Source organism: Mesorhizobium sp. L103C119B0 (assembly GCF_000502235.1).
Lineage (GTDB): Bacteria > Pseudomonadota > Alphaproteobacteria > Rhizobiales > Rhizobiaceae > Mesorhizobium.
This window is the reverse complement of record NZ_AYXE01000016.1, coordinates 1-113227: the sequence shown is the minus strand read 5'-3', so window position 1 is coordinate 113227 and position 113227 is coordinate 1. Positions and strand designations below refer to the sequence as shown.

General features: G+C 63.9%; 108 protein-coding genes, 1 tRNA gene and 2 pseudogenes (1 of these 111 cut by a window edge). 37 read left to right on the top strand and 74 right to left on the bottom strand.

Annotated features, from left to right (window positions below; all coding sequences use genetic code 11):
- The 3 genes from gyrB to X728_RS142925 form a co-directional block, all read right to left on the bottom strand.
- Window positions 1-2198 carry the 5' portion of a DNA topoisomerase (ATP-hydrolyzing) subunit B gene (gene gyrB / locus X728_RS142915; protein WP_023671333.1) on the bottom strand. It extends 274 nt beyond the left edge of the window, so only the first 2198 of its 2472 coding nucleotides appear in the window; its start codon is at window positions 2196-2198; its stop codon lies beyond the left edge, outside the window.
- A gap of 145 nt (window positions 2199-2343) precedes the next feature.
- Window positions 2344-4974: a caspase family protein gene (locus X728_RS142920; RefSeq protein ID WP_023683525.1), complete on the bottom strand. Its 2631-nt coding sequence runs from the start codon at window positions 4972-4974 to the stop codon at window positions 2344-2346.
- 76 nt (window positions 4975-5050) lie between these two features.
- Complete coding sequence (locus tag X728_RS142925) at window positions 5051-5620, bottom strand: NADPH-dependent FMN reductase (protein WP_023683526.1); 570 nt, start codon at window positions 5618-5620, stop codon at window positions 5051-5053.
- A gap of 217 nt (window positions 5621-5837) precedes the next feature.
- On the opposite strand from X728_RS142925, the gene X728_RS142930 reads away from it, so the two are divergent.
- Window positions 5838-7208: a cytochrome P450 gene (locus X728_RS142930; protein ID WP_023832575.1), complete on the top strand. Its 1371-nt coding sequence runs from the start codon at window positions 5838-5840 to the stop codon at window positions 7206-7208.
- Between the two features lie 15 nt (window positions 7209-7223).
- Here the strand turns inward: X728_RS142930 and X728_RS142935 are convergent, their stop codons facing one another.
- The 8 genes from X728_RS142935 to X728_RS142970 form a co-directional block, all read right to left on the bottom strand.
- Window positions 7224-8204, bottom strand: a complete 981-nt coding sequence (locus X728_RS142935) for a complex I NDUFA9 subunit family protein (protein WP_023695927.1) — start codon at window positions 8202-8204, stop codon at window positions 7224-7226.
- 104 nt (window positions 8205-8308) lie between these two features.
- On the bottom strand, window positions 8309-8761 hold the full coding sequence (locus tag X728_RS142940; RefSeq protein ID WP_023671328.1) for a DoxX family protein: 453 nt from the start codon (window positions 8759-8761) through the stop codon (window positions 8309-8311).
- A gap of 197 nt (window positions 8762-8958) precedes the next feature.
- Window positions 8959-9240 (bottom strand): hypothetical protein, encoded by a 282-nt coding sequence (locus tag X728_RS142945; protein ID WP_023671327.1) that lies wholly within the window; start codon window positions 9238-9240, stop codon window positions 8959-8961.
- Between the two features lie 237 nt (window positions 9241-9477).
- Window positions 9478-10479, bottom strand: a complete 1002-nt coding sequence (locus X728_RS142950; protein WP_023695926.1) for an Ldh family oxidoreductase — start codon at window positions 10477-10479, stop codon at window positions 9478-9480.
- Window positions 10480-10593: 114 nt separating this feature from the next.
- Window positions 10594-11403 carry an ABC transporter permease gene (locus X728_RS142955; RefSeq protein ID WP_023689221.1) on the bottom strand — a complete coding sequence of 270 codons (810 nt, stop codon included), beginning with the start codon at window positions 11401-11403 and terminating at the stop codon, window positions 10594-10596.
- Entirely contained in the window at window positions 11403-12116 is a 714-nt protein-coding gene (locus tag X728_RS142960; protein WP_196813869.1) for an ABC transporter permease, read from the bottom strand. The genes X728_RS142955 and X728_RS142960 overlap by 1 nt, the downstream gene beginning before the upstream one ends.
- A gap of 161 nt (window positions 12117-12277) precedes the next feature.
- Window positions 12278-13078, bottom strand: a complete 801-nt coding sequence (locus X728_RS142965; protein ID WP_023671323.1) for a transporter substrate-binding domain-containing protein — start codon at window positions 13076-13078, stop codon at window positions 12278-12280.
- 54 nt (window positions 13079-13132) lie between these two features.
- Window positions 13133-13948, bottom strand: coding sequence for an ABC transporter ATP-binding protein (locus X728_RS142970; RefSeq protein ID WP_023671322.1), 816 nt, complete (start codon window positions 13946-13948; stop codon window positions 13133-13135).
- Window positions 13949-14174: 226 nt separating this feature from the next.
- Here X728_RS142970 and X728_RS142975 point away from each other — a divergent pair, with 226 nt between their 5' ends.
- The 4 genes and pseudogenes from X728_RS142975 to X728_RS142985 all read left to right on the top strand — a co-directional run bounded on the left by X728_RS142975 (window position 14175) and on the right by X728_RS142985 (window position 18292).
- A complete protein-coding gene (locus tag X728_RS142975) occupies window positions 14175-15047 on the top strand; it encodes a dimethylarginine dimethylaminohydrolase family protein (RefSeq protein WP_023671321.1) in 873 nt (290 codons plus the stop codon).
- Window positions 15017-15688, top strand: a complete 672-nt coding sequence (locus X728_RS142980) for a TetR family transcriptional regulator C-terminal domain-containing protein (protein ID WP_023671320.1) — start codon at window positions 15017-15019, stop codon at window positions 15686-15688. Before X728_RS142975 ends, X728_RS142980 begins: the two co-directional genes overlap by 31 nt.
- A gap of 96 nt (window positions 15689-15784) precedes the next feature.
- Window positions 15785-17397 (top strand): annotated as a pseudogene (locus tag X728_RS01000000167130) (5-guanidino-2-oxopentanoate decarboxylase).
- A 187-nt stretch (window positions 17398-17584) separates the two neighbouring features.
- Entirely contained in the window at window positions 17585-18292 is a 708-nt protein-coding gene (locus tag X728_RS142985; protein ID WP_023832574.1) for an SDR family NAD(P)-dependent oxidoreductase, read from the top strand.
- A 137-nt stretch (window positions 18293-18429) separates the two neighbouring features.
- Here X728_RS142985 and X728_RS142990 read toward each other — a convergent pair whose 3' ends face one another.
- From X728_RS142990 to aroA, 5 genes are all read right to left on the bottom strand, one after another.
- Entirely contained in the window at window positions 18430-19251 is an 822-nt protein-coding gene (locus X728_RS142990; protein WP_023695921.1) for an MOSC domain-containing protein, read from the bottom strand.
- A 245-nt stretch (window positions 19252-19496) separates the two neighbouring features.
- Window positions 19497-21194, bottom strand: coding sequence for a 30S ribosomal protein S1 (gene rpsA, locus X728_RS142995; protein ID WP_023832573.1), 1698 nt, complete (start codon window positions 21192-21194; stop codon window positions 19497-19499).
- A 204-nt stretch (window positions 21195-21398) separates the two neighbouring features.
- On the bottom strand, window positions 21399-22043 hold the full coding sequence (gene cmk, locus X728_RS143000) for a (d)CMP kinase (RefSeq protein WP_031195781.1): 645 nt from the start codon (window positions 22041-22043) through the stop codon (window positions 21399-21401).
- Between the two features lie 26 nt (window positions 22044-22069).
- On the bottom strand, window positions 22070-22573 hold the full coding sequence (locus X728_RS143005; protein WP_023832572.1) for a hypothetical protein: 504 nt from the start codon (window positions 22571-22573) through the stop codon (window positions 22070-22072).
- Window positions 22574-22632: 59 nt separating this feature from the next.
- Complete coding sequence (gene aroA / locus X728_RS143010) at window positions 22633-23991, bottom strand: 3-phosphoshikimate 1-carboxyvinyltransferase (protein ID WP_023832571.1); 1359 nt, start codon at window positions 23989-23991, stop codon at window positions 22633-22635.
- Window positions 23992-24197: 206 nt separating this feature from the next.
- On the opposite strand from aroA, the gene X728_RS143015 reads away from it, so the two are divergent.
- From X728_RS143015 to X728_RS0135955, 3 genes are all read left to right on the top strand, one after another.
- On the top strand, window positions 24198-24590 hold the full coding sequence (locus X728_RS143015; RefSeq protein WP_023683538.1) for a TIGR02300 family protein: 393 nt from the start codon (window positions 24198-24200) through the stop codon (window positions 24588-24590).
- 173 nt (window positions 24591-24763) lie between these two features.
- Window positions 24764-24839, top strand: a tRNA-Ala gene (locus tag X728_RS143020).
- Between the two features lie 102 nt (window positions 24840-24941).
- Window positions 24942-25331, top strand: coding sequence for a hypothetical protein (locus X728_RS0135955; RefSeq protein WP_023683541.1), 390 nt, complete (start codon window positions 24942-24944; stop codon window positions 25329-25331).
- Window positions 25332-25380: 49 nt separating this feature from the next.
- Here the strand turns inward: X728_RS0135955 and X728_RS143025 are convergent, their stop codons facing one another.
- The 5 genes from X728_RS143025 to msuE are packed head-to-tail and all read right to left on the bottom strand — an operon-like array spanning window position 25381 to window position 30073.
- Window positions 25381-26145, bottom strand: coding sequence for an ABC transporter ATP-binding protein (locus X728_RS143025; RefSeq protein ID WP_023671311.1), 765 nt, complete (start codon window positions 26143-26145; stop codon window positions 25381-25383).
- Window positions 26146-26169: 24 nt separating this feature from the next.
- Window positions 26170-27168 (bottom strand): ABC transporter substrate-binding protein, encoded by a 999-nt coding sequence (locus tag X728_RS143030; protein WP_023695917.1) that lies wholly within the window; start codon window positions 27166-27168, stop codon window positions 26170-26172.
- A 42-nt stretch (window positions 27169-27210) separates the two neighbouring features.
- Window positions 27211-28059, bottom strand: coding sequence for an ABC transporter permease (locus tag X728_RS143035; protein WP_023711343.1), 849 nt, complete (start codon window positions 28057-28059; stop codon window positions 27211-27213).
- Window positions 28060-28083: 24 nt separating this feature from the next.
- Window positions 28084-29460 (bottom strand): LLM class flavin-dependent oxidoreductase, encoded by a 1377-nt coding sequence (locus tag X728_RS143040; protein WP_023683544.1) that lies wholly within the window; start codon window positions 29458-29460, stop codon window positions 28084-28086.
- A gap of 55 nt (window positions 29461-29515) precedes the next feature.
- A complete protein-coding gene (gene msuE, locus X728_RS143045; protein ID WP_023832570.1) occupies window positions 29516-30073 on the bottom strand; it encodes an FMN reductase in 558 nt (185 codons plus the stop codon).
- Window positions 30074-30413: 340 nt separating this feature from the next.
- Here msuE and X728_RS143050 point away from each other — a divergent pair, with 340 nt between their 5' ends.
- Window positions 30414-31433 carry an LLM class flavin-dependent oxidoreductase gene (locus X728_RS143050; protein WP_023832568.1) on the top strand — a complete coding sequence of 340 codons (1020 nt, stop codon included), beginning with the start codon at window positions 30414-30416 and terminating at the stop codon, window positions 31431-31433.
- 80 nt (window positions 31434-31513) lie between these two features.
- Here the strand turns inward: X728_RS143050 and X728_RS143055 are convergent, their stop codons facing one another.
- The 5 genes from X728_RS143055 to X728_RS143075 all read right to left on the bottom strand — a co-directional run bounded on the left by X728_RS143055 (window position 31514) and on the right by X728_RS143075 (window position 38212).
- Window positions 31514-32359, bottom strand: coding sequence for a fumarylacetoacetate hydrolase family protein (locus X728_RS143055; RefSeq protein WP_023832567.1), 846 nt, complete (start codon window positions 32357-32359; stop codon window positions 31514-31516).
- A 145-nt stretch (window positions 32360-32504) separates the two neighbouring features.
- Entirely contained in the window at window positions 32505-33236 is a 732-nt protein-coding gene (locus tag X728_RS143060; protein WP_023832566.1) for an SDR family oxidoreductase, read from the bottom strand.
- Between the two features lie 293 nt (window positions 33237-33529).
- Entirely contained in the window at window positions 33530-35902 is a 2373-nt protein-coding gene (locus tag X728_RS143065) for an aldehyde dehydrogenase family protein (protein ID WP_023832565.1), read from the bottom strand.
- A gap of 225 nt (window positions 35903-36127) precedes the next feature.
- A complete protein-coding gene (deoC, locus tag X728_RS143070) occupies window positions 36128-37177 on the bottom strand; it encodes a deoxyribose-phosphate aldolase (RefSeq protein ID WP_023683550.1) in 1050 nt (349 codons plus the stop codon).
- Between the two features lie 207 nt (window positions 37178-37384).
- The gene (locus X728_RS143075) at window positions 37385-38212 is read right to left on the bottom strand and encodes a ferredoxin--NADP reductase (RefSeq protein ID WP_023683551.1); all 828 of its coding nucleotides are present in this window, start codon (window positions 38210-38212) and stop codon (window positions 37385-37387) included.
- 220 nt (window positions 38213-38432) lie between these two features.
- On the opposite strand from X728_RS143075, the gene X728_RS143080 reads away from it, so the two are divergent.
- Together X728_RS143080 and X728_RS143085 are read left to right on the top strand one after the other, a co-directional pair.
- A complete protein-coding gene (locus X728_RS143080) occupies window positions 38433-40517 on the top strand; it encodes a hydantoinase/oxoprolinase family protein (RefSeq protein ID WP_023832564.1) in 2085 nt (694 codons plus the stop codon).
- Window position 40518: 1 nt separating this feature from the next.
- Window positions 40519-42201: a hydantoinase B/oxoprolinase family protein gene (locus tag X728_RS143085; protein ID WP_023832563.1), complete on the top strand. Its 1683-nt coding sequence runs from the start codon at window positions 40519-40521 to the stop codon at window positions 42199-42201.
- Between the two features lie 22 nt (window positions 42202-42223).
- On the opposite strand, the gene X728_RS143090 is transcribed toward X728_RS143085, so the two are convergent.
- Window positions 42224-43114, bottom strand: coding sequence for an SGNH/GDSL hydrolase family protein (locus X728_RS143090; RefSeq protein ID WP_023671297.1), 891 nt, complete (start codon window positions 43112-43114; stop codon window positions 42224-42226).
- Window positions 43115-43368: 254 nt separating this feature from the next.
- Between X728_RS143090 and X728_RS143095 the strand changes: the two genes are divergently transcribed.
- Together X728_RS143095 and X728_RS143100 are read left to right on the top strand one after the other, a co-directional pair.
- On the top strand, window positions 43369-44139 hold the full coding sequence (locus X728_RS143095) for an ABC transporter substrate-binding protein (RefSeq protein ID WP_023755444.1): 771 nt from the start codon (window positions 43369-43371) through the stop codon (window positions 44137-44139).
- A 70-nt stretch (window positions 44140-44209) separates the two neighbouring features.
- Window positions 44210-45325: an aminomethyltransferase family protein gene (locus X728_RS143100; protein WP_023832562.1), complete on the top strand. Its 1116-nt coding sequence runs from the start codon at window positions 44210-44212 to the stop codon at window positions 45323-45325.
- Between the two features lies 1 nt (window position 45326).
- Here X728_RS143100 and X728_RS143105 read toward each other — a convergent pair whose 3' ends face one another.
- Genes X728_RS143105 through X728_RS143130 form a run of 6 tightly spaced genes read right to left on the bottom strand, consistent with a single transcriptional unit; the run spans window position 45327 to window position 52622 of the window.
- The gene (locus X728_RS143105; protein ID WP_023711349.1) at window positions 45327-45788 is read right to left on the bottom strand and encodes a MarR family transcriptional regulator; all 462 of its coding nucleotides are present in this window, start codon (window positions 45786-45788) and stop codon (window positions 45327-45329) included.
- Entirely contained in the window at window positions 45785-46369 is a 585-nt protein-coding gene (locus X728_RS143110; RefSeq protein WP_023832561.1) for an amino acid synthesis family protein, read from the bottom strand. Before X728_RS143110 ends, X728_RS143105 begins: the two co-directional genes overlap by 4 nt.
- A complete protein-coding gene (locus tag X728_RS143115; protein WP_023832560.1) occupies window positions 46362-47246 on the bottom strand; it encodes a thiamine biosynthesis protein ApbE in 885 nt (294 codons plus the stop codon). Before X728_RS143115 ends, X728_RS143110 begins: the two co-directional genes overlap by 8 nt.
- Window positions 47246-48787, bottom strand: coding sequence for a hypothetical protein (locus tag X728_RS143120; RefSeq protein ID WP_023832559.1), 1542 nt, complete (start codon window positions 48785-48787; stop codon window positions 47246-47248). Before X728_RS143120 ends, X728_RS143115 begins: the two co-directional genes overlap by 1 nt.
- Window positions 48784-51747 carry a molybdopterin-dependent oxidoreductase gene (locus tag X728_RS143125; protein WP_031195779.1) on the bottom strand — a complete coding sequence of 988 codons (2964 nt, stop codon included), beginning with the start codon at window positions 51745-51747 and terminating at the stop codon, window positions 48784-48786. The genes X728_RS143120 and X728_RS143125 overlap by 4 nt, the downstream gene beginning before the upstream one ends.
- Before the next feature lie 11 nt (window positions 51748-51758).
- Window positions 51759-52622, bottom strand: a complete 864-nt coding sequence (locus tag X728_RS143130; RefSeq protein WP_023832557.1) for a xanthine dehydrogenase family protein subunit M — start codon at window positions 52620-52622, stop codon at window positions 51759-51761.
- Between the two features lie 385 nt (window positions 52623-53007).
- On the opposite strand from X728_RS143130, the gene pncA reads away from it, so the two are divergent.
- Window positions 53008-53622, top strand: coding sequence for a bifunctional nicotinamidase/pyrazinamidase (gene pncA / locus X728_RS143135; RefSeq protein WP_023832556.1), 615 nt, complete (start codon window positions 53008-53010; stop codon window positions 53620-53622).
- Window positions 53623-53707: 85 nt separating this feature from the next.
- Window positions 53708-55075, top strand: coding sequence for a sodium:proton antiporter (locus X728_RS143140; RefSeq protein ID WP_050589958.1), 1368 nt, complete (start codon window positions 53708-53710; stop codon window positions 55073-55075).
- On the opposite strand, the gene X728_RS143145 is transcribed toward X728_RS143140, so the two are convergent.
- The 8 genes from X728_RS143145 to gcvA all read right to left on the bottom strand — a co-directional run bounded on the left by X728_RS143145 (window position 55076) and on the right by gcvA (window position 64079).
- The gene (locus X728_RS143145; protein WP_023729757.1) at window positions 55076-55828 is read right to left on the bottom strand and encodes an ABC transporter ATP-binding protein; all 753 of its coding nucleotides are present in this window, start codon (window positions 55826-55828) and stop codon (window positions 55076-55078) included. It lies immediately after the preceding gene.
- The gene (locus X728_RS143150; protein WP_023671286.1) at window positions 55825-56550 is read right to left on the bottom strand and encodes an ABC transporter ATP-binding protein; all 726 of its coding nucleotides are present in this window, start codon (window positions 56548-56550) and stop codon (window positions 55825-55827) included. Before X728_RS143150 ends, X728_RS143145 begins: the two co-directional genes overlap by 4 nt.
- A complete protein-coding gene (locus X728_RS143155) occupies window positions 56547-57509 on the bottom strand; it encodes a branched-chain amino acid ABC transporter permease (protein ID WP_023826638.1) in 963 nt (320 codons plus the stop codon). Before X728_RS143155 ends, X728_RS143150 begins: the two co-directional genes overlap by 4 nt.
- A complete protein-coding gene (locus X728_RS143160; protein WP_023671284.1) occupies window positions 57506-58387 on the bottom strand; it encodes a branched-chain amino acid ABC transporter permease in 882 nt (293 codons plus the stop codon). Before X728_RS143160 ends, X728_RS143155 begins: the two co-directional genes overlap by 4 nt.
- Window positions 58388-58545: 158 nt before the next feature.
- Window positions 58546-59850, bottom strand: coding sequence for an ABC transporter substrate-binding protein (locus X728_RS143165; RefSeq protein ID WP_023832554.1), 1305 nt, complete (start codon window positions 59848-59850; stop codon window positions 58546-58548).
- 152 nt (window positions 59851-60002) lie between these two features.
- The gene (locus X728_RS143170) at window positions 60003-61445 is read right to left on the bottom strand and encodes a hypothetical protein (protein ID WP_023832553.1); all 1443 of its coding nucleotides are present in this window, start codon (window positions 61443-61445) and stop codon (window positions 60003-60005) included.
- Window positions 61446-61636: 191 nt separating this feature from the next.
- Complete coding sequence (gene pncB, locus X728_RS143175) at window positions 61637-62941, bottom strand: nicotinate phosphoribosyltransferase (RefSeq protein ID WP_023683568.1); 1305 nt, start codon at window positions 62939-62941, stop codon at window positions 61637-61639.
- A 169-nt stretch (window positions 62942-63110) separates the two neighbouring features.
- Window positions 63111-64079: a transcriptional regulator GcvA gene (gene gcvA / locus X728_RS143180; RefSeq protein WP_023742283.1), complete on the bottom strand. Its 969-nt coding sequence runs from the start codon at window positions 64077-64079 to the stop codon at window positions 63111-63113.
- A gap of 207 nt (window positions 64080-64286) precedes the next feature.
- Here gcvA and speB point away from each other — a divergent pair, with 207 nt between their 5' ends.
- From speB to X728_RS143220, 8 genes are all read left to right on the top strand, one after another.
- Window positions 64287-65348 carry an agmatinase gene (gene speB, locus X728_RS143185; RefSeq protein WP_023736903.1) on the top strand — a complete coding sequence of 354 codons (1062 nt, stop codon included), beginning with the start codon at window positions 64287-64289 and terminating at the stop codon, window positions 65346-65348.
- A gap of 83 nt (window positions 65349-65431) precedes the next feature.
- Window positions 65432-66226: a transporter substrate-binding domain-containing protein gene (locus tag X728_RS143190; RefSeq protein ID WP_023703697.1), complete on the top strand. Its 795-nt coding sequence runs from the start codon at window positions 65432-65434 to the stop codon at window positions 66224-66226.
- A 6-nt stretch (window positions 66227-66232) separates the two neighbouring features.
- On the top strand, window positions 66233-66889 hold the full coding sequence (locus X728_RS143195) for an amino acid ABC transporter permease (protein WP_023832552.1): 657 nt from the start codon (window positions 66233-66235) through the stop codon (window positions 66887-66889).
- Entirely contained in the window at window positions 66886-67533 is a 648-nt protein-coding gene (locus X728_RS143200; RefSeq protein WP_023711356.1) for an amino acid ABC transporter permease, read from the top strand. The genes X728_RS143195 and X728_RS143200 overlap by 4 nt, the downstream gene beginning before the upstream one ends.
- Window positions 67534-67606: 73 nt before the next feature.
- Entirely contained in the window at window positions 67607-68686 is a 1080-nt protein-coding gene (locus tag X728_RS143205; RefSeq protein WP_031193903.1) for an extracellular solute-binding protein, read from the top strand.
- A 77-nt stretch (window positions 68687-68763) separates the two neighbouring features.
- Window positions 68764-69801, top strand: coding sequence for an ABC transporter ATP-binding protein (locus tag X728_RS143210; RefSeq protein WP_023671274.1), 1038 nt, complete (start codon window positions 68764-68766; stop codon window positions 69799-69801).
- Window positions 69798-70652, top strand: coding sequence for an ABC transporter permease (locus tag X728_RS143215; protein ID WP_023703699.1), 855 nt, complete (start codon window positions 69798-69800; stop codon window positions 70650-70652). The genes X728_RS143210 and X728_RS143215 overlap by 4 nt, the downstream gene beginning before the upstream one ends.
- Window positions 70649-71452 (top strand): ABC transporter permease, encoded by an 804-nt coding sequence (locus X728_RS143220; protein WP_023671272.1) that lies wholly within the window; start codon window positions 70649-70651, stop codon window positions 71450-71452. Before X728_RS143215 ends, X728_RS143220 begins: the two co-directional genes overlap by 4 nt.
- A 51-nt stretch (window positions 71453-71503) precedes the next feature.
- On the opposite strand, the gene X728_RS143225 is transcribed toward X728_RS143220, so the two are convergent.
- The 6 genes from X728_RS143225 to X728_RS143250 all read right to left on the bottom strand — a co-directional run bounded on the left by X728_RS143225 (window position 71504) and on the right by X728_RS143250 (window position 77903).
- Window positions 71504-72907, bottom strand: coding sequence for an MATE family efflux transporter (locus X728_RS143225; RefSeq protein ID WP_023832551.1), 1404 nt, complete (start codon window positions 72905-72907; stop codon window positions 71504-71506).
- A 187-nt stretch (window positions 72908-73094) separates the two neighbouring features.
- Window positions 73095-73856, bottom strand: coding sequence for a glucose 1-dehydrogenase (locus tag X728_RS143230; RefSeq protein WP_023832550.1), 762 nt, complete (start codon window positions 73854-73856; stop codon window positions 73095-73097).
- Window positions 73857-73884: 28 nt separating this feature from the next.
- Entirely contained in the window at window positions 73885-74697 is an 813-nt protein-coding gene (locus tag X728_RS143235) for an ABC transporter permease (RefSeq protein ID WP_023683576.1), read from the bottom strand.
- Window positions 74697-75560, bottom strand: a complete 864-nt coding sequence (locus tag X728_RS143240) for an ABC transporter permease (RefSeq protein ID WP_023832549.1) — start codon at window positions 75558-75560, stop codon at window positions 74697-74699. The genes X728_RS143235 and X728_RS143240 overlap by 1 nt, the downstream gene beginning before the upstream one ends.
- A gap of 62 nt (window positions 75561-75622) precedes the next feature.
- Window positions 75623-76786, bottom strand: coding sequence for a spermidine/putrescine ABC transporter substrate-binding protein (locus tag X728_RS143245; RefSeq protein ID WP_023832548.1), 1164 nt, complete (start codon window positions 76784-76786; stop codon window positions 75623-75625).
- Window positions 76767-77903, bottom strand: a complete 1137-nt coding sequence (locus X728_RS143250; protein WP_023832547.1) for an ABC transporter ATP-binding protein — start codon at window positions 77901-77903, stop codon at window positions 76767-76769. The genes X728_RS143245 and X728_RS143250 overlap by 20 nt, the downstream gene beginning before the upstream one ends.
- A gap of 113 nt (window positions 77904-78016) precedes the next feature.
- Here X728_RS143250 and X728_RS143255 point away from each other — a divergent pair, with 113 nt between their 5' ends.
- From X728_RS143255 to ugpC, 7 genes and pseudogenes are all read left to right on the top strand, one after another.
- Window positions 78017-78826 carry a LuxR C-terminal-related transcriptional regulator gene (locus X728_RS143255; RefSeq protein ID WP_023689177.1) on the top strand — a complete coding sequence of 270 codons (810 nt, stop codon included), beginning with the start codon at window positions 78017-78019 and terminating at the stop codon, window positions 78824-78826.
- A 93-nt stretch (window positions 78827-78919) separates the two neighbouring features.
- The gene (locus tag X728_RS143260) at window positions 78920-79837 is read left to right on the top strand and encodes an AraC family transcriptional regulator (protein WP_023832546.1); all 918 of its coding nucleotides are present in this window, start codon (window positions 78920-78922) and stop codon (window positions 79835-79837) included.
- Between the two features lie 229 nt (window positions 79838-80066).
- Window positions 80067-81338 carry a sugar ABC transporter substrate-binding protein gene (locus X728_RS143265; protein ID WP_023693095.1) on the top strand — a complete coding sequence of 424 codons (1272 nt, stop codon included), beginning with the start codon at window positions 80067-80069 and terminating at the stop codon, window positions 81336-81338.
- Between the two features lie 98 nt (window positions 81339-81436).
- Window positions 81437-82303: a sugar ABC transporter permease gene (locus X728_RS143270; protein WP_023683583.1), complete on the top strand. Its 867-nt coding sequence runs from the start codon at window positions 81437-81439 to the stop codon at window positions 82301-82303.
- 11 nt (window positions 82304-82314) lie between these two features.
- Window positions 82315-83121, top strand: a pseudogene (locus tag X728_RS0135945) (carbohydrate ABC transporter permease); the annotation flags it as partial.
- A 20-nt stretch (window positions 83122-83141) separates the two neighbouring features.
- Entirely contained in the window at window positions 83142-84188 is a 1047-nt protein-coding gene (locus X728_RS143275; protein ID WP_023683584.1) for an NAD(P)-dependent alcohol dehydrogenase, read from the top strand.
- A 2-nt stretch (window positions 84189-84190) separates the two neighbouring features.
- Window positions 84191-85285, top strand: coding sequence for a sn-glycerol-3-phosphate ABC transporter ATP-binding protein UgpC (gene ugpC, locus X728_RS143280; RefSeq protein WP_023832544.1), 1095 nt, complete (start codon window positions 84191-84193; stop codon window positions 85283-85285).
- Window positions 85286-85339: 54 nt separating this feature from the next.
- On the opposite strand, the gene X728_RS143285 is transcribed toward ugpC, so the two are convergent.
- The 10 genes from X728_RS143285 to X728_RS143330 all read right to left on the bottom strand — a co-directional run bounded on the left by X728_RS143285 (window position 85340) and on the right by X728_RS143330 (window position 95825).
- Entirely contained in the window at window positions 85340-86926 is a 1587-nt protein-coding gene (locus X728_RS143285) for an FGGY-family carbohydrate kinase (RefSeq protein ID WP_023832543.1), read from the bottom strand.
- Between the two features lie 134 nt (window positions 86927-87060).
- The gene (locus tag X728_RS143290) at window positions 87061-87720 is read right to left on the bottom strand and encodes an HAD family hydrolase (RefSeq protein ID WP_023671254.1); all 660 of its coding nucleotides are present in this window, start codon (window positions 87718-87720) and stop codon (window positions 87061-87063) included.
- 11 nt (window positions 87721-87731) lie between these two features.
- The gene (locus X728_RS143295) at window positions 87732-89210 is read right to left on the bottom strand and encodes a mannitol dehydrogenase family protein (protein WP_023832542.1); all 1479 of its coding nucleotides are present in this window, start codon (window positions 89208-89210) and stop codon (window positions 87732-87734) included.
- Window positions 89211-89256: 46 nt separating this feature from the next.
- Window positions 89257-90027, bottom strand: a complete 771-nt coding sequence (locus X728_RS143300; protein ID WP_023832541.1) for an L-iditol 2-dehydrogenase — start codon at window positions 90025-90027, stop codon at window positions 89257-89259.
- Window positions 90024-91028, bottom strand: a complete 1005-nt coding sequence (locus X728_RS143305) for an ABC transporter ATP-binding protein (RefSeq protein WP_023671251.1) — start codon at window positions 91026-91028, stop codon at window positions 90024-90026. Before X728_RS143305 ends, X728_RS143300 begins: the two co-directional genes overlap by 4 nt.
- Window positions 91029-91078: 50 nt before the next feature.
- A complete protein-coding gene (locus X728_RS143310) occupies window positions 91079-91903 on the bottom strand; it encodes a carbohydrate ABC transporter permease (RefSeq protein ID WP_023671250.1) in 825 nt (274 codons plus the stop codon).
- Between the two features lie 11 nt (window positions 91904-91914).
- Entirely contained in the window at window positions 91915-92787 is an 873-nt protein-coding gene (locus X728_RS143315) for a sugar ABC transporter permease (protein WP_023711367.1), read from the bottom strand.
- A gap of 122 nt (window positions 92788-92909) precedes the next feature.
- On the bottom strand, window positions 92910-94220 hold the full coding sequence (locus X728_RS143320) for a sugar ABC transporter substrate-binding protein (protein WP_023806257.1): 1311 nt from the start codon (window positions 94218-94220) through the stop codon (window positions 92910-92912).
- 242 nt (window positions 94221-94462) lie between these two features.
- A complete protein-coding gene (locus tag X728_RS143325) occupies window positions 94463-94804 on the bottom strand; it encodes a hypothetical protein (protein WP_155923262.1) in 342 nt (113 codons plus the stop codon).
- A 112-nt stretch (window positions 94805-94916) separates the two neighbouring features.
- Window positions 94917-95825: a LysR substrate-binding domain-containing protein gene (locus X728_RS143330; RefSeq protein ID WP_023671245.1), complete on the bottom strand. Its 909-nt coding sequence runs from the start codon at window positions 95823-95825 to the stop codon at window positions 94917-94919.
- 110 nt (window positions 95826-95935) lie between these two features.
- On the opposite strand from X728_RS143330, the gene X728_RS143335 reads away from it, so the two are divergent.
- Window positions 95936-96121 (top strand): hypothetical protein, encoded by a 186-nt coding sequence (locus X728_RS143335; protein ID WP_023732685.1) that lies wholly within the window; start codon window positions 95936-95938, stop codon window positions 96119-96121.
- Between the two features lie 22 nt (window positions 96122-96143).
- Here X728_RS143335 and X728_RS143340 read toward each other — a convergent pair whose 3' ends face one another.
- A complete protein-coding gene (locus X728_RS143340) occupies window positions 96144-97103 on the bottom strand; it encodes a sugar-binding transcriptional regulator (RefSeq protein ID WP_023689163.1) in 960 nt (319 codons plus the stop codon).
- A 219-nt stretch (window positions 97104-97322) separates the two neighbouring features.
- Here X728_RS143340 and X728_RS143345 point away from each other — a divergent pair, with 219 nt between their 5' ends.
- Complete coding sequence (locus tag X728_RS143345; RefSeq protein ID WP_023832540.1) at window positions 97323-97955, top strand: HAD family phosphatase; 633 nt, start codon at window positions 97323-97325, stop codon at window positions 97953-97955.
- A gap of 80 nt (window positions 97956-98035) precedes the next feature.
- On the opposite strand, the gene X728_RS143350 is transcribed toward X728_RS143345, so the two are convergent.
- From X728_RS143350 to ureC, 8 genes are all read right to left on the bottom strand, one after another.
- On the bottom strand, window positions 98036-98803 hold the full coding sequence (locus X728_RS143350; RefSeq protein WP_023832539.1) for a class II aldolase and adducin N-terminal domain-containing protein: 768 nt from the start codon (window positions 98801-98803) through the stop codon (window positions 98036-98038).
- 127 nt (window positions 98804-98930) lie between these two features.
- Window positions 98931-99563: an urease accessory protein UreG gene (ureG, locus tag X728_RS143355; RefSeq protein ID WP_023671240.1), complete on the bottom strand. Its 633-nt coding sequence runs from the start codon at window positions 99561-99563 to the stop codon at window positions 98931-98933.
- A gap of 13 nt (window positions 99564-99576) precedes the next feature.
- Window positions 99577-100017: a DUF3995 domain-containing protein gene (locus tag X728_RS143360; protein WP_023832538.1), complete on the bottom strand. Its 441-nt coding sequence runs from the start codon at window positions 100015-100017 to the stop codon at window positions 99577-99579.
- On the bottom strand, window positions 100014-100685 hold the full coding sequence (locus X728_RS143365; RefSeq protein ID WP_023832537.1) for an urease accessory protein UreF: 672 nt from the start codon (window positions 100683-100685) through the stop codon (window positions 100014-100016). Before X728_RS143365 ends, X728_RS143360 begins: the two co-directional genes overlap by 4 nt.
- Window positions 100678-101280, bottom strand: coding sequence for an urease accessory protein UreE (gene ureE, locus X728_RS143370; protein ID WP_023832536.1), 603 nt, complete (start codon window positions 101278-101280; stop codon window positions 100678-100680). The genes X728_RS143365 and ureE overlap by 8 nt, the downstream gene beginning before the upstream one ends.
- Window positions 101277-101882, bottom strand: coding sequence for a glutathione S-transferase family protein (locus tag X728_RS143375; protein ID WP_023832535.1), 606 nt, complete (start codon window positions 101880-101882; stop codon window positions 101277-101279). The genes ureE and X728_RS143375 overlap by 4 nt, the downstream gene beginning before the upstream one ends.
- 42 nt (window positions 101883-101924) lie before the next feature.
- Complete coding sequence (locus X728_RS143380) at window positions 101925-102518, bottom strand: hypothetical protein (protein WP_023832534.1); 594 nt, start codon at window positions 102516-102518, stop codon at window positions 101925-101927.
- 92 nt (window positions 102519-102610) lie between these two features.
- The gene (gene ureC, locus X728_RS143385) at window positions 102611-104326 is read right to left on the bottom strand and encodes an urease subunit alpha (RefSeq protein WP_023689156.1); all 1716 of its coding nucleotides are present in this window, start codon (window positions 104324-104326) and stop codon (window positions 102611-102613) included.
- 177 nt (window positions 104327-104503) lie between these two features.
- Between ureC and X728_RS143390 the strand changes: the two genes are divergently transcribed.
- Window positions 104504-104866, top strand: a complete 363-nt coding sequence (locus X728_RS143390) for a hypothetical protein (protein WP_023671233.1) — start codon at window positions 104504-104506, stop codon at window positions 104864-104866.
- A gap of 123 nt (window positions 104867-104989) precedes the next feature.
- Window positions 104990-105487, top strand: coding sequence for a hypothetical protein (locus X728_RS143395; protein WP_023689155.1), 498 nt, complete (start codon window positions 104990-104992; stop codon window positions 105485-105487).
- A 26-nt stretch (window positions 105488-105513) separates the two neighbouring features.
- On the opposite strand, the gene X728_RS143400 is transcribed toward X728_RS143395, so the two are convergent.
- Genes X728_RS143400 through X728_RS143420 form a run of 5 tightly spaced genes read right to left on the bottom strand, consistent with a single transcriptional unit; the run spans window position 105514 to window position 107892 of the window.
- Window positions 105514-105819, bottom strand: coding sequence for an urease subunit beta (locus X728_RS143400; RefSeq protein WP_023671231.1), 306 nt, complete (start codon window positions 105817-105819; stop codon window positions 105514-105516).
- Window positions 105820-105827: 8 nt separating this feature from the next.
- Window positions 105828-106421, bottom strand: coding sequence for a HupE/UreJ family protein (locus tag X728_RS143405; RefSeq protein ID WP_023689154.1), 594 nt, complete (start codon window positions 106419-106421; stop codon window positions 105828-105830).
- A gap of 29 nt (window positions 106422-106450) precedes the next feature.
- Complete coding sequence (locus X728_RS143410) at window positions 106451-106705, bottom strand: DUF1272 domain-containing protein (RefSeq protein ID WP_023671229.1); 255 nt, start codon at window positions 106703-106705, stop codon at window positions 106451-106453.
- 11 nt (window positions 106706-106716) lie between these two features.
- Window positions 106717-107019, bottom strand: coding sequence for an urease subunit gamma (locus X728_RS143415; protein WP_023671228.1), 303 nt, complete (start codon window positions 107017-107019; stop codon window positions 106717-106719).
- Window positions 107020-107049: 30 nt separating this feature from the next.
- On the bottom strand, window positions 107050-107892 hold the full coding sequence (locus tag X728_RS143420; RefSeq protein ID WP_023750387.1) for an urease accessory protein UreD: 843 nt from the start codon (window positions 107890-107892) through the stop codon (window positions 107050-107052).
- Between the two features lie 214 nt (window positions 107893-108106).
- Between X728_RS143420 and X728_RS143425 the strand changes: the two genes are divergently transcribed.
- From X728_RS143425 to X728_RS143435, 3 genes are all read left to right on the top strand, one after another.
- Entirely contained in the window at window positions 108107-108361 is a 255-nt protein-coding gene (locus X728_RS143425; RefSeq protein ID WP_023671226.1) for an acyl carrier protein, read from the top strand.
- 5 nt (window positions 108362-108366) lie between these two features.
- Window positions 108367-109575, top strand: a complete 1209-nt coding sequence (locus X728_RS143430) for a beta-ketoacyl-[acyl-carrier-protein] synthase family protein (protein WP_023832533.1) — start codon at window positions 108367-108369, stop codon at window positions 109573-109575.
- 153 nt (window positions 109576-109728) lie between these two features.
- Window positions 109729-110433 (top strand): glutathione S-transferase N-terminal domain-containing protein, encoded by a 705-nt coding sequence (locus X728_RS143435; protein WP_023711377.1) that lies wholly within the window; start codon window positions 109729-109731, stop codon window positions 110431-110433.
- 25 nt (window positions 110434-110458) lie between these two features.
- Here X728_RS143435 and X728_RS143440 read toward each other — a convergent pair whose 3' ends face one another.
- The 3 genes from X728_RS143440 to X728_RS143450 form a co-directional block, all read right to left on the bottom strand.
- Window positions 110459-110830: a hypothetical protein gene (locus X728_RS143440; RefSeq protein ID WP_023832532.1), complete on the bottom strand. Its 372-nt coding sequence runs from the start codon at window positions 110828-110830 to the stop codon at window positions 110459-110461.
- An 85-nt stretch (window positions 110831-110915) separates the two neighbouring features.
- The gene (locus X728_RS143445; RefSeq protein ID WP_023832531.1) at window positions 110916-111536 is read right to left on the bottom strand and encodes a nucleoside triphosphate hydrolase; all 621 of its coding nucleotides are present in this window, start codon (window positions 111534-111536) and stop codon (window positions 110916-110918) included.
- A 270-nt stretch (window positions 111537-111806) separates the two neighbouring features.
- A complete protein-coding gene (locus X728_RS143450) occupies window positions 111807-112898 on the bottom strand; it encodes a hypothetical protein (RefSeq protein ID WP_023832530.1) in 1092 nt (363 codons plus the stop codon).
- Window positions 112899-113227 lie beyond the last annotated feature (329 nt).

Here is a 113227-nt window from a genome sequence, read left to right as displayed (position 1 = left end):
TCGGAGACATCCTTGCGGCGCAGCACCGGCGGCTCGCCATAGACTTCCATGAGGCGCGGGGCATAGCGGTCGAGCTGGCGTGCGTCGGCCGAATTTATCAGCCCGGCATCGAGCTGCGCGAATTCCTTGACGCTGCGCACCGTGCGTTCGAACACATAGCCGCCGACGCCTTCATTGGAGGTCGACAGCCGGCCGGTCCAGCCGCGCTCGGTGTCCTCGGCAATGATGTCAAGGCGCTGGGCGACGCGTTCGGCCATGGCATTGGCGCGGCCGAGGTCGTTTAGCACATCGGCGTTGAGCGCGCCGGCGATCGCCGCCTGTTCGACCACGCCCCTGTTGTAGCGCGTGTGCAGCCCGTTGATGAGCTGGCGCACGGCCAGTGCATCATCGATCGAGCCGCGCAGATCCTGTCCGGCCCGCGCCTCGCCGGAGGCAAGCGTCAGCGACGCCTCCTCCAGCCCGGAGCCGATCAGGAACTCCTCGAAGGCGCTCTCGTCCTTGATGTATTGCGAGCTTTTTCCGCGCGTCACTTTGTAGAGCGGCGGCTGGGCGATGTAGAGATGGCCGCGCTCGATCAGCTCCGGCATCTGGCGGAAGAAGAAGGTGAGCAGCAAGGTCCTGATATGGGCGCCGTCGACGTCGGCGTCGGTCATCAGGATGATCTTGTGGTAGCGCAATTTGTCGGCGTTGAACTCGTCCTTGCCGATCGAGGTGCCGAGCGCGGTGATCAGCGTGCCGATCATCTCGGAGCCGAGCATGCGGTCGAAGCGCGCCCGCTCGACATTGAGTATCTTGCCGCGCAACGGCAGGATTGCCTGGTTCTGGCGCGAACGGCCGCCCTTGGCAGAGCCGCCGGCCGAGTCACCCTCGACGATGAAGATTTCGGATTTCGCCGGGTCGCGTTCCTGGCAGTCGGCAAGCTTGCCAGGCAGAGAGGTGACGCCGAGCGAGCTTTTGCGGGTGATGTCTCGGGCCTTGCGCGCGGCTTCGCGCGCCGCGGCCGCCTGGATCACCTTGTCGATGACCACCTTGCCCTCGGTCGGGTGTTCTTCCAGCCAGGTGCCAAGCGCCTCGTTGACCAGGCCTTCGACCACCGGGCGGACTTCCGACGAGACCAGCTTGTCCTTGGTCTGGGAGGAGAATTTCGGGTCGGGAACCTTGACCGACAGCACCGCCGTCAGGCCTTCGCGGCAGTCGTCGCCGATCAGCGCCACCTTTTCCTTCTTGGTCAGGCCCGACGATTCGCCATAGCCGGTGATCTGGCGCGTCAGCGCGCCACGGAAGCCGGCCAGATGGGTGCCGCCATCGCGCTGCGGGATGTTGTTGGTGAAGGCCAGCACGTTCTCGTGGTAGCTGTCGTTCCACCACATCGCCACTTCGACGGTGATGCCGTCGCGCTCGGCCTTGATGGCGATCGGCTTGTCGATCAGCGGTTTCTTGACCCGGTCGAGATATTTGACGAACTCTTCCAGGCCGCCATCATAGTGCAACTCGTGGCGCACGAGATCGGCATGGCGGGCATCGGTCAAAATGATGCGCACGCCGGAATTCAGGAAGGCGAGCTCGCGCAGCCGGTGCTCCAGCGTGCCGAAGTCGAACTCGACCATGGTGAAGGTTTCGGACGACGGAAAGAAGGTGATCTCGGAACCGCTGCGGCCCTCATAGGTGCCGGGCTGCTTGTTCTGCTCATAGCTGCCGGTCGCCTTGAGCGGCGCATCGGCATTGCCATGCGTGAAGCTCATCTCGAAAATCTGGCCGTTGCGGCGGATTTTCAGCTTCAGCCAGGCCGACAACGCGTTGACCACCGAGACGCCGACGCCGTGCAGGCCGCCAGACACCTTGTAGGAATTCTGGTCGAATTTGCCGCCGGCATGCAGCTGCGTCATGATCACTTCGGCCGCCGAAATGCCTTCGCCAGTGTGAATATCGGTCGGAATCCCGCGGCCATTGTCGATAACGGTGACCGAACCGTCGGGATTGAGCGTCACCGTGACCAGATCGGCATGGCCGGCCAGCGCCTCGTCGATGGCGTTGTCGACCACCTCATAGACCATGTGATGCAGGCCCGAGCCGTCGTCGGTGTCGCCGATATACATGCCCGGCCGCTTGCGGACAGCGTCCAACCCCTTCAAAACCTTGATGGAATCGGCGCCGTATTCGGCCTCAGCGCCGTTGGCGTTGTCGCTTTGATCGCTCATGAAAACCTGTCTGATTGATGCCGCATGCTCAGCGCGAAAAAATGGCTTCGAATCACGCCGCTTTGATGTCCTAGATATAGGCGCAAAAGGCGGTTTTTCCAAGGTTTGCGGGCATTTCAGGGCTGAATCCCGAGCTGGCAGCCGGCTATTTTTTCGCGGCTTTCAATTTGGCCAGAAGACGGCGCAGATATTTGATCGTGGGTTTGTCCCTCGGCGCCAGTTTGCCTGTGCGGTCAAGCTCCAGCGTCAGGTCTAGCGCCTGCGACAACACAGCCTTCGGATTCTTCGCCACATAGGCATAGTTGATATAGGCCTGTACCAGATCGAATTGCCAGATCGCATTGTCCGGATCGGACAGGGCCAACCGCTGGCGGATGGCCAGGCTGGCTTCGAAGGCCTTCTTCGAGCCCTCATAGTGGCGCTGCTTGGTCTCCAGCAGGCCTATTTCCTCGAACGTGATCGACAGGTCGCGCTGCCAGTCGGAATTGCCCGGGTCGAGATTTGCCAACCGGTCGGCAATGACGAGACTGTCCTGGTAGTTCTGCAAAGCACCGGCGATATCGCCCTGGGCATCAAACACGCCGGCAATTTTTTCCAGACAGACCGACAGGTCGCGCTGCCAATCGGTGTTGCCTGGGTCGCTGGCGGCAAGGTCTCGCGCCGTGGCCAGCGCCTGCTGGTAGGCCTCCAACGCGAATGGCCAGTCCTTCTGGTCGCCGTAAGCATTGCCGATCTTGGCGTAACCGACCGACAGGTCGCGCTTCAAATCGGTGTCGTTTGAGTCGCGGCGCACCAGCGCTTCGGCGATTATTTGGCTCTTGTTGTAGGCGTCGAGCGCGCCCGCAGCGTCGCCACGCTCGCGCAGGACGTCGCCGATCCTGGTGTAGCTGACGGAGACGGCGCGCTGATGCCTGGGGTCGTCGGGGTTGTTCTGCGCCAGCGCCAGCCGAATTCTCAGGCTCTCTTCGAATGCAGTCTGGGCGCCATCCAGCTGGCCGGCGGTACGGGCAAGACCGCCGATTTCGTCGTAGGTAATGGTCAGGTCGCGCAGCAGATAGACGCTGTTCGGCTCGGCATCGGCCAATTGCTGCTTGATGGACAGGCTTTGCTGGTAGGCCTGGGCTGCCGCACCCAGGTCGCCTTGCGTGGCCAGCACATTGCCGATCTTGTCATTGGCCATGGCGAGATCGCCGAGCCAGTCCTTCTTGTCCGGCACGTCTGTGGTCAGGCCCTGCAACATGTCCCTGGCCGCCTCATAGTTTTGCAGGGAGGCCGGCAGATCGCCTTGCGCCATCTTGATGTTGGCGAACTTGATATGGCCGATGGCGAGGTCGCGCTTGACGCTCGGATCGGTTTCCTGGCGCGCTCGCTGCTCAAGATTGGCGACCAGCGCCGCAAAGGCGCGGCCGGCGGCGTCGGTGTTGCCGACCGTTGTGTAGAGGATGCCGAGCTCTTCCAGCGTGCGGCTTTGGCGGTCGGCCTGTTCCAGGCTGAGCGAGGTCTGCCCGGCTTCGCCATAGAGCGCCAGCACCGTTTCATAGTCCTTGATGGCGGTTGCATAGTCCAGGGTGGCACGCGCCGCGCCGCCCGAGAGAAATCGCGTCGCGGCTTCGGACAGGGTGCGGCTGACGAAATTGGCCTTCAACGCCTGGCGCGAGACATTGTCGACGTCGGCGGCCTTGGCGAGGATCACGCGTGCACCATCGAAAGCGCCGAGCGCCAACTGTTCCTCGGCCTGGCGGCGCAGTTCGGTCACCTGCGGGTCGTCGGCGGCCAGCGTCTTCATCTCGCCGCGCACCTTGACGAAGGCGTCGGCCGCCTCGCGCAGCTTGGCGTCCAGGCTTTCGCCGGAGAGATGGCTGGTGTCGGAACTGATCAGCGCGCCATAGAGCGGCGCCAGCGGCATGTCGGCATCGCTGGCGACCCGTTCGACCGCGCCGCGCATTTCCGGCGTCACATCGGCCATGGCAAGCAACAGCCGCTCGCGCTCCGGCAGTTGTTCCTTGGCCGCCGAGGCGAAGAACAGCTTCGGCAGCCCGCTCTCGACGTAGGGCAGCTGTTTTCCGCGCGAAAGGTCGTAGACCTCCTGCTGCACCAGCGTCAGCACCGAGCGGATTTCGAGCCCGTCGGTGCCGAGGTATTTGATCAGCGCCGCTGTAAAGGGCGAATTCGCACCGGTACCGTCGGCAGCCGTCTCGCCGGGCGCCGCCGAAAAGGCGAACAGGATGTTTTCCGCCTTGCCGACGCGTCCGAGGCCCGGCTTGATCTTGTCCACCAGGTCCTTGATCAGCGATGTGGCGCCACGCCCGTCGCCGTTGCCGCCTGTGAACGGATCGCTGCGGCAGGCGTCGAGCACGATCAGCCCGACCTTCGCCGTGGCGGCAACCGCATCGCGCACTTCCTCCAACGGCAGGCTGGTCTTCTCCAGCTGGTCGAGCGAGGAGGCATCGGCATCGACCGGCAGAAGACGGTTGTCGCCGGAGATTTCGACGCCATGGCCGGAGAAATACACCAGCGCCACGTCGGCGCCCATGGCGTCCTCGCGAAAATCGTCGAGAGCCCGGCGCATGCGCCTGAGATCACGATTGGTCTCGACCACGACCTCGAAGCCGAGCTTCTTCAGCGCCACTTCCATCACCTCGCCGTCATTGACAGGATTGGCCAGCGGCCGCACCAGCCGGTAGTCGTCCTCGGCAATGACCAACGCCACGCGCCGCTCCGCCACCGCTGTGGCGGTGGTCGCAAGCATCAACAGCAAGGCAAACAACAGGCGCAAATCGAACCGCCCCCGGCTCAGTCACCTGCCGACCATTCCACCTCTTTATGGCATGAGCAAGCCGGGGCCGGCTGCGTTACGTAGCCCGCATCGGCTTCAGCGCCCCGCTCCAGCGCGAGAGCTCGTCCAGCATGGTCTTGGTCCCACCCTCTACCTGCTCACTAGCCTGGAAGGAGCCGTCGCTCTCCAGCAGTTTCTGATACATCGGCAGCGCGACGCCTTCCGAGATGGGCATGACGCCCACCGCGGTCAGCAGCGGCTTCAGCGCCTGCGCGGCGCGCAGGCCTCCGGAAATGCCGCCATAGCTGAAGATGGCGGCTGGCTTGTATTTCCATTCGCGCGCAAGGTAGTCGATGGCGTTGACGATCGCAGGCGCCACGAAATAATTGTACTCCGGCGCCACGAACACGAAGGCGTCGGCGGCATCAATGACCTTCGACCAGGCTTTGGTGTGGTCGTTCTGGTAATTGCCGAGCCTGGGGTGATGCGGCTCGTCCAGAACCGGCAGATGGAACGTGGCAATGTCGGTCAGCACCGGTTCGAATTTGCCGTGCTCGCGGGCAAAATCCTCCAGCCAGTGGGCGAAGACCGGCCCGGCGCGGCCCGGCCGCGTGCTGCCGATTATGATGTTCAGCTTGTGCTTCAAGCGGACTCTCCTGGGCGATTGGCAGTAGCTGTTGGTAACTGTCACCTATGGCAGAGTGTCCAACCGGACAAGCCGCAACCGTTTCACCGGCGGTCACGATCCGATGAACACACCGTCTGTCGGGCACACCGGGCGCTGCAGCGTTTCAGTTTGCCGTTCGGTCACATGGACGCCCGGATTGCCAGCCACTACATCTGAGCTATCAGCGGAGCACCTCATGGACACGCAGCCCGTCCCCTTCGTGCCGCCGGCGCCCAGGCCGCGCACGACGCCGCCTTCGACGCTGGAGATGATGCGGATCGTCTACCGCAATCCGCTCGAACTGTGGGGCGAGCACACCTACAACGAGCCCTGGATTTCGGCGAATGGCGTCGGCGGGCATCTGATCGTCGCCAACGATCCCGGCCTTATCCGCCACGTGCTGATCGACAACGCCAAGAACTACAAGATGGCGACGGTGCGCCAGATGATCCTGCGACCGATCTTGCGCGACGGGCTGTTGACCGCCGAAGGCGAGGTGTGGAAGCGCTCGCGCAAGGCGATGGCGCCGGTGTTCACGCCGCGGCATATCTTCGGCTTCGCCGAGCCGATGCTGCGCCGCACGATGCAGTTCGTCGCCCGCTATGACGAAGGCGGCATGACCGATGTCGCCCATGACATGACGCTGCTCACCTACGATATCCTGGCCGAGACGCTGTTTTCGGGCGAGATTGCGGGCGAGCCCGGCAGTTTCGCGCAGGAGATCGACCGCCTGTTCGAGACCATGGGCCGCGTCGATCCGCTCGACCTGTTGCGCGCGCCCGAATGGCTGCCGCGGCTGACCCGCATCCGCGGCCGCAAGACCATGGCCTATTTCCGCAAGATCGTCACCGATACGGTCAAGATGCGCGAGGAGCGGCTGAAGCGCGACCCCGACACCGCGCCGCAGGATTTCCTGACGCTTCTGCTGCGCGCCGAAGGCCCCGACGGGCTGACGCGGGCGGAAGTCGAGGACAACATCATCACCTTCATCGGCGCCGGCCACGAGACCACCGCGCGGGCACTGGGCTGGACGATCTACTGCCTCGCCGAAGCGCCGTGGGAGCGCGAAAAGGTCGAGCGCGAGATCGAGGCCGTGCTGGCGCGCGAACCCGACCCAACGAAATGGCTCGAGGCAATGCCGTTCACCCGCGCCGCCTTCCAGGAGGCGCTGCGGCTTTATCCGCCGGCGCCGTCGATCAACCGCGAGCCGATCGAGACGGAGACCTGGAACGATCTGGTGCTCCCCAAGCGCGCGGCCGTACTGGTGATGCCTTGGGTCGTCCACCGCCACAGAAAACTGTGGGACATGCCCGACGCCTTCATGCCCGAACGCTTCCATCCGGGAAACCGCGAGAAGATCGACCGCTTCCAGTATCTGCCGTTCGGCGCCGGTCCGCGCATCTGCATCGGCGCCAGCTTCGCCATGCAGGAGGCGATCATTGCGCTGGCCATCATGCTGTCGCGCTTCCGCTTCGATGTGACCGCCGAGACCAAGCCGTGGCCGGTGCAGAAACTGACGACACAGCCGCAGGGCGGCCTGCCGATGCAGGTCACGCGGCGCGTTTAACGGCGCAACGCCTTGTTACGCGATACCGGCGGGCTTGCGCTGGAACTGGCCTGCGGCGCGGAAGCGCCAGAGATAGCTGGGCAGGATGGTGCCGATAGACTGCGGCTGGATGTCGAGGCCGGCAAGGTTCCGGTTGGCCTTGTTGGCCTCCTCCGACACGATGTTGGGCTGGCGCAGCAGCAGCACCTGGTCCTTGGTCAGCAACGGGTTGGGCAGCAGGCCGAGGATCGAGGCCTGCAGATTGGCCATCCACCACGGCACCGGTACCAGGAGCCGCTTGCGCTCGATGACGGTCAGCAGCTCTTCCATGCACTGCTTGAAGGTGAGCACTTGCGGCCCGCCGAGTTCATAGATCTGGCCACCCTTGACCTTGCCCTCGACCGAACGCGCCACGGCTTCGGCGACATCGCCGACATAGACCGGCTGGAACTTGGTCTGGCCGCCGCCGATCAGCGGCAGCACCGGCGAATAGCGCGCCATGTCGGCGAAGCGATTGAAGAAACTGTCCTCCGGTCCGAAATTGATCGCCGGACGGAAGATGACGGCGTCCGGGATCGTCTCCAGGACGGCCTTTTCGCCGAGCGCCTTGGTGCGGGCATAGTCGGATTCGGCGTTGAGGTCGGCGCCCAGCGCCGAGATGTGGGTGAGCCCTGCGCCGACCGAGCGTGCGGCTTCGGCGACGGCGCGGGCGCCGAATTCGTGCACGGTGTTGAATTTCTGCCGGCCGCTTTCATGCGGGATGGCGACCAGATTGATGACATGGTCGGCGCCCTGCACGGCGCGGTCGACCGACCAGCGCACGCGCACATTGGCCTGCACCGGCTGGATCTGGCCGACATTGCCGAGCGGCTGCAGATGTCCCGCCAGATCGGGCCGGCGCACCGCCACCCTGATGCGGTAGCCGCGCTTGGCCAGCGCCCGCACGATGTGGCGGCCGACGAAGCCGGAGCCGCCGAAGACGACCACGAGCTTGGGGATCTGCAGGATTTCGGTCATGGCTGGCTCCGGCGCTCGAAAGCTTGGCTGAAGCCGTTTCATAGTCCGTTTTGGGCCAAAGGCAAAGGGTGACGCGTCGTCGCTGCCACCCTCTTATAGACCCTTCAGAACGCCTTGCCGAGGCGCGCGTCGACCGACTGGCGGTTGCCGCCGCGGATAACGAAGAACAGCAGGATCGCCGCCCATAGAAGCGACTTTTCAGCGCCGGAAAAGCCCTGGCCGACAGTGATCCAGTGGAACCAGACGGTGACCAGCAGCACGATCATGCCGGCAAAGGCGGCGGGCCGAGTCAACAGGCCGATGGCGATCAGAATGCCGCCGAAGAATTCGGTGCAGGACAAAAGCAACGACCAGAACGCGCCGGGATAGAAGCCGAGGCCTTCGACCATCTCGGCGGCGCCGAAAGGGTTGGTGATCTTCTGCGAGCCGTGAATGGTGAGAAACCCGCCGGCGACGACGCGCAGAAGGGTTTCGGCGCCGTCATGCAGCGACGAGTACAGGCGGCCAAACACCGGAATGATCAGTCTGCCGCGGGAGGCGTCGGTGGTTGCGGACATCGTAGCTCCTGTTGTTGTGATGACCTCTCGCAAACGCCCGATGGTCCCATCAAGTCAAGTTAACAAAAGTTAACTTTCACCGTCATGTTTATTGCTCACGGAGGGATGAAACGCAGAAAACCCCGCCGAAGCGGGGTTTTCCGGGCAGCATCAGGACGAAGCCAGGGGCCGACGGAGCGGCCTGACCTGAGACGGTATCAGGAGGGCGTGAAGCAAGTACGCCCACCCCAGCCCTGGACATCCGACATGGTGCCGCCGACCTGCTTGCAGGCCGCGATGAAGTCGGCGCTGCAATTGGCAAATTTGGCGTGGCCGTTCTTGCAGTAATGGTCCTCGGTTGCACCGCCGCTCGGAGCCGTGATGACGCCGGCCGAAGATGGCTTGACCGGCGCGGCCTTCAGGGAGGCCGCCTGGGTGGCGCCCATGAAAGAACCGAGCAGAAGGACTGCTATCAGCAGGGTGGTCTTGGTGTTGGTCATGATGATTTCCTTTGATTGCGGTTGATGTTTCCGGAGCGCAAAGGGCACACCCTTCGCGTGAAGCAGGCTTTCGATTTGGTTGGGTGTTTCCTCCGGTCTGGTTCGGGCAAGCTCACCTTGCCCTGGACAAGGATGGGTCGCCGCAAGACGCAAGAAGGTTCAGCAGGCGGCGCAAATGCGCGCCTGCCCGTCGCCAACCGGAAGGTCAGTTTAAATTGTTTGATAAAGAAGGATTCTTCAGCCCGAATAGCGCTCGGCGAATTCGGAAATGCGCTGCACCACGGCTTTGGGGGCGTTGATGCCGCGCGCCTGCGCCTTCTCCGCCGCTTCGGCCCGCGCCCGGCCCGGCACGTGCACGCCAAAGCGCCGGCGCAGCCGGTCGAGCTGGTCCTTCATGCGCTGCTCAAAATCCGGGTCGAGCAGCTTGGGCTCGACGGCGAGCACGAACAGGCCGGTTCCCGGGCTGTCCGGTCCGCCGGAGAACCAGGGCGCGTCGAGCGACCAGTTGGCGCCCGACAGGCCAGCCGCCAGCACTTCGACCATCAGCGCGATGTTGGCGCCGCGCTGGCCGCCGAAGGCCAGCATGGCGCCCTTCATGGCCGCGGCCGGATCGGTGGTCGGGTTGCCGCTGGCGTCCAGCGCCCAGCCTTCGGGGATCTTCTTGCCGTCCTCGGCCGCCTTGCGGATGTTGACGAAGGCGGTGGCGCTCGACGACTGGTCGATGACCAGCGGCGCGCCATCAGCGGCGGGTGCCGCAAACGACATCGGGTTGGTGCAATAGACCGGCTTGACCGAGCCCGAGCCTGCCAGCACCGCCGGCCCGTTGGTGGCGGCGAAGGAGACCAATCCCAATTGCGCCAGACGCCCGGTGAAATAGCCTAGTGCGCCGCAGGTATAAGCGTTCTTCTGCGAGAAGATGGCGACGCCGAACAGCCTTGCCGCCTTGGCGAGGTCGTCGATGGTGCGGTCGAAGCCGGTATGGGCGAGGCCGCCACGCGCATCGGAGAGATAGACGGCGAGCGCCGGCCTGGTGATCACGGGATCGGCATTGCCGTCGATGCGGCCGGCTTCCAGCGCTTCGAGGTAATCGATGAAATGGGTCAGCCCGACGGTCGAAAGCCCTTCCGCCTCGGCGGCAATGATCGAGGCGGTGAGCGACCTCGCCGCCTCCTCATTGGCGCCGGCGCCGAGCGCCGCCATCCGGCACAGCCCTGTTGCCTGGTCGAGAGAGAGTTGCATGGTGCGGACCCGATTGGTGGTGAGAGTGAGTAGGGAGTAGTCAGTAGGGAGTAGCGAAAGCAAGCGGTTTCCCGGTCATATGCTGACTACTCACTACTGCCTGCTCACTGTTCCCTAGCCCACCTTGTTCGGTATGCGCGCCTCGATCTTGCTGAATGCAAACACCAGTATGCCGGTGATGATCATGTAGATCAGCGCCAAAAGCAGCAAGGGTTCGTAGGTGAGGTAGGTGTCCTGCCGGACCTTGGACGAGACTGCGAAGATGTCGATGACGCTGATCGTCGCCACCAGCGGCGTCGACTTCAGCTGCAGCACGGTTTCGCCGGTCAGCGTCGGCAGCGCCCGGTAGATGGCCTGCGGCAGCCAGATGCGGCGGAAAATCTTCCAGCGGCTCATGCCGAAGGCGCGGGCTGCCTCGAGCTGCCCCTTGGGCACGCCGGCAAAGGCGCCGCGCATCACTTCGCCCTCATAGCCGGCGAATGACAAGGTCAACGCCAGCACGCCATAGGGCCAGGCTTGCCTGAGATACGGCCACATCCAGGATTCGCGAATCCACGGATATTGCGGAAACAGCGAGCCCAGCCCGTAATAGAGCAGCCACAGCTGGATCAGCAGCGGCGTGCCCCTGATGACGGTGCAGAATGTCCTGGCTGGAGCGGAAAGCCAGAACGGGCCGGCGGCCTGCGCCAGCCCGAGCGGCACGGCGAGCAGGAAGCCGAGAAAGCAGGTGACGGCCAGGATCCACAGCGACCGCCAGATGCCGAGAAGCCCCATTTCGTAATATTGCGGCAGCCAATCCCAGCGCATGAAGAAGGCTGCGCCGAAAACCAGCGCGATCGCGACCAGGATCAGCACGATGCGATGCGGCTGCAGCCACAGCGACGTGCGCGCGGCAGCGTTGATGATGGTCGCTTCTCCGGCCATCAGCGCGCATCCTTGAGCGACGGCATACCGCGCCGCGACCAGGCCTCGAGGCGGCCGATGAGCAGGTTGGAGACCAGCGACAAGATGAGATAGAGCACGCCCGCGGCGAAAAAGAAGGTGAAATAGGCTTTGGTGACGCCCGCCGCCTGCCGCGTCGCCAGCGCCAGTTCGTAAAAGCCGACGACCGCCAGAAGGGCCGTATCCTTGGTGGCGATCAGCCACAGATTGGCGAGCCCGGGTATGGCGAAGGGCAGCATTGCCGGCAAGGTGATGCGCCGCAGCATGAGCCCGGGTGACATGCCATAGGCGCGGGCGGCTTCGATCTGGCCCTGCGGTATGGCCAGGATGGCGCCGCGGATCACTTCGGTCGAATAGGCGCCCTGGACAAAGCCGAGCACGGCGATGCCCGCGGCAAGGCCGCTGATGTCGACGCGCTGGTAGCCCATAGCGGTCAGCGCCTGGTTGATCAGGTCTGTTCCGGCATAATAGAGCAGCAGGATCAGCACCAGTTCGGGCACGGCGCGCACGATGGTGGTGTAAACCGCCAGCAGGTCGCGCACGACAGGACCGCCATAGAGCTTGCCAAAGGCGCCACCGGTGCCGATCAGAAGACCGAGGACCGTGGCGCCGAGCGCGATCTCGATCGAATGGAGCAGCCCAAGCAACAGCGTGCCGCCCCAGCCCGGCGGATTGGGCGAGAGAAGTTCTATGATGCCGGCCGCCGAGGCCGAAAGAAGTGCGTCGATCAGCGTCGCCCCCGGATTGCTGGGTCCAACCACCGCCGACGGCAGCGCCGGCGGCAAGCATGTCTGGGAAAGGTCGGGCAGGAGGGGCATGGCGTTGGCGCCATGCCCCTCAGCTCATGCGAGGATCGTCAGTTCGACTGCGCGCCGCCACCACCGTAAATGTCGAAATCGAAGTATTTCTTCGATATCTCGTCATATTTGCCGTTCGAGCGGATCGCCTTGATGCCGGCGTTGATCTTGGCCTTAAGGTCGGTGTCTTCCTTGCGCACGCCGGCGCCCACGCCCGGTCCGAGCACTTCATCGTCCGGAGCCACCATGCCCTTCAGATCGCAGCAGGCCTTGCCCTGGTCCGACTTCAGAAATGCGTCGAGCGCGATCGAATCCGCCTGGACGGCGTCGAGGCGGCCTGCGGCCAGATCGTTGTTGGCTTCGTCCTGCGTCTGGTATTCCTTGATCTCGGCGGCCGTGGGCCCGAAATGCTTCTTGGCATAGGCCGAATGGGTGGTCGACACCTGCACGCCGAGCACTTTGCCCTTGAGATCGTCCGGCGTGGCGCCGAATTTCTGGTCCTTCGGCCCGATGATGGCGGTCGGCGTGTTGTAGTACTTATCCGAGAAGTCGATGGTCTTCTCGCGTTCGGCAGTGATCGACATCGAACTGGCGATGACGTCGATCTTCTTGGTCGTCAGCGCCGGGATGATGCCGTCCCAGGCGACAGGCGTGATGACGCAGTCGAGCTTCTCCTCGGCGCAGACGGCGTCGATGAACTCGATTTCCCAGCCAACCCATTTGCCGGAAGCGTCCGGCGAGGTGAAGGGCGGATAGGGCTCGGCGGCGACGCCGATCTTGACCGGATCGGCCTTGGCCACGCCCATGGCGGCGACGCCGAGCAGCAGCGCTGCGGCGAATGTTTTCAGAACAGTCTTCATGTCACGACTCCCAGTTTGTTGTTGGTTCCCGGTTTTCTTCCGTCCCGGCTTGTCCTAGCCGATGTTGCGGATGAACTGCTTCAGCCTTTCGGATTTCGGTGCGCCGAATATCTGCTCCGGCGGCCCCTCTTCCTCGACCAGCCCGTTGCAGAGGTAGACGACATGGGTCGCGACCTCGCGGGCGAATTTCATTTCATGCGTGACCAGCACCATGGTGCGGCCCTCGCGCGCCAGGTCGCCGATCACCTTCAGCACCTCGCCGACCAGCTCCGGGTCGAGCGCCGAGGTCGGCTCGTCGAACAGCATGACGCGCGGGTTGATGGCCAGGGCGCGGGCGATCGCCGCGCGCTGCTGCTGGCCTCCCGAGAGATAGGCCGGATAGACGTCGCGCTTTTCGGCCAGGCCGACGCGCGCCAAAAGCTTTTCGGCTTCCCTGATCGCCACGTCGCGCCTGACGCCCAGAACATGCACCGGAACCTCGATGACGTTCTCGATCAGCGTCATGTGGCTCCACAGGTTGAAGTTCTGGAACACCATGCCGAGCTTGGCGCGGATGCGTTCGATCTGCCGGCGGTCGGCGGGCACGGTGTGGCCGTGGCTGTCGGCCTTGAGTTTGATCTCCTCGCCATTGACGCGGATGATGCCGCTGGTCGGGTTTTCCAGGCAGTTGATGCAGCGCAGCAGCGTCGACTTGCCGGAACCCGAGCCGCCGATAATGGCGATCACCTCGCCGTCGCGCGCCGACAGCGAAACGCCTTTCAGCACATGCAGATGGCCGAATTTCTTGTGCAGGTTCTCGACATGGATGGCTTCGGCGGCGCCGTCCTGCGCCTTGCCGGATTGGACTGCGGCGGTTCCCGCCGCGCTCACCGGGGAACCTCTGCCACAGGGTCCACGGCAGATCGTCGAACGTCTATCCGGCTAATCAACATACGCTGTAATGCCCACTCCAGACTTCAGCATGGACCCAACAGCGCGAGCCCGTCAATCCCGCTCATTACGGCACTTGCGGCCTTATTGTGCAAGTGTATAAATAGCCTCCGATGAAATTTCTTCCATTTTTTTCACCCTGAACACGGCATTGAAAAGGGCACTGATGAGCGCTTTCGGATCACAGTCCATGGCGGCGCCGTTGCGGCGCGTGCTGATGCGGTCGGCGGCCAATGCCATGCGCGGTGCCGACCGGGCTACCTGGCACTATGGCCCGGGTTTCGACCCGGCGAAAGCGGCGGCGCAGCACGCGGCTCTCGCTGAGCTGGTGACGGCGTCCGGCGCCGAAATCGAATGGATCGATGACAATGCCGACGGGCTGTCGGATTCCGTATTCACCCACGATCCGTCACTGATGACCGATCGCGGCGCGCTGATCCTGTCCATGGGCAAGCCACTGCGCGCCAGGGAGCCATCGCTGCATGAGGAAACCTACACACGCTTGGGTATTCCTATCCTCGGCCGCGTCGAGGCTCCCGGCCAGGTCGAAGGCGGCGATTGCGTATGGCTGGATAAAAACACGCTGGTAATCGGGCGCGGGGTGCGCTCCAACCAGGAAGGCATACAGCAGGTTTCCAACCTGCTGACGCCGCTCGGCATTTCCGTCTACGGCTTCGATCTGCCGCTGTGGCAGGGCGAGGAGGCGTGCCTGCATCTGATGTCGGTGATCAGCCCGCTGGCCGACGACCTGGCCCTGGTCTATTCACCGCTTTTGCCGGCGCCGTTCTATCAGTTGCTGAAGGCGCGCGGCATCCGGCTGGTGGAAGGCGACGCCGAAGAGTTTGCCGCGTCCAACGGCCTCAGCCTGAACGTGCTGCCGACCAGCCCGCATAAGGTCATTGCCGTCGCCGGCTTTCCCAAGACCAAGGCCGCGATGGAAGCCGCCGGCTGCACGGTTCAAATCTTCGAGGCGGATGCCCTCTGCATCGCCTGCGAAGGTGGGCCGACATGCCTGACGCGGCCCATCCTGCGGCAATGAATGAGCGCCGCAAGTTCCGCCGCGAGGGCGAGGAGCGGCGGCGGCAGGATTTGATCGACGCGACCCTGGACAGCGTGGCCGAACATGGGCTGGAGGGCGCCAGCCTGCGCACCATCGCACTGCGCGCCGGTGTCACCGCCGGGCTGATCCGGCACTATTTCCCCGGCAAGGAAGACTTGCTGCAGGAAGCGTACGCGGCGCTGATGGGCCGCATGACCGAGCAGGCGAAGGCGGCATTGCTCATGGAAGACGCCTCGCCGCGCCAGCGCCTTGCGGCCTTCGTTGCCGCCAACCTCAACGCGCCGATCATCGATGCACGCGTGTTTTCGCTCTGGGCAACCTTCATCGGCCGCGCCGGCGCGGATCCGAGCCTGGCTCGCGCCCACCGCGAAGGCTATCTCGGCTTTCGCAACGAGGTGGAAGCAGTCGTTGCCGAAGTGCTCGGCGCCGAGCAGCGCAGGCCAAACGCAAATGAGCTGCGCCGCCATGCCATCGCGATCAACGCGATCATCGACGGGCTCTGGATCGAAGGCTGTCTGGCCGCAGAGATGTTCTCGCCTGGCGAATTGGCGGGGATCGGCGTCAAAGCCATAGAGGCCGAGCTCGGCCTCGCGCCGCAAACGCAATTCCAGGAAAAGTGAGAAGCGGTTTTCCGTCCGGAATTGCGTTAAAAACAAAGAGGTAGAGCCGATCATTGTTTCCGTTGAACAGTGGTCGGCACTAACGGGAGAGAACCCATGACCACCATCGGCGAAGCCCTCATCACGCTGCTCGAAGCGCATGGCGTCGACACCGTTTTCGGCATTCCTGGCGTCCACACTGTCGAGCTTTATCGCGGGCTGGCGCGTTCAAAGATACGCCATGTCACGCCGCGTCACGAACAGGGCGCCGGCTTCATGGCCGACGGCTATGCCCGTGCCAGCGGCCGGCCGGGCGTTGCCTTTGTCATCACCGGACCGGGGCTGACCAACACCATCACCGCAATGGGCCAGGCGCGCGCCGATTCGGTGCCGATGCTGGTGATTTCGGGCGTCAACGCGATGCCGACGTTGGGAAAGGGACTGGGCTTCCTGCACGAACTGCCGGACCAGCGCGGCATGATGGAGAAGGTGGCGCTGTTTTCGCAGCGTGTCACCGAGGCCAGCGAATTGCCGGGCGCTCTGGCGCGGGCCTTCGCGCTGTTTTCGTCGTCGCGGCCGGGCCCCGTCCATATCGAAATCCCGACCGACGTCATGGTCAAACCGGCGGACGGCATCGCTGCTTCGCTCACCAATGCGGCGGCGCCCGCGCCGGATGGCGCGGCCATTGCCGAGGCCGCCAGACTGATCGCAGCCGCGCGCCGGCCGCTGATCCTTGCCGGTGGCGGTGCCAAGCGCGCCGAACAGCCACTGCAGCGCCTGGCCGAGCGGCTCCGCGCGCCCGTCGTCCACACCGCCAANGGCTCGGCGCGCCTGTCGTCCAGACCGCCAATGCGCGCGGTCTGCTGCACGCGCATCCGCTTTGCGTGCCGGCCAGCCCCAGCCTGAAGGCGGTGCGTGCGCTGATGGCAGACGCCGATCTGGTCATCGCCGCCGGCACCGAATTCGGCCCGACCGACTATGACGGTTACAGCGACGGCGGCTTCGTGCTGCCCGCCAATCTGATCCGCATCGATATCGGCGCCGACCAGCTCGCCCGCCGCCCGGTGAGCGTCGGCATCCAGGCCGATTGCGCGGAGGCGCTTGGCGCACTGCTTGGCGCGCTCCACCCTGATCATGCCGCGGCGAAGGACGGCGAGAGCCGCGCAGCCGCGTCGAGAAAGGCGGCCTTTGCCGAGCTCAGCCCGGCCTATGCCGCGCAGGTGCGTGCGGTGGAAACCATTCGCGACGCGCTGCCGGGCGCCATCATCGTCGGCGATTCCACCCAGCCGATCTACGCCGCCAACCTTTACTACGACCATGACCGGCCAGGCGGCTGGTTCAATGCCGCCACCGGTTTCGGCGCGCTCGGCTACGGACCACCGGCGGCGATCGGCGCAGCCCTTGCCATGCCCGGCGTGCCGGTGGTTTGCCTGACCGGCGACGGCGGCTTCCAGTTCACCTTGCCGGAGCTGGGCGCGGCGCTCGATGCACCCGCACCGGTCATCTTCGTCGTCTGGAACAACAGAGGCTATCGCGAGATCGAAACGTCGATGCTCGATGTCGGCATCGAGCCGGTCGGCGTGTCGCCGGCGCCGCCGGATTTCTGCAAGCTGGCCGAGGCCTACGGCATATCAGCCGAACGGCTTGCCGGTACTGCCGGTCTCGCCGATGCGCTCAAACGCGCACGCGCAACCAGACTGCCGCACGTCATCGAAATCACCATCGACTGACGCTTGACCGCGCGCTTTACGTCAATGCGCGGGTCAGAAGGGGGCGGTCGGCGACTTCGAGCGATGCAAAGACGCAACAACTGCCATGTCGAGATGTCGGTTGAGTGATCGTGCAAAAGGCGCGACGCTCTGCGTCGGCGCGGCACGACAAGCGACATAATCATAAGAAACGACAGGAGCGTCCAGGATGACGGAAACAGTTCAGGGCAAGCATATCGTGGTGACCGGTGGCACCGGGGCGCTGGGTGCCGCGGTCGTCGGCAAATTGCTGGCGGACGGCGCGATCTGCCATGTGCCGAATGCCCACGCGTCGGCCCCCTCGCATTTCCCCTTCGCGGCCCATGATCGCGTCCGGCTGGCGCATAATGTCGATCTCGCCGATCCTGCCAAGGTCGATGCCTTCTATGACAGCGTCCCCGAATTGTGGGCCTCCATCCATCTGGCCGGCGGCTTTGCCATGGCCCCCGTCGAGAAAATCGAATCCGCATCCTTTGCCGAAATGATGGACACCAACGCCCGCACCGCCTTTCTGTGCTGCCGCGCGGCAGTGCGCTCCATGCTGGGCTCGAACACAGCGGGCCGCATCGTCAATGTCACGGCACGCGCCGGGCTCGACCCGCGCAGAGGCGCGGGCATGGTCGCCTATACCGCGAGCAAAGCGGCGGTGGCGGCGATGACCGTGGCGATGGCGGAAGAGCTGAAGCACAAAGGCATACTGGTCAACGCGGTGGCGCCCTCGACGCTCGATACGCCGGCCAACCGCGCCGACATGCCGGACGCCGATTTCGGCAAATGGGTCAGCCTCGAAGCCGCCGCCGAGGCAATCGCCTATCTGGCATCACCGGCCAATCTGGCGATGAACGGCACGCTGGCGCCACTCTACGGCCGCGCCTGAAGTTCCGCCGCGCAGAGCGGCTCATTTGGCTTGGCTTCCCGATGGCGGCCTTTGCCGACCTCGCCTGATCTACAGCGGAGGTTGGCCATTCAATCATGGCGACCGCCGACGCCTCCACGGCATTAGAAGACCTGCGACTACGTCAGGTTCGAGACGCCTGCTTCCACGACCTCGACTGCGTCGCCGATGGCGATCGTGCCGGCGTTGTTGGGAATGGCATTCTGGCCGAAGATGATGCCGCCCTTGGCGGAGCGGTGGATTTTGCCAAGCGTCTGCAACGGCTCGCGCGGGTCCGGCTGCTCGCCGCTCAACGGATCTCGGGTGGTGATGACGCAGCGCGAGCAGGGCTTTGCGATCCGCAACTCCACCGTGCCGATGCGGATCGTCTTCCAGCTGTCTTCAGGCCATGCGCCTTCTGCGTCGACGACGATGTTTGGCCGGAACCGCGCCATCTCGATGGGCCTGGCAAGATGGCTGTTCAGATGGTTCAGCGAGCCCGTCGTGGCGATCAGCAACGGAAAACCGTCGGCAAAGCCGACGTAATCGCCAGGCTGGCCGAATTCCGCATCGACCGGCCGGTTTCGCGGATCGTCGAAATAGACGAGATCGACGGGCCGGCCAAGAATAGCCGAGAGATATGCACCGGCGGCCGGATCGCCCGGCCGCGCGGCAACCATATCCTTCCAGATCTTGACTTGCCGGAGCGCGGTGCCGGGAGCCGGTGCCTCGACGAAGTGCGAGCCATGCCTGTCATGTTTCAACAGGATGCCCGTTCCGCGATGCTCGACGTCGATCGTCGTCATATCAGGTATCTGGCGAATGGTGAGGAACTGCCCATCCTTGTCGACGACCATCCAGCGGCGGTCGCCTTCCATGCCCATTGTCTCGATCTCGGCGCTCGGCACGGCATGGCCGCGCAGGCTCTTGACCGGATAGCGATAGAGTTCGACGACCTTCATCCCGCGTGCTTCTCCGTTGCCCGAGGGGCCGGACTTCCGTGTTACGTCTGCAACGACGGCCGAGCCTACAACCGCGCGTGCGGAATTGAAGGGGTTGCACGGTCTTAGTCTTGTGCCAATCGCGCAGCCGAGCATGAAAAACCCGCGAGCCTTGCGGCCCGCGGGTTTTCTTGTTCAGGCTGCGCGCGAGGCGCAGCCGAGGCCTAGCTTGCGCGAAGCGGCTTACGCGTTGCGCGCGAAGCGGCTTAGCTGCCCTGCTTCTTCAGCGCGGCGCCAAGGATGTCGCCCAGCGAAGCGCCGGAGTCGGTAGAGCCGTACTGTGCGACGGCTTCCTTCTCTTCGGCGATTTCCAGCGCCTTGATCGAGACCTGCAGCTTGCGGGTCTTCTTGTCGAAGGCGATGACGCGGGCGTCCAGCTTCTGGCCGACCGAGAAGCGCTCGGGGCGCTGCTCGTCACGGTCCCGGCTGAGGTCGTTGCGCTTGATGAAGGTCTCGATGCCGCTGTCGACCAGCCGCACTTCCAGACCGCCATCCTTGATGCCGGTGACTTCGCAGGTGACGACAGCGTTCTTGCGCAGTTCGCCTGAAGTCGCGGCTTCGCCGACCGTGTCCTTGGCCAGCTGCTTGATGCCGAGCGAGATGCGCTCCTTGTCGATGTCGACGTCGAGCACCTGCGCCTTGACCATGTCGCCGCGATTGTACTCTTCGATGACCTGCTCGCCCGGACGGGTCCAGTCGAGGTCGGAAAGGTGCACCATGCCGTCCACGTCGCCTTCGAGGCCGATGAACAGGCCGAACTCGGTCTTGTTCTTGACCTCGCCCTCGACCTGGCTGCCGACCGGATGGCTCGCGGCAAAAGCCTGCCACGGGTTTTCCAGCGTCTGCTTGAGGCCGAGCGAGATGCGGCGCTTGGCCGGATCGACCTCGAGCACGACAACGTCGACTTCCTGTGTCGTCGACAGGATCTTGCCGGGGTGCACGTTCTTCTTGGTCCACGACATTTCCGAAACGTGGATGAGGCCTTCGATGCCCGGCTCCAGCTCGACGAACGCGCCGTAGTCGGTGATGTTGGTGACGGTACCCTTGATCTTCTTGCCGATCGGGAACTTGGTGCCGATCTCGGACCACGGATCGCTCTCGAGCTGCTTCATGCCGAGCGAGATGCGGTGGGTTTCCTGGTTGATGCGGATGATCTGCACCTTGACCGTCTGACCGATGTTGAGGATCTCGGTCGGGTGGTTGACGCGGCGCCATGCCATGTCGGTGACATGCAGCAGGCCATCGATGCCGCCGAGGTCGACGAACGCACCGTAATCGGTGATGTTCTTGACGACGCCTTCGACAACCTGGCCTTCTTCGAGGTTCTGCACGATTTCCGAACGCTGTTCGGCGCGGCTTTCCTCGAGCACGGTGCGGCGCGACACCACGATGTTGCCGCGGCGGCGATCCATCTTGAGGATCTCGAAGGGCTGCGGGTTGTGCATCAGCGGCGAGACATCGCGGATCGGGCGGATATCGACCTGGCTGCGCGGCAGGAAGGCCACGGCGCCGTCGAGGTCGACAGTGAAGCCGCCCTTGACCTGGTTGAAGATGACGCCTTCGACGCGCTCACCCTTGGTGAACTTCTCTTCGAGCTTGACCCAGCTCTCTTCGCGGCGGGCCTTGTCGCGCGACAGGACGGCTTCGCCCAGCGCGTTTTCGATGCGCTCGACCATGACCTCGACCGTGTCGCCGACCTTGAGCGTCGAGTCCTTGCCCTTGACGCCGAATTCCTTCAGCGGCACGCGGCCTTCGACCTTGAGGCCGACATCGATGATGGCCATGTCTTTTTCGATCGCCAGGATCGTGCCCTTGACGACCTGACCTTCGCCGGAGTGGCCGGCGGTAAATGATTCTTCGAGCAGGCTCGCGAAATCGTCGCGAGTGGGATTTGCAGCTGTCATATTTTCTCCTGGAGTGCCCCGCATCTCTTGCGGGACGGGCGCCGTGGGTTAGCGTTGCGTTGGCCTGCCGGCGTTCCGGGCTACAAAAGCCCTGGGCCGCCTAAGCGGCAATTCCGGCGCATGAAGAATGCTGGCAGGCTGGTTCGTGCCCGATATGGTATTTTCTTCGCTTCCGGCAATCGGTGGCAGCGGGAAAACCCTGGATCAGGCTTTATCTCTCTTGGCCAAGGCGTCGTCGATGATCGCTTTGGCCGCCAGAAACGCGGCCTCTATAGCCATTTCGGAGGTATCAAGCAAGTGCGCGTCGGCGGCGGGCTTCAGCGGCGAGTCGGCCCTGCCCATGTCGCGCTCGTCGCGGCGCATGATATCGGCAAGGATTTCGGCGAAATTGGCAGTGCCGCCGATGCTCTCGATTTCCGCCAGCCGGCGCTGCGCCCGCACCTGCGCACTCGCCGTCACATAGAGTTTTATGTCGGCGTCAGGGCACACGACCGTGCCGATGTCGCGCCCGTCGAGCACCGCGCCCGGCGGCGTTTTGGCGAAATCGCGCTGCTTTTCGACCAGGATGCGCCGAACGGTAGGGTAAACCGCTACCTTCGAAGCCGCTTCGCCGACAGCATGCGCCGACAAGACCGCCCGGTCGAGCTTGGCTAGATTGACCTGGCGGGCAGCGGTTTCGGCGGCCGAGACATTGTCGAGCGGCAGCGCGTGCCGGATCAACGCATGGGCGACCGCGCGATAAGTGAGGCCGGTGTCGAGCAGGTTGAGACGGTAGTGGTCGGCCAGCCGGCGGGCCAGCGTGCCCTTGCCGGCGCCGGCCGGGCCGTCGATGGCGATGGTGAACGGCAATTCGCGACCTCGAAGATTTGCTACTATCAGGATCGAAACTGGAAACCCGCATCTTTCAGCTTCAGAGCTTCATTTCCAGCGTAAAAGCCACTGTGCAGATGATTTAGATTTTTCCGCACCAGGCGTAGCAGCGCGTCGCCAATCTTGGTGAATGCCGCATGCTTCTCTATCAACTGCCCAAGATCGTGGAAGTCGCGCGCTTGGAAATAAAATCGGCCCTGAAAAATTGAACTGCCTTCGGTCCGGGATGGGTTGTACTGTATCACAGATGAGCGGCTGAGATCGGGATCATACGTATCGTTGTATGGATTGTGCTTCCAAACAATTTCCTCCCTCAGTGCCTTGGGAACGAGATGAAAGCCCTCGACCTTACGGCCCGGGTGCACTCGTTCAAATTTTTCTTTCAGCGAGGGTGCGGGGGTCTTCGACTGGCTGTTGATCACCGCGAATACCCCCTTTGAAAGCACGATGGACTGAAGCTCAGTTTGATCTTTGTCTGACAACCAGAAATTGACCTGCCTGCCCATCATTGCCGCGATTCCGACATTGCACTCTCATGCACGAATACTGCACATTGAGACAGGGAAAATCACCCAATCTCCGCGCCCAGCCCCGTCATCAGCCCCATGAACTCCGGGAAGCTCGTCGCGATCATTGCGGCGTCGTCGATCGTTACCGGCTTTTCCGTTGCCAGCCCCATCACCAGGAAGCTCATGGCGATACGATGGTCGAGATGCGTCTGCACCGCCGTGTCCTGGCTATTGGGATGGCCGCCCAGCCCCTTGCCGCCGGGCTTTCCGCGCACCGCGAGCGAAGCTTCGCCTTCGGTGCAGTCGACGCCGTTGAGCTTCAGCCCATTGGCAACCGCTGCCAGTCGGTCGGATTCCTTCACCCGCAGCTCTTCCAGCCCCTGCATCAACGTCTCGCCCTCGGCGAAGCTCGCGGCAACCGCCAGCACCGGATATTCGTCGATCATCGACGGCGCCCGCTCGGGCGGCACGGTGACGCCCTTGAGCTCGGAGTAGCGCACGCGCAGATCGGCAACATCCTCGCCGCCGGCATTGCGCGGGTTCAAGATGTTGATCTGGCCGCCCATTTCCTGCAACGTTAGAAGCAGGCCGGTGCGGGTGGGGTTCATCAGCACGTTCTCGATGACGATGTCCGAACCCGGCACGATCAGTGCCGCGACGAGCGGGAAGCCGGCCGAGGAGGGGTCGCCGGGCACGGCGATGGTCTGCCCCGTCAATTTGCCCTGGCCCTCGATGAAGATGTGGCGCACGCCGCGCTCGTCGGTCTCGACCGAGAGATTGGCGCCAAATCCCCTAAGCATCTTTTCGGTATGATCGCGCGTCATCACCGGTTCGATCACGGTGGTGATGCCGGGCGTGTTGAGGCCTGCCAGCAGCACGGCCGACTTCACCTGCGCCGAGGCCATCGGCACGCGGTAGGTAATGGGTGCGGCGTGTTTCGGCCCATGCAGCGTGATCGGCATGCGGTCGCCCGGCGTCGCCTTCAGCACCTGCACGCCCATCTGGCGCAAGGGTTCGAGCACGCGGCCCATCGGCCGTCCCGACAGCGATGCGTCGCCGATGAAGGTCGTTTCCATGTCGTAAGTGCCGACGAGGCCCATTGTGAGGCGGGAGCCGGTGCCGGCATTACCGAAATCGAGCGGGCCTTCCGGCTGCAGCAGCGCGCCATTGCCGGTGCCGCGGATCACCCACTCGGCGCCGCGCTTCTCGATATGCGCGCCCATCGCCTTCATGGCGGCCGCCGTGCGCATCACATCCTCGCCTTCGAGCAGGCCGGTGACGCGGGTTTCGCCGGAGGCAAGGCCGCCGAACATCATGGAACGGTGCGAAATCGACTTGTCGCCCGGCACGCGAGCGGTGCCGGAAAGGGCGGATGATTTGCGGGCGGTGGCCGGCTTGGCAGCGGCGGCGTGAGACATGGAATTTCCCTGGACGGAATGCCGGCGCACCGGCGCTTTTCATTTGTTGCGGCGGTCTCGTATCACGGCGGGCACGAATGGTCATCCCCATGGTCGTCGCTTGGCGCGAGGCCTTCCAGTGCTTGGTTTTGTGACGCCGGCTTTTCGCTTTGACAGCGCGGTAAACTGTGGTTAAGGGGACCACTCTTTTACTGACGAGGCTTGACGTGGCAAAAAACGAACTTGGCACAAAGCGTGTCGACCCTGAAACGGGCCGAAAATTCTACGACCTGAACAAGGACCCTATCGTCTCGCCCTATACGGGCAAGACGTATCCGCGTTCCTATTTCGAGGACGGCAAGATCGCCGCCCTCGAAGAGGAAGAGGAAGTGGCCGAGAAGGAAGTGGACGCCGAGGAAGAAGAAGGCGTTGAAGTCGTCTCGCTTGAAGAGGCCGACGAAGACGTCAAGGCCGGCGACGAGCTTCCCGACCTGGGCGACGACGAGGACGATGTCGATCTAGGCGACGATGAGGACGATACTTTCCTTGCCGACGAAGAGGAAGAAGACGACGACGTCGCCGACATGATCGGCGTCGGCGACGACGACGACGAAGTCTAGGAACGCTTCGAACGCATGCATTTAGCGGCGTTCACGGGCTATGACGAAAAAGCGGCCCTCGAAGGCTTGATCTTCAGGGAAGGCGGGGTTAGAAGCCGCCTGCACTAAACGGCGCGGTCCTGAAACCCGCGCCGGACCTCTCGCCGGCAACGGCGACGGCTGACTGCCGGAGTGGGGCCATAGCTCAGTTGGGAGAGCGCTTGAATGGCATTCAAGAGGTCGTCGGTTCGATCCCGATTGGCTCCACCAAACAGTCTTTTTCCGACGCTCGGTTTCGCGGCATTCGTGCTTGTCGCCTGCCAGTCGGCGCCTGAACCATCATCGCCGCCGCCAGCGCCCGCACCTCAGCCCATGGCGCCTGCCGCGATCTCTGCTCCTGATGGTGCGGCGGTCCTCGATCCATCCGTGCGGGTTATGCCGCCCGGCGAAGGCGTCCCGGCCAAATATGTCGCGTTTTCCGGCATATGGGGCGGACAGCTGGACGGGATGTATGACGGCAAGCTCGCCGTGCTGACGATTACGCGCGGCGGCAATGTCACCGCCACCTATGCCTGGGGCGATGTCGCCGACAACAAACCGGGCGTGGCCGATGGCGAAGGCAAGATTTTCGGCAACACGTTGAAACTGCGGCGCCTTCCCAATGGCGCGGACGTCAGCGCGGTCATTCAGGCGGACGGAACGCTGGCCGTCACCTATGGGCTTGCCGACCGAACCTATACGGGCACGTTCACCAAGCAATAATCGCGAGAGCTAATCTTCCGGGGGAGCCACGCCTGGCCCCTTCCCTTGATCAGTGCAATCCGAATTCGCGCAGCAATTCTTCACGGTAGCGCACGAAGCGGCTCTCGCTGCGCTCGCGCGGGCGTGGCAGGTCGATGTCGATCAACCGCGCCGCGCCGCCTTTCTCCTTGGGCAGGATCAGCACCCGGTCAGCCAGATAGATCGCCTCCTCCAGATCGTGGGTGACCATCACCATGGTGACGTTCTCCTCGCTCCAGATGCGCGCCAGTTCCTCCTGCATGCCGATCTTGGTCATGGCGTCCAGGGCCCCCAGCGGCTCGTCGAGCAGGAGGATCTCGGGCTGCACGGTGAGCGCCCGGGCGATGCCGACGCGCTGCGCCATGCCGCCGGAAAGCTGGCTCGGAAAAGCATCGGCGAATTCGGCAAGGCCGACCAGGGCGACGTAGAAGCGGGCGCGTTCCTCGGCCTGCCTCTTGGGAACACCGCGCACTTCGAGGCCGAACGCGACATTGCCGAGCACGCTCAGCCACGGCAGCAGCCGCGGCTCCTGGAAGATCACGGCACGCTCGGCGCCGACGCCATGCACCGGCTGGCCGTCGATCGCGACACCGCCGCTGTCGGCCGCCTCCAGCCCGGCCAGAATACGCAGCAGCGTGGTCTTGCCGGAGCCGCTGGCGCCGACAATGACCAGGCATTCCCCCGAACGAATGTCGAGGTTGAGCGTCCGCAGCACGGCAAGCTGGCGCCCGCCGAGGCTGAAGGATTTGGAGAGGTCGCGGATCGAGACCTCTCCGCCACGGTTGGAACCGGCCATCTTGTCTCTCAGCTATTTCAAAGCTCAGTTGATCTTGGTTTCGCCGGGCCGGTACAGGATGTCGGCGGCTTTCAGCTTGCCCTGGGCCAGACGGCCGTCGCGCTCCAGCACGGCGACCCAGAAGTCGATGTCGCGGTCGGTCGCCTGTGCACCTTCGCGCAGACCAAAGCCGGTCCAGTAGCGGGCGAGATCGCCGTTTTCACCGCGCTTGTCGAGGATAGTGGCCAGCACCTTGCGGGCTTCGTCCGGGTTCTGGCGCGACCAGTCCGAGGCGCGCGCCGACTGTTCGACGAAGTTGCGCGCCGCATCCGGGTTGGCGGCAATGAAGTCGCGCCTGAGTACGACGAAGCCGCCGGCGAGTTCGCCGAGCACCTGGGTGTCGTCGAACACGCCGCGCACGCCGCCGTTGGCGACCAGCGCGCCGGCAAAGGTCGCCTGCCAGTAGCCGAGGCCGGCAATGTCGACCTGGCGCGAGCGCAGCGTCTGCTCAAGCTGCGGGCCGGGCACGACAATGAGGTTGGCGGCGGTCGGCGGCAGGCCGACGCTGTGCAGGGCCTCACGCACCGTATAGTCGAGATGAGCGCCGAGCGTGTTGACCGAGATGGTCTTGCCGGCAATGTCGGCGATCGATTTGATCGGGCTGTCTTCCAGCACGTAGAAGACGCTCTTCACATCCTTGTTGATGCCGTTGCTCGGATACGCCGCGACGAAGTCGTTGCCGCCGGAGATCGAGTTGATCACCGCCGCGGTGGCGGCCGAGCCGATGTCGACGCTGCCGGAAGACAGCGCAAACAGCGATTCCGGTCCACCCGAGGAATAGCCGACATTCTCCAGCTCGACGCCGAGCCCTTTGAAGTAGCCAAGCTCGTCGGCCAGCTCGTGCGGGGAGATGCTGCCACGGCTGGCGAGGTAGCGGAACTTGACGGCTGCGGCTTGCGCAAAGGCCATGCGCGGCAGGCCGGCGGCGATGAGGCCGGCGGCAAGCGGCGCGCCGGCAAGCAGCGAACGGCGGGTGATTTTCATGATCGGGTCCTTCCTGGAGGTAAACGGTGAGGGGCGGACTGCTCAGTTGACAGGATTGCTCCAGCGACAGAGCCGCCGCTGCAGGGTGACCAATGCCTGGTTGGCGATCAGGCCAAGCCCGGCGAGGATGACGATTGCCGCAAACATCAGCGGGATCTGGAAATTGTACTGCGCGTTCATCACCTGGAAGCCGATGCCCTTGTTGGCACCGATCATCTCGGACGCGATCAGCAGCAGCAGCGCCGTGGTGGCGCTCAGCCGCAAGCCGACGAAGATCGACGGCACGGCGCCCGGCAGTACGACGCGGCGAAACACGGTGAGCCGGCTCGCACCATAGACGCGCGCCATTTCAAGCAGCTTGGGATCGACTTCCTTGACGCCGCTGGTGGTGTTGAGCAGCAGCGGAAACAGCGTCGCCCAGAAGATGACGAAGATCTTCGAGGTCTCGCCAAGTCCCAAGAGCAGGATGAACACCGGATAGAGCGCCAGCGCCGACGTCTGCCGGAACACCTGCAGGATCGGATCGAGCGCGGTTTCGACCGGGCGCACCTGGCCCATGAACAGGCCGAGCGGAATGGCAACGGCGACAGCCGCCGCAAAGGCGATGCCGGCGCGTTGCAGGCTGATGGCGATGTCGCCGAGCAGGCTGCCGCCGGCAAGCCCCTTCCAGAGTGCGACGACGATCATGTCGATCGGCGGCAGCACCGCCGCGTTGACCCAGCCGACGCTGCTCGCCACCTGCCAGAGCGCCAGGAAGCCGGCAAGCACGCCGTAGCGCTTCAGGAAGCGAACAGCCGCCTTGCTGCCGAGGTTCAGGAAGTCGGTGCCGAGCCCAGTTTCGCCACCACTGCGGCGAACCGTGATCTGCCGATCGATGTGCTGCAGCGTCATTGCTTCACCCCTTCGATGCCAAGGTCATTCGGCGGCAAGGACGGTCGAGCGGGCGACGGTCCATGGATTTTCCGGGCGCCTGAGGCCGAGATTCTCGCGCAGCGTGCGGCCTTCGTAAGCCGTGCGGAACAGGCCGCGCCGTTGCAGTTCGGGAATGACCAGGTCGACGAAATCGTCGAGCGCGCCGGGCAGCCAAGGCGGCAGGATGTTGAAGCCGTCGGCCGCCTCGCTGGTGAACCATTCCTCCAGCTGATCGGCGACCTGCGTGACGCTGCCGACGATGGTGTAGTGGCCGCGCGCCGTCGCTACCCATTGGTAAAGCTGGCGGATGCTGAAATTGTGCTCGTCGGCAATCTGCCGGATCAGCGCCTGGCGGCTCTTCATGCCTTCGGTTTCCTTGCTCGGCGGCAACGGGCCGTCGAGCGGATAGCCCCTGATGTCGAGCGTCTGGCCGGCAAGACCGTTGAGGAGCGCAACACCGTCCTCGGGCAGGATAAGGTCGTTGAGCTGTTGGTATTTGGCGCGGGCCTCGTCCTCGGTGCGGCCGACGAAGGGCGCGACGCCCGGCATGATCAGCACTTGGTCGGGATCGCGGCCGACTTCAGCCACGCGCGCCTTGATGTCGCGGTAGAATTCCTGCGCCGTCTCGAGCTTCTGATGGGCGGTGAAGATGACCTCGGCCGAGTGCGCGGCAAGCCCGCGTCCGTCTTCCGACTGCCCGGCTTGTACGACAACCGGATGCCCCTGCACCGGGCGCGGCACGTTGAGCGGACCCTTGACGCTGAAATGCTCGCCCTTGTGGTCGATGTCGTGCAATCTGTCCTTGTCGTAGAAACGGCCCGACTGCTTGTCGCGGATGAAGGCGTCATCCTCCCAGCTGTCCCACAGCGCCTTGACCGTCTCGACATGCTCATGCGCCCTGGCATAGCGCTCGGCATGGCTGGGCTGGACGTCGCGGTTGAAATTGCGTGCCGTTTCGTCGCCGGCCGAGGTCACCACGTTCCAGCCGGCGCGGCCGTTCGACAACAGGTCGAGCGAAGCGAATTTGCGCGCCAGCGTGTAAGGCTCCTCATAAGTGGTGGACGCCGTTGCGATGAAGCCGAGATGCGTCGTCAGCGGCGCCAGCGCCGCAAACAGCGTCACCGGCTCGAAGCCGGCGATCTTGGCGTTGCCGCCCTCGCGGGCGCCGAGGCCGACGGTCAGGTTGTCGGCCAGGAAATAGGCGTCGAACAGGCCGCGCTCGGCGGTCAGCGCCAGCTGCTTGTGGAACTCGAAATTGGTGGCGCCGTCGGCCGGCGCATCGGGATGACGCCAGGCGGCGATATGCTGCCCGCCGCCGGGCAGGAAAGCGCCTAGCTTGATCTGCCGCGGCCTGCTATCGGACTTGCTGGCTCGAGTCATTGCAGGCGTCCTTCTGGTCTATGCGGGATGGAATATTGCGTCGCGGATCGTGGTTTCAGGCGGCAAGGACGACGCTGTAGGGCACGCCGGCCACCCGGCATGCCTCGGCGACCGCCTGCCGGGCTCGCGCCTTGACTGCCTCTGACACCAGCACGCCATCTGCAAAGTCCTTGTCCGAGGCGTAGATCGCGGTCGGCAGGGTCTGCGCCTCGAAGAAGCCGAACAACGGCCGCAACTGGTGTTCGACGACAAGCGAATGACGCTCGCCGCCGCCTGTTGCCGCCAGGATGATCGGCTTGCCGCGCAGTGACGACGGGTCGAGCAGGTCGAAGAGGTGCTTGAACAGCCCGGTGTAGCTGCCCTTGAAGGTCGGGGAGCCGACCACCAGCACGTCGGCGCCGAGCAGCTGCTCGATAATACCGCGCGCCGCCGGATCGAGATCGCCAAGCTGTCTTGCAGGCGCAAAGGACGGGCCGAGATCCTCGATGTCGAAAACGCTCAAAGCCGAGCCGGCTCGGCTCGCCACCTCACCGGCGATGTGGCTGACGAATGCCTTCGTCTTGGACGGACGGGTCAGGTTGCCGGACAACCCCACCACCAGCTTTTTTGACATCCGAGGCTCCTTCTCGCAAACGCACTATCCGCATTAAGCCTACCGATTTTGTAGAATTAAATGAGCGAGAAGATTTCAAAACCGGGCTCTGAAGCGAATGGAGTTTGCGGTACATCGCCTTTGGTTGGTTCATTTGGCCCCAAAAGCGCCGTGGCAGATGCTGACGCGACCGCACAAGGCATCGCCGGGGGCCATGGCCTTGGTCCTTTGCGCACTGATGGGTATCGTCGCGAAACCGTCAAGGGCCGGCCGCATTGACACTGCGTTGTGTGAGTGTCGATTGAACCCGATCGCGTGGGCGACGAAGTAGGCAACTGGAATCAAAGAACAGGATGCGCGCATGAAGAAGATCGGCTTTCTTTCCTTCGGCCATTGGTCGCCCTCGACGCAATCGCAGACGCGCTCGGCGTCCGACGCGCTGCTGCAGTCGATCGACCTGGCCGTCGCCGCCGAGGAGCTGGGCGCGGACGGCGCCTATTTCCGCGTCCATCATTTTGCCCGCCAGCTCGCTTCGCCGTTTCCGCTTCTGGCCGCGGTCGGCGCCCGCACCAGCCGCATCGAGATCGGCACCGCCGTCATCGACATGCGCTATGAGAATCCGCTGTATATGGCCGAGGATGCGGGTGCTGCCGACCTGATCGCCGGTGGCCGGCTGCAGCTTGGCATCAGCCGCGGTTCGCCGGAGCAGGTGATCGACGGCTGGCGCTACTTCGGCTACGTGCCGCAGGACGGCAAAAGCGATGCCGACATGGCGCGCAACCATGCCGAGGTGTTTCTGGACGTGCTGCGCGGCGAAGGTTTCGCGCAACCCAATCCGCGGCCGATGTTCCCCAATCCTCCGGGAATGCTGCGGCTCGAGCCATTCTCGGCCGGCCTGCGCGACCGGATCTGGTGGGGTGCCGCTACCAACGCCACCGCCGAATGGGCGGGCAAGCTCGGCATGAACCTGCAAAGTTCAACGCTGAAGTTCGATGAGAGCGGCCAGCCGCTCCACATCCAGCAGGCCGAACAGATCCGCGCTTATCGCGCGGCGTGGAAGGAGGCCGGCCATGCGCGCGAGCCGCGCGTGTCGGTCAGCCGCAGCATCTTTGCGCTGGTGAACGACCGCGACCGCGCCTATTTCGGCGGCGGCAGCAGCGAAGATCATTTCGGCTATATCGAGCCTGAGAAGCTTGCCGTCTTCGGCCGCTCCTATGCCGCCGAGCCCGATGTGCTGATCGATCAGCTGAAAGAGGACGAAGCGATCGCCGAGGCCGACACGCTGCTTCTGACCGTCCCCAACCAGCTCGGCGTCGAGTACAACGCCCACGTCATCGGGGCGATCCTGAAGCACGTCGCGCCGGCTCTCGGCTGGCGCTGACAAGAGGCGCCAGCCGCCGGGGAAACAAAGAGATTGAGCGTTTCGCCGCCGAACGGTGAAACGCTCAAGAGAAGAGATGGCTAAACATCCGCCTTGAAGGTCTGCTTCTGCTGGCCGAGCCCCTCGATGCCCAGTTCCACCACATCGCCAGCCTTCAAGAACACCGGCGGCTTCATGCCCAGCCCAACGCCGGGCGGGGTGCCGGTGGAGATGATGTCGCCAGGATGCAGCGACATGAACTGGCTGAGATAGGAAACGAGATAGGCGACGCCGTAGACCATGGTCCTGGTCGAGCCGTTCTGCATCGTCTTGCCGTTGACCGTCAGCCACATTTTGAGGTTCTGCGGATCGGCAACCTCGTCCTTGGTGACAAGCCACGGCCCGGTCGGACCGAACGTGTCGCAGCTCTTGCCCTTGGTCCACTGGCCCTGGCGCTCGGCCTGGAAGGCTCGCTCGGACACGTCATGGGCAATGGCATAGCCGGCGACATAATCCAGCGCCTCGGCTTCGCTGACATATTTGGCTTTTCTGCCGATGACCACGGCGAGTTCAACCTCCCAGTCGGTCTTTTCCGAACCGCGCGGGATCAGCACGTCATCGTCGGGACCGACAATGGCCGAGCTTGCCTTCATGAAGATGATCGGCTCCGGCGGCACGGTGGCGCCGGTTTCGGCGGCATGGTCGGAATAATTCAGGCCGATGCAGATGAACTTGCCCGTGCCGGCGACGCAGGCGCCGAGGCGCGGCTTGCCGGAAACCGCCGGCAGCGAGTTCGGATCGAGCTTCGACAATGTCTCGAGCGACGCCGGATCGAGCGCCTTGCCGGCAATGTCGGTGACATGACCCGAAAGATCGCGGATCGTTCCATCCGCATCGAGCAGGCCGGGGCGTTCGCTCCCTATCTCGCCATAGCGCAGCAGTTTCATCTTGCTCTCCAAATTGCGGCCCAAGGCCGTTTCAAAACTCGTTCCGCCAAGCGATGACTGGGTGGACTCTGGCTATCGGACCCGACCTAGGGCAAGCCGGACTTTAGAACTGTTCGAGCCTGGACCTGCGGATCGAGGCTATTGCTCAGATCGACCAGCCGCCGTCGATATTATAGGCTTGGCCTGAGGTGTACGTGGCGCCGGCGAGGTAGACGGCAAGGTCGGCGATTTCCTCGGGCGTGCCGAGACGGCCCATCGGCTGGCGGGCAATGAAGGCCGCCCGGGCGGCGTCATAGTCGCCCTGCGCATGCATGCGGTCCTGCAGCGACGGGCTCTCGACGGTGCCGGGGCAGATGGCGTTGCAGCGAATGCCCTTGGCGACATAGTCGGCCGCGACCGCCTTGGTCAGGCCGATCACGGCCGCCTTGGAGACGCCATAGGCGAAACGGTTGGGCACACCCTTGCCGGCGCCGGCGACGGACGACATGTTGATGATCGAGCCGTCGCCGCGCTCCAGCATGCCGGGCAGCACGGCCCGAATGGTGCGGATCATGGCGCGGACATTGAGATTGAAGGCGAAGTCGAGATCGGCATCCTTCATCTCGAGGATCGAGCCGGAATGAACGAAGCCGGCGCAGTTGAACAGCACGTCGACGCGGCCGATTTCGGCGAAGCCCGACGTGACGGCATCATCGTTGAGGACGTCGAGCCTGCGGGTCTTGATGCCGGAGGTCTTGGCGAGTTCGGCCAGCAGCGCCTCGTTGATGTCGGTGGCGTGCACGACGGCACCTGCCTTGGCGAAGGCCAGAGCGCTCGCTCTGCCGATGCCTTGCGCCGCCGCCGTGACGACAACGACCTTGCCTGCCAGATCCGCCATGCGTTTCTCCTCGCCCTCTTTGGCCACTTCTCGGCCCGATTTACTGCCGGCTAACCGGGGCGTCCTGTGCCACACAGGCGCGACTATGCGGCCTGCACAATCCATCAGTCCATAAACAACAAATGTTTTTTCTGGTTAAAGAACACATGTCCGGGCGTCAAGCCCGAACGCGATCACCTTCGCGACGGCCGATGTAATGCACATCGCTTGCTCTGATGCAACAACATGTATGACAACCGGGCAACGAGTCACGTTGCCATGGTTCGCTCAAGCACAGCGCGTTTCAGGCGGCATTAGTCGCCGTATGGCACCCAGACGTTCTTCACTTCGACGGCGCGGCGCAGCAGGGCATCGCCGGCGGCCTCGTCGGACGCCCAGTCGAGGCTGCGGCCGTTGCCGGTCCAGACGCGCTTGAGATTGCCGATGGAATCGGCCTCCGCCTTGGCGCAAGTGTCGGCATCGGCAAACAGCCAGAGCCCGTCGACATCGTCATGCTTGGCCAGCACGCCGGCAAGCTCCGCCGTGCGGCCGGTGACGATGTTGATGGCGCCGGCCGGAACGTCGGAATATTCGATCACCTGGTAGAGATCGGTGGCGAGCAGCGGGTATTTTTCCGACGGCACGGCCACCACGGTATTGCCCATGGCAAGCGCAGGTGCGGTCAGGGAGATGAAGCCAAGCAGCGGCGCGCTGTCCGGGGCGACGATGCCGAGGACGCCGACCGGCTCGTGCAAAGCGAGCGTGACGGCGCGGGCCGGTGGCTGATGCACCCTGCCCTCATACTTGTCGGCAAGGCCGGCATAGAGGAACAGGCGCTCGATCGATTGTTCCACTTCCTCCCGCGCGGCCTTGGCGTTGGCGCCGGTCAGTTCGGACAAGCGTGCGGTAAATTCGCCGGTGCGGCCGGACAGGTTTTCGGCGAGATAAAAGAGCACCTGGGAACGGTTGTAGGCGGTCGCTTCCGTCCAGGCCTTGCAGGCGCGGGCGGCGGCAACGGCGTCGCGGATGTCCTTGCGGCTGCCGAGACCGACTTCGCCGGCCAGCTTGCCCCTGGCAGTGGCGACAGAAAGCGAATAATTACCATCGGGCCGCACCTGCTTGCCGCCGATGAACAGTTTGGCCGTACGATCGATGGCGCCGCCATCCGATTGCTCGACGGGCTGCGCCGAAGAGGTCGCCGGCTTGATCACGGGACCAAGCGGCAGTTTTGCCGAGAGATATTCGAACATGCCCTCGCGCCCGCCCTCGCGGCCAAAGCCGCTTTCGCGATAGCCGCCGAAGCCGCAGGCGGCGTCGAACATGTTGGTGCCGTTGACCCAGACGACGCCGGCCTTCAATTGCGGCGCGACATGCAGCGCGAGATTGATGTTTTCGCTCCACACCGAGGCGGCCAGCCCATAGCGCGTGTTGTTGGCAAGCTCGATCGCTTCCTCGGTGTTGCGGAAGGTCATGGTAGCCAGAACCGGACCGAACACCTCTTCCTGCGCCAATATATTTGCCGGCGAAACACCGGTGGCGAGCGTCGGCAGGTGGTAGTAGCCGGAAGACGGCAGCACTGCGTCGGGCTGCCAGCAGACGGCGCCCTGTCTGGCGCCTTCTGCGACCAGGCCCTTGACGCGGTCGAGCTGTGTGGCGTCGACCAGCGGGCCGATATCGGTGTTCTTGTCGAGCGGGCTGCCGACGCGAAGCCGGCTCATCCTGACCTTGACCTTGGCGATCAAGGCATCGGCAATGCCTTCCTGCACCAGAAGCCGTGACCCGGCGCAGCAGACCTGGCCCTGGTTGAACCAGATGCCGTCGACCAGTCCTTCGACGGCGCTGTCGAGATCGGCGTCCTCGAAGACGATGAAGGCCGATTTGCCGCCAAGCTCCAATGACAGCTTCTTGCCCGATCCAGCCGTGGCTTTCCTGATGATCTTGCCGACCTCCGAAGAGCCGGTGAAGGCGATCTTCTGGATGCCGGGATGGTTGACGATGGCGACGCCCGCTTCCGGCCCGCCCTGGACGATGTTGACGACGCCCTTGGGCACGCCGGCACGCTCGCAGATCTCGGCAAACAGGATGGCGGTGAGCGGCGTGAACTCGGCCGGCTTCAGCACCACCGTGCAGCCGGCGGCGAGCGCCGGCGCAATCTTCCAGGCCAGCATCAGCAGCGGGAAATTCCATGGGATGATCTGGCCGACGACGCCGACACCCTTGTGGCCTGGGAAATCCTTGTCCAGCGCCTGTGCCCAGCCGGTATGATGGATGAAATGGCGGATGGCCAGCGGCACGTCGATGTCGCGGCTTTCGCGGATCGGCTTGCCGTTGTCGATTGACTCAAGCACTGCGAACAGGCGCTGATGACGCTGCATCGCGCGGCCAATGGCGTAAAGCACTTTTGCGCGCTGGTAGCCCGAGGATGCCGACCATTTCGGTAAGGCCCTGGTGGCTGCGGCGACGGCTGCGTCGATATCGGCGGCGCCGGCATCGGAGATCTTGGCCAGCAGCTTGCCGGATGAGGGTTCGCTGGTCTCGAAGGTCTTGCCGCCGCCTGCTGCCTTCCAGCCGCCGTCGATGAACAGCGCCTTGCCGAAATCGCGTCCGGCAAGCCAGGCATCGGCCTCGGTGCGGGCTTCCGGCGCCGGGCCGTATTCCATGGCGTGATAGCGTTCGAGAATGTTCATGACGCGCTCCAGATAATCGTCTTGGCAGGCGCTCTGTGGCGCCCCCCTCTGTCCTGCCGGACATCTCCCCCACAAGGAGGGAGATTAGCCTTCGCGCCTGTCGGCTCTGAAACGTCGACAATTGGCGAAATCGCCGACGTTAGCCAATCTCTCCCCAATCGGGGGAGATGTCCGGCAGGACAGAGGGAGGCGCGAAGGAACTCGACGTTCAAGGCCTTCTCCGCCTCACGCCATCGCGTGGCGGTGATTGGCCGAATAATGCCCGGTCAGATGGTGCTCGAGCTGGCGCTCGATGTCGGTGAGCAGGCTCGAGGCGCCGAAGCGGAACAGGTCTGGCTCCAGCCATGGCCGGCCGAGCTCCTCCTTCATCAGCACCAGCCAGTCGAGCGAAGCCTTGGCTGTAGAGATGCCGCCGGCCGGCTTGAAGCCGATGAGAAAGCCGGTCTCCTCGAAATAGGCTCGGATGGCGCGCACCATGGCGAGGCCGACGGGCAGCGTGGCGTTGACGCTTTCCTTGCCGGTCGAGGTCTTGATGAAATCGGCGCCCGCCATCATCGCCACCATCGAGGCCAGCATGACATTTCGCAGCGTGGCGAGGTCGCCGGTGCCGAGGATAACCTTGAGATGCGCATCACTGCAGGCTTCGCGCATCGAGACGATCTCGTTGTAGAGCTCCTGCCATTTGGCGCCGAAGACCAAGCCGCGCGGGATGACGACATCGATCTCGTCGGCGCCGTCGCGCACCGAAGCCTCGATCTCCTGCAGGCGGGTCGACAGCGGCGCAAGGCCGTGCGGGAAAGCGGTGGAGACGGCGGCGACATGGATGCCGGTGCCGCGCACGGCATCAACAGCCGTCGCGACGAAGGGATGATAGACGCAGACCGCCGCCGGCCGGATTTTCTCGCCCTCGATGCCAAGCCCCTCGACGATGTCGCGACGGAACGGGTTGATCGCCTTGGCGCATAGGCGGCGCACCCGCTCTTCGGTGTCGTTGGAATTCAGAGTCGTCAAATCCATGCAGGAGACCGCGCGCAGCAGCCAGGCAGCCTGGTTGTCAGCCTTGATCGAGCGCCGCTTTGTGAGGCTGGCGACCCTGCGTTCCAGCGCTGAGCGGTTGACCGAGCGCACCGATTCCATGAAGCCGAGATCGAGCCGCATGCCGGTGTTGCGGGCAATACCGTGGCTTTGCGGCACGGGCGTGTTGGCGGCCGCACGTGCCGGCAGCGGCGTGACCTTGGACGCGCCGAGATCGGCTTCGCGGATTGTGCTGCTCATCTCCTGCCCTTTCGCTCGACGATTTTACGTCGTGGTGCGTGTCGTTGCTCCCGGACTTGGGCGACACACACCGAAGATAGCCCGTGAATCGATGCTTCACGAGTCCTTCAAGGGCTCATAACGGAAAAAGGCGGCAAAAGCAGCTGAATTTTGACCACATGGTCAAAAACGTCAATTCAAGACGTGGCGCCGAGGCGCCGGCTGATGTCAGCCGACGAAAGCGCGCTCGACGACGAAGGTCGAGGGATGGCTGAGCGAGCCCTCATGGAAGCCGAGGCTTTCGGCCATTTCCTTGACGTCCTTCAGCATATGCATCGAGCCGCAGATCATGATGCGGTCCGTCTCCGGATTGAGCTTCTCGATGCCGAGGTCGGCGTAGAACTTGCCCGAGCCGATCAGCGCCGTGATGCGGCCCATGCGCGCCGATTCTTCGCGGGTCGTCGAATTGTAGAGGGTGACGCGGCCGCCGGTCAGTTCGCCGATCAGGGGATCGTTCTCGAGCGCGGCCACCAGTTCCTGGCCATAGGTCAGTTCGGCATTGTCGCGGCAGGTGTGGGTCAGGATGACCTGATCGAATTTTTCGTAGGTATCGGGGTCGCGCAGCAGGCTGGCGAAGGGCGCGATACCGGTGCCGGTCGAGATCATGAACAGGCGCTTTGCCGGGGTCAGCGCGTCGACGACCAGCGTGCCGGTCGACTTCTGGCGCATGATGACGGTGTCGCCGACCTGGATCTTCTGCAGCTCGGAAGTCAGCGGGCCGTCCGGCACCTTGATCGAGAAGAATTCCAGCTCTTCGTCCCAGGCCGGGCTGGCGACCGAATAGGCGCGGTACACCGGCTTTTCGGCATTGGGCAGCCCGATCATGACGAACTCGCCGGAGCGGAAGCGCAGCGACTGCGGACGGGTGATGCGGAACGAGAACAGGCGGTCGGTGTAATGCTTCACCGAGACGACGGTTTCGGCATAGACATTGGCCGGAATCGGAAACTGCAGCGGACGGGCGCCGGCTGTGTTGAGTGCGGATGTGGTGTTCATCAAATCCAACTCTGTCTTGCCCACGCCTGTGCGGGCGCCAAACCGTTTCCTGCGCGCCCAGACCATTCAGGTCCCGGCGAGCCGTTCACACACTCCAAAGCAGTGAGCTCTTGTGTCCCAAATTTATTAGTATACAAACGATATTTGTGTCAAGATACCGCGCTAAAACAGCTTTCCAAACTGCGGCATATTCGTAGTTCCGCCATTTCGGATTTCGACAATGAAAGAGAATTTTTCGGTGCAACAACCGAATTCCCTGGGTCACGTCGTTGCCGGCATCGATGTTGGCGGAACCTTCACCGACCTCATTTTGATCGACGGAAATGACGGCGGAAAGGTGCATATCGCCAAGACGCCGACGACGGTCGACAATCAGGCGTTCGGCGTGGTTTCAGCGCTGGGCGCCACAGGCTTTGCCATAGACGGCATCGACCTCATCGTGCATGGCACGACCACCACGACCAATGCGGTTCTGGAACGCAGGCTGGCGAAAACCGGCATGATCACCACGCGCGGTTTTCGCGACGTGATCGAGCTTGGCCGCCGCACACGGCCGCAGCCCTATGGCATGACCGGAAGCTTCGTTCCTATCATCCCGCGTGATCTCAGGCTGGAAGTTTCGGAGCGCGTCGAGGCGTCGGGCGCGGTGCGCACGCCGCTCGACGAGGCCGAGATGCGCGACGCCGTGAAGACGCTGATCGCGGCCGGCTGCGAGTCCCTCGTCATCCATTTCCTGCATTCCTACGCCAACCCTGGACATGAGCGGCGCGCGGCCGAAATCGCCGCCGAGCTTTGGCCGAACGGCTACATCACGACTGGCCATGCGCTGCTGTCGGAAGCCCGCGAATTCGAGCGCGGCGTTACCGCCGCGGTCAACGCCTCGGTGCAGCCGATCCTCGAGCGTTATGTCGAGCGGCTGCGCAAGGAATTGGCCGCCAAGGGCTATGCCCGCGACTTCCTGATCATGAACGGCAATGGCGGCATGATCTCGGCCCGTTTCGTCACGCGCGAGTCGGCCAAGACCGTGATGTCCGGCCCGGCCTCCGGCGTCATCGCCGCCGCCTATACGGGCAAGCGCGCCGGCTTTGAAAACCTCGTCACCTACGACATGGGCGGCACCTCGACCGACGTGGCGCTGATCCGGAATGCGGAGCCCGCCGTCTCGAACGAGATCGAGATCGAATATGCGATGCCGATCCATGTGCCGATGGTGGCGGTGCATACGGTCGGTGCCGGCGGCGGCTCCATCGCCCGGGTCGATGCCGCCGGGCTGATCCAGATCGGCCCGGAAAGTGCCGGCGCCAATCCCGGCCCGATCTGCTACGGCCGCGGCGGCCTGGAGCCGACCATCACCGACGCCAATCTGGTGCTCGGGCGGCTGGCGCCGAAGAAGCTGCTGGCGGTCGAAAATCCGGTCACCGTCGAGCGCGTCACCGGCATCTTCGAAGACAGAATAGGCAAGGCCGCCGGCCTCTCCGGCGTCGAGGCGGCGGGCGCGGTGCTGCGCCTCGGCAACATGAAGATGGCCGGCGCCATCCGCATGGTCTCGGTGTCGCGCGGCCATGATCCGCGCGATTTCGCGCTGTTCGCCTTCGGTGGCGCCGGACCGTTGCATGCCTCCGCGCTGGCGCGCGAACTCGGCCTGCCCCGCGTGCTGGTGCCGGCCCGTCCGGGCATCACCAATGCGCTCGGCTGCGTCGTGGCCGATCTGCGTCACGACTTCGTCAACACCATCAACCAGCCGGTCGCCGTGCTCGATGAAGCCCGGCTTCGCGAGGTGCTGGAACGTCACCGCGGGGAAGGCGAGGAACTGATCGGCAAGGAAGCGGTGAAGCCGGAAACGATCCGCGTTACGCACTCTGCCGACATGCAGTTTGTCGGCCAGACCCACATCATCAACGTGCCGTTGCCGTCTTCATCGGTGACAAGGCAGGAGTTGCAGGCGCTGTTCGAAAAAGCCTATTTCGCCCGCTTCAAGGTCGAGCTGCCGGAGATCCGCGCCAATCTGGTCAACCTCAACACGTCGGTGACGGGCGTGCGGCCGGCGATCGACCTGTCACGGCTGATCGACCCGGCCGGACGTACAGAGACGCTAGACGAGGCGCTGCGCGAAACAAGGCCTGTCTGGTACGCAGGACGCTGGCACGATACGCCGATATACGCACGCGAAAAGCTGCCGTCCGATGCCGTCATCGAAGGGCCGGCTATCCTCGAACAGATGGACGCCACCACCGTGCTCGAACCCGGCGACCGCGCAAGATCGGACGCCGACGGCAACATCATCATCGATATCGGCGAGGCCTGAGATGCAAAAGCTCGACGCCATCACGCTTTCGGTCCTGCAGGCTGCCCTCCAGCAGGTCTGCGACGAGATGGATCTCACTTTCTCCCGCGCGGCCTTCTCGCCTGTCATCGCCGAAGCCAATGACCGCTCCGACGGCATCTACTCGGCCGTCGACGGCTCGCTGATCGCACAAGGCAGCCAGGGCCTGCCGGTGTTCGTCGGCGTCATGCAGTATTCGACCAGGACGGTGATCGAGATGATCGCCGACGGCCGCTGCCTGCCACCTGAGCCGGGCGACATCTACATCGTCAACGATCCCTATCTCGGCGGCACACATCTGATGGACGTGCGCTTCGCCATGCCGGTCTACCGCGACGGCAAGATATTTTGCTGGCTATCGAATACCGGCCACTGGCCCGATATCGGTGGCTCGGTGCCGGGCGGCTTCTCCGCTTCCGCCACAGCCGTCGAGCAGGAAGGCCTGCGGCTGCCGCCGGTCAAGCTGTTCAAGAAGGGCGTGCTGGACACGGAAATCTACGCCATCATCTGCTCCAACATCCGCGTCGCCGACCAGCGCATCGGCGATATAAGAGCGCAAGCCGCGGCACTGTTGATCGGTCAGGACCGGCTCAATGGAATCCTCGATCGTTACGGGGACGAAACCGTCGTCGGGGCGATCGCCGAACTGCGTCGCCGCGCCGCCGAGCAGATGCGCGCCAACATCTCCGCCATTCCCGACGGCACCTACAGCTCGAAGGCCTTTGTCGACTCGGACGGCGTGGTCAACGAGCCGCTGACCATCGCGCTCGCGGTGGAGAAGAAGGGCGACACGCTGACCTTCGATTTCACCGGTTCGTCAAAACCCTGTGCCGGGCCGATGAACAGCGTGCTGGCGACGACTTTGTCGTCGGTCTATCTCGCCATGCGCCATATTTTCCCGGATGTACCGATCAGCGCCGGCGCCTTCGAGCCCCTGATCGTCAAGCGGCCGGAAGGCACGTTCCTCGACGCGAAATACCCACGGCCGGTCTCGGGCTGCGCGGCTGAAGTCTCGCAGCGCATCGCCGAGGCGGTGTTCGCGGCGATGGTGCAGGCGCTGCCGGAAAAGGTGACGGCTGCACCCGCCGGCTCCAGCGGCAATTTCGCGCTGGGCGGCAACGATCCGGCGCGCGGCCGCGACTATGTGATGTATCAGATCTCCGGCGGCGGCTATGGCGGCAATTCAGGCCATGACGGGCTGACCAATGGCTGCTCTACCATCGGCATTTCCAAATCGCCGCCGGTCGAGATCATGGAGCAGGCGTTTCCTGTGCTCTACCGCCACTATGCCTTGCGCGAAGGCTCGGGCGGCGCCGGCAAGCAGCGCGGCGGCTTCGGCCTCGCCTATGAGGTCGAGATCTTGCGAGGCGAAGCGCGCGCGTCCTTCGTCATGGACCATGGCCGTTTCGGCCCGCAAGGCGCGCTCGGCGGCAGGGACGGCGCGGTCAACACGGTGACCGTGTTCCGCGCCGGCGAGGCACATGTGCCGCCGCATCTGTCCAAGGAGCAGGACATCGCGCTCAAGGCCGGCGACCGCGTGCGCGTCGGCACGCCGGGCGGTGGCGGCTATGGCGATCCGCGTCAGCGCGACCCGAAACTGGTCGCCGAAGACATCAGGCTTGGTTACTACACCGATGAACAAGCCAAAGAGCTGTTCGGAACCTGACAGCCGACACGCCCGAGCCGCGTCAGGTCTGCAGCTTGGCCTTCAGCGCATCGGCGAATTTTTGCGCGATCTTCTTGAAGCCGGCGGGATCGGGATGCAGTTCGTTGGCCCAGTCGGCCACCTTCAACGTTCCCTGCGTGTCGACCAGATGGAAATTGTTGTTGGGATCGTCGGCCAGGCGCTTTACCACATCGCGGAACGCCGCCAGCGCGTCGTGAACGATGACCGTGCCCTTGGCGACCGTCCAGTTGCAGAAATCGAGCGACGGTTTCAGCCACGGGCCGACACAGGACGGATGCGCTCCGTTCGGGATCGGGAAATCATAGCAATGGCCAAAGATCGGCACGCCTGGCGCGACGCGGTCGCGCAGCGCGAACAAATCGAGATAGCAGGCCTCGACCATGCCGAGCGCCTTGGTGAAGCGGTTCTTGTTCAGCCCGGGGGCGTGGCCGTCATTGAAGTCGAGGAAGATGCAGAACTGGTCGCCGGCAATGTCGTTGCCACCGGCAGAGAACAGGATGGCATCGGGCTTGCCGTCCAGCCAGTTGGCCTTGTTGCGCAGGGCGGCGATCATGCGCTGCTGCTTGGGCAGCGACATCTCGTCGGTCGCCGCATCGCCATGATGGGCAAGGTTGAGGATGGTCGGCGGCATCGAGCCGATGCGGCGCAGCTGCGCGATCACGTCGGTGTCGACGAACGGAAAGCCGTTGCCGGTGAGCGGATAGTCGAACCAGGAATCGCCCTGCGCTAGCATCACCAGCGGCCGGTTGGCGACGGCCGCCTCGAGATTGCCGGCGCTTTCCCTTGCGGTTTCGAGCCGCTCGATGTTGGCCTGGTGAACCTTGATGCGCTTGGCGATGTCGTCGTCTATGCGCCGCTGCGCGGCTTCCTGCACGAATTCCTGCTGGTCCATCCCCAGGTCCCTCCCACGACCGTCTACTTCCAGCTGAGCATGCGCCCATGTCCATGATCGGTCTGTAATTTAGATCACAGTAAGATTCCTGGGGAAGGACGGCTTGCCGCGCCGTGATCGCCGCAGAGCATGTCGTTTCCGTCTCCGTGGGGCCTGCAAAAGACCATAGACTTCTATCCTTGTTTTCGCGCAATTCCGGACGGGAAACCGCCAACACCTTCCCTGGAATTGCTTAGTCAACGGAGATCAGGAACATGCGTCTTTTCGGTCGTTTCGTGCTTGCCGCTTCCGCCGCCCTGCTGCTTGGGACCGGTGCTGCCTCCGCCGAGAAACTCAGGATCGGGACCGAGGGCGCCTATCCGCCCTTCAACTATGCCAATTCGGACGGCACGCTGGGCGGCTTCGACATCGACCTCGGCAAGGCGCTGTGTGCCGAGATGAAGGCCGAGTGCGAATTCTCCGTGCAGGATTTCGATGGTTCCATTCCGGCGCTGCAGGCCGGCAAGTTCGACGCCATCATCAACATCACCATCACGCCGGAACGGGCCGAGAAGGTCGAGTTCACCCACAAATATTACCAGACGCCGCCGGCCATCGCCGTGCCGAAGGATTCGACCATCGCCGGCACATCGCCGGACGATCTGAAGGGCAAGGTGCTGGGCGTGCAGAGCGCAACCATCCACCAGAATTTCGCCGAGCAGAAATACTCCGGCTCGACCGTGAAAGCGTATCCGACCGGCGACGACGCCCGCACCGACATGGCCAATGGCCGGCTCGACGCGATGATGGATGGCTCGATCATCCTGACCGAATGGCTGAAGAAGCCCGATGGCGCCTGCTGCAAATTGCTCGGCACGCTGACCGCCGATCCGGCCATTCATGGACCCGGCGTCGGCATCGCCCTGCAAAAGGGCAACAAGGAACTGGCCGACAAGTTCAATGCCGCCATCGACGCCCTGCGTGCCAACGGCAAGTACAAGGAAATCAACGACAAATACTTCTCGTTCGACGTTTACGGAAGTTAACCCCTTCACCGCTCCTACCTCGGCAGCGCCATCAGGCGCTGCCGTTTTCATGAGATGACGGAGAAGTTTCTTGGTTGAGCGGCGCTCCCCTTTCTACACCAGCATCGTTGGCCTCGGCGCCACGATGGGCCGGGTCGGCGGCGACTTCGTCTCGGCCAAAACTTATTCCGGCATCGCCGACGAGCATCTGAACACGCGCAAGAATGTCGGCGTGCAGGATCTCAGCACCATGGGCAAGATGGACATCAAGGGGGCGGAAGCCGAGGCGCTGGTCAACCACATAATCGCCAACGATGCGGCCGCGATGAGCCCCGGCCAGGTGCGCTATTCCACCGTCTGCCGCGACGATGGCGGCATCATGGACGACCTCACCGTGTTCCGGCTGGCGCCTGAGCATTTCATGCTGGTGACCGGCTCGGTCAACCGGCTGAAGATGCTGCCCTGGCTGCAACATCATGCTGAAGCGCGAAAGGCCTATGTCACCGACATCACGGCGGCCGTCGCCTTTCCGACGATACAGGGGCCGCGTTCACGCGAGCTGCTGAAAGCACTGGTTTCGGATGCCGATCTCGATGAGTTGAAACGCTGGGCGTTCACTTCAGGGCGCGTCGGCGAGACCAAAGTCCTGATCTCACGCACCGGGGTGACCGGCGAGCTCGGCTTCGAACTGTTCGTGCCGGCGGACGAGGCCACTTCCGTCTGGGACGCGCTGATGCGGACCGGTAGCGATTTCGGCCTGAAGCCATACGGCGTGCTGGCCATGTTCACGCTCGGGCTGGAAAAGGCCTATCCGGCGCATGGCATCGACATGGACGAGAGCCGTACGCCCTTCCATGTCGGGCTCGATCGCTGGATCAAGTTCGACAAGGGCGAGTTCATCGGCCGCGAGGCATTGCGCACAATTCGCGACAAGGGGCTCGACGAACGCTGGACCGGGCTGATTCTCGACGGTGACAAGCCGGCCGCGACGGATGCCAGGGTTTTCGCCGACGGCGAGGATGCCGGCGTCGTCACCTACAGCGATCACGGCTATTCCTTAGGCAAAGTTCTGGCGACGGCGCATTTGCGGCTGCCGTTCACCGCCATCGGGACCGAACTCAGCATCGACATTGACGGCAAGCCGACCCGCGCGGTGGTGGCGCCGATGCCATTCTTCGATCCTGAAGGCGCTCGGCTGCGGGCCTAAATCAGGCTAACTTCGCTAGCAGCCGCATAAACGTGGCCGCTTCCTTGGCCGTCAGCGGCGCCAGTGTCTCCTGGGTGATGGCGCGGGCCAACGGGATCAGCCGTTCGATCGCCTCGCGTCCCTCTGGCGTGAGACTGACCAGCAGGCGCCTTTTGTCGACCTCATGCTTGGTCAGGTCGACCAGGCCACGCGCCTTCAGCCGATCGATCACGCCCTTGACGGTCGCCGCATCCATGGCGATCAGCGTTCCCAACTGGTTCTGCGAGGTCTCGCCGACATCGTGCAATTTGGCGAGCGCTGCGAATTGCGGCGGCGTCAGGTCGCTGATCTGGGCGGCAAAGATCGAGACATGGCGCTGATGCGCCTTGCGCAGGATGAAGCCGACCTGCTCCTGCAGGCGGTAGTCATGATCGTCAGGCTCTTCGGCCTCGACCAGTTTCAGAAGATTGTCACCGCCGCTCATCGCAAGCCGTCCCAAGCCTTGATATCGCCAACCGCGAGGCCGCCCATACGGTCGTGCACGCGCGGGCCGCAGCTCATCGCGAGGCAGAACAGGATTTCGTCGGCACGCGGCCCGTCGCTGATGCCGACTTCCATGGCGTCGAAATGGCTGCGGACATAGGCAGCGTTGGTGTGGCCGAGCGGCACGTCAAGCCGCGAGCCGAAGGCGCCGACCTTGGTTGCCGACGGCACGATCGCCTTGGCGTCGCCGAGCCGCTCGCGCATGGCGTAGCCGCCAGGAACGTGCCACAGCGCGCCGTGCTCCAGCTCCCCCGACGAGCCGACAATGGTGCCCTTGCCGTAGGCGTCGATCTGCTTGATGTCGCCGCCCAATGCGGCAATGAGCTTGCCGGTGAGCAGCAGGCCGAGCGGCTTCAGATCGTCCATGGCGCTCTGCAGTTCTTCGACGTAGCGGCCGGCGAACGGGTTCTTCACCAAGGCCACGGCTGCAGCGCGGCGGCGCGGCAGAGCAGCGACCGGCCCGCCATCGTGAAAGATCTCTTCGGTCAGAACCGCGATTTTGCGGATCGGAAACTCAAGCATGGGCAACTTCCTTCCCTGGATTTTTGTTGGGCGCGGCAAGCGCCATGGAACCACTGATGCGCGCTTCCCCACCTAGAAACAGCGCCGATGCGGCAATCAGGCCGCGCCGGCGAAAATCTTCGGCGACGGCAAGGCCATTGTCCAGCGCCCGCTCCACATCGCCACGCACGAGCATGCCGACGGCTTGTGTCACCAGCCGTGCACCGAGATCGCTGTCGGGCGCCAGTTCTTGCGCGGCAATGCGCTTGATGGCGGGATTGCCGGGCAGGTCGACGGCGTTGGCGATGAGTGTCGCCGCCGCATCGGCCTCGGCGCCGGTGCGGGCCAGCACGGTGACGGCGTCGGCAATGCCAAGCGAGAACGAACGGCCGCGCCAGCCGCTGGTGGCGACGCCGCGCACGCCGTCCGCCGAGCGAATGGTGAGGCGGTCGGCCATGCCGTTGCCGGTGCCGGCGATCGCCAGGTTCATCGACTGGCCCTTGCCGATATGGAGGGCGCTGTCGCCGCCATTGTTGACATAGGCCCGGTCGAGCTTGCGACCGGCAAGCAATGCCGAGAGCATTTCGTCGGCTACCGATCCGGCGACGGCGGCCATCGGCGTGATGAAGCATTCCGCCAAGGGCATGACGGCTGCTTCCATGCGCCGCGCCGTCGGGCCGGCGAAGGTGCGCGGCGCCAGGAAAAATGCCGGCAGCCGCAATTCGGGAAGCTCCTCGACCAACTCGATCAGGATCGTCTGGAAGCGCTCGATCGCCTGCTCGTAGGCGGCACGACACTCATCCGCCTCGCCAAAGGCCTGGACGATCAGGTCGATCGGCCCGTGGTTGAGATGCAGCCGCTTGCCGTCCTGCAGCCAGTTGACCTGCGGGCGTTGCATCACCCGGCCCCATTCGAGCCGGCGCGGCGCAATTGCGCCAGCGGCGGCCATGGGTTTTGAGCCTCGGCGGCTGAACCGCGACGCGGGTTGAGATACTCGCCGCCTTTGGCAACGATATCCTCGACGCTGCGTATCTCGGCCTCGTAGCCGCCCAGCCGGACATAGTCGTCGCGGCGTAGCGTGAATTCGATCGGCGCCACCAGCGCCGGCGTCGGCACATAGCCGAAGGCGCCTTCCGGCACGCGCATGACGTCGACCATCAGCGTGATGCCGCCGCCCGGCCAGACATAGACCGGCGCGCCGCCAACGGTAACATAGGTATTCAAGCCCTGCACCGAGCGGGTGAGATTGACCGGGTTTTCGGTGACGCCGGCGCGCAGCGAACCGCCGGCGCCGCCAACGAACAGCACGGTGCAGAGCGCCGGCTCGCAATTGTCCTCGATCAGGCCGACCGACTTCTGCAGCCGTTCCGGGAACGGTTTTTCCACCGGCTTCAACTCGTCGTCGAGCTCGTAATAGGCGAACTGCTCGCCGGTGGTCGACACCATCAGCAGCGACAGGCCGGGGCGGGCGCCCTTCTTGGCGTTCCATTCGCCGAGGATCGACAGCGGGTCGGAAATCGAGGTGCCGCCCCAGCCGAGGCCGGGCTCGGAAACCTTGAAATAGCGGCCCGGCGTCGAACGGCGGCCGATGATCTTGATGCCGGTATCCTGCCAGCCCAGCACCTTGCCGGCCTGATGCTCGGAGACGACGCCGGTGATATGGTCGTCGACCACCACCACCTCGTCGACAAGGCCGCGCCATTGCGTGGCGAACATGCCGATGGTGGCCGAGCCGCAGCCGACCCGCATGCGGTGTTCCTGCTTGCCGTCGATGACAGGTGGTTTGCCGGCTTCGACGATGATGGTGGCGCCACCGTCGATGGTCAGTTCGACAGGCTTGCGGTTGCACAGATTGAGCATCGCGTCACAGGTTGCGCGGCCTTCCGCCTTGGAGCCGCCGGTCAGATGATGCACGCCGCCCAGCGACAGCATCTGCGAACCGTATTCGCCTGTCGTGACGTGGCCGATCGGCTCGCCTTGCGCGCGCACGATTGCCGTTTCGGGACCGAAATGGCGGTCGGTATCGATCTTCACCTTGACGCCGCAGTACGAAAAAATGCCTTCGGTGACCACGGTCACCAGATCGACCCCCTCGACCTCCTGGCTGACGATGAAGGGGGCCGGCTTGTAGTCGGGATATGTGGTGCCGGCGCCGATCGCAGTGACGAAGCGGCGGCCGGTGTTGACCAGTTCGCCGTCCCATTGCTCGCCCTCGGCGGTGAAGGGCACGACCGCGGCGCCGCTCTCTGCCGCATGGTCGAGGATGGTCAGCGGGTCCATACGCACGATGCGGCCACCGACATTGCCGTAGCGGTCGCAGGCGCCGGTGCGGCCATCGGCGATGTAGCACATCACCGGACAGGCATCGCAGCGGATCTTTTCCGCCACCAGCTTTTCGCCCGGATCGTGGGTTTCGAAGCGTTCGGCAAGCTCGCTCATCGGCGTGCCTCCTTGTCGCGGATGCCATCTTTTTCGCGGATGGCGGCGCGGAGGCGCGTCGGCGTCGCCGGAACCTTGGTGATGAGAACGCCGGTGGCGTGGCGTATGGCGTTGAGGATGGCGGGTGCGGTCGGGATCAGCACATGCTCGCCCAGGCCCTTGGCGCCGAACGGTCCCTCCGGATCGGGAACCTCGATCAATATGTGCTCGATCTCAGGCACATCGCCGATGGTCGGGATGAGATAGTCGTGCAAATTCTCGGTGCGACCGGGGATGTATTCCTCCATCAGCGCCATGCCGATGCCTTGCGCGATGCCGCCTTCGATCTGGCCTTCGACCAGCAGCGGGTTGATAGCCTTGCCGACATCGTGCGCGGCGGTGATTTTCAAGAGCTTCACCGTGCCGAGCTTGAGGTCGACTTCGAGTTCGGCGATCTGCGCGCCATAGCCGTAGACGGCGTAAGGCTTGCCCTGGCCCTTGGCATCGAGCGGCAGCGTCGGCGGATCGTAGGTCTCCTCGGCGCGAAAGACGAAACTGTCCGCATCGACATCGAGCGCGGCGAGATCGATGCGCCGAGTGGCTTCGCCCTCACGAATGACGATCGCCGGGCCGTCCAATTGCAGGGCCGCGTTCTCCGAGACATTGGCAAAGCGCAGGATCTTTTCGCGCAAGGCGCGGCCGGCTTTTTCGGCCGCCTTGCCGGTGACAAAAGTCTGGCGCGAGGCCGATGTTTTGCCGGCGTCGGGGCTGATCGCAGTGTCGGCGCTCTTCAGCTTGAATTTTTCCAGCGGCAGGCCGAGTGCGTCGGCGCAGATCTGGGCGATGACGGTGTTGGAGCCCTGGCCGATATCGACGGCGCCCTGGTGCAGGATGACCTCGCCCTCTGGCGAGATACCGACCCTTATGGTCGACGGATTGGGCAGCGAGGTGTTGCCGCAGCCATACCAGCAGGACGCGATGCCGACGCCGCGCTTTTTGCTCGTATTGGCATTGTTGAATGTATCTGCGTCGGCCTTCGCGCGAGCCCAATGCGGTCGCAAGGAGTCGAGGCACTCGAAAATGCCGACGCCCGACTCCAGTCGCTGTCCGGTAACCGTTTCGGATCCGTTCCGAAGGCAGTTCTTCAGCCGAAAATCGAGCCGGTCCATGCCAAGCTTGCCCGCAAGCTCATCGTAAAGCGTCTCCTGCATGATCGTCGCCTGCGGCACGCCGAAGCCACGGAAGGCGCCGGAGATCGGCCCGTGGGTGTGGATGGCGCGGCCTTCGGCGCGGTAATTCGGCGTCGCATAGGGACCGGAGGCATGCACCGGCACGCGGTTGGCGACAGTCGGCCCCCAACTGGCATAGGCGCCGGTGTTGAAATCGCCTGTGAAGACCATGCCGGTGACATGGCCCTCGGCATCTACGCCGATGGTCGCCTTCATCTCGGCGGGATGTCGCTTGGTGGTCGACATCATGGATTCGTTGCGGGTGTAGGCCAGTGCTGCCGGCCGGCCGGTCTTCAGCGCCACAAGGCCGATGAGCGGCTGCAGTGAAACGTCCAGTTTCGAGCCGAAGCCGCCGCCGGTCGCGGTCGGCACGATGCGCACCTTGTCGACGGCAAGACCGAGCACCTTCGCCGTTTCGTCGCGGTCCATGTAGGGAGCCTGGGTGCAGGCGACGACGACCAGCGTGTCGCCGTCCATGTAGGCATGGCCGGCTTCCGGCTCGATGTAGGCGTGCTCGACATAGGAGGTGTCGATGGCACCGGACACTGTGAAGGCAGCCTCGCCAAGCGACGCCTCGGGGTCGCCGCGCTCGACAAAGCCCTTGGTCAACAAATTGGCCGGGCGGTTCGCGTGGATGAGCGCCCCCCCTTCTGCCTGCGCGTCGCCGGGCTGCAGAAAATGCGGCAGCTCGGTCCAGCGGACCGGGAAATCCTGGAGGTCGAGATCGAGCATGGCCTCGCGCTCGCCGGCGACCAGCGCCACTGCCTCGCCGCGCAGCCGCGCAAAGCCTTCGGCCAGCGCCGGCTGGTCGGCAAACGGACCGATGACGCCGAAACAGTTTTTTCCCGGAATGTCGGCGGCGGTGAAGACGCCGACGATGCCGGGATGCGACTTCACCCAGCCCTCCAGGTCGCCGAAGGCGAAGCCGGCATGATAATGCGGCGAGCGGACCACCAGCACGGCCAGCGCATCGGCGGGAAAGGCATCGGCGCCGAATTTTTCAGCGCCGGTGACTTTTGGCACGCCGTCGAGCCGGACCGGGGAGGCGCCTACAGCATTCCCTGTGGTTGGCATTCTACGTTCAAAGTTGAATTCCAACGAATGACGTTGGCGCTGCCCCTCACCCTTACCCTCTCCCCGTGAAGAACGGGGAGAGGGGAGCGTCGGCGCTGGAGCACTTCCCTTCTCCCCGTCACTATACGGGGTGAAGGTGCCGGCAGGCGGATGAGGGGCAGCGCCGTCGGTCGACGTCTCGAACCGTCCCGCATCCATCACTGCCGCGATGATCTTTCTGTAGCCGGTGCAACGGCACAGGATGCCACCCAGCGCATCCTGCACCTCGGTCTCGGTCGGATTCGGCGTGCCATCCAGCAGCGCCGTCGCAGCGACCAGCAGCGCCGGCGTGCAGATGCCGCATTGCGCAGCGCCATGCGCCAGGAAAGACGCCTGCAGCGCCGACAGAAGGCCATTGGCGAGGCCTTCGACGGTCGTTATGGACGTCCCGGCTGCGGAGGCCGCCGACATCAGGCAGGCGCAGACGGCGTCGCCGTCGACCAGCACCGTGCAGGCGCCGCAATCGCCGGCATCGCAGCCAACCTTGGTGCCCGTCAGCTGCAATTCGTCGCGCAAAACCTGCGACAGACGGCGCAGCGGCGGCACATTGACCGAGACGGCGGCGCCATTGACGGCGAAGGCGATCTCGGCGCGATCGAGGCCGACGCCCGGCACGAGGGCGGGCAGAGCTTCAAACATCTCGGAGTGGCTCATGCCGCCACCATGCTGTTGTCGTTCGTCAACCCGCAAGCTCCCAGCACGGCGCGGGCGACAAGCTCGCGCGCTGCGTCGAGCCGGTATTCGGCGCTGCCGCGCACGTCGGCAATCGGCGAGAGCTCGGCCATCGGCGCGGACAGGAGAGCATCGGCGAGTGCCGGGCCGACAGGCTTGCCCACCAGCACGGCTTCGACAGCGGCGAGCCGCTTGGCGACGGCCGAGCAGGACCCGACCGCGACAGCGGCTTCCATGACCATGCCATTCTCGGCAACGAGGCGCGCCGCCACCATGGCGATGGAGATGACGAGGTAGCGCCGCGCACCGAGCTTGACGAAGGCCGACGTGCCGGTGGCCCTGGGCTTCAGCACCCGGATGGCGGTAACCAGCTCGCCCGGTAGCAGCGCGGTGCGGCGGTTGCCGAGAATGAACTCCTGCAGCGGCAGATGACGCGTCGCGGCTGCAGAGCGCAGCTCGACCTCGGCGTCCAGCACCAGCAGTCCCGGAACGCCATCGGCAGCAGGCGAAGCATTGCAGAGATTGCCGGCGATCGAGGCGACATTCTGGATCTGCAGGGAGCCCACTTCGCGCGCGGCCTGCTTCAGCGCATCGAAAGCCGCCGGCACTGGATGGCGGACAAGGTCGGCCCAGGTGGTGCGGGCGCCCAAAACCCAATGGGTTTCGGTCTCGGCAATGCCGCGCAGCGAGTGCAGGTCGTTAATATCGAGAACATTGTCGCGGAACGGTTTGGCGCCCTGCGCCGGATAGAAATCGGTGCCGCCGGCAAGCACGCGCCAGGCGCCCTCGCCCAGCAGAGCGAGCGCCTCGTCGAGCGTGGTGGGTTTCGCGTAACGGATCACGCTTTGCCTTCCAAAAAAATCGGCCTTCCCATTGGGACCTTCAAAAGGTGGGGTCTTCCCGAACCCCGCCAATGTCTGATCAGGCCAAATTCATTCGTATGCAAATGATATCAAGCTGGCGGAAATTGTCAAAGCCGGAGTTTAAGGGAACCCGGCCGCCACGCATTTGTTACGTCCGCGCACGATCCCCAAAAATCGGAATCGATTTTCGGAAAGGATCCTGCGCAATGTAAAGTGCTACAGCGTCCTTTGCGCGTCCGAAGGGGACGCGCGGCGCTGTAGGAGGTTGACGCAGGCGGCCATCCGGTCAAGTTTCAGCATCCGGTCGCATCAGCGGCGTGTTTCACTCGATCCCCCGTTCGAGACGTAGAAGAGGAGAGGCGCCATGGCCGACGAAGCGCTTGTTGTCATCGACCTGCAAAACGACTTCTGCCCCGGCGGCGCACTGGCGGTTGCCGGCGGCGACGAAATCGTGCCGCTGGTCAACGATCTGATTCGGCATGCCGAGCATGTCGTGCTGACGCAGGACTGGCACCCGGCCGGACATTCGAGCTTTGCCTCCAGCCATCCGGGGGCGCAGCCCTTTAGCGCGATCGAGATGCCCTATGGGCCGCAGACGCTGTGGCCGGACCATTGCATCCAGGGCAGCCTCGGCTCGGATTTTCACTCGGGGCTCGCCTGGACCAAGGCCGAGTTGGTGATCCGCAAGGGATTTCGCCCTGATATCGACAGCTACTCCGCCTTCTTCGAGAACGACCACAAGACGCCGACCGGGCTCGCCGGCTACCTCAAGGAGCGCGGCATCGGCACCGTGACCCTGGTTGGCCTGGCGACCGACTTCTGCGTCGCCTTCTCGGCCCTCGACGCGATCAAGCAAGGCTTCAAGACGACGGTGCGGCTCGACGCGTGCCGCGGCATCGATCTCAACGGTTCGGTCGAGGCGATGCTGAAGAGGATGCGCGATGCCGGGGTGAGGCTCGAAGACCCGATCTCGGAGTGACTGGATCGTGACGCATCGAGGGGGCTGCACACAGTTGGGGAAGGCTTTCGCGGCAGGTGTACTCGCTTCCGCTGTGTCTCCGCAAATGGCCTTCGCGGCCGAGGCCCGCGGTCTGCCCGATGCTGCCATGTCGCTGTCGTGGGCGCTGCCTTTCGCCGGCCTGCTGCTGTCGATCGCCACCGGACCGCTGCTGTTCCACCATGTCTGGGAGCATCATTACGGCAAGATCGCCGCCGGCTGGGCAGCGCTGGCGATCATCCCCCTGATGGTTGCATTCGGCGTTCCGGTAGCCGGCGAAGCCGTGCTGCACACGCTGCTCACCGAATACATGTCGTTCATTATCCTGCTGTTCGCGCTCTACACCATTTCGGGCGGCATCCTTGTGGCCGGCAACATCCATGGCACGCCGCTGGTCAATGCCGGGCTGCTGCTCGTCGGGGCAATGCTGGCCTCGGTGATCGGCACCACCGGCGCCTCGATGATCCTGATCCGGCCGATGCTGCGCGCCAACGACAACCGGCAGTTCAACGCCCATGTCGTCATCTTCTTCATCTTCCTGGTGTCCAACATCGGCGGCTCGCTGACGCCCTTGGGCGACCCGCCATTGTTCGTCGGCTTCCTGCGCGGCGTCGACTTCTTCTGGACGACGGCGAACCTCTGGCGCGAGACGCTGTTCACCGGCGGCTTGGTGCTGCTTGTCTTCCTGGCCATCGACATCATGCTGCATCGCCGTGAAGGCGGCGCGCCGAAGATCAAGGATCCGACGCCGGATACAAAGGTGCGCCTTCGCGGCCTGGCCAATCTGCCGCTGCTGGCTGGCGTCATCGCGGCCATCCTGCTGTCCGCAGCATGGAAGCCGGGCGTGAGCTTTTCAGTGCTGGGCGTCAGCCTCGAACTGCAGAACCTGGCGCGCGACGCCATTATCCTGGGGCTCGCCGGACTGTCGCTTGTCGTGTCACTCAAGAGCCATCGCGAGGCCAACGGCTTCACCTGGGGCCCGATCGCGGAGGTGGCGAAACTGTTTGCCGGCATCTTCATCTGCATCGTGCCGGTCATTGCCATCCTTCGCGCCGGCCATGACGGCGCGCTGGCGCCGCTGGTGGCGCTGGTGACGTCACCCACCGGCCAGCCGAATGATCTCACCTATTTCTGGCTGACCGGCGGGCTGTCGTCCTTCCTCGACAATGCGCCGACCTATCTGGTGTTTTTCGAACTCGCAGGCGGCGACGCGCGGCACCTGATGACGGAGGCGGCCTCGACGCTGGCCGCGATCTCGGCCGGCGCGGTGTTCATGGGCGCCAACACCTATATCGGCAATGCACCCAACTTCATGGTCTACGCCATTGCCCGACACCGCGGTGTGAAGATGCCGGGCTTCTTCGGCTACATGGCATGGTCAGGGCTGGTGCTGATCCCGATCTTTTTGATCGCCGGGTTCCTGTTTTTCGGCTGATCAGCCGACGCCGACATAGCGCCTGACTGCCGATGGGTCGGCGCGCAATTGCTCGACATCGACGGTCTCGCGGTTGCGGCCGTTCTCGATGAAGCAGACGCGGTCGGCGACGGACAGCACGGCGTCGACGCGCTGTTCGACCAGAATGGTGGAGACACCTAGCTCACGCAGCTTCACCACCGTCTCGCGGATCTTGGCGATCATCGACGGCATCAGCCCCTCCGTCGGCTCGTCTAGCAACAGCACCTGCGGCTCAAGGCAAAGCGCACGGGCCATGGCCAGCATCTGCTGCTCGCCGCCGGACAAAGTGCCGGAGCGCTGGCGCAGCCGCTGGCGCAGCAGCGGGAAGAGATCGAGCACGCTCTCGCGCGTCGCTCTTCCCTTGCCGCGCGCCATCAGGCCGATCTCGATGTTTTCCGCCACCGTCATCTCGGCGAACAGCCGCCTGCCTTGCGGCACATAGGCGACGCCGGCCTTGGGCACCTCATGCGCCGGCAGGCCTGTCAATTCCTTGCCGGCGAGCCGGATCGAGCCGGCGCTCGACGGAACCAGCCCCATGATTGCTTTCAGCGCCGTCGTCTTGCCGGCGCCGTTGCGACCGAACAGGCACAGCACCTCGCCCTTGTTGAGCACGAGATCAAGCTCGTAGAGCACCTGAACCTCGCCATAGAAGCAATCGAGCCTGGAGATGGTCAGCGCTTCAGTCTTGTGGGCTTCAGTCTTGGGGGCCTCAGTCTTGGGGGCTTCGCTCATGGCGCCGTCCCCAGATAGGCTTCCTGCACCTGTGTGTTGGCGCGAACCTGTTCGGGCGTGCCTTCGGCCAGGATCCTGCCGGCGTTGAAGACCGTGATGCGGTCGGCCAGCTGCATGACGACCGGCATGTTGTGCTCGATCAGGAGCACGGTGGCGCTCTTGGCAATCTCGCGCACCAGTCCGATGAAATTGTCGATCTCGCTGTCGGCCAGCCCCTGCGTCGGCTCGTCGAGGATCAAAAGCCGCGGCTTAAGCGCCAGGCCCATCGCGACTTCCAGCAGGCGCTGGTGGCCGTAGGAAAGCTGGCCGGCCGGCATATGGGCGCGGCCGGCAAGTCCGGTGCGTTCCAGCGCGGCCATGACGCCGTTGCGCACCGCACCTTTCGAGCGGCCATCGGTCAGCGTGCGCTGCACCGGCAACGCGACATTATCGTAGGCAGAGAGGTTGGCGAAGACGCTGGTGATCTGGAAGGTGTAGGCGATGCCCCGGCGCACCCTGAGATAGGCCGGCTGGCTGGTGATGTCGGCGCCGTCGAAGACGATCATGCCGGACGATGGCTGAATGCGGCCGCTGACCAGGCTGACGAAGGTGGTTTTGCCGGCGCCATTGGGGCCGATGACGGCGCGGATCTCGCCCGGCATCAGCTGAAAATCGACACCGTCGACGGCGCGCAGGCCGCCGAAACTGCGCGCCAGGCCTTTGGTGGTCAGCAACGGCATCATGGGAGCCACCCGAGCCAGCGCTGGCGGATGGTGCCCAGAATGCCTTTGGGGAAAAACAGCACCAGCAGGATGAGCGCAATACCGACGATCAGGAGATAGGCGGAGGTGTAGCCGCTGGCGGTGTCGATGACATAGTACATGAACACCGTGCCGAGCAGCGCGCCCAGCGTCGTGGCGGCGCCGCCGAGCAGCACCCAGAGCAGCGGCAGGATGGAATACTGCACCGAGGCAAAGCTCGAGCCGACATAGCCGAACAGCAGCGCATAGGCCGCACCCGAGGCGGCGCAGATGGTGCCGGAGACGACGACGGCGATCAGCTTGTTGGAGAAGGTGTCGTAGCCCAGCATTTTCGTGCGCTCCTCGTTCTCGCGCACCGCGACCAGCACGCGGCCATAGCGGGAGCGGACGATGGCGAGGGTGATCAGCAGCACGACCGAGAACAGCGCCAGCGCGCTCATGTAGCGCACGGTCGGGTTGGTTAGGTCGAGCGATGTCGCGCCGAAGGCCAGAACCCGCGCCGGCTGCGGCACGACCAGACCCTGGTCGCCGCCGGTCCAGGCGGCGAAATAGAGGATGACGAGGTAAAACACCTGCGCGAACATCATGGTGACGATCATGAAGGCGACGCCGGTGGTGCGCAGCGCCAGCAGGCCGATCACCAGTGCCAGCAGCGCGCCGCAGGCGATGCCGGCGAGGAAAGCCAAAGGCACGCTCCAGCCGAGATGGATGACCGCGAGACCAGCGCCATAGAGCCCGGCGGCGAAGAACATGGCGTGGCCGAGGCTGAGCAGGCCGACATAGCCGAACAGCATGTTGTAGCCCATGGCGAACACCGCCAGCACCATGATGCGGGCGACGAGGCCGTGATGATAATCCGGCAGGACGAAGCTCAGGGCGAACAGCAGCGCGATGGCGCCGATGTGCAGAGCATAGGCTTTTGCCGGCGAAGCTTCGCTCATCGCGACGCCTGCCCGAACAGGCCCTGCGGCCGGAATACCAGCACCATGGCCACCAGCAGCGTGGCGATGATCTTGGCCAAAGTCGGCGAAAAGAACACCGAGATGATGCCGTCGGACAGGCCGATCAGCACGGCGGCGACGACGGTGCCGCGCAGCGAGCCGAGGCCGCCGATGATGACGACGATGAAGGACAACAGCAGCGGGTCCTGTCCCATCAGATAATGCGCCTGACTGATCGGCACGATCAGCACGGCGGCGATGGCCGCCAGCATGGCGCCGAGCCCGAACACGCCGGCATAGACGCGGTCGACCGGAATGCCGAAGGCCTGCGCCGTCTCGCTGTCATATTGGGTGGCGCGCATGATGAGGCCGATCTTGGTGCGCGTCAGCACCAGCCAGGTGGCGATGAGCAGAAGGGCCGAAGCGGCAATGATCGACAGCTTGTAGCCGGAATAGCCGAACCAGGGCAAAAGGATGCGGTAGCTGAAGGGCGGCTCCACCGGGCGCGCTTCCGGGCCATAGAAGCTCAACGCCAGCTGCTGGATGATGTAAAGCATGCCGATCGTGGCGACGATGGTGGCTTCCGGATTGTAATTGAGCCGGCGCAGCACAAGCCGCTCGGCTACCAGCGCAATGGCGCCGACGATCAGCGGCGCAATCACCAGCGCCGCCAGGAAGCCGAGCGTGGGATGGCCGGGTATCGCCGTCGAGATCGCCCAGGCCAGCACCGCGCCCAGCATGAAGAACTCGCCATGGGCGACGTTGACGACGCGCATGACGCCGAACACCAGCGACAGCCCAAGCGCCGTCAGCGCCAACACGGCGGAGGTGACAAGGCCTTCGAGGGCGGCGAGGAGGAGGTGGGGTCCGAAATGCATTCAGGGCGCCCTTACCCTCCCCTTGTGGGGAGGGTGACCGCGCAGCGGTCGGGTGGGGGTTGGGCACGGGCCGTCGCGACCCCCACCCCGTCTCGCAAGCTTCGCAAAGTGCGAAGCTTGCGTGCCGACCCTCCCCACAAGGGGGAGGGTAAGGCGCCTCACAGCGCCTGCGTCGTATAATCCCCTTCGGCCTCGTAAAGCCCGTCCTCGATCTTGGTCTTGTGGACGACCTTCATCTTGCCGCCTTCGACCTTGGAGATGTTCTGGATGCCAAAACACTGGTGGATCTTGCCGTTGAAGGTCTTGGGGCCTTGCGGATGCTCCGGGCCTTCGGCGAATTCGGTCAGAGCCTCGGTCGCCTCGACCAGCTTGGCGCGGTCTTCCGGGCCCTTGTAGCCGGCGTCTTCCATCGCCTTCTTGACGACATAGAGCGTCTCCCAGCAGCCGAACATGTGGGCGGCGGTGGAGACGTCCTTGGGGTCGCCAACGGCAGCGCCATTTTCGTCGATGCCGACGGCGGCGCGGTAGGCTTTCTGCGCGGCCGAGTCATTGGCCTGCGCATAGCGCGGCGAACCTTCCCAGAAATGGCTGCCGTCCAAAAATTCGAGGCCGGGGCTATTTATGTCGGTGGCTTCGAGCGAATCGATGAAGCCGAACAGTTGCGGCCGATTGGAGCCGTAGAACTCGCCGAGTTCCTTGACGAAGGTGAGCACGGCCGGGCCGACCATCACGTGGTAGATGACTTCGGTCTCGGCGGGTATCTGCGGGAAGTATTTCGTGAAAGATGACTCTGTCGGCGGGATGGCGATCTGGGCGATGACCTCGGCGCCTTGCGCCTTCAGCGCCGGCGGCAGGTAGTCGCGATGGTCGTAGCCGAAGGCGAAATCGGGGAAGATCTGCGTCACCTTCTTGCCGGCATTGGCCGCGATCCATGGCGCCATCGACTGGATCTGGCTCTTCACATCGGTGATGCCAGGCTGGAAGACATAGCGGTTGAGCTTGGTCGAAGCGACGTGGTGGCCTTCGCTGACGACGAAATACGGGATCTTGTTTTCGCCGGCGGCCGGCGCCGAGCCGATCACCACATGCGAGAACAGCGTGCCGAAGACGATGTCGGTCTTGTGCTGGGTGGCGAACTTGCCGACCACCTCGGCGCCACGGCCGGGATCGGTGCCGTCATCCTCGATCACCAGTTCGACAGGTCGGCCATTGATGCCGCCGGCGTCGTTGATCGCCTTGACCGCGGCGGCACTGGTCTTTTCATACCAGCGGCCATAGGCGGCGCCGATGCCGGTGCGGTGCGACTGGAAGCCGATCTTGATTGGCGCCGAACTCTGCGCCTGGCTGTAGCGGACGAAGCCGGGCGCGAGCGTCAGCCCGGCGCCGGCGGCGAGACCTTTCAGCGCGGTGCGGCGGCTAAGGGTGGATTTGGAGAGATCGAAAAACCCATTCTTGTCAGTCACGGCAGTTCCCCTGTTTTTGAGTTTTGACTGTCTGTAACGAGGCAAGGCCACTCCCTTGCAGGAGGGGCAGAAATTGCATGTGTACAAACTAAATCACCAAAGCACAGAGCTTGCAAGCGGGCTTTCCGCAAAGGCATGTGGATCAGCTTGTCTCATCCGGCCGTCGGCGTGGCAAGCAACCACAGGCCGAAGATCGTGTAGGCAATCATCAGCATGCTGAGCGGCAACTGGCTGAGGGCGGCGCGCGATGGCGCCTGGTGCAGTCGCCAGGCCAGTCCATGGGCAACGAGCACCGCCAGCATGTGCCCGGCGATGATGATGCCGGCCTGCAGGTTCCACAGCCACCAGGCGGAGTGGGACCCGGCGACGAGGCCGGCCTCGATCTGCATGTCGGCGGCGCCGAACAGGTTCCATCCCAGCGCGAACGGGTCGGACAAAGCGGCAATCGCATACTGGCCGTCGACCAGCAGCGCCGTCAGATAGTGCGCGACATGATAGGCGAGCGCGATCGGTACGATCGACCAGACCAGCAGCCCGGCGGCCTCGCCGTGGGAATGTCGGCTGCCGGCAAGGCGCTGGCCGAGTATGACGGCCAGCAGGAATGCCGCCGCGAGCAGGACGAAGGTCAGCACGAGGCCAAAGCTGCTTATGCCGATGAGCGCCGTGCGGCCGGGATATTCCAGCGGGTTGATGCCGAACAGGCCGAGCCAGAAGAAGGTTTTCGACAGGCCGTCGAAGGACACCGATGACAGGCTGAGCAGCAGGACGGCCATACCGCTTGCCGGCAGGGGCGCTGCGTCGAGCAGTTTTGAGCCCGGCCAGCAGAGAGTGAGGCGACCGTGTTCATCGCGCTCGACGATGGCGAAACGAGCCACCATGGCGAAAAAGATCGTCAGGAATTCGCCGCGCCGGCTCCAATCGCGGTAGCCAAAGGCGAGCATGGCGATGAAGGTAAGCAACCAGTAGAGGCCGGCGGCATAGGCCAGCCGCGCCGGGTCGTCGGGCGCCGGGTCGATCAGCTCGAACCAGGCGAAGGCGAAGAACAGGATAACGGCCGGCCAGCAGCCGAGCCATGAAGGCAAACGCGATTCCTGTCCCTCACCGCCACGAAGCTTGAACAGGCGGCTTACGATCCGCCACGGGCCATACCATGGGTTCAGCCACGACCAGAGATCGCCGAACAGGCCTTGGGCGATGGCAAGGCCGACCCAGAGCAGCGTCCAGATGGTCAGGGGCAGCGGATTGGAGAGCGGATCGCGGCTGCCGAACAGGCCGGCGGCGATGAGGGTTGCGAAGCCGGCAAAGGAGATGAGGCTGATGATTATGCGGGCGGTGTCGGCGAATGGGAAGAGCGGCAGGCGGCGGCGCCAGAAGCGGTCGAGGGTTGCGGGTGGCAGCAGGGCGAGGACGAGGAAGCTGACGGCGACGGCGAGCGCGCCGCCGGCGATGTAGTAGCCGGTCGGGAGGAGGAGGACGTGGCCGCGGTCGGAGGCGTGGGCGAAGGCAGGGGTGGGGAGGAGTGTGAGGGTGGGGGAGCAGGCGACATATGTCAGCCTGACGCGATCCTTCACACCCCCCTCTGGCCTGCCGGCCATATCCCCCGCAAGGGGGGAGATTGGATGTCGCCGGGGCTTTCGCCAACTTTCAAGGGTGAAGAAAGAGGCGCGGTACTCGACGCTGCCAATCTCCCCCCTTGCGGGGGAGATGTCCGGCAGGACAGAGGGGGGTGGGCGGGAACTCACGCTATCGCGATTTCCATTTCGTCCAGCAAGGCACCCGCCGACCCTCAAACCTTGACCAGCTGCTCCACGCGGTCCTTCGCCCCAAAAATCCGGAGATAGCGCTCGATCTCCTTCTTGTCGCCCGTCGCTTTCGCCGGATTGTCCGACAGCTTCACCGCCGGCCTGCCATTGGCCTCCGTCACCTTGCAGACCAGCGATATCGCATCGAGGCTGTTGGTTTCGGTCGGCGCGCAGCCTTCGAAATCGTTGGTGAGGTTGGTGCCCCAGCCGAAGGACATGCGCACCTTGCCCTTGAAGTGCCTGTAGGTCTCCTCGATGGTTTCGACCTCGAGACCGTCGGAGAAGATCAGCAGCTTCTGCCTGGGGTCCTTGCCCTTCTCGCGCCACCAGTCGATGATTTTTTCGCCGCCTTCGATCGGCGGCGCGCTGTCGGGGCGGAAGCCGGTCCAGTCGGCGACCCAGTCCGGGGCGTCGCGCAGGAAGGATGCGGTGCCGAAAGCGTCGGGCAGCACGATCAGCAGGTTGCCGCCATAATAGCGCTGCCAGTCCTGCAGCACCTTGTAGGGCGATTCCTTCAATTCCTTTTCCGACTTGGCAAGGGCGGCAAACACCATCGGCAATTCATGCGCGTTGGTGCCGAGCGCTTCGAGGTCGTTGTCCATCGCCAGCAGCACGTTGGAGGTGCCGGTGAAGGCTTCGCCAATACCTTCTTTGAGCGCCTCGACGCACCAGCGCTGCCACAGGAAGGAATGGCGGCGGCGGGTGCCGAAATCGGAGATGCGGATGCCGGGCAGCGCCTTCAAGCGTTCGGTCTTGGCCCACATCTTCCCCTTGGCGCGTGCATAGAGCACGTCAAGCGCGAAGGGACCGAAGGCGCGCATGGCGGCGCGGGAACGAAGCTCATTGATGATCGCCAGCGCCGGGATTTCCCACAGGGTGGTGTACATCCAGGGACCGCTGAAGGAGAGCTCGTACTGACCGTCGCGCTTGGAGAGCTCGTAGTCGGGCAGCCGAAAACCTTCCAGCCAGGCGAGGAATTCCGGCTCGAAGATCTGCTTGCGGCCATAGAAATTGTTACCGCCAAGCCAGATCATCTCCTTTTTGGAGAAGCGCAGCGTGCGGGCATGGTCGAGCTGGTCGCGCAATTCGCCTTCGTCGATGTCGTCGGCCAGGCGCACCGAGGTGGTGCGGTTGATCAGCGAAAAGGTGGCGTCGACCTTGGGGTACATGCCCCAGATCATCTGCAGCATCAGAAGCTTGTAGAAATCGGTGTCGAGCAGGCTGCGGACGATCGGGTCCAGCTTCCAGGTGTGGTTGTAGACGCGCCGCGCTATATCGGTTCTTGCCATGTCCTGCCGTCGCCTTCGCTGCTCACGTCTTTCTTACGCAATTCCGGACGGGAAACCGCCGCACAGTTTTCCTGGAATTGCCGGGCAAGAGCTTATTAGCATTGAATTTTTGAAAGCGCCTCCCGCTTTCCGGGCTGGCCCGACAAAAAGCAGCCGCTCAGGTCCAGCCTCAACTCTTGGCGCCCACCACCCGCAGCGCCGGACGCTTCCGGCGGCTGCTGATGCGGCCGGCCACCGGCGCGTCGGCCCGGCTGTCGGCCTGTTCCTTTTCGGCAAACAGCCAGTCGACGAACAATTGCACGATAGGCGCCGAACGCATCTCGTTGCGGCAGACGACGTAGAAATCATCGACCGCCGGCACCGACAGGCTGAACGGCGCCACCAGCAGGCCCCTGGCGAGCAGCATGCTGGCGGTGACGGAATCGCCGAGCGCCACGCCATGTCCGTGCACCGCGGCTTCGATCGCGGTGCGGGCGTCGCCGAGATGGTGGCGGCGGCCACGTTCGAGGTCGAGCCCATCGGCGGCGGCCAGCCAGGTGTGCCATTCGCGGCCATCATCGCCATGCAGGATGACATGGCCAGCAAGATCCCGGCAGATGCGGAGCGGCCGGTTGTTGATCAGCGTCGGGCTGACCACCGGGAACAGTTCGAGGCCCGACCATTTGCGCATCCAGCAATCGGTCCAGCTGCCGTCGCCATAGAGCACGCAGACATCGACCTGTGGGGCGCGGATGTCCTTGGGGTCGTTGGACGGGATCAGCGTCAACCTGATATCAGGATATTGCGCCATGAAGCTGCCGAGCCGCGGCGTCATCCACAGAAGCAGCAGCGCCGGCACGCAGGAGACCGACAGCGTACCGGCGCTGGCTGGCCTGGTCATGCGCTGGGTGGCGGCGGCGATGCCGTCGAAGGCGGTCGAGACCGCCGGCAGCAATTCGGCGCCGTGCGGGGTGAGCTTTACCCGCTGTCCGGTGCGTTCGAACAGTTTTACGCCGAGTGATTGCTCGAGCGCCTTGATCTGGTGGCTGATTGCGCCGTGGGTGACGTTGAGCTCACTCGCCGCCTTGGTCAGCGAGGCATGCCGCGCCGTCGCCTCGAAGGCGCGCAAGGGATTCAAGGGGGGCAGACGCTTGGCCATGAGCAACCGGATACTCTGTGAGATTTTCTCACAATCAGCACCGTAACAATATCAATTGATTTTTCAATGCGGCTGCCGGACACTTTGGCAGGTCAACAGTATCAATGACGTGAAATCTACAGGCAGCCAGCGGGACAGCGACCCGGCCGGATGATGGTCAGTTTGCAGACGCTGCCGCATGCACCAGCCCGGCAGGAGGAGACCGACATGGGTTATGACAGAGGCAAGCTCGACGCGTTGCGCCGCAAATATGGCGAGAGCCATGGCGGCGAGATGTTCGACCCGAAGTTCCGCAAGGTCGCCGACAAGATCTTCTCCAAGAGCGGCACCCGACTCGCGCCCTATGCCGGCATCCCGACCTTCCTCGCCGCGCCCTATCGCGAAATCGCAGCCGACAATCCCGATTTCGGCGATTTGCAGGTGGCGATCATCGGCGTGCCGATGGATCTCGGCGTCACCAACCGGCCCGGCTCGCGCTTCGGGCCCAGGGCGCTGCGCGCCATCGAGCGCATAGGCCCCTACAATCATGTGCTGGAATGCGCGCCGACGCATGAGCTTCGCGTCGCCGACATCGGCGATACGCCGTTCCGCAGCCGTTACCGGCTGGAGATCAGCCACGAGGATATCGAGCGCCGCACCAACCAGATCGTCGATGCCGGCGTGCTGCCGCTCTCGGTCGGAGGCGACCACTCGATCAGCCATCCGATCCTGAAGGCGGTCGGCAAGAAGGCGCCGGTCGGCATGATCCACATCGACGCTCATTGCGACACAAGCGGGCTGTTCGACATGACCAAGTTCCATCATGGCGGACCGTTCCGCAACGCGGTGCTGGACGGCGTGCTCGACCCCACCCGCACCATCCAGATCGGCATCCGCGGCTCAGCGGAGTATCTGTGGGAGTTCACCTATGAATCCGGCATGACGGTCGTGCATGCCGAAGAGGTGACGGGTCTCGGCATTCCGGCCATCATCGAGAAGGCGCGCAGAATAGTCGGCGACGGCCCGACCTACATTTCCTTCGACGTCGACAGTGTCGATCCGGCCTTCGCGCCGGGTACCGGCACGCCGGAAATAGGCGGCCTGACGACGCGCGAGGTGCTCGAACTGCTGCGCGGCTTGAAAGGCCTCAACATTGTCGGCGGCGATGTCGTCGAGGTGGCGCCGCAATATGACGCGACCACCAACACCGCCCATGTCGGCGCCCAGGTCCTGTTCGAGATCCTGAGCCTGATGGTGTTCAGCCCGGCGATCACCGGCAAGGGGGCCTGACGGATTTCACATGCAAAGGCGGCCGCCGCGCTGGAGCCGGCGGCCGTTTCCAAAACAAACAAGCTTCCAGAAGGGGAATACCAATGACAATCCATATGAAATCAACCATCGCCGCTGCGCTGATGCTCGCCGGCCTCGGCTTCGCCTCCCAGGCCAATGCCGACGCCGTCGACGACATCACCAAGGCCGGCGCCATCAATGTCGGCATCTTCTCCGACTTTCCGCCCTTCTCCTCGGCCAGCGCCGATATGAGCATCAAGGGTTACGACGTCGACGTCGCGCAGGCGATCGCCGATTCACTCAAGGTGAAGCTCAATCTGGTCAGCGTCACCGGCCAGAACCGCATCCCGTATCTCACCGACAAGCGCGTCGATATCCTGATGAGCGTCGGCTATTCCAAGGAGCGCGAGGAGGTCATCGATTTCGCCGCCGCCTATGCGCCCTATTACATCGCCGTCATCGGTCCGGCAGCGCTTTCGATCAAAGGCAAGGAAGATCTCGCCGACAAGTCGATCGCCGTCAATCGCGGCACGCTGGAGGATACGTCGCTGACCGAAGCGGCGCCGGCATCGGCCGACATCAAGCGCTTCGACAACTACAATTCCGTCATCCAGGCCTTCATCTCGGGCCAGACCCAGCTGATGGTGGTCGGCAATGATGTCGGCGCCCAGGTGCTGGCCAAGCAGGACGCGCTGAAGCCGGAGCAGAAGTTCCAGCTTCTGACCTCGCCTTCGCATATCGGCCTCAACAAGAAAGAGGACCGGCTGAAGACGGCGGTCAATGATGCGGTTGCCAAGATGCTGGCCGACGGCAAGCTCGATGAGAGCTCGAAGGCCTGGCTGAAGACGCCGCTCAATCCCGACAACCTCAAGGATTGAGTTCTCGTGGCCTTTGCCTGGCTCCCAGGCGCTGTGGGCGACATCGCGCGCGGCGCGGCCACGACGATCCTGTTGATCGTCGTGACCACGCTCGTGGGCACGCTGCTCAGCATCATGGGCGCTGCCGGCCGGCGCAACGGCCCGGTATTCGTGAAGCGCGCCATCGCGGTGTATGTCGAGGTGATGCGCAACACGCCGTTCCTGGTGCAGCTGTTCTTCATCTTCTTCGGACTGCCCAGCCTCGGCATAAGGCTCGATCCGATCCTGGCAGCCATGTTGGCAATGACGCTCAACATGGCGGCCTACACCATTGAAATCGTCGGCGCCGGTCTCGATGCCGTGCCCGGCGGACAGACGGAAGCCGCCTTGGCACTCGGGCTTCGGTCACGCCAGGTGTTTGTCAAGATCGTGCTGCCGCAGGCGCTCAAGGTGATCTATCCGGCGCTGACCAGCCAGATCGTCATCATGATGCTGGAATCGGCCGTGGTGTCGCAGATCGCCGTGCGCGAGCTGACCTATGAGGCCGACATGCTGCAAGCCCGCACCTTCCGCTCCTTCGAAACCTATTTCGTCGTGACCCTGGTCTACCTCGTCCTGTCCATGGCCTTGCGCCGGCTGCTGGTCACAGGCGGGCGCCGCGTATTGGGGGCAGGTGTCACATGATCGAATTCACCCTCTGGGACATCGTTCGCAATCTGCTGCTCGCCGCCCGCTGGACGGTGCTGTTGTCGCTGGCCGCCTTCGTCGGCGGGGCGCTGGTCGGGCTGATCGTGCTGTTCTTCAGGATCGCAGAGAATAAATGGAGCCAGCGGGTCGCTTCCGGCTACATCGCCCTGTTCCAGGGAACGCCGCTGTTGATGCAGCTGTTCCTGATGTTCTTCGGCCTGCCGATGCTCGGCCTGCGCATCGAGCCATGGACGGCAGCGGTGCTCGGCCTGACCTTCTTCGCCAGCGCCTATCTGGCCGAGATCTGGCGCAGCGGCGTCGATGCGCTGCCGCTGGGACAGTGGGATGCCGGCGCCAGCCTCGGCCTGCACCGCCTGCAGGAGCTCAGGCTGATCATCCTGCCGCAGGCGTTCTCGATCACAAGGGCGCCGATCGTCGGCTTCCTGGTGCAGTTGATCAAATCGACGGCGCTGACCTCGATCATCGGCTTCGAGGAGCTGGTCAGAACCTCCAACGCCATCAACAACGCCACCTTCGAACCGTTCAAGGTCTACGGGCTGGTGGCGCTGATCTTCTTCGTCATGTGCTTTCCACTGACGCAATACGCCCGTACGCTCGAACAACGAGCGGCGGCCCACTGACGCCAGGGGGCGACAGTGCGTGAAGGGAACCTGCCGGGAACGGCATCAACTGAGGAGAAACCAGATGAACAGACTGATCGGAAAATCCCTGACACGGCGCGGCGTGCTTGGTGCGGGCCTCGCTACAGCCGGCGTGCTCGCCATGCCGTCGATCCTGCGCGCGCAGGACAAGTCGCTGAAGGTCGGCGTCTATGGCGGCTATTTCAAGAAATCCTTTGACGAGCACGTCTTCCCAGATTTTACCAAGGCCACCGGCATTGCAGTGGAATCGGTCGCCGAGCCGACCGGCGAAGCCTGGCTGGTGCAGCTCGAACAGGCGTCCAAGGCAGGCCAGGCGCCGGCCGACCTTTCGATGATGTCGCAGACCTCGACGCTGAAGGGCCAGTCGACCGAATTATGGACGCCGCTCGATACGTCGAAGTTCAAGCACTACAACGACCTCTTGCCGCGCTTCGTCAACAAATATCCGGATGGCCGGGTCGCCGGCATCGGCGCCGTCGCCTGGTGGATCACGCTGGTCTCCAACACCGATGTCTACAAAGATGCGCCGACCTCATGGGAGACGCTGTGGGACAAGGCCAATGAGGACAAGCTTGGCCTTCTGGCACTTGCCTCGAACTCGTTCCTGCTCGAAGTGACGGCAAAGACCTTCATGGGCGGCACCAATGCGCTCGACACCGAGGACGGACTGAACAAGGCATTCGAAAAGCTCGCCGAGCTCAAGCCGAATGTCCGGCTGTGGTATCGCGACGAGGCGCAGTTCGAGCAGGCGCTGAAGTCGGGCGAGATCCCGATGGGCCAGTATTATCACGACGTCACCGGCCTCGCGGTCGCCGACGGCTTCCATGTCCGCTCGACCTTCCCGAAGGAAGGCGGCATCCAGGATTCCGGCAATTGGGTGCTGTCGCGCGCCTCGACCAAGGTCGACGAGGCGCATGCCTTCATCGACTATATGAGCCAGCCGTCGATGCAGGGCCTGATGTCGCGCAAGGTCGGAACCACGCCGACGCTGAAGAAAGAGGTGCTCGACCTCAAGCCGGAAGAGTTCGCAGCCGTGTCGTCGGATATCGATCCGATCATCCCGCGCTACGACCTCTATACGTCGAAGGCCGACTGGATCAACCAGAAGTGGACCGAGCTGATCGTCGGCTGAGCCGTTCGATCCGTCTGAACCACAGCGGCCGCCGGCATAGTCCGGCGGCCCCTTAGCAAACCCTCCAAGGGATGAGCATGTCCGGACTAGACATCAACGCCGTCACCAAAAAATTCGGCAACTTCGCCGCCGTCGACAATGTCCAGCTCAACGTGCCGCATGGCACGTTCGTGTGTCTGCTCGGCCCGTCGGGCTGCGGCAAGACCACGCTGCTGCGCATGATTGCCGGACTGGAGGAGCCGACCAGCGGCGCCATCGTGCTCGACGGCGAGGACATCACGCCTTTGCCGACGCACAAGCGCAATCTCGGCATGGTGTTCCAGTCGCTGGCGCTGTTTCCGCATCTCTCCGTCGGCGACAACATCGCCTATGCGCTGCGCATTCGCGGCGCCTCGAAGGAGGAGCAGAAGAAACGCGTCGACGAGTTGCTGGGCCTCATCCATCTGACCGGCTTTGCCGACCGTCCGGTGGCCAAACTATCGGGCGGTCAGCGCCAGCGCGTGGCAATTGCGCGGGCCTTGGCGCTGTCGCCGAAACTGTTCCTGCTCGACGAGCCGCTGTCGGCGCTCGACGCCAAACTGCGCGAGGCCATGCAGGTAGAACTGCGCCAGTTGCAGCAGCGGTTGGGCATCACCACCATCGTCGTCACCCACGACCAGCGCGAAGCCATGACCATGGCCGACCTGGTCGTCGTCATGGGCCACGGCAGGATCCTGCAGGCGGCGCCGCCAATCGAGATCTACCGCAAGCCGGCCGACGCCTTCGTCGCGGACTTCATCGGCATCACCAATCTGCTGCCGGCCGAGATCGACAGCACCGGGCGCACCACCATTCTGGGCACAGCCATTCCAGGTCTTGCCATGCCGGCGGGTCAGACTAAAGCGTCTGTATCGGTCCGCCCCGAGGATGTGCATCTCGGCAGCCCCGGCGGCTCGGCCATCACCGGCGAGGTGAGTTTCGTGCGCGATCTCGGCGGCACCATCGAGACCTTCGTCGACGTCGGCGGCACCAGCATCATTGCGGTGACGACGCCGCGCGAGCGGCATGACGTGCCGGTCGGCGCCAAGGTCGGCGTCACACTGCCGCCGGCAAGCTGCGTGGTGCTCGGCGCATGAGACGCGAGGCGCCGAAGTCGATAGCCGACTACACGCCGCTGTTCTTTCCGGCGCTGATGCTGATCGTCTTCTTCGTCGTGCCGTTCTCGACGATGATCGCGGTGAGCTTCTTCAAGCGCAACCCGTCCGGTTTCTACACGCCGGATTTCGTGTTCGACAATTACGCCCGCTTCCTGTCGGTGTTCTTCGGCGGCGTGCTCGGCTTTTCGCTGCTGCTGGCGGTGCTGGTCGCCGTCTGCTGCGTGGCCATCGCCTTCCCCTTCACCTACCTTTTGACCCGTCGGCCGCGCCGCGTGCAGACGCTGTGGCTGGTCGGCCTCCTGTCGGTGCTGTCGCTGTCGGAAGTCATTATCGGCTTTGCCTGGTCGACGCTGTTTTCGCGCACCGCCGGCATCACCAATCTGTTCGTGGCGATCGGGCTGATGGACAAGCCGGTGGCGCTGCTGCCGACCTTTGGCGCGGTGCTGACCGGCATGGTCTACCAGGCGCTGCCCTATACGATCCTGGTGCTGTACCCCGCCCTCGTGCGCCTCGACCCGACATTGCTCGAGGCAGCGCGCACGCTCGGCGCCTCGCCGATCCGCGCCTTCTTCAACGTCGTCGCGCCGGCATTGCGCAACACCATTGTGGCGACGCTGATCATGGTCTTCGTGTTCGCCCTCGGCTCCTATCTTTTGCCGCAGATTCTGGGACGGCCGCAGCACTGGACGCTGTCGGTGCTGATCACCGACCAGGCGATCTACCAGTCCAACATGCCGTTCGCGGCCGCAATGGCGGTGTTCCTGGTGCTGATCTCGCTGGCGCTGGTCGGACTGACGCTGCTCGTCGGACGAAGGGAGAACGCCCTGTGACCGCGACCTTGCTGCGCCGTGTCTATTTCACCATCGTCGCGCTGTTCCTGGCGGCGCCGCTGATCGTCGTCGCCGGCGTGTCGGTGAATTCGCGGCAGGAGCTCAGCTTCCCGCCGGTCGGCTTCTCGCTCGCCTGGTACGCCCAGATCTTCACCGATCCGGAATGGCGTCTGGCGCTGATCCATTCTGTGACGCTGGCCGTCTGTTCGGCCGCGATTGCCGTGGCGGTGGCGCTGCCGCTGGCCTGGTTCCTGTGGCGGCGCATCGCGCCATGGGCGAACATTTTCCAGGTGCTGGGGCTTGCCCCCTTCATCCTGCCGCCGGTCATCACCGCGCTCGGCTTCCTCTCCTTCTGGGCGACGGTCGGGCTGTTCGGCCAGTTCTTCACCGCCATCATCAGCCACGCCATCTTCTTCGTGACGCTGCCGCTGGTGACCCTGTCGCTCGGCTTTGCCTCGATCGACCGCTCATTGGTCGAGGCTGCGGCGACCATGGGCGCCGATGATCGCACGGTGCTGAAGACCGTGGTGCTGCCGCTGATCCTGCCCTACCTCGTCTCGGGCTACGCCTTCGCCTTCGTCTTGTCGCTCAACGAATACATCGTCGCCTACATGACGATCGGCTTCACCACCGAGACGCTGCCGATCAAGATCTTCAACGCGCTGCGCTACGGCTACACGCCGACCATGGCTTCGGTGTCGGTGTTCTTCGTCGCGGTGGCGGCACTGGTGTTCGGCTCGATCGCGCGATTTGGCGATATACGCAGGCTGCTCGGCGCGATGTCGTCGGACGGGAGCTGAGCGAGCCACGCCAAACGAGAACGGCCGCCGAACCCGGCGGCCGTTTTGCTTTTAATGGCTGAAGACGAGCGGCGGCGCTATCCGATCCCGCCGCAGCCAGCGAGCCAGGAGCAGCACCGCCACCACGGCCAGACCCGACGCAAGGCCGATCCAGATGCCGACGCCGTGCAGGCCGAAATGGAAGGCGAGCAGCACGCCGAGCGGCAGGCCGATGCCCCAATAGCCGATGGCGGCATAGATCATCGGCACCTTGGTGTCGTGCAGGCCGCGCAGCATGCCGGCGGCAACGGCCTGCGCGCCGTCGAAGATCTGGAACAGTGCGGCAAAGGCCAGGAACGACACGGCCAGCGCGATCACCCTGGCATTGGCCGGATCGGTCATGTCGATGAAGGCGCTGATCAACAGATGCGGCCACAGCACCATCACCAGCGCCATCAGCGCCATGGACGAGACGCCGATGACGAAGGCGGTCCAGCCGGCGCGCGAAACGCCTGCCGAATTGCCGGCGCCATGGGCCAGCCCGACGCGCACGGTGACGGCCTGGTTGAGGCCGAGCGGCGCCATGAAGGAGATCGAGGCGATCTGGATGGCGATAGCGTGCGCGGCAAGCGAATCCGCATCGATCAGGCCCATCAGCAGGGCTGCCGCGTTGAAGATCGTCACCTCGAAGGCGAGGATGCCGGCGATCGGCATGCCGAGCCGCAGCAGACCCTTGAAACGCGGCCAGTCGGAGCGCCAGAAGCGGCCGAACAGGCGGTAGCGGCGGAATTTCTTCTCCAGCATCACCACGGCTGCCAGGCCGCAGAACATCAGCGTGCTCGACAGCGTGGTCGCCAGCCCCGAACCGGCAATGCCCATTGAGGTGACGCCGAGATTGCCAAACATGAACACCCAGTTGAAGAAGGCGTTGCAGGCGACGGCGACGAAGACGATGATCAGCGCCCAGCCCGGCCGCTCCAGTGCCGAGATGAACGAGCGCAGCACGATATAGCCGTAGAAAGGCAGCACCGCCCATTCCAGCCAGCGCAGATAGATGCCGGCCTGATGCGCCAATGCCGGCTCCTGGCCCATGGCCAGCAGAATGGCCTCGCCATGCCACAGCACGATCCAGATCGGGATCGAGATCAGGATCGCCAGCCACAGGCCCTGGCGCACGGTGCGACGCAGATCGCGCACCGAATAGCGGCGGCGGCCAAGCTCGGTGGCGATCATCGGCGAGGTCGCCAGCATCAGGCCGAGGCCGAAGATCAGCGGCATGAAATAGAGATTGGCGCCAAGCGCGCCGCTGGCCAGCGTGTCCGCGCCCAGACGCCCCATCATCATGACGTCGGTGGCGGTCATCGCGGTCTGGCCGAGATTGGTCAGCACCATCGGCCAGGCCAGCGCCAGCGTCGCCCTGATTTCCTGACGCCAAAGATTTTCCGGCGCACGAGCGCCGGCTTCGATCGCAGACATTGTCCTGCTCTTTCCGATTGCGGCGCGTCGGCAACGAGGCCGGAAGCCGCACTTCCAAACGGCAAAACCTTCGGTTTCGCAGCGTTTGCGTCGTTCTATTGGACGAAATGCGGCATGAAGGCAAGGGAGGACGGGCAGCCGGCGATTGAGCCAGAGGCGGGAACCCTCCTATCCGGCTGCCCTTGGATCAACCGATGCTTTCGCCGCCGTCGATCACCAGCGCCTGGCCGGTCATGAAGGATGAGCGGTCGGAGACGAGGAACAGGATCGCTTCGGCGATCTCTTCGGCGCTCGCCCAGCGCCCCATCGGGATCCTGGTGCGGACATAGGTCTCGATCGCCTCGCGCCCGCCCATCTGGGCGATGAACGGCTCGTTGAAAGGCGTGTCGACCCAGCCCGGGCAGAGCGCGTTGACGCGCACATTGTGCCGGGCATAGTCGAGCGACATCTGCCTGGTCATCGCCACCACCGCATGTTTCGACGTCGCGTAGGCGATCATCTCGCGGTCGTAGAACACGCCGGAGTTCGAGGCCGTGTTGAGGATGACGCCGCCGCCTTGCGCGACCATCGCCGGCATGGCCAGCCGCGCGGCCAGGAACTGCGCCCGTACATTGATGCGCCAAGACGCATCCATGCCATCGACCTCGACCTCGGTCAGCGTGCCGCCGACCTGGATGCCGGCGTGATTGTGCAGGATGTCGATGCGGCCATACTTGCCGAGCGTGCCGGTGATGAGCTGCCCGACCGCCGCGTCGTCAGAGACGTCGGTGACAATCGCCTCGGCCTGCCCGCCCACTGCCCGGATGTCCGCCGCTGTCGTCTCGCCGCTGGTCTTATCCCGGTCGGCGATGACCACCACAGCGCCTTCCCTGGCCATGATCATGGCGCCGGCGCGGCCGATGCCGGAACCGGCGCCCGTCACCACGGCGATGCGGTCTCTAAGGATCATGAATTTGTCTTTCAGCTGGATGGCTTGTTCAGTTTGACGGCTGGCGCTGGCGCAGCTGCCATTGGGCAAGCACCACCAGAAGAACCGAGGCGACGAGCACGATGGTGGCGATGGCGTTGATTTCCGGCGTCACGCCGCGCCGGATCGAGGCGAAGACATAGATCGGCAGCGTCGTCTGCGCGCCGGCGACGAAGAAGGCGACGATGAAATCGTCGAAGGAGAAGGTGAAGGCGAGCAGGAAGCCGGCGATCACCGCCGGCATGATCTGCGGCAGCACGATCGAGCGAAACGTCGTCAGCGGCGTGGCGTAGAGATCGCTCGAGGCCTCGACCAGGTTGCGGTCGAGGCTGGCGAGACGCGTGCCGACGATTATCGTCACCAACGCCATCGAAAACAGGCCGTGGGCGGCGATGATCGATCCATAGCCGAGCGACAGGCGCGGCGGCTGGTCGTTTGGCCAGATCGAGGCGAGGAACGGGTTGAGCACGCCAAACAACTGGACCAGCGCGACGAGCGTCGAGATGCCGATGACGACGCCGGGAACGACGATCGCGGCACCCATCAGCGCGTCGAAGACGGCGCGGGTTCTGAGCCCGACCCGCGCCAGGCCGAGTGCGGCTGCCGTGCCGCACACCGCCGCCAGAAGCGCGCTGGTGGTGGCGATGAACAAGCTGTTCTTCAATGCCTCGACCAGGAACGGGTTCGACAGCGCCGTGCCGTACCACTGCACCGAAAAGCCGGTGAACTCGCTGGCATGGCGGCCGGCGTTGAAGGAAAACAGCACGACCAACGCAATCGGCAGATAGAGGAAGGCGAAGACGGCTGTGACGAAGGCGCGCATCAGATCAGATCCACCCTGCGGGCGCCCGACACCCGTGTCGAAATGCGGTTTGCCGCGATCAGCACCACCACCGAAACCGCCACCAGCGTGATGGCGATGGCCGATCCGAACGGCCAGTTGCGCGACTGCAGGAACAGGTCGACCAGCGCATTGCCGATGAAGAACACCTTGCCGCCGCCAAGCAGCGTCGGGATCAGGTATTCTCCGAGCAGCAGGATCATGACCAGCGAGAAGCCGGTCATCACGCCCGGCAGCGACAGCTTCAGCGTCACTCCCAGAAAGGTTGAGAGCGGGGTCGCGCCGAGATCGGCGGAGGCTTCCAGCAGCCTTCGGTCGAGCCGCTCGAGACTGACATAGATCGGCAGGATCATGAGGGGCAAATAGCCATAGACGATACCGAGCAGCACGGCGCCCGGCGTGTTGATCAACCTGACATCCTCGATGCCGACAAAGGCCAGCAGTGCGGGAATGCCGCGTCCGCCCAGAATGTACATCCAGGCATAGGTGCGCATCAAAAGGCTGGTCCAAAAGGGAATGACGACGAGCGCAAGCAGGATCAGTCGCCAGCGTTGCGGCGCCTTCAGGGCGAGATAGTAGGCAACCGGGTAGGCGACGAGCAGGCAGGCAAGCGCGCCCACCGGCGCCAGCATCATCGTGTTCCAGAAGGCGGTCGCCCTTGCCGGGAGATTGGCGTATTGCGCCAGCGTGAAGGCGGCCTGATAGCCGCCCTCCGGCGCCCGCTCGCCGACGCTGAACACGGCAATGGCGATGAACGGCAACACCAAAAACACCACCAGCCACGCTGTAGCCGGAGCGAGCAGCAGCGCTGTCAGGATGTTATACCGAAATCTGTTGCCGTGCATGGAAACCGCCCCGATGCCGGCGGACATAGGCCCGCCGGTTTTCCGTTTGCGTCAGGCCAGCCTCAAGCCGACTTGAAACGCGCCATCAGTTCGGCGCGGCCGGGGTCGGTCAGCGTCGCCGCCGCACCAAACTCCAGCGGTGTCAACAGGTCGGCCGCCGGGTAAAGGATCGGATTGTCGAGCACTTCCTTGGGCAGCAGTTTGTTGACCCGCGCGTCGGTCGAGGGCGCGCCATTGGCGAGATGCTCCTTCACAGCAACCTCCGGGGTCATCAGATAATTGAGCAAGGCATAGCCGGCCGGCTTGTTCGGCGCGTCCTTCGGGATGGCGTAGAAATCGGTCCAGATTTCGCCGCCCTCCTTGCCCAAGACATAGGCGATCTCTGGAATATCGCGATGCAACTGCGCGCCGTCATTCGTCCAGCACATGGTCATCCAGGCGTCGCCCGCCCGCATTCCCGGCTGGTAGTCGGACGAGACCGCGAACAGATGCGGCTTGACCTTGAGCAGCAGCTCCTCGGCCTTGGCGAGCTCGTCCTGCTTCAGCGAGTTGAAGGAATAGCCGTAATATTTCAGCGCGTTGCCGATGGTGGTCAGCTGGTAGTCGTGCACCATGGTGCGGCCATCGCCCTCGGCCATGGCGACGTCCCAGAATTCCTTCCAGCTGGTCATCGGCTTGGCCAGCTTCTTGGTGTTGACGGCAAAGCCCGTGGTGCCCCAGTTCTTCGGCACCGCGTAGGTCGTGCCGTCGATCGTGCCTTCCGAGGTGAAGCGCGGGTCCTCCTGGGAGCTGTCGAAATTCGGCAGCTTGGCCATGTCGAGCGGATCGATGATGCCGAGTTTCTTGTAGGTCGAGATCGTGTAGTTGGTCGGCACGAACAGGCTCCAGCCCGAGGCGCCGGCCTGCAGCTTGGCAAGCATCTCCTCATTGGAGCCGAAGACGTTGACCTCGATGGCGACGCCGGTGTCCTTCTTGAAATTCTCGAAGGTCTGCGGGTCGTGGTAGTTCGGCCAGGTGGCGATCGACATGCGGTCGCCAAGGTTTTCGGCAGCGAAGGCCGGTGTCGGCATGATGCCGAGCTCGCGCGCCATCACCGCGGTTGCGATGCCAAGGCCGGTGAGGCCGAGGAAGTCGCGGCGGCCGATCGAGCCGCGCTTCAGGCGCATCAGCTGGTCGACGAAGTTCTCAGGGCTAATCGGCAGTCCGTCACGATATGATTTCGACATTTTTTGCTACCCTCTGGTTGGTCCCGTTGTTCTTGGTCTCCGGAAACGCCAGCGGCGTCCCGGAGGCAAAGCCGATGGCGACGGGTTCACCCGGCTTGAAGAGGTTGCCATGGCCGATCACATGGTCGGCCTTGGCCAGCAGCGTTCCGATGCCCTGCACCTCGATGGCGTATTCCGCCGTCGAGCCCAAGAAGATCCGGTTGCGCACGATGCCCTTGAAAGGGCTGCCTTTGGTGGCGCCGAGGCTTAGCGATTCAGGACGCAGGCTAACAGAAACGGTCTCGCCCTGCTGCAAGGCGGTTCGTTTGCGCGCGGCAATGACGGTTCCGTCCGCCAGCGCCACATTGACAAGATCGCCTGTATGCCCGGCAACCTTGCCGCTCAACAGATTGGTCTTGCCGACGAAGTCGGCGACGAACAGGTCGGCCGGCTCGTCATAGATCTCGCTTGGTTGCCCGAGCTGTACGATGCGGCCGCCGTTCATGACGCAGGCGAAGTCGCTCATCGACAGCGCCTCCTCCTGGTCGTGGGTGACCAGCACGAAGGTGATGCCGATCTCGCGCTGCAGGTTCTGCAGCTCGATCTGCATGTCGGTGCGCAGCTTTTTGTCGAGCGCTGCCAGCGGCTCGTCGAGCAAAAGCACAGCCGGCTTGTTGACCAGTGCGCGCGCCAGCGCGACGCGCTGCTGCTGGCCGCCGGAGAGTTCGTGGATCTTGCGGCGGCCATAGCCGGCGAGCCGCACCATTTCGAGCGCCTCGCCGGCGCGCCGGCCGATTTCCTGCGACGACAGGCGCGGCCGTGCCTGGCGCAACCCGTAGGACACATTGGCTTCGACATCGAGATGCGGAAACAGCGCGTATTGCTGGAACACCATGTTGACCGGCCGACGATAGGGCGGCGTTCCGGCCATGTCCCGGCCACGGATAAACACCTGGCCTTCGCTCGGCTGCTCGAAGCCGCCGATCATGCGCAGGCATGTGGTCTTGCCGCAGCCGGACGGTCCGAGAAGGGCGACAAAGGCGGAGGGCGGCACAGCCAGATCGATGCCGCTGACTGCGGTCACAGCGCCATAGCGCTTGGTGACGCCGCGAAACTCGATGTCGGGCACTGCGGTCAAAGTGCTGGCTCCAGCAACAGGGCTATTCCAGGACGCTACCAGAGCCAATGGCGTCTAGTATATACCTCGCTGGTGGTATATCTGATCTATTTTCTCGTTTAAGGGGGTATAGATTGAGTGCGTCCCGCAGCGACGAATACAGCCGGCTCGCAGCCCTTGTCGCGGCGACACGGGAGACGAGCGGCGACCTGTTCGGCAAGGCAATGGTCGGCTGGTTGAGCCAGCATGTCGGCTTCGACCACTGCGTGATCTTCGGTTACCGCGGCGCCTCGCGACCGCCGCTGCTGTTCGAAACCTTCTCGCCGGCCGAGAGCCATGTCTTCGTCACGCTCTATCAGGAAGGACCTTATCTGCTCGACCCATTTCATCACGCGGCGGTGGAGCGCAAGGAGGGGTTCTGGCGCATGCGCGAACTGGCGCCCGACCGCTTCTATGCCAGCGAGTATTTTCGCACCTACTATAGCCAGACAAGGCTGGCCGAGGAGGTCGGCTTCTTCGTGCCGCTGCCCGGCAAAGATGCGCTGGTGCTGTCGCTGATGCGATTGCACGCCTCGGGTCCCTTCGGCACCGCCGATGCCAGGCTGCTGCGCGACATGGCGCCGGCGGTCATCAACTTCGCCCGGTTGCGCTGGCCCGCACTTTCGGCCGAGGAGCAGGACGAAGCGGAGCAGGGCGAGACGATCGCCGCAGTCAACGAGTTCGACCGCGCACACATTTGGGAAAGCCTGTCGCTGACCCCGCGCGAAAAGCATGTCGTCGATCTGGTGCTGCAGGGGCATTCCACCGAGTCGGTCGCAAGAGCCATGCGCATCGTGCCGGGAACGGTGAAGGTTCACCGCCGCAACATCCACCGCAAACTCGGCATCAAATCCCAGGCCGGGCTGTTCGCCCGCTTCATCGAGATCATCGAGAGCCGGCGTTGAAATCGCTGAGGCAGACATCGTTCACTTGCGGGCGACAGACTGCTACGGATTACCCGAAACCAGTCGCTTCCTCATACGCCCCGAGAGCAGACGATGGCATTCAGGCGCAGAAAGAACACGGCCGCGATCCCTCGCACGGTGCCGGCTTTCGAGCACATCGTCACCGAGGCGAGCGACAGTTTCCTGTGGCGGCTCGACGACTATCCCTGGGAGCGCAATGTCTGGAATTTTCATCCGGAATACGAGATCCATCTCCTGAGGAAGTCTTCCGGGGTCGCGCTGGTCGGCGATCACATCGGCGAATTCGGGCCGGGCTACCTGAGCATCGTCGGCGGCGGGCTGCCGCATGACTGGGTGACATCGGTGCAACCCGGCGAGCTGATCGAAGGACGCGACATCGTGCTGCAATTCGATCCGCAGCGGCTGCGCGGCTCGGCGGGACTGCTGCCGGAGCTGCGCGAACTAGAACCGTTCCTGGAGCGATCGCTGCGCGGCATCGTCTTCCATGGCCGCGCCGCGCTCGACGGCGCTGCGCTGATGGAACGGATGGGCACCGTGCACGGGCTCGCCCGGTTTTGCCTCTTCCTCGAACTGGCCGATCTGCTGGCCAGGACAGACGAATACGAGCTTTTGTCCTCGCCGGATTTCTCACCCGCGCTCGACGCAACCTCGCTGGACATCATCCAGCGCACGCTGACCTATCTCTTCCAGCACTTCGCCGAGGACCTGAAGCTGCCGGAGGCGGCGGAGCTGGCGGGGATGAGCGAAAGCACGTTTTCGCGCTTCTTCCAGAAAAACACCGGCAACAGTTTCAGCGACCACATCGCCAAGCTCCGGCTCTGGCAAGCCTGCAAGCTGCTGGCGGACACCGATATTCCGATCACCGACGTCTGCTTCCAGGTCGGCTACATGAACATCTCCAACTTCAACCGCGCCTTCCTGCGCAAGCACCGGATGACGCCGTCATCCTACCGCAAGCTGTCGAAGCAGCGGATGACGATGCGCGCCTGAAAACCGGCCTTCCTCACTCCATCGGTACTCATGTGACAGAGGCTGTGCAGGCGGGCCGGATTTTGCAGCGCACAATGCATAAAAGTACAGGTCTGCTGCAACGGGGCTTCTAGCGCGGCCTTTAGCAACTCCTCATTTTGGCGATGGGTGGCTTGTCGCTCGGGCGATGGCGAGGATCGCGCAACCGAAGACTTCCGCTTCCTGCGACTGTTCCTGGAGGAGAAAATCAATGAAACCAATTCGGCTCGCTGCGAGCATAAGCGCAGCTTTCATGCTTACCACGACCCTCTCGACCATGGCGCTGGCGGCGCCGGTCTGCTCGGCGCCGGTTAAGGTGCTGGCGCAACCGCGTGACGGGCTGACGCTGCTGGAAGCGTCCAAGGACGAGTTCCAGAAACTGGCCGGCGCCAGCTTCCAGATCGACTATCTCAACGAGAACGACCGCCGGGCAAAGTCGCGCGCCGATGCGTCCACGGTCGGCAACTACAACGTCTACTATGTCGACGAAGCCAATGTCGCGCTGTTCGCCTCGTCGAAATGGATCGTGCCGCTCACCGACTATTACCCGGCTGACTACGACTACGCCGATTTCGACCCGGGCCGGCAGAAGGTCGCCACCTATGACGGCAAGGTGTGGTTCGCGCCGCTGACCGGCGGCGGCGACCTGATGGTCTACCGCAAGGACATTCTGGAAGCCGCCGGCATCCAGCCGCCGAAGACGCTGGACGAGTTGATCGCCGACGTGCCGAAGCTGACCGATCCCGACAAGGGCATGTACGGCATCGCGCTGCGCGGCGCGCGTGGCTCGGGCGCCAATGTCTGGCGCTGGATGCCGTTCTTCAAGGCCTATGGCGGAAAATGGTTCGACGGTGACAAGCCGGCTTTCAACTCCGAGGCCGCGGTCAAAGCGACCGAGACCTATCTTAAACTGTTCAAGGATTCAGCGCCCGGCACGCAGACCGGCAGCTGGGATGAATCGACCGGCGCCTTCCTGTCGGGCCAGGTTGCCATCTTGGTCGAATCGACGCCGCTGTCGGGCATGGCGGTCGACCCGAAGACCTCGCAAGTGGTCGGCAAGATCGGCTTCCTGCCGCCGCCCTCGCCACTGACCGGCGGCGGCTACGGCCACGGCCTCGCCATCGCCGCCAAGGCCAATGCCGATGACGCCGCGAAGCAATGCGCCGGCCTGTTCATCGCCTGGGCGACGTCGAAGGAGAACGAGAAGCGCCGGCTCGACGCGCACCAGTTCGGCGAGCTCAACCGCACCAGCGTGCTGTCCAGCAAGGAGTTCGCCGACATCTATGGCGCCGATCTCGGCCAGGCGCTTGCCGATACCGGCAAGGTGACGGCGGTGAACTTCTGGCAGGATCCGCGCTGGCCGGATCTCGGCGACCGCTGGGGCATCATCCTGGAAGAGCTGGTCACCGGCACGCGCACCGACGTCAAGGGCGGCCTCGACGAACTCGAGGCCTACGCCAACGAGCTGGTGAAGAAGAAGTAATCCTCCCGCCCGCGGCGCGCGGTCCACGGCATTCGACCGGATGCCGGGACCTGTGCGCCGCGGGTTCTCCCCAAAAAGGCACAGCCCGAGGATAGGCAATGCGCCGACGCTCTTCCCTGCCCGTGACGTTTCTGGTTCCGACGCTCGCCATTCTTCTGGTGCTGTCGATGGTGCCGACGCTGTACGCCATCGTCATTGCGCTGCAGAACCGCGAGCTGAGCTCGTCGGACTATTCCTGGGTCTGGCTGTCGAACTTCATCGACCTGTTCGCCGACCGGCGTTTCCTCAACGCGGTCTGGGTTTCGGTGAAGTGGGAAATCGTCACCGTGGTGGCGACGATGATGGTGGCGATCGGGCTCGGCGTGCTGATGTTCGAAGTAGCGTCGCCGCGGCTGCGCAACATCTACTGCCTGCTGTTCATCATCCCGGTGCTGTTGCCGCGTGTCTCGGCGGCCTTCGTGTGGAAGTTTGCCTATCATCCGCTCTACGGCATCGCCACCTATCCCTACAGGCTGATCACCGGCGGGCTGATCTTCGACCCGCTGTCGAAGCCGTCGACGGCCCTGTTTGCCGTCGCCTCGGTCGATGTCTGGCAGTGGGGACTGTTCTTCGCGGTCATCGTGCTGAAGCTTCTGGAGACCTTGCCGCCGCAGCCGATCGAAGCGGCGCGGCTCGACCACGCCAAACGCTGGCAGATCCATGCCTATGTGACCTTGCCTATGCTGAAGGCGCCGCTGATCAGCCTGATGTTCGTCAAGATGATCGAATCGCTGCGCTCCTTCGACCTGATTTATGTGATGACGCGCGGCGGGCCGGGCGTGGCGACCGAGACGCTCGACATGTACGCCTTCTCGCAAGGCTTCATCGAATCCGGCAAGGTGTCCTATGCCTCGGCCATGGCGGTGCTGATGATGATCGCGACTGTCATCACCTTCACCATGCTGTGGAAGCGGGTGCAGGCATGAGGCCGTATCGCATGAGACCGGGCCGCCTCATCGGCAAGATCATCCTGGCCTTCGCCGGCTTCATGGCGGTGTTTCCGCTCGCCTGGACGGCGGTCAATTCGCTGAAGAACAATGTCGACATCATCACCCGCGTGCCGCGCCTGGTGTTTACCCCGACCTTCGACAATATCAGCTACATCATCGGCCGCGACAGCGTCATGACCGGTCTCTATAACTCGGTCATTTCCTGCGGCGTCGCCGTGCTGATCGGCGTCATGCTCGGCCTTCCGGCAGCCTATGCGGTGGCGCGCTATCCCAATCGCTTCGCTGGCGACATCCAGTTCTTCGTGTTGTCGCTGCGCTTCCTGCCCCCGGTGGCAGTCGCCATTCCGCTGATGGTGATCTGGCTGCAGATCGGGCTCTACGACACCTTGCCGGCGCTGATCGTCACCTATTCGCTGCTCACCATCTCGGTGATCATGTGGCTCGCCATTCCCGCCTTCCAGGCCGTGCCGAAGGAAATCGAGGAAGCCGCTTTCGTCGACGGCTACGGCGCTTACTCGGTGTTCTGGCGCATTGCGCTGCCGGTAGCGGCGCGCTCGCTGATCGGCGCCGTCGCCTTCAGCTTCGTGCTGGTGTGGAACGAATTCCTGATCGCGCTGATGCTGTCCAGTTCCAACGCCAAGACATTGCCGATCGTCGCTTCCGAACTTTCACAGCAAGGCATGAACGTGCCGTGGGGAATCCTCAACGCCTCGGTCGTGCTGTTGTCGCTACCGCCGCTGCTGTTCCTCGGCGTGCTCAGCGGCTTCCTGAATTCCGTTTTCCGGCAAAAAAGACTTGATGCGAGGACTTACCTATGCGGGCACTGGTGCTTGAGAAAAAAGGCGAACTGTCGCTGCGCGAGATCGCGCTGCCGCTCGACGTCGGACCGGGCGATGTCAAGATCGCCATCCACACGGTCGGCGTCTGCGGCAGCGACGTGCACTATTACACCCATGGCGCGATCGGCAGCTATGTCGTGCGGGCCCCGATGGTGCTCGGCCACGAAGCCGCGGGAACGATCGTCGAGATCGGCGCCAATGTCGGCACGCTGAAGGTCGGCGACCGCGTCTGCATGGAGCCGGGCGTGCCGAACCTGTCGTCGCGCGCGACCAGGCTCGGCATCTACAATGTCGACCCTGACGTCTCCTTCTGGGCGACGCCGCCTGTGCATGGCGTGCTGGCGCCCTATGCCGTGCACCCGGCCGCCTTCACCTACAGACTGCCGGACAATGTCACCTTCGCCGAAGGCGCGATGGTCGAACCCTTTGCCATCGGCATGCAGGCGGCGAGCCGCGCCCGCATCGTGCCTGGCGACGTCGCCGTGGTCGTCGGCTGCGGCCCGATCGGCATCATGATCGCGCTGGCGGCGCTGGCCGGCGGCTGCTCGAAGGTGCTGATCTCCGATTTTTCCGCACCCAAGCTCAAGATTGCCGCGCAATATCCCGGCATCGTGCCGGTCAATATAGGTGAGCAATCGCTGGTCGACGCAGTCTCCGCCGCGACCGACAATTGGGGCGCGGATATCGTGTTCGAGGCGAGCGGCAGCCCGAAGGCATTCGCCGACCTGTTCGATGTCGTGCGGCCGGGCGGCGCGGTGGTGCTGGTCGGACTGCCGGTCGAACCGGTCAGCCTCAACGTTCCGGCGGCGATCTCCAAGGAAGTGCGCATCGAGACGGTGTTCCGTTACGCCAACATCTTCGACCGCGCGCTGCAGCTGATCGCCTCGGGGAAGGTCGACCTCAAGCCGCTGATCACCGGCACTTATGATTTCTCGGACAGCATCGAGGCCTTCGAGCGGGCGGCGCAAGGCAAGCCGCAAGACGTCAAGCTGCAAATCCTTCTTACCGGCGAGAAGGGCTGACCATGTCCGCGATCGTTTGCTCCCATGTCGACAAGGCTTACGGCGCCACCACCGTCATCCGCGACCTCAATCTCTCGATCGAGGAGCACGAATTCGTCGTATTCCTCGGCCCGTCCGGCTGCGGCAAGTCGACCTTGCTCAGGATGCTGGCCGGACTGGAAGATATCAGCGGCGGGGAAGTGTCGATCGGCGGCAAAGTGGTCAACGATCTCGAGCCCGGCGAGCGCGGCATTGCCATGGTTTTCCAGAACTATGCGCTCTACCCGCATATGACGATCTTCGACAACATCGCCTTTGGGCTCAAGCGACAGAAAGTGCCCCCGGCCGAGATCCGGAAGCGGGTCGAGGCGGTGGCAAAGACGCTCGGCCTCGAACCTTACCTCGCCCGCAAGCCGACCGAACTTTCCGGCGGCCAGCAGCAGCGCGTGGCGATTGCGCGCGCCATGATCAAGACGCCGAAAGTGTTCCTGTTCGACGAGCCGCTGTCCAATCTCGATGCCAAGCTGCGCAACCACATGCGGGTCGAGATCGCCCGGCTGCATCAGTCGCTGAAGACCACCACCGTCTATGTCACCCACGATCAGTTGGAAGCGATGACGCTGGCCGACCGGATCGTGCTGCTCAGGGATGGCGTTATCGAACAGATCGGCTCGCCTGCGGAGATCTATCGCCAGCCGGGCAATCTGTTCGTCGCCGCCTTCATCGGTACGCCGAACATGAATTTCATCGACGTGGCCGTCGGGCGGAAGGACGAACGCTGGACGCTGACAGGCGGCGGCTCGACCTTCTCCATAGAAGGCTCGGGCTTCGATCTGCGCGGCGTCCAGCGCGCCGTGCTTGGAATCCGACCGCCGGACCTGAAGACCGCCGGCGCTCAGAGCATCAATCTTCTGCAAGGCACCGCCGACCTCATCGAGTTCCATGGCAATGACGCGCTGGTGACGTTCGCCTGCGGCGGCAAGGAGGTCGGCGCGTTGATATCGGCCCGCGAATGCCCGGCGTTGCGCGCGCCTGTGCGCTATACGTTCGAGGAGGAGAGCGTGCATCTGTTCGACGCGGCGACCGGCGCATCCTTGCGCCGGCGAGAGGAGGCCTAGATTTGGTACGCAATTCCGGACGGAAAACCGTTTCACACTTTTCCTGGAATTCCTCTAGCTGATGGCGTCGAGCTCCTGCCGCTGGCGGTGCATTTCGAGGAAAATCTTGTAGTCGCGGTCGAAGCGGCCTGAAGCGGCCGGGTTCGAGGTGCGCGCCCTGCCGCCTTGCTGCATGGCGACGCAAGCGGCATTCAGGTCCGGGAACAGACCGGCCGCGGTGGCGGCGACCATGCCGGTGCCGAGCAGAACGGCTTCGTCGGCCAGCGGCTCGATCACCGCGCAGCCGGTCGCGTCGGCATAAAGCTCCATCAGCAACGGGTTCTTGGTGTGGCCGCCGGTGACGTGCAGCGTGTCGATGAGATAGCCGTTCTCGTTCAGCGCCTCCAGCACATGGCGCACGCCGAGCGCGATGCCGACGGCCGTGCGCCAATAGAGCTTGCACAGGCTGTCGAAGGAGGAATCCAGCGTCAGCCCGCTGACCACGCCGACGGCATGCGGGTCGGCAAGCGGCGAGCGGTTGCCGTGAAAATCCGGCAGCACATGCAGCCTCGCCGCCAGCTTGTCGCCTTCGGTGCTGCGCAGTTCAGCGACGCGCCTGGCGATCTTGGCATGCATGGCCGCATCCGGCTCGCCGCCGGCGCCATGCCAGCGGATGATGTGGTCGAGCAAAGCCCCGGTAGCCGACTGGCCGCCTTCCGACAGCCAGAGCTTTGGCAGTGCGGCGCCATAGTATGGACCCCAGACGCCGGCGAAAGGCTGCGGGTCGGGCGACATCGCCATGACGCAGGACGAGGTGCCGGCGATCAATGCCAGATGGCGGCCGATATTCTGCTCGTCGCCAGCAAAGCCGCCGAGCACGCCAAGCGCGCCGGCATAGGCATCGATGACGCCGGCGCCGACCCGACAGTTTTCGCTCAAGCCCAACTCCGCCGCCGCTTCAGGGGTGAGCGTGCCGATGTCTTCGCCGACAGCACTTGCCTTCTCCGGCAGGCTGCCGTGTTCGAACAGATCGCCAAGCCCGACCCTGTCGAAGAAGTCACGGCGCCAGCCGGTTTCCTCATGCGCCAGATAGGTCCATTTGGCGGTCAGCGTGCATTGCGAGCGCGCCAGCGACCCGGTCGCCTTCCAGGTCAGGAAATCGGTGAGGTCGAACAGGTAGCCGGCTTCATGCCAAGTTCCCGGCAGATTGCGCTTCAGCCACATCAGCTTCGGCGTCGCCATTTCCGGCGACATGACGCCACCGATATAGTCGAGTACGGCGTGGCCGCTATCGGTGCATTCATCTGCCTCGGCGATGGCGCGATGGTCGAGCCAGACGATGGTGTCCCAGCGCCGTTCGCCCGTCACCGAGACGCTGAGCTGGCCGGCATTCCTGTCCAGCACCACCAGCGAGCAGGTGGCGTCGAACGACATGCCGACAATATCGTCGGCTGACACACCGGCCTTTTCGCGCGCGGCACGCACCGCGATGCAGACCGCCGACCAGATATCCTGCGAATTGTGCTCGGCGTGATCGGCCTTCGGCTGGTTCATGACGATCGGATGCTCGGCGCGGCCGAGCAAGGTGCCTGACGTATCGAGAATGCCCGCGCGGGCGCTCCCGGTGCCGACATCGACCGCGCAAACGAAGCTTTTCGTCAAGATGCTTTTACTCTCGCTCCCTAGAGCCGGATGATTTCAGGTCTGTTCGACCTGAAATCTGAATCCGTCTCTAAATCAAAGAAGTAGAGCATGATGTCGTCCGAAAACCGCTTCACACTTTTTGGCATCATGCTCTAGCCTGCAATCAGATCGGGCAATTGCAGCATGTCCGCGAATATAAAGTCCGGTTCACTCGACGCAAGCCGCGCTTTCAAGGCCGGGTTGCCGGCGTGCGAACCGCCGGTGAAAGCAAAGACGCGCATGCCGGCCGCACGCGCCGCCGCGATGCCGGCAGGGCTGTCCTCGATTACGATGCAATTACCGGGATGCGCGCCCATTGCGGCGGCGGCATGGAGAAAAAGATCCGGCGCCGGCTTGCCGCGCGGGACCATGGCGGCGCTGAACAGATGGGGCTCGAGCAGGCCGAGCAGGCCGGTAACGTCGAGCGCATAGCGAATGCGGTCGAGCGTGCCGGAAGAGGCGACGCAGCAGGGAATGCCCAGCCTCGGCAGGATGTCGCTGATGCCGGGAATCGGCTTCAGCTCCTCGCGGAATTTGCGCATCAGTTCGACGCGCATGTCGGTCAGATGCACGTCGGTGATGTCGATGGTGAAATCGCGAAGAAGTATCTCGCGCACGCTCTTCATGCTCTTGCCTAAGAAATGCTCGTAGGCGGTATCTTCGCTGACCGAGCCCCCGGCGGCAGAGATCATGCCGAGCAGAGCCGAAACCGACAGCGCCTCGCTGTCGACCAGCACGCCGTCACAGTCGAAGATGACCAGTTCGGGCGTCATTGCGGCTGGCGTCAGAGCTTGCCGGAGATGTAGCGCGTCAGCGTCGCGCGCGTGCCATTCGCCCACAAGACGTTGAGCGCATGGGCAAAGGCCTCGGCGAACGGCGCCGAGCGGCCGACCCCGCCATAGATATCCTCCATCGCAAGCCAGGCGCCGGGCTTGTCCTTCGCCGCCTTGGCGCTTGCCTGCAGCCGGCCCCAGCTCGGGTCGTTGGCCTCGATGACCGCGCCGCTGTCGGTGGTGCCGAAGCAATAGCGGCACCACAGCGCCGACTCGAGCGCCAGACCCGCGACGCTCTTCCCGGCTTTCAGCCGGTCGGCGATGGTCGGGATGATGAATTTCGGCTGCCGGTTGGAACCGTCGAGGCAAAGCCGGCGGATGGTGTCGCCGATCTTGGGGTTGGAAAAGCGGTGCTCGATGAGCTGGTAATAATCCTCCAGCACGGTGTCCGGCACCGGCGGCACGGTCGGGATGATCTCGTCATGCTCGAGCTTGGCGAGGAAGCCGCGCACCAGCGGCTCCTGCATCGCCTCATGGACGAAATGGATGTCCATCAACCCTGCGGGATAAGCGATCGTGGCATGACCGCCATTGAGGATGCGGATCTTCATCAGTTCATAGGGCGCGACATCCCTCACGAATTGCACACCGACCTTTTCCAGCGGCGGGCGGCCGTCGGTGAAACGGTCTTCCAGCACCCATTGCTTGAACGGCTCGCAGAACACCGGCCAGTTGTCCTCGAGGCCGAACTCGGTGGCGAGAATACCGCGCTCGCGGTCGGAGGTGGCGGGGGTGATGCGGTCGACCATGCCGTTGGGAAAGGCGACATTGTCGCTGACCCAGTTTGCCAGATCCTCATCGATCAGCCGGGCGAGGCCGATGACGCCATCCGAGGTGACATGGCCATTGTGAGGGATGTTGTCGCAGGACATGACGGTGAACGGCACGATGCCGTCGGCCCGGCGGCGCATCAGGCCCGCAAGGATGAGGCCGAACACCGTCTTCGGCGTCGTGCCTGCCTGTGCGTCGGCGACGATGTCGGGGTGGGTCGGGTTGAACTTGCCGGAGGCCGGATCGATGAAATAACCGCCTTCCGTGATGGTCAGCGAGACGATCTTGATCGCCGGATCGGCGAGCTGGTCGATGATGGCATCGGCATCGCCGGGCGTCAGGAAGTCGATCATGACGCCGGTGACGCGGGCGCTCATATGGTCGGAATCCTGCTCGACCACGGTGGTCAGCCAGTCCTGCTCCTGCAGCTTGGAACGGCCGATTTTTTCGCCCTCGAAGACTCCGGCGCCGACCAGCGCCCAGTCATGGCCGATGCCTGCATTGAAGAGATCGTCGAGGTAGACCGCCTGATGCGAGCGATGGAAATTGCCGACGCCGAAATGGACGATACCGGGTTTGAGCCTGGAGCGATCATATCTGGGACCGGCGACCTTGGCGGGGAGTTCCGAGAGGATCGAGGAGGAGAGTTTCACGGTCATTTTTCTACCCTTTTGGCCGGGCTGCGGCCTTCGTGATCCCGGCCCATCAACTCATCCATTGGCCGCCATCGACATTGTAGGTCTGGGCGACGATGTATTCGGCGTCGTCGCTGGCCAGGAACACCGCCATGCCGGTCAGGTCCTCCGGCTTGCCCATGCGGCCATAGGGCACGCCCTCGCCGACCAGCCGCTTCTTCTCGCCCTTCGGCCGGTTCTCATATTTGGCAAACAGCGCATCGACCTCATCCCACATATCGCTGTCGACGACGCCGGGCGCGATGCCATTGACGTTGATGCGGTGCTTGATCAGGTCGAGCCCGGCGGACTGGGTCAGCGAAATCACCGCGGCCTTGGTGGCGCAATAGACGGCGACCAGCGGCTCGCCGCGCCGTCCGGCCTGGCTGGCGATGTTGATGATCCTGCCGCCCTTGCCCCTTGCGATCATCGAACGTGCCGCTGCCTGCAGCATGAACAAAGTGCCGGCGACGTTGACGGAGAACAATTTGTCGTAGCTCGCTTTGGTGATCTCGACGATCGGCGCCAGGTCGAACAAGGCAGCATTGTTGATCAGGATGTCGAGGCCACCGGTCTTTGTTTCGACCGCCTTCACCGCCGCCTCGATCGAAGCGAGGTCGCTGACGTCGAGCCTGACCGGATAGGCGTTGGCGCCGATCTCGGAGGCTGTCTTTTCGGCAGCCGCCAGATTGATATCGGCAATGGCGACGGTCGCACCCTCACGCACATAAGCTTCGGCGAAGGCCTTGCCGATGCCGCGTGCTGATCCGGTGACCAGCGCCGATTTGCCTTTCAGCCTCACTGCGTCAGCGCCTTTCCGTCGGGGCCGAAGCGATGCATCCGGACCTTGTCGGGGGTGAGGTAAATGGTGTCGCCGTGACGGACGGGCATTTCGCCATCGGCGCGCACGGTCAGCGGACCGACGCCGTCAGCCTGGACATGCAGGAAGGTGTCGGATCCAAGATGCTCGGCGACGCCGACAAGGGCTTTCCAGTCGCCCGCCGTGGTCGATATCCCCATGTGCTCGGGACGGATGCCGATGGTCTTGGCGTTGTATTTGGCCGCCGGCGCGCCTTCGATCAGATTCATCTTCGGCGAACCGATGAAGCCGGCGACAAACAGGTTCTTCGGCGACTTGTAGAGTTCCATCGGCGAGCCGACCTGTTCGATGTTGCCGGCGTTGAGCACGACGATCTTGTCGGCCATGGTCATGGCCTCGATCTGGTCGTGGGTGACGTAGACCATCGTCGTCTTGAGCTGGTGGTGCAGCTCGCTGATTTCCAGACGCATGGTGCCGCGCAGTGCGGCATCGAGGTTGGACAGCGGCTCGTCGAACAGGAATGCCGAGGGCTGGCGCACGATGGCGCGGCCGATGGCGACGCGTTGCCGCTGGCCGCCGGAGAGCTGGCCGGGCCGGCGTTCGAGATAGTTGGTGAGGTTGAGGACCCGGGCTGCGTCCTTCACCTTCTTGTCGATCGTCGCCACATCCTCGCCCGCCATCTTCAGCGGGAAGCCGATGTTCTTGGCCACCGTCATATGCGGATAGAGCGCATAGGACTGGAATACCATGGCCAGCTTGCGCTTGGCCGGCGCCTCGCCGGTGACGTCACGGCCATCGATGTTGATGGTGCCCCCGCTGGTGTCCTCGAGCCCGGCGATGAGGCGCAGCAACGTGGACTTGCCGCAACCCGACGGCCCGACGAAGACGACGAACTCGCCATTCTCGATGACGAGGTCGAGGCCTGGAATGATGACCGTCGATCCGAAATGCTTGGAGACGTTCTTGAGCGTGATGTTTCCCATGGTTTCCTCCCCGAGGGGTTATTTGGCCGGATTGCTTCAGGCAACGTCCGTTATTTTACCGCGCCGAATGTCAGGCCGCGCACCAACTGCTTCTGGCTGAACCAGCCCATGATCAGGATGGGGGCGATGGCCAGCGTCGAGGCCGCCGAAAGCTTGGCCCAGAACAGGCCTTGCGGGCTTGAGAACGAACTGATGAAGGCCGTCAGCGGCGCCGCCTCGGTGGTGGTCAGGCGGATGGTCCAGAACGCTTCGTTCCACGCCAGGATGATGTTGAGCAGCATGGTCGAGGCGATGCCCGGCACGGCCATGGGGGTCAGCACATAGACGATCTCGCCCCACAGGGTGGCGCCGTCCATGCGTGCCGCTTCCAGGATCTCGCCGGGGATTTCGCGGAAGTAGGTGTAGAGCATCCAGATCACGATCGGCAGGTTGATCAGCATCAGCATGATCATCAGGCCGATGCGGCTGTCGAGCAGTCCGGCATCGCGGAAGATGAGGTAGATCGGGAACAGCACGGCAACCGCCGGCATCATCTTGGTCGAGAGCATCCACATCAGGATGTCCTTGGTCCACTTGCCCGGCGAGAAGGCCATCGACCAGGCGGCCGGAACCGCGACTATCAGGGCCAGGATGGTCGAGCCGACCGAGAGCAGCACCGAGTTGAAGAAGAACTTGAAGTAGCCGCTCTGCGCCTGGACCTCGGTATAGCTCTCGAACGTCCCCGACGGGATCAGCGCGAAGCCCTGGATGGCCTCCTGCTCCGACTTGAACGAGGTGATGATCGTGTAGAGGATCGGGAAGAAGATCAGCAGCGCGACGATCCAGGCGGCGCCTGTCGCAATGACCTTGTGTTGGGTGGTGACTGCACGTGCCATCGTATCCTCCCTTACTTGTCCAGGTTCTTGCCCACCGCGCGCATGGCGAAGAAGGCGACGATGTTGGCGAGAATGACGGCGATGACACCGCCGGCCGATGCCTGGCCGATTTTGAACTCCAGCAATGCCTTCTGGTAGACGAGGAAGGGCAGGTTGGTGGAGGCATAGCCGGGTCCGCCATTGGTGGTGACCAGGATTTCGGCATAGACCGACAGCAGGAAGATGGTCTGGATCAGGATGACGACGGTGATGGCGCGCGACATGTGCGGCAGCGTCAGATAGATGAAGCGGCTGACGAAGCCGGCGCCGTCCATCTCGGCGGCTTCCTTCTGCTCGCCGTCGAGCGACTGCAATGCGGTCAGCAGGATCAGCGTGGCGAAGGGAAGCCATTGCCAGGCGACGATGATGATGATGGCCAGCATCGGATGCTGCCCGAACCAGTCGATCGGTTGAGCCCCGAAGAAGCGCGCAATGTCGGCAAAGACGCCGTATTGCGGGTGCATGATCATGTTCTTCCAGACAAGTGCAGCCACCGGCGGCATGACGAAGAACGGAGAGATGACGAGGATGCGGACGATCCCCTGTCCCCACATCGGCTGATCGATCAACAGCGCCAGCATGATGCCGCCGATCACGGTGATCAGCAGCACGCTGCCGACCAGGACGAGCGTGTTCAGGATCGATTGCAGGAATGCCGGGTTGGAATAGAACAGCGAGTAGTTCGAGAACCAGACGAAGCCGTCGCGGATCGGGTTCAGCGGATTGTATTGCTGGAAGGAGAACCAGAAGGTGATGACCAGCGGCACGATCATCCAGACGAACAGCAACACGACGGACGGCGCCATCATGAAGCGGGCAAGCGAACGGGTCTGCTGAGTAGCCATGACGGTCACCCTTCACTAGTCGGACTGAATTTTCACAGCGGGGAAAAAGCGGCCGCCCGAACTGGGACTCGGGCGGCCATCGCCGGTCAGGAGGCGACCGGCGTTCGGCACCGGGAGGAGCCTTACTTGATATAACCGCCTTCGGTCATGGTCGCCGTGGCGGCGTCCTGCGCCTGCTTGAGCGCGTCGTCTACGCTGGTCTGGCCGGCGAGCGCCGCCGAGAACAGCTGGCCAACGGTTGTGCCGAGGCCCTGGAACTCAGGAATGGCGACGAACTGCACACCGACATAGGGCACCGGCTTGACCGTCGGATGCGCCGGATCGGCGGCATTGATCGAGTCCAGCGTCATCTTGGCGAACGGGGCCGCCTTCTGGTACTCGGGATTGGCGTAGAGCGAGGAACGCGTTCCCGGAGGAACGTTGGCCCAGCCTTCCTTGGAAGCGACCAGTTCGGCATAGTGCTTGCTGGTCGCCCATGAGACGAACTTCTGGGCGGATTCCGCCTTCTGCGTGCCTGCGGGGATCGCCAGCGACCATGCCCAGAGCCAGTTGGCGCGCTTGCCGAGGCCATTGTCCGGCGCCAAAGCATAACCGACCTTGTCGGCCACCTTCGAGGCCTTCGGATCCGAGACGAAGGACGCCGCCACGGTGGCGTCGATCCACATGCCGCACTTGCCTTGCTGGAACAGAGCCAGATTCTCGTTGAAGCCGTTGGACGAAGCGCCTTCCGGACCGTCGGCCTTCATCAGGTCGACATAGAACTGCAGTGTGTTCTTCCATTCCGGTTGGTCGAACTGCGGCTTCCAGTTCTCGTCGAACCAGCGGGCGCCAAACGAGTTGGACATGGCCGTCAGGAACGCCGTGTTCTCGCCCCAGCCGGCCTTGCCGCGCAGGCATACGCCGTTCACGCCATTGGCGCGGTCGGTCATCTTGTCGGCCGCCTGCTTGATGAAGTCCCACGTCGGGGCATCGGGCATGGTCAGCCCGGCCTTCTCGATCAGGTCCTTGCGGTACATGACGAAGGAGCTTTCGCCGTAGAAGGGCGCGGCATAGAGCTTGCCGTCGACCGAGAGGCCGCCGGCGATGGCCGGGATGATGTCCTTGGCGTCATAGTCGTCGCCGAGCTTGTCGAGCGGCAACAGCCAGCTCTGCTTGGCCCAGATCGGAACCTCGTAGGTGCCGATCGTCATCACGTCATACTGGCCGCCCTTGGTGGCAATGTCGGTGGTGACGCGCTCGCGCAGCACGTTCTCTTCGAGCGTGACCCAGTTGAGCGTGACGTCGGGGTTAGCCTTGGTGAAGTCGTCGGTCAGCTTCTGCATGCGGACCATGTCGCCATTGTTGACGGTGGCGATGGTGATGGATTCGGCATGCGCGGCGAAAGCGAAGGCGCTGGCCGACAACAGGCCCAAAGTGAGCGTGCGCAGTTTCATCAAATTCCTCCCATGAACCAAGATGAGCATTTGCCTTGGTAATGGGCAATTACTCACTTGGCATAAATTATGTCAAGTCAGATTCGATGCTGCAGCGCAGCACGCAAGGCGGAGCGCGGCGTTGCGCGCGTAGAGGATATTGAACGGATTTGGGAAGCTGTTTGCAGGGGATGTGAGAGCGCGTTGATGCCGACCCATCGCAACCCAATCGTCGCGCCAGGGGAGCGATAGGGCCGAGTCCATCAGCCGTGGGACGGGTAGCTTCCCACGGAATATTCGAAAACCCTGCCGTCGCGTGTTTGCTTGGCTCTGGTCAGCACTTCCGTCACCTGGATCCAGCTGGGCTCGTCCTTGCGCAGCCTAACTTCCCGGCCGATTGCCTTCACGGCAGCTTGAAACGGCGTAAATGCTTCGATCACCTGCGTCGTGCGCACGGTGTTGTTTTCGATTTCTTCGACGCGATAGACTTTCATCAGCCGGCTGATCGACCCTGTTTCAATCTGCAGACGATTGATCCTGCTCAATTGGGTCGTCACAAGCACAAGCCTATGCCGGGCGAGTGATATCGACAGCGTTTTTGTCAAGCTTGGTTAACCGGGTGGCCCGATCGCAGCTGTTTGTCCGCGAAAGCGAGCATTCGTCGCGGATCCATGGCTCGCTTTGCATCTCGGAAATCAATCCGCGAGTCGCTCGCCCTCAGGCGCAGGCGATCTCGGCCAGGATCCAGTCCCGGAAGGCTTTTATCTTCGGCACGTTGCGACGCGCCGTCGGGTAGACCAGCCAATAGGCGTGGCCGTCGTCGCCGACCAGGTCGAAGGGCTGGATCAGGCGGCCGGCGGCGAGCTCGGTCTTGAACAATGCGGTGGTCAGGATCGCCACACCATGGCCGGCGATGGCCGCGTTCGCCTCATAGGCCTGCGCGCCCATGCTGGTGCCGGTGCGCCTGGCAAGTTCGTCCGCCGGGACGCCGGCAAGGGCGAACCATTCCCGCCACCAGATGTCGCCGGGATCGAGAATGGGCAGCTTGAACAGGTCGGCGGGTTCGTGGACGCCACCTATGGTGGCAGCGAGTGCCGGGCTCAGCACCGGGGTGAAATCGGCCTTGAACAAAAGATGGGTCTCCACTCCAGGCCACTTGCCGCTGCCGGAGCGGATAGCGATGTCCATGTCCTCGCGGGCAAAATCGATCACCCTGTTCGAGGTATCGACGCGCACCGCCAGCGACGGATGCGCGACCTGGAAGGAGCCGAGATGCTGCGCCAGCCAGTTCGAGGCGAAGGTCAGCAGCGTCGAGACACACAGCACACCATCGGCGCCCCCACGCGCGGCGGAATAGGCGCTTGAGAGCAGGCTGAACGCCTCGCTGACGGCGGGCGCCAGGCGCTGGCCGGGTTCCGTCAGCACAATCTGTCGCGGCTGGCGCAGGAACAGCGGCGAACCGATGCGCTCTTCCAGAAGCTTGATCTGATAGCTGGCGGCGGCCTGCGTCATGCCGAGTTCCTGCGCGGCCTTGGTGAAGGAGAGATGCCGCGCGACGGCTTCGAACACTCTGATGGCCTGCAGCGGCGGCAGCTGGGCGAGCTGCGGTGCCTTGAGATCGGGCATAAGCCCTCCTTATGGGTCTTGATCGACGTTTGATTGGAAGCCGGAGCCGATCAGACTGATATTTGGTGTCGAGGAACAATCCAGTTCAAGCATAGCGGAGGCTGAAGATCATGACCACGGTACAGGAAAAGCTGCATTCGGCCCCGGCGCGAAGCTGGTTTTCCGTGCTGGCGCACGAATTTTCCCTGCTGGTACGCCGCCGCCGCAGCTATGTCGACGTCAGGGAATTGTCGCCGCATCTGCAGCGCGACATGGGTTTCCTCGATGGAAATGATGTTTGCGGACGGCACAAATAGCAGTGCCGATTTTATCACCAGATCAGGCGCCGTCGAGTAGGGCCGTGGCGGTCCGCTCGTCGGTGATGAGGCCATTGACCAGCCGGCGGTTCACCGCAGCCAGGATGCCCGGCAATTTGCGTTCGCCCATGGCGAGTGCAATGACCAGCGACTTTTCGCGTGACGGCAAGGCTGCCGACGATACCCGGTCGTTGGTGATGCCCTCGATCATGCGGCCTTCCCGGTCGAACACCCAGCCGACGATCTCGGCGACGCCGCCAGCCTTTTGCAAAGCCTTCAGCTCGCTTTCCGAGATAAAACCGTCCTCGTAGAGCGGCGCCTTCGGGCCGAGATCGCCGATGCCGACAAAGGTGACGTCGGCTTCCGCGGCCAGCGCCAGCGTCGGTTGGATCATCGGCTGGGCAAGCAGCATCTCGCGCTCTTCCGGCGACGAGGCGATGACCGGCAGCGGCATCGGGAACGAGCGGGCCTTGACCCGGTCGGCCATGGTGAAGATGACGTTGTAGAAGGCGGCCGAACCGTCGGGCGAGATGTTGCCGGTCAAGGACACAACCTTGTGCTGCGAGCATTCCATCGGCGGCAATTGCTCGATCGCCGCCTTCAGCGTGCGGCCGGTGCCGATGGCCAAGACGATGGGCGTCGGTGACCGCAGCCGCCGCTCGATCTCGGCCGCGGCCGCCTCAGCAATGCCGATCGTGGTCGAGGATGAGGTTGGATCGCTCGGCACCACTTCGACGAGGTCGAGCGCGAAGCGTGACTTCAGTCTAGCTGCGAGATCAAGGCAATTGGCGATCGGGTGATCGACGCGAACCTTGATCAGCCCCTCTGACACCGCCAGCGACACCAGCCGCTGCGCCGTCTGCCGGGAAATGCCGAGCGTGGCGGCGATCTGGTCCTGGGTGTTGCCGGCAACATAATAAAGCCAACCGGCGCGCGCTGCCTCGTCCAGCCTGCTGCTGCCGCCGTCTTGCCGCGAATTCAAAATGTGCCTCCAGCCCTGCCCCTTTGCCCGCCCTTGGGCGAAGCGTCATAGTCTTGCAGGGAATGTGTCGGCGCGCAATTGTCTATCGGCAGGGCAATTGCTTGCTGCTTCGATCCGACTGCCGCGCGGCAATCAACCCGCGAAAATCGCCGGCGAACGGGCTCGGCGGTTTATCTCCTGATACAAACGCTTTAAGGGGATCGGCAAAAGGAGCCTCGCATGACGCCGAAAGCGGTTTTCTGGGATATGGACGGCACGCTGGTCGACAGCGAGCCGCTGCATGAGGCGGCCTTGGTGGCGGCGCTGCGCAGCGTCGGTATCACGCCGCCGGCCGACCTGCATGAGCGGGTGCTGGGCGTCGCCGCCGTACCGGTCTACGAGATGCTGCGCAGCGAGTTCGGCCTCGACCTGCCCTTCGACGACTGGATCGTGCGCAAATACGATCACTACATGCCGATGGCAGAGACGCTGAAGCCGCGCCTCGGCGCGATCGAAGTGTATAACGAATTGCGCGCGCTCGGTGTGCAGCAGGCGGTGGTGTCCAATTCCGACCGGGTGATCGTCGATGCAAATCTGAGCGCCGTCGGGCTGATCTATCCCGGCATGCGCACGATCAGCCGAAACGACGTGCGCGAAGGCAAGCCGCATCCCGAACCGTTCCTGCGCGCCGCATGGCTGGCCGGCGTCGATCCTTCAGACGCGGTGGCCGTCGACGACAGCGTTACCGGCGCCACATCAGGCCTGGCCGCGGGGATGCGGACGATCTTCTGGCCGGAAGCGCCGATGGCAGGACCGAAGGGCGCTGTCGTGATCAACAGTGCGGAAGAGTTGCGGGCTCGGTTGGGACTCTGAGTGAGCTATGAACGTCGGCGCTGCCCCTCATCCCCCTGCCGGGACCTTCTCCCCGTGAACGGGGAGAAGGGTGAACTCATTCAGCTGCGGTACACCGGCTCCTCCTCGTCGAGGATCGCCTTCAGCTCGGCAAGGTGACGCTCCGCCTGGCCGGGATAGTCGTCCATTTCGCTGGCGGCCTTTTCGGCAATGGCGTCGGAGAGCGTGCGCAGCGGCCGGCCGGTCCACAGCGCCTTGATGTAGGTCTCGGCGGCGCGTTCGAAATAGAACATGCGGTTGAAGGCGTCGGCGACGGTGTCACCGATGACCATGACGCCGTGATTGCCCATTACCATCACCTTGACCTTAGGGTCGGTGAGCAGTTGCGAGCAGCGCTCGCCCTCTTCCTCGAAGGCCAGCCCGCCATAATGGGCGTCGACGACGTGGCGGTTGAAGAACATGGCCGAGTTCTGATCGATCGGCGGCAGGGTCGAGTCGGCCAGCGATGCAAGCACGGTGGCATGAATGGAATGCACATGCATGGCGCAGCGCGCATGCGGCACATTGCGGTGGATGGCGCCGTGCAGGCCCCAGGCCGTCGGGTCAGGCGCGTCGGGGCCAGTCAGTGTGTCGGGATCATTGGCGTCGATCAGCAGAAGGTCGCTCGCCTTGATGCGCGAGAAATGCACCTGGTTGGGGTTCATCAGGAATTTGCTGCCGGCCTCGTTGACCGACAGCGAGAAGTGGTTGGCCACCGCCTCATGCATGTTGAGCCGCGCCGTCCAGCGGAAGGCGGCGGCCAGATCGACGCGCTCCTCATAATAGGGCAGGTTGGTCAGCGTTTCCTTCTGCAGGCGGGCGATGCTCATCTGAAAAACCTCCGTTTTTAAGAGAATGCCGCGCTCAGCCGTGGCCAGCAACCGCAAACTGGTGGGTCAGGCTGTCTTCGCATTGTCCGTTGTCCCAAAACCGCTACGCACTTTTGGGCGACATGCATTACGCCGCCGAGCGAGCCGACTGCAGCCCGCCATGTTCGACGATGAAGTCGATCACCTCCTGCAGGCCCTTGCCGCGCGACAGGTCGGTGAAGCCGAACGGGCGCTTGCCGCGCATGCGGGCGGCGTCGCTCTCCATGACATCGAGGTTGACGTTCACATAGGGCGCCAGATCGCTCTTGTTGATGACCAGGAAATCGGAACGGGTGATAGCCGGCCCGCCCTTCCTGGGGATTTCCTCGCCCTGGCAAACCGAGATGACATAGAGGGTCAGGTCGGCAAGGTCCGGCGAGAAGGTGGCGGCAAGATTGTCGCCGCCGGATTCGATGAAGACGATGTCGAGATCGGGGAATTTCCTGTTCAGCCCGGCGATCGCCTGCAAATTGATCGAGGCGTCCTCACGGATGGCGGTGTGCGGGCAGCCGCCGGTCTCCACGCCGACGATGCGGTCCTCAGGCAGCGCCTGCAGGCGAGCCAGCATCATGGCGTCTTCCTTGGTGTAGATGTCGTTGGTGACGACGGCGATGGAGAAATCGTCGCGCAGCGCCTTGCAGAGCTTTTCGGTGAGCGTCGTCTTGCCGGAGCCGACGGGACCGCCGATGCCGATACGCAGGGGACCATTGGCCTGAGTCATAGCAAAAAATCCGTCATGCCGAAAACTCCGTAATGCCGAGGATTGCGAAGCTGAGCCCGATCAACAGGCAGAGCGGCGAATAGAAGGTCACATCGAGCCGCGCAAAAGGCTGTTCGGGCGCCAGCCGGCGCCACCACGGCGTGAAGCCGGCAATGCCGCGGCCGAGGAAGACGAGCCCGATAAGCAGCGCTGTGGCGGCAAGGCCCTCCCTTGGAAAGGGGGTGGCGAAGACCCCTGTCAGCGCCAGCGGCCACAGGGTTGCGAGGCACAGGCACGCGGCAACGGCGAAACAGGCAAACGGCGTCGGCATCTCGTCGACGCCGCGAAAGCCGACGACGGCGTGGGCGCAGGAGACGCCGTCCCTGCCCGGCCAGATGCCGCCAAGGCCCCAATAGACATGCAGCGCGGTGATGAGCAGCAGGACGGCCGAGAGGGCGAAGGCGAGGACGATCATGAGCGGAACAGCCTGGAATACTGCGTCTCGTGCTTCATCGCCATGATGTCGGAGATGAAGGCGCAGCCGCCGAGATCGTCCAATGTCGAGCCGGCGGCGCGCGCGGCCGTCGACAGCGCCAACGGCTCGAAGCCGGCGAGCAAGGCCATGGCGTCCGTCTGGCCGACGATGCCGAGTCGGATCGCCGCCTGGACGAGGTTGGAGAAGAAGGCCTGCAGGAAGGCCGACATCGCGTCCTGAAGCGCGAAACCGTTGCCGCCGGCAGCGGCGCCGACGGCGACACAGTAGGCGCATTCGGCCGGCAGGCGGCCCAACACCGGATTCGCCCACGCCGCTGCCGCTTTCAGGAAGGCGGCGCCTTGCAGCATGGTTTCGGTGTGGCGCTCACGCGAGCCGGCCAGCGCTTCGGCGAGATCGGCAATTTCATGGAGATCGCCGCCGTCGCGGGCGCGACGCCAGGCTTCCGTGAAGAGCACGGCGTCGTTCCAGCCCGAGCCCATCTCGACCAGCGTATCCAGCCAGAAGGCGAGGCTGGCGGTATCGGCAACCAGCCCGTCTTGCCCGGCGCGTTCGAGACCATGGCTGTAGGCAAAGCCGCCGACCGGAAAGGCCGGCGACAGCCACGCCATGAGCCGCAGCAAAGCGATGCCGGATGGCTGGTCAGTCATGATCGTGATGATGCCCGTCATGGGAATGGCTGTGCGAATGCGACTCGCTGTGTGCGTGGGAACGTCCATCATGGGAATGCGCCTCGGCGTGCGCATGCGCATGGCCGTGATCGTGACCATGCGCACCTTGGGCGGAATAGGCGCCGCGCACCGGCTTGAACGGTTCGGAGACTTCGCGCACCGTGGCGCCCAGCCCTTCCAGCATAGCCTTGATGACATGGTCGCGCAAAATCAGGATGCGGCCGGGCTCGATCGCTGCCGCCAGATGGCGGTTGCCGATATGCCAGGCGAGTTCGGTCAGATGCACGGCGTGGCGGGCACGGATGTCGTAGACCTCTTCGGGTGCCGCGGTGATCTCGACCTGGCCGCCATCCTCCAGCACCAGCCGGTCGCCATCGTTCAAGGTCACGGGCTCGGGCAGGTCGACCAGCACCTTGCTGCCGTCGGCAAGCTCAATGGCGCGGCGGCGCAAATGACGCTCGTCATGGGGCAGGACGGCACGGCCGGATGGCGGCGTAGTTCCGGCAGTGCCGGCAGGCACCACCGAGACGGCGCGCGGGAACTTGGTGAAGTCGGTGTTCAGGTTGAGTTTCATCGCATGGCTCCACCGTTAGCCTGGGCTCTCGCACGGGCAGGCCGCGCCAGGACGCGGTCGAAATACGCGTTGACGCGCTCGGATTCGATCGGAAATTTTCCGGCGCGGGCCCAGCCGCCCATGTCGCCCAACAGCACGTCGACGGCGGAAAACCGGTCGCCCAGCGCAAACTCCCGATCCCCCAGCCGGCCGTCGAGCGCCTTGGCCTCCGAGGCGAAATCGTAGGCGGCGGCGGGGCCGACATCGACCCGCACGTCCTTCGGCAACAGGAAGCGGTGGCGCAGCTTGTTCCACAGCGGCGCTTCGACCTCGGACTGGGCAAAATGCATCCAGGAATCCATTTCGGCGCGTCCGGCCACACCTGGAGTGGCGCCCATGCCTTTGTCGGCGTGCTTGTCGGCGAGATAGACGCAGATTGCCGCCGAATCAGTCACCGTCAGTTCGCCATCGATCAGGATCGGCACCTTGCCCGACGGGTTGAGCGCATAGGCTTCGGGCGAACGCAATTTGACCTCGACGAATTCATAGGGCTGCCCGAGTTCCTCGAGCATCCACAGAACGCGGCTGACGCGGGATCCACGCGATCCGATGGCCTTGTACATGGTTGAACCCTCTTTCCTGCGACCCTAAACCATAGCCACTGTTCAGACGATGGTGTCGAAGAGCCGCAGGATGAACGATATCTGATAGATCAGCGTGCCGGCGACGAAGGCGGTGTGGAAGCGGCGGTCACGCACCAGTATGGCGGCGATGCACAACACCACGAAAACCGGCGTTCGGAACAGATATTCATTGCCGTAGCGGGCGAAATGCTCGGGACCCTTCAGCAGCGTGTCGACGACGTCGAGCAGATAGGTCGTCGCCAGCAGGCCGAAGAACCAGCCACGGCGTGAATAGAAGAAATCCTCGTAGCTGGTGTAGTCGAGCATCGAATCCGGAAACAGCAGCGCGCACAGCAGGAACAGCGTGATGGCGTAGAAGATCAGGAACAGGTACTTGCCGAAAGTCCAGACCTCTATGGTGTAGAGGCCGAACTCCCACCACCAGAAATGCACCAGCAGCAACAGCATGGAGGCGACCCAGCCGAGGTGCACGGGATAGAGCCTGTACTGGCCGGGATGCTGGACGATTCGCGCCACCCCCGACAGCAGGCGAGCGACGCCAAGTCCGATCACCATGCCCATGACGATGCGGATATGCGGGAAGATGTCGTGGGCGGAGGCTATTTCGGTGGCCATGACCTGCTACGCGGTTTCTTTGAGCCGCATATTGCGGCGGCACCGACCGGCTCGCAACGGAATTTGCCGGGTCGATCAAATCGCCCCTCGCCTCAAAACAGGAAATACCGCTGCGCCATCGGCAGCACGGTTGCCGGCTCGCAAGTCAAGAGTTCGCCATCGGCGCGAACCTCATAGGTTTCGGGATCGACCTCGATATGCGGCGTGGCGTCGTTGAGGATCATCGAGTGCTTGCCGATGCCGCCGCGGGTATTTTCGACCGCGACGAACTGCTTGTCGACGCCGAGCCTGCCATGCAGGCCGGACTCCAGCGCCGCCTTCGAAACGAAGGTCACCGACGAGTTGGTCCTGGCCTTGCCATAGGCGCCGAACATCGGGCGGTAGTGCATCGGCTGCGGTGTCGGGATAGAGGCGTTTGGGTCGCCCATCGGGGCTGCGGCTATCATGCCGCCGATCAGCACCATGTCGGGCTTGACGCCGAAGAAGGCTGGGTTCCACAGCACCAGATCGGCGCGCTTGCCGACCGCGATCGAACCGATGTCCCTGGAAAGGCCATGCGCGATTGCCGGGTTGATGGTGTATTTGGCGATGTAGCGGCGGACGCGGAAATTGTCGTTGTTGCCGGTCTCCTGCGGCAATGACCCGCGCTGGCGCTTCATCTTGTCGGCGGTCTGCCAGGTGCGGATCGCCACCTCGCCGACGCGGCCCATTGCCTGCGAGTCCGACGAGATGATCGAGAAGGCGCCGATGTCATGCAGAATGTCTTCCGCCGCGATGGTTTCCTTGCGGATGCGGCTTTCGGCAAAGGCGATGTCTTCGGGGATCGACGGCGACAGATGATGGCAGACCATCAGCATGTCGAGATGCTCGGCCAGCGTGTTGACGGTGTAGGGCCGGGTCGGGTTGGTCGAGGACGGGATGACGTTGGGCAGGCCGCAAACCTTGATGATGTCAGGCGCATGGCCGCCGCCGGCACCCTCGGTGTGGAAGGCGTGGATGGTGCGGCCCTTGATGGCGGCGACGGTGTTCTCGACGAAGCCGGATTCGTTCAGCGTGTCGGTGTGGATCATCACCTGCACGTCGTAATCGTCGGCAACCGACAGGCAGCAGTCGATGGCCGCCGGCGTCGTGCCCCAGTCCTCGTGCAGCTTCAGCGAGCAGGCGCCGCCCAGCACCATTTCCTCGAGCGCCGCCGGCAGCGAGGCATTGCCCTTGCCGGACAGGCCGATGTTCATCGGGAAAGCGTCGAAGGACTGGATCATGCGCGCCATGTGCCAGGGTCCCGGCGTGCAGGTGGTGGCCAGCGTGCCATGCGCCGGGCCGGTGCCGCCGCCGAGCATGGTGGTGATGCCCGACATCAGCGCTTCGTCGATCTGCTGCGGGCAGATGAAGTGGATGTGCGCGTCGAAGCCGCCGGCGGTCAGGATCTTGCCCTCGCCGGCGATGATCTCGGTACCGGGGCCGATGATGATGGTGACACCGTCCTGCGTGTCGGGATTGCCGGCCTTGCCGATCGCCGCGATGCGGCCGTCCCTGAGACCTATATCGGCCTTGAAGATGCCGGCAGTGGCATCGACCACCAGCGCGTTGGTGATGACCGTGTCGACCGCGCCGCCGGCGCGCGACACCTGGCTCTGGCCCATGCCGTCGCGGATGACCTTGCCGCCGCCGAATTTCACCTCCTCGCCATGGACGGTGAGGTCCTTTTCGACCTCGATAAACAGCTCGGTATCGGCCAGGCGCACTCTGTCGCCGACCGTCGGGCCATACATCTGCGCGTAGGCGGCGCGGGTAATTCTAGCCATCAGTCAATGCTCCCCAAACGAGAGTCCGGCCGCAGCCGAACTCCACATCGTCGCCATCCAATGGTCATGCAATGACCCGCTCGGCGACACCTTCTGATCCCATTTGGCCGTTGAGGTGGCCGTGCCACCCCAAACCGCCCGTTTGCCAAACCCTTGGCCAAATCGATGAAAGGAAAATACATGCGCAAAATCATCGTTCTTGCAGCCGCCGCCACGCTGGCCTCCGCAACCGTAGCCGGCGCCCAGCAACAGCCCACGCCGCAACCGAAGCCGGCGGCGCCCAGCGCTCAGCCGGCGGCGCCGGCGATCCAGAAGGTCAACATCGTCGATATCAGCGAATTGCCCAAGGCCACCCAGACGCAGGTCAATCAGGTGATCGCCCAGCGTGGCGATGCCGGGCTCCAGAAACTGCGCTCTTCGATCGACGCGACGCCGCAGATCAAGTCGGCGCTCGAAGCCAAGGGGCTCACCTCGGCACAGGTGGTCGCCGCCAGCATGACCACCGATGGCGCGCTGACCCTTGTCACCAAGAAGGCAAGCTGAAAGAAGCGCTTGGCGGGCCGGCACCCGGCCCGCCAGCCCACAGGGAACCTTCGCCCGACAGGAGGCGTTTCGTTCCTTTGGCGCCGAACGGCGTTGCACAGAAAAGTCCACCAGGAGCGAGCAATGCCTGTCTTTGCCGACACCAGATGGCTCCAGAGCCTTGCTGCCTGCACATTTCTCGCAGCTTTCGGCCCGCAAGCCGCGCAAGGTCTTGAAAGCGCTGACGCCGTCAACCGGGCCGACACCGTCAACAGGATCGTCGGCTCCGATGTCCGGCAGGAGGAGGCGCGGACGGAACCACAGACCAACAAGATCATCACCGCGATCGAGCGGACGCGTGAGAACATCGGCGCCGTGCGCAAGACGTCCAAGCTCGATACTGTGGATATCGTCTTCCTCACCGACGCGGCGCGCAGCGAAGGCGGCCCGCCGCCGGCGGTCGAGAGCAAGGTCGAACAGCATCAGGATGACATTGCGGAACTGCGCAAGGAGATCGACGCCAACGCCTTGCTGTTCAACGCCATCGATTCGCGGCGCGTGCTTACGGAAGACGTCCTTGCGGTGGAATTCGACGGCTCGGCAAGAATCGTCATCTACGCGGCGGCCAGGCCGTCGAACTGACCTCAGGGCGCCCGACCCCGTCGATCTCACAGCCTGCCCATGATCTTCTGCTGAAAACCGTAGACCTCGCGTTTTCCTCCGAACGGCACCAGCGTGACGTCCCGCTCTTGTCCCGGTTCGAAGCGCATCGCGGTGCCGGCGGCAATGTCCAGACGCATGCCGCGCGCTTTGTCGCGATCGAATTTCAACCCCTCATTGGTCTCGAAGAAATGGTAGTGGCTGCCGACCTGGATCGGCCGGTCGCCGCTGTTGGCCACCTTCAGCGTCACCGTCGGCAGCCCCTTGTTGAGCTCGATGTCGCCGCTTGCCGTGATGATTTCGCCGGGAATCATCGTTAGCCTCACAAAACGCCGAAGACCAGGCCGACGGCGACTGCAGCACAAGCGGCGCCAGCGGCGCGGGCAAGCCCGCGAAAGCGCATGCCGAGGCCAAGGCCGGCAGCGATGCCCATGGCATGGAGAAGTGCGGTGGCAACGGCAAAGCCGGCCATATAGTCAAGTCCACCGGCATTTTCCGGCACTTCGGTGCCGTGGGCATGGCCATGGAACAGCGCGAACAGGCCGATGATGGCGACTCCGGCCGAGACCGGCAGATCGACCGCCAACGCCACCAGCAAGCCAAGCGCGACGACGGAGGCAAGGATGCCCGGTTCGACGAAAGGCACCGGCACGTGGAGCATGCCGAGCGCGCCGCCGACCAGCATGACGCCGACAAAGGCCAGCGGCCAGGCCCAGATTGCCTTGCCGCCCTTGAGCGCCGCCCACAGGCCGACGGCTACCATGACGGTCATATGGTCGAGGCCGGACAGCGGATGCGCGAAGCCCGCCGCGAAGGACGAGGTCGTGCCGATGCCGACATGGGCATAGGCGGGCATCGCCGCCGCCAGCAGCAGGATCGCTGCAAGCGTGGTGCGTTTGGTTGAAGCAGAGATCATCGGTCTTCCCTTCGAAGTCACGAAAATAATCACGCAGCCTTGCGCGGGCCGCAGCCCTCGGCCTTGAGCACGCGTTGGGTCGAGGCCGGATATTTCACCAGTTTCTCCACTGGGCGGATCGGGCGTGCGGAAAAATTGCCGCCGCAGTTCGGGCAGACGCCGCCCAGCACATGTTCAGCGCAGTCAGCGCAGAAGGTGCATTCAAAGGTGCAGATCAGCGCGTCCGCCGCTTCCGGCGGCAGGTCCTTGTCGCAGCATTCGCAATTCGGTCGCAGCTCCAGCATCGTTTTTCTCCTCACCTGATCGGTTCGTGAACGGTCACCAGCTTGGTGCCGTCGGGAAAGGTCGCCTCGACCTGCACGTCGTGGATCATCTCGGCGATGCCTTCCATCACCTGCGCGCGGGTGATGACATGGGCGCCGGCCTCCATCAGTTCGGCGACCGGGCGGCCGTCGCGGGCGCCCTCGACGACGAAATCGGTGATCAGCGCGATCGCTTCGGGGTGATTGAGCTTGACGCCGCGTTCCAGCCGCTTGCGCGCCACGATCGCCGCCATGGCGATGAGCAGCTTGTCCTTTTCACGCGGCGTCAGGTTCATGCGCTTTCCTGGATTTGGCCTGGATTTGGCTCAGAGTGACCATAATTTGGGCAGACCCGCCCGCCCGTTGAGCAGTTCGACGAGCGGAACCAGCCGCTTGCGCAGCTGGTAGCCGTCCTCGGCAAACAGCCTCGCAAGAAGCTTGCCAGATTTTTTGACGCTCCAGGCGCTGGCATCGCCGTCGGCGCCGATGATGTCGCGGGCCGCATCGAGCAAGCCTTCGGCCTGCGGCGAAACCATCAGCAGCGTCGCAGCGGCAATGGCGCCGCCGGCGACCGCCGGGCGGCCAAGTGCCGCCGCGATAGCCGGCCCGATGCGGGAATCCTCGGCATGAACGAGCGCACCATCCTGGCGGACACGCCAACGGTCGTGGAAATGGCCGTGCGCGGCCTCTTCGCCCATCGCGAGGCGGCCGAATATGGTGGCTTCAAGCAGCAATGCCTCGGCGCCTGCGGCAAGCTCGACCTCGAGCGTGCGGGCAAAGGCCGAGCGGTCGAAGACGATGGTTTCCTGGGGCAGCCAGGCGATACGCCCGCCCGCGCCGACGCTGAGCTTCACCCGAACTTCGGCGCAGTCGCTAGCGGCACGATAGATCTTTTCGCAGGCCTGGGTGGTTATCGAGGCGGAGGCACCTGGCCCGACATCGATTTCCCAGCCGAGCCGATCGCCGCCGGTCAGACCGCCGGCGGTGTTGATGAGCACGGCTTCGAGCGGATCGGCCGCAACGGCCGGCATGCGGATTTTGGCCGAGCCGTCCTGATAGAGGCGCAAAAGCCGGGTGCGTCCATCCCTGACGCCGCACGCAAGCCGGGCCGCCCCGGCCGCGCGCTGGGCCGGAAGAGCTGAGATCAAGACATGCTGCAACGTATCCACGGCGCTAACGTTAAGCACTCCCGGCGCTTTGTCGATATGGTGCTTGTTGATATAGCTTGTTGCTTGACAGCGTTTCCGTTTCTATAGAGGGAGCCTCTTTGGAACGGTCATGCTGCGCCTGGCGGGTTTTTGAAGGCGACGGCGATTTCAGTCCAGGCAACAGGGGCGCCAACCAATCGGCACCGCGACGTTATAAAATTGGGGAAGGAATCGAATGGCTGACGAGCTGGCAACGGAAATCATCGCCAAGATCAGGGCACATGCGGAGCCCGGTGGCGAAGAGATCACCACCAATACGGAATTGACCGCGCTTGGCATCCATTCCCTGGAACTGACCGAGATCATCTTCGATCTCGAGGAGCAGTACGGCATCGAGATCGAGATGAACACGGTCGATGCCTGGAGCAATCTCAAGAATGTCGGCGATATGGTTGAGGCTGTTCGCGCGCTGATTGCGAAAAAAGCCTGAGCTGAATGCAAAAGCGCGTCGTCATTACCGGCATCGGCGGCATATGCGGGCTCGGCGCCAATGCGCCTGCAATCTGGAACGAAATGCGGGCCGGCCGATCGGCCATCGGTCAAATCAGCAATCCCGGTTTGCATGATTTGAAGGTCAAGGTCGGCTGCGAAATCAAGACGCTGCCCGACCATGGCATCAGCCACAAGCAGACCGTGTCGATGGACCGCTTCAGCCTTTTGGCGACGATTGCCGCGCGCGAAGCCATGCAGCATGCCGGCCTGACATCGAATGAAGCAACCACCTACCGGATGGGCGCGGTTGTCGGCGTCGGCGTCTGCGGCTGGGAGGCGATCGAGGAGAACTACCGCGCCATCCTGGTCGACGGCAAGAACCGGGCCGGCATCTTCACCGTGCCAAAAGTGATGCCGAGTGCGGCGTCCGGCCATGTCAGTATGAATCTCGGCCTGCGCGGGCCGGTGTTCGGCGTCACTTCGGCCTGCTCCTCGTCCAATCACGCCTTTGCCTCGGCGGTCGACCAGATCCGGCTCGGCCGCGCCGATGTCATGGTCGCCGGCGGCACCGACGCGCCGCTGCTCTGGGGCATCCTGAAAGGCTGGGAAGCCCTGCGGGTGCTGGCGCCCGATACCTGCCGGCCGTTCTCAGCCGATCGCCAGGGCCTGTCGCTCGGCGAAGGTGCTGGAATGGCGGTGCTGGAAACCTATGAACACGCCATGGCGCGAGGCGCTACCATTCTGGCCGAATTTGCCGGAGCCGGCCTTTCCGCCGACGCTTCCGATATCGTCGCGCCGACTGTCGAGGGACCGACGGCGGCGATGCGCGCCTGCCTGGCGGACGCCGGGCTCAATCCCGAGGACGTCGACTATCTCAACGCCCACGGCACCGGCACCAAGGCCAACGACCAGATCGAGACGGCGGCAATCAAGCGCGTCTTCGGCGACCATGCCTTTAAGCTGTCGGTGTCGTCGACCAAGTCGATGCATGCCCATTGCCTCGGCGCCTCGGGCGGCCTGGAAATGATCGCCTGCGTGATGGCGATCCGCGAAGGCATCGTGCCGCCGACGGCCAATTTCCGGCAGGCCGACCCCGACTGCGATCTCGACATCACGCCGAATGTGGCGCGCGAGCGCAAGGTGCGCGCGGCGATCAGCAACGGTTTTGCCTTCGGCGGCACCAATGCCGTGGTGGCGTTCAAGGCGGTCTGACGGCAAGCGACTGACCCTGAGCGACTGGCCCTGAATGACTGCGAAGACGGTGTGTGCACCGTCGGCCGGTTGATCGGCAAAGACGCCGAGGATAATCCTTCGCAACACGCCAGATGGCGCGATACCGCGCCAAATTCCCGACCGGAGCTTTCGATGACCGACCTGTCCGCCTTTCCGATCACCAAGCGCTGGCCGGCCAGCCACCCCGACCGCCTGCAGCTCTATTCCGCGACGACGCCGAATGGCGTGAAAGTCTCGATCGCGCTGGAAGAACTCGGCCTGCCCTACGAGGCGCATCTGGTGGATATCGGCAAGGACCAGAGCTGGACGCAGGAATTCCTGTCGCTGAACCCGAACGGCAAGATACCCGCGATCATCGACCCCGACGGGCCGGGCGGCAAGCCGCTCGGCCTGTTCGAATCCGGCGCCATCCTGCTTTACCTCACCGACAAGACCGGCAAGCTGATCCCGGTCGATCCCGCGCGGCGCTACGAGACCATCCAATGGGTGTTCTTCCAGATGGCGGCGATCGGACCGATTTTCGGACAGGTCGGGTTTTTCAATAAATTCGCCGGGCGCGAGATCGCCGACAAGCGGCCGCTGGATCGCTACCGCAATGAATCGCGGCGGCTGATCGGGGTGCTGGAGACGCGGCTGAAGGGTCGAACCTGGATCATGGACGACGACTATACGATCGCCGACATTTCGATGCTGGGCTGGGTGCGCAATCTGATCGGCTTCTACGAGGCGCGCGAACTCGTCGGCTTCGACGACTTCCCCACCGTCGCGGCATGGCTGGAGCGCGGGCTGGCGCGGCCCGCGGTGCAACGCGGCCTGACCATCCCCGCCAGGAATTGACCTCGGCCGGCCGAAGCAACCAGGTCTATTTCGCCTTGGCCTTGCTTTTCGAGCCGCCCTTGCCGATGACGGACGCAGCGAGCGACGCGGCGCCCCTGGCTGTCGCCGCCACCGCACCAGCGGCGACATTGGCGGTCGCCTTGACCGTGCGCATGGCCCCGCCGGCCACCGAGCCGCGGCTTGCCGGCTTCTTGGGTTTGGCGGTTTTCGCCGCCACCTTCGCCGTCGCGACCGGTTCTACCTTCTTTGGCGCCGCTTTGCCGAAAGCCGGCTTTGCGTCCTTGGACCGCTCGGCGATCGCCGGGCCGGCGCCTGCCTTGGCCTGCGTGGCCTTTGCCTGCCTGGCTTTGGGTTGAGCGGTCTTGCTCTTGGCGGGTGTTTTTGCCTTGGTTGCCATCTGACGGTTCCCTCACGGCGGCACGATTGCCGATGAGGGATAACGGCCTGAAAGTCTTAAGGTTCCCGTTCCGAAGTCCAGCGAACTATGCGGGATCGCCAACAACCAGGTCGGCGGACCTGCGACGGCCGAGCACGCGATCGATGTTGGGCATGTCGTTGGAAGCGATCCAGGCGCGGGCGTCTTCGTCGGAGCGGCCATGCTCGTGCCAGCGCACCAGAAGGCGGCGCTCGAGTTCGGCCCGCGGCACATCGACAAAGATGGTGAAGTCGAACAGCGGCGCCAGCCGCGACCACGGCTCCTCGTCGAGCAGGAGGTAATTGCCCTCAACCAGGATGAACTTGGTCTCGGCGGCAACGATGGAGGCGGCGGCGCGCGACAATTCCATGCTGCGGTCGAACACCGGAATGGCGATGTCTGGCTCGCCCGAACGGATGCGCTTCAACAGCGTCTCGAAGCCGGCGAAGTCGAAAGTCTCCGGCGCGCCCTTTCTTGACCGCAGGCCGCGCTGGTCGAGCACGATGTCGTCATAGTGGAAGCCGTCCATCGGCACGACTTCAGCCGCGCCATCCGGCAGCAGATCATGCAGGCCGGCCGAGAGCGTCGACTTGCCGGCGCCGGGCGGGCCGGCAATGGCGACGATGAAGCGTTTCGCCTTGCCGGCGCGCTTGAAGATGGTGGCGGCGAGATGGGCGATTTCGGACATTGGGCGCTTCCAGTTATGCTTCAGCATCTTGTCGGCAGTTTGAGGAAATTTCAAACCGCGATTTGGGCAATCTCACGACATCCGCCACGTCAGCGCCGCCCCTCGTCGCCCTGCCGGTGTCCAGCCGATAGATGGGTAACACTTCTCCCCCTATGCGTCCGCCGCAGCGCCAAGCAGATTGGTTGGCGCGGCGGTGCGGCGGACAAGCTCCATGTGCCGTGTGTCGAGGATGCCGGCAGGCAGGTGAGGGGCAGGGCCAGCGTTCGAAAATCAGCCGGGCTGGCCGATCCGCAGGAAATCGCTGTCGAACCTGACATCGCGGGTCGAACCATCGGCTCCGGTGAGACGCATGTGACCTGAGGCTGTCCCGATAGCGCGCGGCGGCTCGCCGTTTGCCTGCGGCAGCGCGCCGATGACATGGCGGAAGGAGACTTCGCCGCCGAGGGTAAAAGCGGTCGCGACCCCTTCGCGCTTCAGCCAATTGTCGTCGATCGATGCGGCATGGCCGATGGCGGCGCGGCCGTCCTCGATGCCGAGCACGCCGCGATGGCGGCTGCTCCACGGCGCGTAGTCGCGGCCGCCATTGCTGAACCACAGCATGGTGACCGGAAGCTCCGCCGGGTTCTTCAGCACCAGCACCAGATCCAGTTCGGCCCGGCGCGCCAGCGCCGTCCAGCCCGGACCGTCATGATCGGCTTCGACCAGGGTGATGAAATCCTCGCGCTCATCCTCCATGCGGTAGTCGGTGAGATCGAGCGTGCCGCCGCCAGTGGCTGGAAAGCGCGTCAGATCGGTCGAGCGGGCGGGATAGGAAAGCTTGAAGCGGCCGCGGGCCGGATCGGGCTCCAGCGGTGCGTCCAGTGTCCCGGCAAAGCGCTTCGGCGAAAAGGCCAGCCGGCCGCCATCGCGCATCGCCGCCATCGGATGGTGGGCGGCGGAGACAGCGCCGGAACCGCCGGAAAAGACATGCTCCTGATAGAGGAAGGGATGACTGTTGCGGAGCGTGAAGATCTTGTCGACCGTCGCGCCCATCACCGTGCGGCGCAACCGGAAGACGGCCCGCCAGCCGTCGGATGTCGCTTCGCTGGCGGTGACATCCCAGGCGCTGTTGGCCGGCCAGCCATGCAGCGGGGCGGCCTCGATGTCGCTGGCCGAAAACGGTGCGCATAGAAAATCGCCAGACAGCCGCACCGTGCCTTGAGGCAGATCCGGCGGCAGCGTCTCGCCGGCATCGATCCAGGGCGCGCGGTGCAGCGGCTTCAGCTGGCGGCCATCGCTGTCGACCGTCATGTCGGCGATATGGCCGACAGTGAGATCGAGCGTGACCGAAATGCCCTTTGCCTTGATCGTGACCGTATCCATCCGCGCACCTGCTGATTCTGATGGCAGCGAACAAACCCGCTCCGCGAGGGATGCGCAAGCACAGCGACCGGCATTTTGCATCAGGGCGATTTTTACCCTCCCCCTTGTGGGGAGGGTCGGCGAGCGCTCGGAGCGAAGCGGAGATCGTTCGACGGGGTGGGGGTAGCGCCCTACGAGGCCCCCCACCCCGATCCGCTACGCGGATCGGGTAGTGTGCTGAGAGTTCTGCAAATTCGCTGAGAGAGGGCGGTCATGGCAGGCTGGTGATGTTCAACGTCACCGATTCCCTGGAAGGAACGCCACCATGACCAAGACAGAAGGTAAATCGG

What these genes read in the sequence shown, in the direction of transcription:
- X728_RS143315 (WP_023711367.1), bottom strand. Translation starts at nt 92,787, where the DNA reads ATGGCTACTCAGCAGACCCGTTCGCTTGCCCGCTTCATGATGGCGCCG.
- X728_RS143150 (WP_023671286.1), bottom strand. Translation starts at nt 56,550, where the DNA reads ATGATGCCGTTGCTGACCACCAAAGGCCTGGCGCGCAGTTTCGGCGGC.
- X728_RS143350 (WP_023832539.1), bottom strand. Translation starts at nt 98,803, where the DNA reads ATGAGCATCGCCCGCCTGCAGAAGGAAACGCTGACCAACCTGCCCTAT.
- X728_RS143305 (WP_023671251.1), bottom strand. Translation starts at nt 91,028, where the DNA reads ATGGGAAACATCACGCTCAAGAACGTCTCCAAGCATTTCGGATCGACG.
- X728_RS143260 (WP_023832546.1), top strand. Translation starts at nt 78,920, where the DNA reads ATGGCATTCAGGCGCAGAAAGAACACGGCCGCGATCCCTCGCACGGTG.
- X728_RS143160 (WP_023671284.1), bottom strand. Translation starts at nt 58,387, where the DNA reads ATGCATTTCGGACCCCACCTCCTCCTCGCCGCCCTCGAAGGCCTTGTC.
- X728_RS143375 (WP_023832535.1), bottom strand. Translation starts at nt 101,882, where the DNA reads ATGTACAAGGCCATCGGATCGCGTGGATCCCGCGTCAGCCGCGTTCTG.
- X728_RS143035 (WP_023711343.1), bottom strand. Translation starts at nt 28,059, where the DNA reads ATGACGCTGCAGCACATCGATCGGCAGATCACGGTTCGCCGCAGTGGT.
- X728_RS143400 (WP_023671231.1), bottom strand. Translation starts at nt 105,819, where the DNA reads ATGATTCCCGGCGAAATCATCACGGCAAGCGGCGACATCGAGCTCAAC.
- X728_RS143310 (WP_023671250.1), bottom strand. Translation starts at nt 91,903, where the DNA reads ATGGCACGTGCAGTCACCACCCAACACAAGGTCATTGCGACAGGCGCC.
- X728_RS143200 (WP_023711356.1), top strand. Translation starts at nt 66,886, where the DNA reads ATGATCGAATTCACCCTCTGGGACATCGTTCGCAATCTGCTGCTCGCC.
- X728_RS143275 (WP_023683584.1), top strand. Translation starts at nt 83,142, where the DNA reads ATGCGGGCACTGGTGCTTGAGAAAAAAGGCGAACTGTCGCTGCGCGAG.
- X728_RS143450 (WP_023832530.1), bottom strand. Translation starts at nt 112,898, where the DNA reads ATGGATACGGTCACGATCAAGGCAAAGGGCATTTCGGTCACGCTCGAT.
- X728_RS143155 (WP_023826638.1), bottom strand. Translation starts at nt 57,509, where the DNA reads ATGAGCGAAGCTTCGCCGGCAAAAGCCTATGCTCTGCACATCGGCGCC.
- X728_RS143395 (WP_023689155.1), top strand. Translation starts at nt 104,990, where the DNA reads ATGCCTGTCTTTGCCGACACCAGATGGCTCCAGAGCCTTGCTGCCTGC.
- X728_RS143430 (WP_023832533.1), top strand. Translation starts at nt 108,367, where the DNA reads ATGCAAAAGCGCGTCGTCATTACCGGCATCGGCGGCATATGCGGGCTC.
- X728_RS143140 (WP_050589958.1), top strand. Translation starts at nt 53,708, where the DNA reads ATGGCCTTCGCGGCCGAGGCCCGCGGTCTGCCCGATGCTGCCATGTCG.
- aroA (WP_023832571.1), bottom strand. Translation starts at nt 23,991, where the DNA reads ATGTCTCACGCCGCCGCTGCCAAGCCGGCCACCGCCCGCAAATCATCC.
- X728_RS143080 (WP_023832564.1), top strand. Translation starts at nt 38,433, where the DNA reads ATGAAAGAGAATTTTTCGGTGCAACAACCGAATTCCCTGGGTCACGTC.
- X728_RS143410 (WP_023671229.1), bottom strand. Translation starts at nt 106,705, where the DNA reads ATGCTGGAGCTGCGACCGAATTGCGAATGCTGCGACAAGGACCTGCCG.
- X728_RS143210 (WP_023671274.1), top strand. Translation starts at nt 68,764, where the DNA reads ATGTCCGGACTAGACATCAACGCCGTCACCAAAAAATTCGGCAACTTC.
- pncB (WP_023683568.1), bottom strand. Translation starts at nt 62,941, where the DNA reads ATGGCAAGAACCGATATAGCGCGGCGCGTCTACAACCACACCTGGAAG.
- X728_RS143030 (WP_023695917.1), bottom strand. Translation starts at nt 27,168, where the DNA reads ATGAAAATCACCCGCCGTTCGCTGCTTGCCGGCGCGCCGCTTGCCGCC.
- pncA (WP_023832556.1), top strand. Translation starts at nt 53,008, where the DNA reads ATGGCCGACGAAGCGCTTGTTGTCATCGACCTGCAAAACGACTTCTGC.
- X728_RS142930 (WP_023832575.1), top strand. Translation starts at nt 5,838, where the DNA reads ATGGACACGCAGCCCGTCCCCTTCGTGCCGCCGGCGCCCAGGCCGCGC.
- X728_RS143060 (WP_023832566.1), bottom strand. Translation starts at nt 33,236, where the DNA reads ATGGCGGATCTGGCAGGCAAGGTCGTTGTCGTCACGGCGGCGGCGCAA.
- X728_RS142950 (WP_023695926.1), bottom strand. Translation starts at nt 10,479, where the DNA reads ATGCAACTCTCTCTCGACCAGGCAACAGGGCTGTGCCGGATGGCGGCG.
- X728_RS143345 (WP_023832540.1), top strand. Translation starts at nt 97,323, where the DNA reads ATGACGCCGAAAGCGGTTTTCTGGGATATGGACGGCACGCTGGTCGAC.
- X728_RS142980 (WP_023671320.1), top strand. Translation starts at nt 15,017, where the DNA reads ATGCCTGACGCGGCCCATCCTGCGGCAATGAATGAGCGCCGCAAGTTC.
- X728_RS143330 (WP_023671245.1), bottom strand. Translation starts at nt 95,825, where the DNA reads ATGCCCGATCTCAAGGCACCGCAGCTCGCCCAGCTGCCGCCGCTGCAG.
- X728_RS143075 (WP_023683551.1), bottom strand. Translation starts at nt 38,212, where the DNA reads ATGAACACCACATCCGCACTCAACACAGCCGGCGCCCGTCCGCTGCAG.
- X728_RS0135955 (WP_023683541.1), top strand. Translation starts at nt 24,942, where the DNA reads ATGGCGCCTGCCGCGATCTCTGCTCCTGATGGTGCGGCGGTCCTCGAT.
- ureE (WP_023832536.1), bottom strand. Translation starts at nt 101,280, where the DNA reads ATGAAACTCAACCTGAACACCGACTTCACCAAGTTCCCGCGCGCCGTC.
- X728_RS143365 (WP_023832537.1), bottom strand. Translation starts at nt 100,685, where the DNA reads ATGACTGACCAGCCATCCGGCATCGCTTTGCTGCGGCTCATGGCGTGG.
- gcvA (WP_023742283.1), bottom strand. Translation starts at nt 64,079, where the DNA reads ATGGCCAAGCGTCTGCCCCCCTTGAATCCCTTGCGCGCCTTCGAGGCG.
- X728_RS143380 (WP_023832534.1), bottom strand. Translation starts at nt 102,518, where the DNA reads ATGGCCACCGAAATAGCCTCCGCCCACGACATCTTCCCGCATATCCGC.
- X728_RS143145 (WP_023729757.1), bottom strand. Translation starts at nt 55,828, where the DNA reads ATGAGCGAAGCCCCCAAGACTGAGGCCCCCAAGACTGAAGCCCACAAG.
- X728_RS143110 (WP_023832561.1), bottom strand. Translation starts at nt 46,369, where the DNA reads ATGCTTGAGTTTCCGATCCGCAAAATCGCGGTTCTGACCGAAGAGATC.
- X728_RS143170 (WP_023832553.1), bottom strand. Translation starts at nt 61,445, where the DNA reads ATGGCCGGCAGGCCAGAGGGGGGTGTGAAGGATCGCGTCAGGCTGACA.
- X728_RS143320 (WP_023806257.1), bottom strand. Translation starts at nt 94,220, where the DNA reads ATGAAACTGCGCACGCTCACTTTGGGCCTGTTGTCGGCCAGCGCCTTC.
- X728_RS143235 (WP_023683576.1), bottom strand. Translation starts at nt 74,697, where the DNA reads ATGCGCGCCTTCGTCACAGCCGTCTTCGCCTTCCTCTATCTGCCGATT.
- X728_RS143390 (WP_023671233.1), top strand. Translation starts at nt 104,504, where the DNA reads ATGCGCAAAATCATCGTTCTTGCAGCCGCCGCCACGCTGGCCTCCGCA.
- ureG (WP_023671240.1), bottom strand. Translation starts at nt 99,563, where the DNA reads ATGACTCAGGCCAATGGTCCCCTGCGTATCGGCATCGGCGGTCCCGTC.
- X728_RS143125 (WP_031195779.1), bottom strand. Translation starts at nt 51,747, where the DNA reads ATGTTTGAAGCTCTGCCCGCCCTCGTGCCGGGCGTCGGCCTCGATCGC.
- X728_RS143445 (WP_023832531.1), bottom strand. Translation starts at nt 111,536, where the DNA reads ATGTCCGAAATCGCCCATCTCGCCGCCACCATCTTCAAGCGCGCCGGC.
- X728_RS143040 (WP_023683544.1), bottom strand. Translation starts at nt 29,460, where the DNA reads ATGACTCGAGCCAGCAAGTCCGATAGCAGGCCGCGGCAGATCAAGCTA.
- X728_RS143115 (WP_023832560.1), bottom strand. Translation starts at nt 47,246, where the DNA reads ATGCAACGCCCGCAGGTCAACTGGCTGCAGGACGGCAAGCGGCTGCAT.
- rpsA (WP_023832573.1), bottom strand. Translation starts at nt 21,194, where the DNA reads ATGACAGCTGCAAATCCCACTCGCGACGATTTCGCGAGCCTGCTCGAA.
- X728_RS142965 (WP_023671323.1), bottom strand. Translation starts at nt 13,078, where the DNA reads ATGAAGACTGTTCTGAAAACATTCGCCGCAGCGCTGCTGCTCGGCGTC.
- X728_RS143095 (WP_023755444.1), top strand. Translation starts at nt 43,369, where the DNA reads ATGCGTCTTTTCGGTCGTTTCGTGCTTGCCGCTTCCGCCGCCCTGCTG.
- X728_RS143245 (WP_023832548.1), bottom strand. Translation starts at nt 76,786, where the DNA reads ATGTCGAAATCATATCGTGACGGACTGCCGATTAGCCCTGAGAACTTC.
- X728_RS142975 (WP_023671321.1), top strand. Translation starts at nt 14,175, where the DNA reads ATGAGCGCTTTCGGATCACAGTCCATGGCGGCGCCGTTGCGGCGCGTG.
- X728_RS143050 (WP_023832568.1), top strand. Translation starts at nt 30,414, where the DNA reads ATGAAGAAGATCGGCTTTCTTTCCTTCGGCCATTGGTCGCCCTCGACG.
- X728_RS143025 (WP_023671311.1), bottom strand. Translation starts at nt 26,145, where the DNA reads ATGGCCGGTTCCAACCGTGGCGGAGAGGTCTCGATCCGCGACCTCTCC.
- X728_RS142990 (WP_023695921.1), bottom strand. Translation starts at nt 19,251, where the DNA reads ATGAAGGTCGTCGAACTCTATCGCTATCCGGTCAAGAGCCTGCGCGGC.
- X728_RS143190 (WP_023703697.1), top strand. Translation starts at nt 65,432, where the DNA reads ATGACAATCCATATGAAATCAACCATCGCCGCTGCGCTGATGCTCGCC.
- X728_RS142945 (WP_023671327.1), bottom strand. Translation starts at nt 9,240, where the DNA reads ATGACCAACACCAAGACCACCCTGCTGATAGCAGTCCTTCTGCTCGGT.
- X728_RS143225 (WP_023832551.1), bottom strand. Translation starts at nt 72,907, where the DNA reads ATGTCTGCGATCGAAGCCGGCGCTCGTGCGCCGGAAAATCTTTGGCGT.
- X728_RS143440 (WP_023832532.1), bottom strand. Translation starts at nt 110,830, where the DNA reads ATGGCAACCAAGGCAAAAACACCCGCCAAGAGCAAGACCGCTCAACCC.
- X728_RS143240 (WP_023832549.1), bottom strand. Translation starts at nt 75,560, where the DNA reads ATGCACGGCAACAGATTTCGGTATAACATCCTGACAGCGCTGCTGCTC.
- msuE (WP_023832570.1), bottom strand. Translation starts at nt 30,073, where the DNA reads ATGTCAAAAAAGCTGGTGGTGGGGTTGTCCGGCAACCTGACCCGTCCG.
- X728_RS142940 (WP_023671328.1), bottom strand. Translation starts at nt 8,761, where the DNA reads ATGTCCGCAACCACCGACGCCTCCCGCGGCAGACTGATCATTCCGGTG.
- X728_RS143265 (WP_023693095.1), top strand. Translation starts at nt 80,067, where the DNA reads ATGAAACCAATTCGGCTCGCTGCGAGCATAAGCGCAGCTTTCATGCTT.
- X728_RS143105 (WP_023711349.1), bottom strand. Translation starts at nt 45,788, where the DNA reads ATGAGCGGCGGTGACAATCTTCTGAAACTGGTCGAGGCCGAAGAGCCT.
- X728_RS143270 (WP_023683583.1), top strand. Translation starts at nt 81,437, where the DNA reads ATGCGCCGACGCTCTTCCCTGCCCGTGACGTTTCTGGTTCCGACGCTC.
- X728_RS143335 (WP_023732685.1), top strand. Translation starts at nt 95,936, where the DNA reads ATGACCACGGTACAGGAAAAGCTGCATTCGGCCCCGGCGCGAAGCTGG.
- X728_RS143005 (WP_023832572.1), bottom strand. Translation starts at nt 22,573, where the DNA reads ATGATGGGCAGGCAGGTCAATTTCTGGTTGTCAGACAAAGATCAAACT.
- X728_RS143435 (WP_023711377.1), top strand. Translation starts at nt 109,729, where the DNA reads ATGACCGACCTGTCCGCCTTTCCGATCACCAAGCGCTGGCCGGCCAGC.
- X728_RS142935 (WP_023695927.1), bottom strand. Translation starts at nt 8,204, where the DNA reads ATGACCGAAATCCTGCAGATCCCCAAGCTCGTGGTCGTCTTCGGCGGC.
- ugpC (WP_023832544.1), top strand. Translation starts at nt 84,191, where the DNA reads ATGTCCGCGATCGTTTGCTCCCATGTCGACAAGGCTTACGGCGCCACC.
- X728_RS143360 (WP_023832538.1), bottom strand. Translation starts at nt 100,017, where the DNA reads ATGATCGTCCTCGCCTTCGCCCTCTCGGCCGTCCTGCTGCTCATCACC.
- X728_RS143405 (WP_023689154.1), bottom strand. Translation starts at nt 106,421, where the DNA reads ATGATCTCTGCTTCAACCAAACGCACCACGCTTGCAGCGATCCTGCTG.
- X728_RS143065 (WP_023832565.1), bottom strand. Translation starts at nt 35,902, where the DNA reads ATGAACATTCTCGAACGCTATCACGCCATGGAATACGGCCCGGCGCCG.
- X728_RS143295 (WP_023832542.1), bottom strand. Translation starts at nt 89,210, where the DNA reads ATGACCGTGAAACTCTCCTCCTCGATCCTCTCGGAACTCCCCGCCAAG.
- deoC (WP_023683550.1), bottom strand. Translation starts at nt 37,177, where the DNA reads ATGAGCAGCACAATCCGCGAAGCCGATCTCGGCGCGTCCAAGGTCACG.
- X728_RS143215 (WP_023703699.1), top strand. Translation starts at nt 69,798, where the DNA reads ATGAGACGCGAGGCGCCGAAGTCGATAGCCGACTACACGCCGCTGTTC.
- X728_RS143085 (WP_023832563.1), top strand. Translation starts at nt 40,519, where the DNA reads ATGCAAAAGCTCGACGCCATCACGCTTTCGGTCCTGCAGGCTGCCCTC.
- X728_RS143290 (WP_023671254.1), bottom strand. Translation starts at nt 87,720, where the DNA reads ATGACGCCCGAACTGGTCATCTTCGACTGTGACGGCGTGCTGGTCGAC.
- X728_RS143120 (WP_023832559.1), bottom strand. Translation starts at nt 48,787, where the DNA reads ATGAGCGAGCTTGCCGAACGCTTCGAAACCCACGATCCGGGCGAAAAG.
- X728_RS142955 (WP_023689221.1), bottom strand. Translation starts at nt 11,403, where the DNA reads ATGGCCGGAGAAGCGACCATCATCAACGCTGCCGCGCGCACGTCGCTG.
- X728_RS143055 (WP_023832567.1), bottom strand. Translation starts at nt 32,359, where the DNA reads ATGAAACTGCTGCGCTATGGCGAGATAGGGAGCGAACGCCCCGGCCTG.
- X728_RS142985 (WP_023832574.1), top strand. Translation starts at nt 17,585, where the DNA reads ATGACGGAAACAGTTCAGGGCAAGCATATCGTGGTGACCGGTGGCACC.
- speB (WP_023736903.1), top strand. Translation starts at nt 64,287, where the DNA reads ATGGGTTATGACAGAGGCAAGCTCGACGCGTTGCGCCGCAAATATGGC.
- X728_RS143230 (WP_023832550.1), bottom strand. Translation starts at nt 73,856, where the DNA reads ATGATCCTTAGAGACCGCATCGCCGTGGTGACGGGCGCCGGTTCCGGC.
- X728_RS143090 (WP_023671297.1), bottom strand. Translation starts at nt 43,114, where the DNA reads ATGGACCAGCAGGAATTCGTGCAGGAAGCCGCGCAGCGGCGCATAGAC.
- X728_RS143415 (WP_023671228.1), bottom strand. Translation starts at nt 107,019, where the DNA reads ATGAACCTGACGCCGCGTGAAAAGGACAAGCTGCTCATCGCCATGGCG.
- X728_RS143425 (WP_023671226.1), top strand. Translation starts at nt 108,107, where the DNA reads ATGGCTGACGAGCTGGCAACGGAAATCATCGCCAAGATCAGGGCACAT.